Origin of the sequence: Streptomyces sp. NRRL S-244 (assembly GCF_000717915.1) — a bacterium.
In the GTDB taxonomy this organism is placed as follows: domain Bacteria; phylum Actinomycetota; class Actinomycetes; order Streptomycetales; family Streptomycetaceae; genus Streptomyces.
Genome location: NZ_JOCX01000002.1, coordinates 115343 through 226651 on the forward strand (window position 1 = coordinate 115343; position 111309 = coordinate 226651).

Consider the following 111309-nt stretch of genomic DNA (forward strand, 5'->3'; position numbering starts at 1 on the left):
GCCCTGACCGCCCTGATTGCCCTTCTTCTTGCCTTCGTCGCCGTTCTCCGGCTCCTCCGGCGGAAGGCCGAATCCGAATGGGGTGTCGCTCACGGGTTTCCTCGGCTCGTAGGGCCGTCGGCGGAGGCCGACGGGAAATGGTCCGACAACACCACCCAGCGTAGACACCAGACCCGCTTCCGGGCTCGGTGCTCCGCCGACTCCTGGGCTGCGGCAGGATGGACATCACCTGGTAGGTACGCGTCACGACGCGTCCCTACTGAAGACAACCGCTGGAGACGCCTGGTGAGTTCCCCAGATCCACAGGTTCGCGCGCCCCACGACGCCGAAAACCGCCCTGAGCACGGCGAAAGCGCCCATGACGTTCGCCGGGCGCGAAACCAGGCGGCGCCCCGCAAGAACGGCCCAGTGATCGCCGTGACCGGAGCCGCCTCCGGGGTCGGGGCCGCCCTGGTGGCCCGCCTGGCCGCTTCCGACGAGGTCAAGCAGGTCGTGGCGATCGACGAGCGGCGCGGCGAGTGCGCTGCCGCGCAGTGGCACGTCCTGGACGTGCGCGACCCCGCGATCGCCGAGAGACTGCGCGGCGCCGACGTGGTCGTCCACCTGGCGCTGGACCTCGACCTGGAGACGGACCCGGCGGCCCGTACGGCGTACAACGTACGCGGGACCCAGACCGTGCTGACGGCGGCCGCGGCGGCCGGGGTGCACCGGGTCGTGCTGTGCACGTCCGCGATGGTCTACGGGGCGCTGCCGGACAACGACATCCCGCTGTCGGAGGACTCCGAGCTGCGGGCCACGGCCGAGGCGACGGGCGTCGGCGACCTGCTGGAGATCGAGCGGCTGGGCCGCAGGGCGCCGCGGGCGCACCCCGGTCTGAACGTGACCGTGGTCCGCCCGGCGGTCCTGGTCGGCGGCACGGACACGGCGCTGACCCGGTACTTCGAGTCCCCCCGCCTGCTGGTGGTGGCCGGATCCCGGCCGACCTGGCAGTTCTGCCACGTGGAGGACCTGGTCAGCGCGCTGGAGTACGCGGCGCTGGAGAAGGTCGAGGGCGAGCTGGCGGTCGGCTGCGAGGGCTGGCTGGAGCAGGAGGAGGTCGAGGAGCTGAGCGGCATCCGCCGCATGGAGCTCCCGTCGGCGGTCGCGCTGGGCGCGGCGGCGCGGCTGCACCGGATCGGCCTGACGCCGTCCCCGGCCGGGGACCTCGCGTACACGATGCATCCGTGGGTGGTCAGCGTCAGCGGGCTGCACGCGGCGGGCTGGCGGCCGCGCTGGACCAACGAGGAGGTGCTGGCCGAGCTCCTCCAGGAGGTCGCGGGCCGGCACACCGTCGCCGGGCGCCGGCTGGGCCGCAAGGACGCCACCGCCGCGGGCGCCGCGGGGGCGACGGTCGCCCTCCTCGGCGCGGCCGCGGTGGTCCGCGCCGCCCGCCGCCGCCGAGGCCTCTGACCTCGAAGCTCCGCCCGGGCCGGGGGCCCGGGCGGGCGGCGGGGGCCGTCGGTCCTGTAGGAGGCTCCATACGCGTGGGTCGTACAGCCGGTCGAATCGGCTATACCGCGATGTGAGAGCGGTGGTGCACGATGGCTGCATGGCACCGCACTTCGACCACCCCGGCGAGCAGGCCGCTCCGGACCCGATCCGGCTGCTCGGGATCCGCGAGACCCCGCTCTCGATAGACGAGGTCTTCCAGGCCGTCGGCGACGATGCGACGGGCGGCACCGCGCTCTTCGTCGGCACGGTGCGCAACCACGACGGCGGGGCCGATGTCGACGGGCTCGGCTACTCCTGCCACCCGACGGCCGAGGCCGAGATGCGGCGCATCGCCGAGCAGGTGATCGCCAAGTACCCGGTCCGCGCGCTCGCGGCGGTCCACCGCGTCGGCGACCTGTCCGTCGGCGACCTCGCGGTGGTCGTGGCGGTGTCCTGCCCGCACCGCGGCGAGGCCTTCGAGGCCTGCCGGATGCTGATCGACGACCTGAAGCACGAGGTCCCGATCTGGAAGCACCAGACCTTCTCGGACGGTACCGAGGAGTGGGTCGGCGCCTGCTGAGGGGCGTCGGGACCCCCGCGCGCGGGGCGGCCGTGGCGAGCGGGTACTGTCCCACCCGTTCGGCCGCGCAACACGCCCTCGATTTGCGTAACCCCCTCCCGGGCACGAGCGTTGAAGCCACCAACGACACGTACTTTCGGGGCAGGGAGGCACGTCCATGGCGTCATTGGCGTGGTTGCTGATTCCGCTGTTCGCCGCCATCGGAGCGGCGATATGGGGCAGCTGGGCGGCTCGCGACCGCACTCAAGGAGACATATCCGAACTCGCGGGATACGCGAGGTTCCGTGAAGCCATGGACAAGGCCGATCAGGCCAAGGCGAAGGCAGCGGCCCATTCCGGTTCCGACGCGGTGTGACGCGTCCCGGGCGAGGCTCCCTGAGCGCCCTGAGAATCCGCTGAGAGTTCCGCGTACGGCCCCCGTACGGTCCGGCCCCGGCGGCCGCCCGTCAGGGCCGTCACGTACTGTCGATCCATGCCACGCCGCACTGCGACGATGCTCGCCTCCACCCTCATGCTGTTCGCGCTGCTCTGCGCAGGGGTGTTCATCAAGGTCCCGTACTCGGAAATGAGCCCGGGCCCGACGGTGAACACGCTCGGCGATTCGCGCGGCGAGCCCGTCATCAGCATCGCGGACCACAAGACGTACCCGACCAGCGGGCACCTCAACATGACGACGGTCCGCGTCACCGGCGCCGACTACGACATGAACCTGCTGGAAGCGGTCTACGGCTGGCTGTCCGACGGCAACATCGTCCTCCCGCACGAGAACCTCTACCCGGACGGGAAGACGGAGGAGCAGTCCACCCAGGAGAACGCGGAGGAGTTCAGCCAGTCGCAGGAGAGCGCCAAGGTGGCCGCCCTCAAGCAGCTGGGCACCCCGGGCGTCACCACCCGCGTCGTGGTCGCCACCGTGGTCAAGGGCAGCCCCGCCGAGGGCAAGCTGCACGCCGGAGACGTGATCCGGGCCGTGGACGGCAGTGCGGTCAACGCCCCCGAGGACGTGGCCAAGCTCGTCACCAAGCGCAAGGCCGGCGAGCCGGTCGAGTTCACCATCGTGCCCGCCGCCGAGGCGGCCGCGGCCGAGAAGGCGCACCGCGAGCCCACCGGCTCGTCCAAGGTCGTGATCACCACCGCCAAGGCGGAGGGCGACGGGCACGCCATCGTCGGCATCCGGGCGGGCACCGACCACACCTTCCCGTTCACGATCGACATCAAGCTGGCCGACGTCGGCGGCCCGAGCGCGGGCCTGATGTTCGCCCTCGGCATCGTGGACAAGCTCACGCCCGGCGATCTCACCGGCGGCAAGTTCGTCGCGGGCACCGGCACCATCGACGACGCGGGCAAGGTCGGCCCCATCGGCGGCATCCAGATGAAGACGATCGGCGCCCGCCAGGCCGGCGCCGAGTACTTCCTGACGCCCGCCGAGAACTGCGCATCGGCCTCCCAGCACATCCCCGACGGCCTGACCCTCGTCAAGGTCTCCACCATCGACGACGCCACGAAGGCGCTGGAGAAGATCAGCAAGGGGGACACGGCCGGGCTGCCGCAGTGCGGCAAGCCCTGACCGGTACCGACCCGTACCCGTACTCGCCCCGTACCGCCCGTAGCGCCCGTACCGGTTCCCCGGCCGCCCGCTCAGTCCAGGAACGTGGCGGCCAGCGCCTCGGCCAGCCCCGGCACCAGGCTCGCGCCGGTCAGCACCTCGGTCGACGAGTCCTTCTCGCGCAGCCGCACAGCGGACTCCCGCGACCCGTCGCGCAGCACGCCCACCGTGAGGCGCACCTCCTGCCGGTCCGGGTGCGCCGCGACCCACTTGGCCAGCTGCTTGTCGCTGAGCCCCTCCGGTACGGAGGCCTCCGCGGACGGCGGCAGCATCAGCCGCTCCACCGTCAGCGCACAGCCCACGATCGACGGGGGCCAGGCGATGGTTCCCAGGAACTTGTCCAGCGGCGTGCCCTTCGGCACCTCGTCCTGCTCGATCGGGGTCAGCTGGCTCTTGCCCGCGTCGTCCTGGTCGAGGCCGAGCTGGCCCGCGAGCCGCGGCTCCGACTTGCGCAGCCTGGCGGTGTCGACGAGCGCGAACAGCCGGGCGGGCTTGTCCCAGCCGAGGGAGGAGGCGTACTCGTCGATCTCTAGGACGGCACGCGTCAGGGGGGTGGCGGCCATCGGCGTGCCGCCCGGGGAAGGCGAAAGGTTGGACATGGACAACATCCTGCCTCCTTTCCGCCCGATACCGGGAACTGACTAAAGCCTCAGTAAGTTGCATGAGTGGGCCCTACCATCGGGGGCCCAGCTTTTGAACTGTCCCGCAACGAGACTCAGCGACTTTCGAGGTGCGCACCTTGGCTTTCCAGATGCCGGACCGCGGCGGAGGCCCCTCCGGGCCACGGATGAGAGTCGGCCGCCCCTCCCGGCGCGCCCGCACTCTTCTGATGACCTTGGGCGTACTGGCCGTCCTGGCCATGGCGTTCATCATGTTCGCGGGCTTCTGGACGGACTGGCTCTGGTTCCGCTCCGTGAAGTACTCCACGGTCTTCACCACCACCCTGTGGACCAAGATCGGCCTCTTCGCCGTCTTCGGCCTGCTGATGGCGGGTGCCGTCGGGCTGAACATCTGGCTGGCGTACCGGCTGCGGCCGCCGCTGTCCGCGATGTCGATGGAGCAGCAGAGCCTCGACCGCTACCGGATGAGCGTCGCCCCGTACAAGAGGTGGCTGCTCTTCGGGATCGCGGCGCTCGTCGGCATGATCGCGGGCGCCTCGGCGGCGGGCCAGTGGAAGACCTGGCTGATGTATGTGAACGGGGTGTCCTTCGGGCAGAAGGACCCCCAGTTCCACCTGGACGTGTCGTTCTACACCTTCGACCTGCCCTGGTACCGCTTCCTGCTCGGCTTCGGCTTCGCCGCGGTCGTGCTGTCGGTGATCGCCGCGGTCGTCGTCCACTACCTGTACGGCGGACTGCGCGTGACGAGCCCGGGCGCCCGGGCCACCGCCGCCGCGACCGGGCACCTGTCGGTGCTGCTCGGCCTCTTCGTGACGCTCAAGGCGCTCGCGTACTGGCTCGACCGGTACGGCCTCGCCGTGAAGTCCAGCGACTTCAAGGCCGCGGACAACTGGACCGGCCTGCGCTACGTCGACGCGAACGCGTACCTGCCGGCGAAGACGATCCTCGTCGCCATCGCCGCCATCTGCGCCGTGCTGTTCTTCGCGACGCTGTGGCGCCGCACCTGGCAGCTGCCGGTCATCGGCTTCGGCCTGATGGTGCTCTCGGCGATCCTGATCGGCGGGCTGTACCCGGCGATCGTGCAGAAGTTCCAGGTCCAGCCGAACGAGCAGGCCAAGGAATCGCCGTACGTCGAGAAGAACATCAAGGCGACGCGCGACGCCTACGGGATCGACCGCGCGGACGTCAAGGACTACCCGGGCGTCCCGCAGACCGAGGACAAGTCCAAGCTGCGCGAGGCGGCCAACACCACCGCCAGCGTCCGGCTCCTCGACCCGAACATCGTCTCCCCGGCCTTCCAGCAGCTCCAGCAGGTCAAGGGTTACTACGCCTTCCCGTCCACGCTCGCCGTGGACCGGTACAGCGGCCAGGACACGGTCATCGGGCTGCGCGAGCTGAACATCGGCGGCATCCCGAAGAACAACTGGATCAACGACCACTTCAAGTACACGCACGGCTACGGCGTGGTCGCGGCCAAGGGCACGACCGTCAAGGACGGCGCCCCCGACTTCACGCAGTCCGACCTGCCCTCCAAGGGCATGTTCGGCAAGGACTTCGAGCAGCGCATCTACTACGGCGAGCAGACGAAGCAGTACTCGATCGTCGGCGGACCGCAGAAGGAGCTCGACTACTCGGACGACAAGGGCGAGAAGGAGACGAGCTACAAGGGCGACTCCGGCGTCAACCTCGACAACCCGGTCAACCGGGCGGCGTACGCGCTCGCGTTCAGCGAGCCGCAGATCCTCTACTCCGGCGCCATCGGCGACGGCTCGCGGATCCTCTACCACCGCACGCCCAAGGAGCGCGTCGAAGCCGTCGCCCCGTGGCTGACCATCGACGGCGCCCCGTACCCGGCGGTCATCGACGGCCGGATCAAGTGGATCGTCGACGCGTACACGACGACGAACGGCTACCCGTACGCCTCGCGCACCACGCTGGGCCAGAGCACCGCGGACTCCCTCACCAACAGCCAGCGCGCCGTGGTGGCGCAGGAGAACCAGGTCAACTACATCCGCAATTCGGTCAAGGCCACCGTCGACGCCTATGACGGAACGGTCAACCTGTACCAGTGGGACACCGAGGACCCGGTCCTCAAGACCTGGATGAAGGCGTTCCCGGGAACGGTCAAGCCCAAGAGCGACATCTCCAAGCCGCTCATGGACCACCTGCGCTACCCGCAGGACCTCTTCAAGGTCCAGCGCGAGCTGCTCACCCGGTACCACGTGACCGACCCGCAGACCTTCCTCAGCGGCAGCGAGGCCTGGGCCGTCCCGGACGACCCGACGACCAAGGCCGGCACGGCGGTCCCGCCGTACTACCTGTCGATGAAGATGCCGGACCAGAAGGAGAAGGACCAGGTCTTCTCGCTCACGACGACGTTCACGCCGAACGAGCGGGACAACCTGAGCGCCTTCATGGCGGTCAACGCCGATCCGGGCACCCCGGACTACGGCAAGATCAGAATCCTGAAGCTGCCGACCAGCAAGCCGGTCGACGGCCCCAAGCAGGTGCAGAGCAAGTTCCAGTCGGAGCCGAAGATCGCCGAGTCGATCCGGCTGCTGCGCGGCGGCGACTCCGAGGTCGAGTACGGCAACCTGCTCGCGGTGCCGCTCGACGGCGGGATGCTGTACGTGGAGCCGGTGTACGTGCGCAGTTCGGGGCTGAAGTACCCGCTGCTGCGCAAGGTGCTGGTGACGTACGGGAACCAGACGGCGTTCGAGGACAGCCTGGAGAAGGCGCTGAACGTGGTCTTCGGGGCGGAGGCGCCGACGGTGCCGACGACTCCGGTGACCCCGCCGGGCGAGGGCACCACCACGCCCCCGGCCGCCACGGACCCGACGGTCAAGACGGCCCTCGACGACGCGAAGAAGGCGATCGAGGCGGCCGAGAAGGCCCGTCAGGCAGGCGACTGGGCGGCCTTCGGCAAGGCGCAGGACGACATCAAGGCGGCGCTGCAGCGGGCGATCGACGCGGAGGCGAAGCTGACGGCCCCGAAGCCAGGGGGTTGACGGGTAATGGCTCAGTCCCGCGTCGTGATACTGTGGTTTCACCGACGCGGGGTGGAGCAGCTCGGTAGCTCGCTGGGCTCATAACCCAGAGGTCGCAGGTTCAAATCCTGTCCCCGCTACTGAAGATGAAGGCCCGGATCCATGGGATCCGGGCCTTCGTCATGTCCTGGCTCATCAGGTCGTTCGTCATGTCCAGGAGGACACGCGGGGGTCATGAGGTAGCTGAGACGGGTGAGTTGGGGCGGGAGCGTGTTTGACTTATCTCTCTGTGGGCATGTCGACAAAACGCTGTAGTGACCTCACAGGCTGCGACATACCAGGTGTACGCGGGTAGCAGGTGATGCGACGATGGGATTTATGGGGGACAGGTCAACTCTGCTGGAGACAGGGCGGTTTGTGAGGGCGGAAGTCGAATCGGGCGCAGAGGCCAACGAGGAGGCTCCGGTCGTTAACGCGCAGACCGCACTGACCGATGCGGATTTCGCGGAAGAAATGTTCGCCGAGACCGACCCGGCGAGCGACACCGAGCTGGAAGCACGGCACCGGGTCGCGGCCGACCGGGGGGACCCGGGCGCGATGAGCGTGCTCGGGGCGCTGCTGCTGCGCCGCGGCGACCTGGCCGGCGCCGAGCCGTACCTGCGCGGCGCCACCGCGGAGGGGGACCGCGCCGCCGCGAACAACCTCGGGGTGCTGCTGCTCCAGCGCGGGTACCCCGAGGAGGCAGCCGGCTGGTGGCGGGTCGCCGCCGTGGCCGGATCCGCCCCGGCCGCACACGCGCTGGGCCGCCACTTCCGCGAGCGCGGGGACGAGCCCGCCGCCGAGTACTGGCTGCGCCAGGCGGCGGAATCCGGCCATGCCCTGGGCGCGTACGGACTCGCCGACCTGCTGGAGCACCGCGGCGACAAGGGCGTGGAGCGCTGGCTGCGCCAGGCGGCCGAGCAGGGGCACCGCGAGGCCGCGTACCGGCTGGCCCGGCACCTGCGCAAGGGCGACCCCACCGAGGCCGAGCAGTGGTACCGGCAGGCCGCCGCGCGCGGGCACCGGCGCGCCGCGCTGCACCTGGGCGCCCTCCTGGAGGCGCGCGGGGAGCTCAAGGAGGCCGGGCGCTGGTACCTGACCTCCGCCAAGCAGGGCGAGGCGCGGGCGGCGTGCGCGCTCGGCTTCCTGCTGCGCGACGCCGGCGACGAGGAGAGCGCCGTCGCGTGGTGGAACCGGGCCGCGCAGGACGGCGACGGCAACGCCGCCAACGCGCTGGGCGCCCTGCACGCCGCGCGGGGGGAGACCCAGACCGCGGAGAAGTGGTACCGGACCGCCATGGACGCGGGCGACCAGAACGGGGCGTACAACCTTGCTTTGCTGTGCGCCGCACAGGAGCGGACCGCGCAGGCCGAGCAGTGGTACCGGCGGGCGGCCTACGCCGGCCACCGGGAGGCCGCCAACGCCCTCGCGATCATGCTGCTCCAGGTCGGCGACGCGGCGGGCGCCGAGCCGTGGTTCTCGAAGGCGGCCGAGGCGGGCAGCGTCGACGCGGCGTTCAACCTCGGGATCCTGTTCGCGAGCCGGGACGAGGACCGGACGGCGCTGAAGTGGTACGAGCGGGCGGCGTCGGCGGGCCACACCGACGCGGCGCTCCAGGTCGGCATCGCGCTGGTCCGCGACGGCGAGGACCGGGCGGCCGAGCGGCACCTGCGCTGCGCCGCGGGCGGCGGCAGCGCGGAGGCGGCGTTCCGGCTGGCCGCGCTGCTGGAATCGCTGGCTCCGCCGCCGGAGCCGGTGGCGCTGGGCGAGCCGGCCGGCGGGGCCGAGCGCAGCGAGAGCGAGGAGTGGTACGAGCGCGCCGCGGAGCTGGGGCACCGGCGCGCGCAGGTGCGGGTCGGGATGCTGGCCGCGGCGCGGGGCGATGGCGCCGTCGCCGCGCGGTGGTACCGGGAGGCGGCCGAGGCCGGCTCCCGCAACGGGGCGTTCAACCTCGGGCTGCTGCTGGCGCGCGAGGGGAACGAGCCGGAGGCCGCGCTGTGGTGGACCCGGGCCGCGGTGGCCGGCCACGGCCGGGCGGCGCTGCGGCTGGGGCTGCTGGCCGCGCGGCACGGGGACCTGGCGGAGGGGCAGAAGTGGTGCGTCCGGGCCATGGAGCTGGGCCCGGCGGAGGTCTCCGAGCGGGCGGCCCGGCTCCGCGAGGCCCTGGCGGAAGAGCTCTCGGCCTGACCCAGGGCCGGGGGCGGGGCGATCGTTAAGCGATTTGCATCTCTCGGGTGGCGTCACGTAAAGTCGTGTTTACCGACGCGGGGTGGAGCAGCTCGGTAGCTCGCTGGGCTCATAACCCAGAGGTCGCAGGTTCAAATCCTGTCCCCGCTACTGAAGGCCGAAGGCCCGGATCCTCTGGATCCGGGCCTTCGGTCGTTTCACGGCGAAGACGTAAAGAAAGAGGGGCCCGGGAGCATCGCTCCCGGGCCCCTCCGCGTTCGTTACGCCCCCGCGCAGGCCGGGCACAGCCCGCGGTACGTCACCTCGACCGCCGACACCACGAACCCGAACCGCTCCGCGTCCGGCAGGTCGGCCAGCGGGTTGCCCGCCGGGTGCACGTCCCGGATCGCGCCGCACTGGGCGCACACCAGGTGCTGGTGGGGCTTGTGGGCGTTCGGGTCGTACCGCTTGGCCCGGCGGTCCGTGGCGACCTCCAGGACCTCGCCGAGGGACACCAGCTCGCCCAGCGTGTTGTAGACGGTGGCGCGCGAGATCTCCGGCAGCTTGTCCACCGCGCGCGCGTGCACCTCGTCGGCCGTCAGGTGAACGTGGTCACCGTCGAGCACCTCGGCCACGACGCGCCGCTGTGCGGTCATGCGCCATCCGCGTCCGCGAAGTCGTTCCAGCAGGTCACTCATGTACACCAGCCTAACAGCGAGGGATTCGGTGTAACTCCCGAACGTGTGCGGACTTGGAACCTTACTTGACTTAGACAAAGTCCATCGTAGGATCGAGTACGACAAGGGCCAAGGACAGGCACAGGCACATGGCAGGAATGACGCAGGAGGCGCACGTGACGCAGGGACCGCTCACCACGGAGGCCGGGGCTCCGGTCGCCGACAACCAGAACAGCGAGACGGCCGGCGTCGGAGGCCCCGTCCTGGTCCAGGACCAGCTGCTCCTCGAGAAGCTGGCCCACTTCAACCGCGAGCGCATACCGGAGCGCGTGGTGCACGCCCGCGGCGCCGGTGCGTACGGCACCTTCACGCTCACCCGTGACGTCTCGCAGTGGACCCGGGCGAAGTTCCTGTCCGAGGTCGGCAAGCAGACCGAGACGTTCCTGCGCTTCTCCACCGTCGCGGGCAACCTCGGTGCGGCCGACGCGGTGCGCGACCCCCGCGGCTGGGCGCTGAAGTTCTACACCGAAGAGGGCAACTACGACCTCGTCGGCAACAACACCCCGGTGTTCTTCATCAAGGACGCCATCAAGTTCCCCGACTTCATCCACACCCAGAAGCGCGACCCGTACACCGGCTCGCAGGAGGCGGACAACGTCTGGGACTTCTGGGGTCTGTCGCCCGAGTCCACCCACCAGGTGACCTGGCTGTTCGGCGACCGCGGCATCCCGGCGTCCTACCGCCACATGAACGGCTACGGCTCGCACACGTTCCAGTGGAACAACGAGGCCGGCGAGGTCTTCTGGGTCAAGTACCACTTCAAGACCGACCAGGGCATCAAGAACCTCACCCAGGCCGAGGCCAACCAGCTCGCCGGCGAGGACCCCGACTCGCACCAGCGCGACCTGCGCGAGTCCATCGAGCGCGGCGAGTTCCCGACCTGGACCGTGCAGGTCCAGATCATGCCGGCGGCCGACGCGGCCGAGTACCGCTTCAACCCGTTCGACCTCACCAAGGTGTGGCCGCACGAGGACTACCCGCCGATCGAGATCGGCAAGCTGGAGCTCAACCGCAACCCGGAGAACGTCTTCGCCGAGGTCGAGCAGAGCATCTTCAGCCCGGCGCACTTCGTCCCCGGCATCGGCCCGTCCCCGGACAAGATGCTCCAGGGCCGCCTCTTCGCGTACGGCGACGCCCACCGCTACCGCGTCGGCATCAACGCCGACCACCTGCCGGTGAACCGCCCGCACGCCACCGAGGCGCGCACCAACTCCCGCGACGGCTTCCTGTACGACGGCCGCCACAAGGGCGCCAAGAACTACGAGCCGAACAGCTTCGGCGGCCCGTTCCAGACCGACCGCCCGCTGTGGCAGTCCACCGCGGTCACCGGCGGCACGGGCAACCACGCCGCCCCGGTCCACTCCGAGGACGGCGACTTCGTCCAGGCGGGCAACCTCTACCGCCTGATGTCCGAGGAGGAGCAGGCCCGTCTGATCGAGAACCTGTCCGGCTTCATCGCCAAGGTCTCCCGTGACGACATCGCCGAGCGCGCGATCAACAACTTCCGCCAGGCGGACGGCGACTTCGGCAAGCGGCTGGAGGCCGCGGTCCAGGCCCTTCGCGGCTGACGGACCCGCTCGCCGAGAGTTGAAGGGCCGGACCCCTCGGGGTCCGGCCCTCCGGCTTTTACGCCGGTACGGTGCTGCGCCTCGCCGGGACCCAGCAGCGGATCACGTCGCGCACGGACACGATGCCGACGGGGCCGCCGTGCTCCAGCACGATCAGATGGCGGAAGCCGCCGCGGACCATCGCCTCGGCGGCCTCCTGGACGGTGGCCTGCGGGGTGCAGAACACCACGTTGTTGGTGGTGTGCGCGCTCACGGACTCCCGGTCGGGATCGTGGCCCGCGCCGATGGAGTTGAGGATGTCGCGTTCGGTCAGGATGCCGATGCCGCTGTGGTCGGGATCGAGGACGACGGCTGCGCCGACCCTGCGGCCGGACATCAGGCAGGCGGCCTGCCGGAGGGTGTGGGCGGGTCCGAGGGTGAGGATCACGGTGCTCATGGCGTCGCGGACGAGCATGAAGGGAGCCACCTCCTGGGGAGTGTCCTCCGCGCACTTAGAGAAGGTCTTCACAAGCGCACAAGCGGAGGAGTCTCAGATTCCCATGGGTACGCAGCGTCATCAAGAGGGCGCACCCGGTCGTCCGGGTGCAGTACCCGGGCGGCTCAGTCGCGCGGGCGCAGATACCTCAGCATCTCCTCGTGCAACAGCCCGTTCGAGGCGGCCGCGTTCCCGCCGTGTACGCCGTCCACGCCGTCCACGCTCGTGAACCGGCCGCCCGCCTCCTGGACCACGACCGCGATGGCCGCCATGTCCCACAGGTTCAGCTCCGGCTCGGCGCACAGGTCCAGCGAGCCCTCCGCGACCATCATGTACGGCCAGAAGTCCCCGTAGGCGCGGGTGCGCCAGCACTGCCGGGTCAGGTCCAGGAACCCGGGGAGGCGGCCCTGCTCCTCCCAGCCGCTCAGCGAGGAGTACGAGAACGAGGCGTCGCCGAGAGCGCCCACCTTCGAGACGCCGAGCGGTACGGGCGCACCGCCCAGCGCACCGCCGGCGTACGCGCCCCCGCCCTGCGCCGCCCACCAGCGGCGGCCCAGCGCCGGCGCCGAGACCACGCCGACCACGGGCCGGAAGACCCCGTCGGAGCCCTCCTCCATCAGCGAGATCAGCGTCGCCCAGACGGGGACGCCGCGCACGTAGTTCTTCGTGCCGTCGATCGGGTCCACGACCCAGCGGCGCGGGCCGCTGCCCTTGAGCCCGTACTCCTCGCCCAGGATGGCGTCGGCGGGCCGCGCGGCCTCGATGCCGGCCCGGACGATCTCCTCGGCGGCCTTGTCCGCCTCGCTCACCGGGGTCATGTCCGGCTTCGTCTCGACCTTCAGGTCGAGGGCGCGGAACCGCTGCATCGTGGCGGCGTCCGCCGCGTCGGCGAGCTCAAGGGCAAGGCGGAGGTCATCGTCATACTCGGGCATGCTCGAACAGTATCGGGACTGCCCGGACCCGGCGAACGGCGTCCACGGTGCGACCCTCAGGCGCCCTTGACAGGATCTGTCGGTCCGTCAACTCTGGCGGGGGAGCCGAGCGGGGAATCGGAGCGGGGGAAGTCGAGCGGGGAGGCGCACATGCCGGCAGCCCGGGAGTCCTTGCTGGAAGCGGCGGGAGCGGCGCTCTTGGCGCGCCCCTGGCCGTCCGTGCGGATGGTCGACGTGGCCGCCACCGCCGGGGTGTCCCGGCAGACCCTCTACAACGAGTTCGGCGGCAAGGCGGGCCTGGGCAGGGCCCTGGTGCGCCGCGAGGCCGACTGGTACCTCGAAGGGGTGGACCGGGTCCTGCGCTCCCCGGCCGCCACCGCCGAGCGCCTCGCCTCGGTTGCGGAGTGGACCGTACGGGCGGCCCGCGCGCGTCCCCTCGTACGGGCGCTGCTGACGGGGTGCTGGGACGGGAACTTACCCACGCCGCCCGGGCAGGGGGTGCGCCCCGGAGTACCGGCCCCCGGGCCGGGGGAGCTGGCCCGGGCCGTCCGCGACCGGGCCTCGGCCACGCTCAGCCCGGGGGAGGGGGCGCAGCGCTGCGAGCTCGCCGTACGCCTCGCGCTCTCGTACGTGATAGCGCCGGGCGAGGAGCCGGGGCTGGGGGAGCTGATGCGGCTGCTGCGCCTGCTCAGTGAGCCGAACCGGACAGCTGGAGGCCGATGACGCCGAGGATGACCAGCGAGATCGAGACGAGTTTGAGGGTCGAGACGAGGTCGCCGAGGAAGACCATGCCGTAGATGGCCGTTCCGGCGGCCCCGATGCCCGTCCAGACCGCGTAGGCCGGGCCCACGTCGAGCTTCTTCAGTGCCAGGGTCAGCAGCCCGAAGCTGCCGAGGGCGAAGGCGGCGAAGGCGATGGTCGGCCACAGCCGGGTGAACCCGTGCGACAGCTTGAGGCACACCGCGAAACCGGTTTCGAGGATTCCGGCGACGACCACCAGCAGCCAGGCCATGGCGAATGCCTCCCCGCGTCAGGTGACGTCGTGTCACGTGGTGCGATTATGCATTTACCAGACCCGGCGCGTGGCAAACCCCGCCGGACGATCAGTCTCCTTCGCGGCGCTCGCGGGTCTCCAGGAGCCGCCGCAGCGAGTACAGGCGCGCCGGATCCGCGTGGCCGTCCTCCACCCACTTGTCGAGCGCGCAGTCCTGCTCGTCGTGGCTGCAGGCCCGCGGACAGTCCTCCGTACCGGGAACGAGGTCGGGGAAGGCCAGGATCACCCGCGACGGGTCCACGTGGTGCAGGCCGAAGGAGCGCACGCCCGGGGTGTCGATGACCCAGCCGTCGCCACCCGGCAGCGGCAGCGCGAGCGCCGAGGTGGTGGTGTGCCGGCCGCGGCCGGTCACCGCGTTCACGTGCCCGGTGGCGCGCTGGCGGCCCTCGGCGACCAGCGAGTTCACCAGGGTGGTCTTGCCGACGCCCGAGTGCCCGACGAAGGCGGTGATCCGGCCGTTCAGGCGCTCGCGCACCCGGTCGGCGGCGTCGCCCGTCGCCAGCTCCTCGCGGTTGGTCACCACGTAGTTCAGGCCGAACGTGGAGTAGATCTCCAGGATCTTGTCCGCGGAGGTCAGGTCCGACTTCGTGAGGACCAGCAGCGGTTCCAGCCCGGCGTCGTACGCGGCGACCAGACAGCGGTCGATCATCCGGGGCCGAGGCTCCGGGTCGGCCAGCGCCGTGACGATCGCCAGCTGGTCCGCGTTGGCGACGACCACCCGCTCGTACGGGTCGTCGTCGTCCGCGGTGCGCCGCAGGACGGACTTGCGCTCCTCGATCCGCACGATCCGCGCGAGGGTGTCCTTCTTGCCGGTCAGATCGCCGACGATCCAGACCCGGTCGCCGACCACCGCCGCCTTGCGGCCCAGCTCGCGGGCCTTCATCGCGTGGATGGTGCGCCCGTCGACCAGGCAGGTCAGCCGACCGCGGTCGACGGTCAGGACGAAGCCCTCGGCCGCGTCCTCGTGTTTGGGCCGGATGGTGGTCCGGGGCCGGTTGCCCTTGGGGTTGGGCCGCTGGCGGATGTCGTCCTCGTCGGTGTGCTTGCCGTACCTGCGCATGACGGGGCCCTACGCTCCCGCTCCCGAGAGCATTCGAGCCCACATCTTCGGGAAGTCCGGCAGCGTCTTCGCGGTCGTCGCCACGTTCTCGATCTGCACGCCCTCCACCGCCAGGCCGATCACCGCGCCCGCGGTGGCCATCCGGTGGTCGTCGTAGGTGTGGAACACACCGCCGTGCAGCGGGCGCGGGCGGATGTGCAGGCCGTCGGCGGTCTCGGTGACCTCGCCGCCGAGACCGTTGATCTCCGCGGTCAGCGCCGCCAGCCGGTCCGTCTCGTGCAGCCGCAGGTGCGCGACCCCGCGCAGGGTGGACGGGGAGTCGGCCAGCGCCGCGACGGCCGCGATGCCGGGGGTGAGCTCGCCGACCTCGCCCAGGTCCACGTCGATGCCGTGGATCTTGCCGCTGCCCGTGAAGACCAGGCCCGCGTCGGTCAGCTCGCAGGAGCCGCCCATCTCCGTGAAGATCCGGCGCAGCTCGTCGCCGGGCTGCGTGGTGCGGCGCGGCCAGTCCCGGATGGTGACCGTACCGCCGGTGATCAGGGCCGCCGCCAGGAACGGCTGCGCGTTCGACAGGTCCGGCTCCACGACCACGTCACGGCCCAGCAGCGCGCTCGGCGCGACCCGCCACACGTTCGGCTCGCCGCCCGCCTCGGGGGTGTCGACCTGGGCGCCCGCCGCGCGCAGCATCTCCACCGTCATCCGGATGTGCGGCATCGACGGCAGGGTGGTGCCGGTGTGCCGGACCTCGACGCCCTGGTTGAAGCGCGGGCCCGACAGCAGCAGGGCCGAGACGAACTGCGAGGAGTTGGAGGCGTCGATCTCGACGACGCCGCCCTCCAGGGCCCCGCCGCCCTGGACGGTCAGCGGCAGCGCGCCGCGGCCGTCGTCGTCGATCCGGGCGCCGAGGGTGCGCAGGGCGCTGATGACCTGGCCGAGCGGGCGCTCGTAGGAGCGCGGGTCACCGTCGAAGCGGATGTCGCCGGCGGCCAGGGTGGCGACGGGCGGCAGGAAGCGCATGACCGTGCCCGCGTTGCCGACGTCGACGGTGGCCGGGCCGTGCAGCGCGGCCGGGATGACCCGCCAGGCCTCGCCGCCGGCGCCGTCGCCGGAGCTGGAGGAGGCGGTCTCCTCGATGCCGACGCCGAGCGCGCGCAGGGCGTCCGACATCAGCTGGGAGTCGCGCGAGCGCAGCGGGCGGCGTACCCAGCCCGGCTCGGCGGCGAGCGCGGCGAGGACGAGGGCGCGGTTGGTGACCGACTTCGACCCGGGCACGGTGACGGTGGCGTGGACGGTGCCGTCGGCGAGCGGAGCGGGCCAGAGGGCGTGGAGCGCGGGGGTCTCGGTCATGGCCCCCACTTTAGTGGCTCGCCCCGGACCCAGATCTTGATCGCACGCTGGTCTCGGAGGTTGGACGCGGAGGTCGGACCCGGAGGCCTGGCCCGGAGGTCGGACCCGCCGGTCGAACGCGGAGTCCGCCCCGGAGGTCTCAGAGGTCGAGGAGCCAGCGCCCGCCGCCGATCAGCGAGCACAGCGCGACGGCGTGGAACAGGAGCAGCCAGGCCACCGGGTGGACGTGCGTGAGCCGCCCCAGCTGGTCCGCGTCGGAATCGGGCGCCCCGCCGTGCCGGCGCTTGGCCCCCAGCTCGAAGACCGGCCGCACCCCGCCCAGCAGCAGGAACCACACCACCAGGTACGCGAAGGCCGCCTGGACCCCGGCCGGGGCGAGCCAGGAGACCAGGACGAACGCGGCGCCCGACAGCACCACCGTCAGGGCGCCGTACGCGTTCCGGATCATCACCAGCATCGCGAGCAGCAGCGCGGTGGCCGCCCACAGCAGCAGCGTGATCCGGTGGGCCGACAGCAGCGCGGCCCCGCCGAGCCCGAGCAGCGAGGGCGCCGTGTACCCGGCCGCGGCGGTCAGGATCATCCCGAGCCCGGTCGGCTTGCCGCGGCTGACGGTGACCCCGCTGGTGTCGGAGTGCAGCCGGATCCCGTCGAGGCGCCGCCCGGTCAGCAGCGCCAGCAGCCCGTGGCCGCCTTCGTGGGCGATGGTCACGGCGTTGCGGGACAGCCGCCACAGCGGGCGCGGTCCCACGGCGACCAGGGCGGCCACGCCCGTCACGATCACCAGCCACAGGGCCGGCGGGGTCTGTATGCCCGTGAGCCGGTCCCACAGGCCGGCGGTCGCGGTGGCGTCCATGGAGCTGTTCATGGAGTGGCGGACTCCTTGCGGTGGTGGGCGGGTGGGATGGCAGTCTGGCAGCCATGTGCGGACGGTATGCAGCGAGTCGTCGGCCGGAGGACCTGGTGGAGGCCTTCGGCATCGAGAAGTGGGAGCCCGAGGAGACCCTGGCCCCCGACTGGAACGTGGCGCCGACGAAGGAGGTCCACGTCGTCCTCGACCGTCCCGTGAAAGACGCCGCGGACCCGCGTCCGGTTCGTCAGCTGCGCACGGTGAAGTGGGGGCTCGTCCCCTCCTGGGCCAAGAACCCCGACGGCGCCGCCCGGATGATCAACGCCCGGTCCGAGACCGTGGCCGAGAAGCCCTCCTTCCGCCGCCCCTTCGCGCAGCGCCGCTGCATCGTCCCCGCCGACGGGTACTACGAGTGGGTCACCGCCCACGACGAGCGGCAGCTGGAGGTCGAGGGCAAGAAGAAGCGGGCCCGCAAACAGCCCTACTTCGTGCTCCCCGCCGACGGCTCCGTCTTCGCCATGGCCGGGATGTACGAGTTCTGGCGCGACCCGACGCTCCCCGGCGACCACCCGCAGGCCTGGTGGGCGACCTGCTCGGTGATCACCGCCGAGGCCGAGACCGGGCCGCTGGGCGTGGCCCCCGCCGAGGGGCCGGCCTCGCTCGCCGAGATCCACCCCCGGATGCCGCTGATGCTGACCCCGGACCGATGGGACGCCTGGCTGGACCCGGCCCGGACCGACACCGACGAGCTCCAGGCCCTGCTCGCGCCGCCGCCGGGCGGGCTGATGCGCGCGTACCCGGTGTCCACCGCCGTCAGCAACGTACGCAACAACGCGCCGGAGCTGCTCCACGAGCTGGCCGCGCCGGAGGAGGCCACGCTCTTCTAGCCGGTGTCCTGCGGATCAGCCCGGCCCGGGTCCCGGGCAGGATGGGTGCCATGACCACGCGTACGCGCACCGAGAGCGTCGACACCCCGGCGGGCGAGGCCCGCATCACCTGGCATCCCGTCCCCGCCCGTACGGCCGCCCGCCTGGTGCTGGCCGTCGGCCACGGCGCCGGCGGCGGGATCGAGGCTCGCGACCTCGTGGCCCTGGCCGCCGCCCTGCCCGCACACGGGGTCACCGTGGCGCTGGTCGAGCAGCCGTGGCGGGTCGCCGGGAAGAAGGTGGCCGCCGCGCCCAAGGTGCTGGACGAGGGCTGGCGGGGCCTGTGGCCCGCGCTGGCGAAGCCCGGACTGCCGGTGGTGGCGGGCGGCCGCAGCGCCGGGGCCCGGGTGGCCTGCCGGACCGCCGCCGAGCTGGGGGCCGCCGCGGTGCTGGCCCTGTCGTTCCCGCTGCACCCGCCGGGCCGGCCCGAGAAGTCCCGGGCCGCGGAGCTCACCGGCGCCGGGCGGCCCACCCTGGTGGTCCAGGGCGGCCGGGACCCCTTCGGACGGCCGGAGGAGTTCCCGCCGCCGACCGCGCAGGCACCGTACGAACTGGTGGAGGTCCCGCACGCCGATCACGGTTTCGCCGTGCCGAAGAAGGCGGACCTGACCCAGGACGAGGCCCTCGCGGTGATCACCGGGGCCGTCACCGCCTGGCTCGCCCGGCTGCCCCACTGATGACCGACCCGCGGGTGATCCGTATCACACCGCGGGTGCGCACCTGACACAGGCCGGGGACCCGGCCCCCGCCGGGGAATGCGCGGCCCGACCCTTCTGTTGTGCGGGATGTCAGAACGCACGGGATCAGTCGGAGGAGAGGGAGCGCATGACCCAGGTCATCAGCCAGCACCGTCCGCAGGCGGAGGGCCTGGACTGGACGGTCCTGCCCGCGCCCAAGCGCCGCCCGCTTCAGGCGGCGGAGGGCCGGGATGGTCGACTATTCTCCGATTCGAGCGGGTCCGCTTTCGGAGCCGTCACGCAGTCGGAGGAGGTGGGTCCTGTCGCTGGGACCGACGAAGGCCACGCGGAGGAGACGACCGCGGAGCGCAATGCGCGCTTCGAGAGGGACGCCCTCGGCTACCTCGACCAGATGTACTCGGCCGCGCTGCGCATGACGCGCAATCCGGCCGACGCCGAGGACCTGGTCCAGGAGACGTATGCGAAGGCATACGCGTCCTTCCACCAGTTCCGCGAGGGCACCAATCTCAAGGCGTGGCTCTACCGCATTCTGACCAACACGTTCATCAACTCCTACCGCAAGAAGCAGCGTGAGCCGCAGCGCAGCGCCGCGGAGGAGATCGAGGACTGGCAGCTGGCGCGCGCCGAGTCGCACATGTCGACGGGCCTTCGTTCCGCCGAATCGCAGGCGCTCGACCACCTGCCCGATTCGGATGTGAAGGAAGCGCTGCAAGCCATTCCGGAGGAGTTCCGCATCGCGGTCTATCTTGCCGACGTAGAGGGCTTTGCGTACAAGGAGATCGCGGACATCATGGGTACACCCATCGGTACGGTCATGTCGCGACTGCACCGTGGCCGCCGTCAACTCCGCGGAATGCTGGAGGACTATGCCCGTGAGCGCGGGCTGGTCCCCGCCGGCGCGGGAGAGTCGAACGACCTGAAAGGCTCGGGCTCATGAGCTGCGGAGAGCCGCACGAGACGGATTGCTCTGAGGTCCTGGACCACCTGTACGAGTTCCTGGACCACGAGATGCCGGACAGCGATTGCACGAAGTTCGAGACGCACTTCGGCGAATGCAATCCCTGCCTGGAGAAGTACGGCCTCGAACAGGCCGTCAAGAAGCTGGTGAAGCGCTGCTGCGGTTCGGACGACGTGCCGACCGACCTGCGCTCGAAGGTCATGGGACGGATCGAGCTGATCCGTTCCGGCCAGGCCGTCCCCGATCACGACGTGACCGCGGATCCCGCCACCGGCTGATCGAACAACCACCCCTGGAAGCCGATTCGTTCACTCGAAGGTGCTAATCCGGGGGTGCCCGTACGGCGCAATACGAAAATGTGGCCCCCTGTGCGAGGGGGCCCACTTATTCTCCCCAAGCGGTGTGTACGGCACAGGGGAGGAGAGCGCCATGCGGGTACTTCCACCGTCGGCGCGTCCCCGTCTCCTGTGGGCCGTCGTCCTCGGCGCCGTCCTCGCGGCATTCGCCTGCACCGCCCCGGCCTTCGCCGCTTCCGGCACCCCCTGGCCCGCCGTCGCGCTGCTCGCCTTCCTCTACCTCGGCTGCGAACTGGTCCGGATCTGCCCGCTGCCGGGCAACCGGGTCCGGGTTCCCGAGGGCATCGGCTCGTTCTTCCCCGTGCTGCTCGCCGCCGTCTTCCTGCTGCCGCCGGCCGCCGCCGCGCTCGTCGCCCTGCCCGGCGCCTTCGCCCAGGCGGTGGCGGGGCGGCCCGCCTGGGTCCGGCGCGTGTGGCACGCGGCGCAGCAGGCCGTCGCCGCCTGGGCCGCGGGGCGGACGTTCGGGCTGCTGGGCGGTGCTCCCTCGGCCGGCCGGCTCGCGGACTTCCCGTACGCGCTGCTGCCCGCGGCGGCCGCGGCCGCCGCCTTCTGCCTCGTACTGGCCGCCCTCGACGGGGGCGTGCTGGCGGCCGCCGAACGCCGGCCCCTGCGCAGGGCGTGGCGCGGACTGCTCACCCGCACCCTGGTCCCGCACTGCGTGCACGGTCTCGCCGGGCTGATGATGGCCGTGCTGTGGCGCAGCCCGTACGGGCTCCCGGCCGCGCTGCTCGTCTTGCTGCCGATGTACATCTCCTGCTGGGTCTTCGCCCAGTACCACCGCGAACGGGCCGCCCACCAGGCCACGATCCGGGCGCTCGTCCAGGCCGTCGAGCTCAAGGACCGCTATACGCGCGGCCACGGCGAGCGCGTCGGCCAGGCCTCCGCGATGATCGCCCGCGAGCTGGGCATGGACGGCGACCGGCTCGAAGTCGTCCGCATCGCCGGGATCCTGCACGACGTCGGCAAGATCGGCGTCCCGACCCGGCTCCTGCGCAAGGACGGCCCGCTGACCCCCGAGGAGCGGCGGGTCATCGAGCTGCATCCCGAGTACGGGCACGAGATGGTCCGCGGCATCGGTTTCCTGGGCGAGGCCCGGTCCGCGATCCTGCACCACCACGAGCGGGTCGACGGCTCCGGATATCCGTACGGGCTGACCGGCGAGCAGATCCCGGTGCCGGCCCGGGTGGTGGCGGTGGCCGACGCCTTCGACGCGATGACCTCGACCCGCTCGTACAGCCGGGCCCGGCCGGTGCCGGTGGCCCTGGCCGAGCTGGAGCGGTGCGCCGGGGCCCACTTCGACCCGGTGATGGTGCACGCGCTGGTCGAGGCGATCGGCCGGGACGGCTGGCACCCGGTGGTCACGGCGGACGAGGACGACCTCCAGGTGATCCCGGCCGGTTCCGCCCCCGGCCGGGCCGCGGCGGCAGCTCCCGCGGCCCCGGACCCCGGCGGGCCCGCGCTGTCCGGGCTCCCGGCCCAGGGCGCCCGGACGCGCGTACGGACCGTGGACCCGCGCAGCGGGCGGGAACCGGACGGCGGGGCCGGGGCGTGAGGGGCGCGGCGCTCCGGGGCGCGGTCGTGTGGGGGGTGCGCGGGGCCGCCGTGGTGCTCACCCTGGCCGGGCTCGGGCACACCCTGTGGAACGGCGTCGTCGAACCCGGCACCGCCCTGGCCTTCGGTGCCCTGATCGCCTGCGGCGAGCTCGCCCGCCGCGACGGCCGGGACGCCCGGGGGGTCCGGGAGGTGCGCGGCCCCCGTGACGCCCACGACCCCCGTGACACCTGGGACGCCTGGGGTGCCCGGGCCCCCGCGGCAGCCGCACCGGACGCGGCCGACGACCGCCGGCCCGCGCCGTTGGCCTTCGCCGGCGCCCTCGCGTACGCCCTGCTCGGCCCGGACGCCGCCGAGCCCACCCACCACGGGGTGCTCCAGATCGTCACGGTCGTCGCCGCCGCGGCGCTCGCCGGGATCGTCCCCCACATCGCCCGCGGCCGTGCTCCCGGCGCCGACCACCTGGCCCGCCGGGTCCTCACCGTCGCCTTCGCCGCCGTCTGTTTCCAGCCGCTCTACAATTCCGGCCGCCTGGAGCCCGGGATCGGGCAGGGTCCGTACCTCGTCCCCTTCCTGCTCCTCCTGCTCGGCCTCACCGCCCTGTGCGACGCCGTGCTCGCCGCCGCCCTGGCCCGCGCCCGCACGGGCTGGCCGTACGGGCCCCTGCTCCGCGACGAGCTGCGCGCCCGGCTCGGCATCGGCTCGGCGATCTGCGCCACCGGGGTCGTCATGGCCCTCGGGGTGGCCGTCGCCGGTCTGTGGGCCCTGCCCGTCTTCTGCGTACCGCTGCTGCTGACGCAGCTGTCCTTCCACCGGATCACCGCGATCCGCACCGCCTACCGCCAGACCATCACCTCCCTGGCCCGGGCCACCGAGGTCGCCGGGTACACCCGCCCCGGGCACTCCCGCCGGGTCGCCGCCCTGAGCTGCGCCGTCGGCCGGGAGCTGGGCCTGTCGGAGCGGGAGCTCACGGTGCTGGAGTACGCCGCCCTCATGCACGACATCGGCCAGCTCTCCCTCGTCGACCCGGTCCGGGCCGGGGCCACCGCCGGGCTCCCCGCCGCCGAGGCCCGCCGGATCGCCGCGCTCGGCGGGGACGTGGCCCGGCAGACCGGGGTGCCCGCCGAGGTGGCCGTCATCGTGGAGCGGCAGGCCGACCCGTACCGGGACCAGCCCGTCGCGGCGCGCATCGTACGGGCGGTCAACGCGTACGACGACCTGCTCGGCGGGGCCCGTCACCCGGGCGGCTCCCTCGCGGCCCTGGAGCAGCTGCGGCTGGGCACCGGGCGCGACTACCAGCCGGAGGTCGTGGAGTGTCTCGCAAGGGTTCTGGCCAGGGGCGGACGTGACAGAGTTGTTCCCGTCCCGCCTGGGTAACCCATGGGTAATGAGCGGCCGTCCGAGTGGGCATGGTTGGATGCCAGTAGGAGTGTCCGCAAGACTGCACCGTTGGACCGGCAGGCGGGAATCGTGAGGATCTTCGGGAAGGTACGGCATAGGCCCTCCGCCTCGTGGCGGCAGGCCACCGACCGCGCGTTCACGCTGATCGGCGACGGGCGGTACGAGGACGCGGGCGCGCTGCTGACCAGAGCCGCGGACCTGGAGCCCTGGCTGTCCGAGTCCTGGTTCAACCTCGCCCTGCTGCACAAGTTCCGGCACGACTGGGAGCAGGCGCGGGCCGCCGGACTGCGCGCCGTGGCCCTGCTGGACCGCGAGACCGGCGCCCCGGACTGGTGGAACGTCGGGATCGCCGCGACCGCGCTGCAGGACTGGCCACTGGCCCGCCGGGCCTGGCAGGCGTACGGGCTGAAGGTGCCCGGGGACCCGCACGGCTCGGGCACCCACCCCGCGAAGGGCAGCGGCGAACCGGTCGGCATGGAGCTCGGCAGCGCCGCCGTACGGCTGTCCCCCGAGGGGGAGGCCGAGGTGGTCTGGGGCCGCCGGCTGGACCCGGCCCGCATGGAGGTCCTGTCGATCCCGCTGCCCTCCTCGGGGCGGCGCTGGGGCGAGGTCGTCCTGCACGACGGGGTCCCGCACGGCGAGCGGGTCACCGCGGCCGGCCCCTCGTACCCGGTCTTCGACGAGATCGAGCTGTGGGCGCCCTCGCCGGTGCCGACCTGGGTGGTGCTGCTGGAGGCGGCGACCGAGGCGGACCGGGACGCGCTGGAGCAGCTGGCCTCGGACGCGGGCTTCGCCGCCGAGGACTGGTCGTCCTCGGTGCGGCTGCTGTGCCGGACCTGCTCGGAGAGCGTGATGCCGAGCGGCGAGGGCGACGGGGAGCAGCTGGACCCGCACGACCACAGCGAACCGGGGCATCCCGGACCGCTGGGCCACCGTACGAACGGTTCCGGCCCGCTGTGGGTGCCGGAGCGCGAATGCGGGATCGCGGCGCCGGCCGGCCTGGTGCGCGGACTGCTCGACGGCTGGGTCGCGGACAGCCCGGACACCCGTGAATGGCGGGATCTCGAAGAGGTCTGCTGACCCGGCACCGTAGGCTGTACCGGCACATTGTGAACGGGTGGACTTACGGAAGGCGTACGGCGGACATGGCGCAGCAGGAGAACGAGGTCGTCGAGATCGTCAACGACGGGTACGTCGTGGACACCGAGGACTGTGAGGCGCGCGAGCTCGCCCACCGCGAGCGCGGCACCGCCCGCCCGATCACGGTGGTCGGCAACCCCGTCCTGCACCGTGAGTGCAAGGACGTCACCGAGTTCGGCGACGAACTGGCGCAGCTGATCGACGACATGTTCGCCAGCCAGAAGGCCGCCGAGGGCGTGGGCCTGGCCGCCAACCAGATCGGCGTGGACGCCAAGGTCTTCGTCTACGACTGCCCGGACGACGACGGCGTGCGCCACACCGGTGTCGTGGTCAACCCGAAGCTGGTGGAGCTGCCGGCCGGCTCCCGCGTGCTCGACGACTCCAACGAGGGCTGCCTGTCGGTGCCGACCGCGTACGCCTCGCTGGCCCGCCCGGACTACGCCGAGGTGACCGGCCAGGACGCGCAGGGCAACCCGATCAAGGTGCGCGGCACGGGCTACTTCGCGCGCTGCCTCCAGCACGAGACGGACCACCTGTACGGGTACCTGTACATCGACCGCCTCTCGAAGCGGGACCGCAAGGACGCCCTCCGCCAGATGGAAGAGGGCACCCCGCGCTACGAGACCGTCCCCAACGCGTAGCCCGCGGGACGCGCTGCCCCCCCCGCGAAGCCGCCGGATCGGCGGGCGGGGGGCTACCCGCGGCCCAGGAGGGTCCGCAGGTCTTCCGGCAGGGGCATCGGGGTGAAGAGGCCCGCCGCCGTGCGGCCGGTGTTGCCGTACGGCACGCGCCCGGTCACCGACCCGGCCCCGGCCACCAGGATCCGCACCACCTGCCCCGCCGTCTCCGCCCGGTCCCGGCAGCGCACCGCGAGCCGGAACATGTGCCAGTGGGCACGGGTGTGGGGCCAGGCCCAGGCCTGGGAGATGATGTGCGCCCGCTCCAGGGCGGTCCACATGGCCCGGGTGTCGGGCGCGGCGGCGCGGGCGCGGCGCAGCTCGTCCTCGAAGGCCGTGCGGACGGCGGCCGGCATGGTCTTGCCCGTACAGGCGGCCACACACTTCTTGATCGCTTTTCTCATGCGTCCACGGTGCCGCCGCGGGGGCCGCCGGCGCTTGAACGAACCTGCTACATCCACTGGACGGTGCGGGTGAAGTCCGACGGCGCGATCCCGAACATCCGCCGCCACACGCGGCTCAAGTGCGCCCCGTCGGCGAAGCCCGCGCCGTGCGCCGCGTCCGTCAGGGAGTGCCCCCGGGAGGAGAGTTCGGCGGCCCGCATCAGCCGCAGCCACAGCACGTACGGCCGGAACGGCAGCCCGAGTTCCGCCCGGAACAGGTGCGCGAGGCGGCTCTCCGACAGGCACGCCACCTCGGCCGCCCGGGACAGCCGTACCGACTCCCGGCCGGGCAGCCACTCCAGCACCCGCGCCAGCCCCGGATGCGCCGCCGCGGCGGGCTGCGGCGCCCCGGGCAGTACGGCGTCCAGCGCACACGCCGCCGCGAAGGCGTCGGCGGGCAGCGCGTCGGCCGGTACGAGGTCCCCCGCGTCCCCCGCCAGCGCCGCGAGCCGGCGCCCCGCCGAGGAGAGCGGGTCGTAGTGCAGCACCACCCCGTGAGGCACCCCGCGCAGCACCGCGTGGCGCACCCCGGCCGGGACCACGTACGCCCGGCACCCGAAGGGTTCCCCGTCCGGTCCGGCCATCAGCAGCTCGTCCCCGCCCAGCGCGGCGATGACCTGCACGGAGTGGTGCGCGTGCACGCCGGCGGACCCGACGGCGCCCCCGTACAGCAGGCCCCCGGGCCGCAGCCGGGCCCGCCCCGCCCACCCGCCGCCGGTCATGCCCAAGGCTCCGGACACGACGAAGCGCCCCCGCCCGAGAACCCGGTGGACCGGGTGTCGCTCCCCATGGGCGGGGACGCTATCAAGCCGTACGGCGGTGGCCGGAGGGGACTTAGAAGTCCTCGTCCAGGTCGACCGTGCCCTCGACCGCGACCTGGTAGGCCGACGGGCGGCGCTCGAAGAAGTTCGTCAGCTCCTGGACGCCCTGGAGCTCCATGAACGAGAACGGGTTCTGCGAGCCGTACACCGGCGGGAAGCCGAGGCGGACCAGGCGCTGGTCCGCGACGCACTCCAGGTACTCGCGCATCGACTCGGTGTTCATGCCCGGCAGGCCGTCACCGCACAGGTCGCGGCCGAACTGGAGCTCCGCCTCCACGGCCTCCTTCAGCATGTCGGTGACCTGCTGCTGGAGGGCGTCGTCGAAGAGCTCCGGCTCCTCCTTGCGAACCGTGTCCACGACCTCGAACGCGAAGTTCATGTGCATGGTCTCGTCGCGGAACACCCAGTTGGTGCCGGTGGCCAGGCCGTGCAGCAGGCCGCGCGAGCGGAACCAGTACACGTAGGCGAAGGCGCCGTAGAAGAACAGGCCCTCGATGCACGCCGCGAAGCAGATCAGGTTCAGCAGGAAGCGACGGCGGTCGGCCTGCGTCTCCAGCCGGTCCAGCTTCTCGACCTCGTTGATCCACTTGAAGCAGAACTGCGCCTTCTCGCGGATCGACGGGATCTCCTCGACGGCGTCGAAGGCGGCCGCGCGGTCGTCCGGGTCGGGCAGGTAGGTGTCGAGCAGCGTCAGATAGAACTGGACGTGCACGGCCTCCTCGAACAGCTGGCGCGACAGGTACAGGCGCGCCTCCGGGGAGTTGATGTGCTTGTAGAGCGTCAGCACCAGGTTGTTCGAGACGATCGAGTCGCCCGTCGCGAAGAACGCGACCAGACGGCCGATCATGTGCTGCTCGGCCGGCGTCAGCTTCGCCAGGTCGGCGACGTCCGAGTGGAGGTCGACTTCCTCGACGGTCCAGGTGTTCTTGATCGCGTCCCGGTAGCGCTCGTAGAAGTCCGGGTAGCGCATGGGGCGGAGCGTGAGCTCGAAGCCCGGGTCCAGGAGGTTCTTGTCGGTGGAGCTCATTACTGGCAGGCCTCGCAGGACTCGGGGTTCTCAAGGGAGCAGGCCAGGGCATCGGCGTCGACGGCCTGCGGGAGCGGGGTTGCGGCGGCCGGCACGGCGCTGCCGGAGGCGGCGCGGGCGATCTTCGTCGCCGGGCGCGAGCGCAGGTAGTACGTGGTCTTCAGGCCCTGCTTCCAGGCGTACGCGTACATCGAGCTGAGCTTGCCGATGGTGGGCGTCTCCAGGAACAGGTTCAGCGACTGCGCCTGGTCCAGGAACGGCGTACGGGCCGCCGCCATGTCGATCAGGCCGCGCTGCGGGATCTCCCACGCGGTGCGGTACAGCGCGCGCACCTCGGCCGGGATCCAGCCGAAGCCCTGGACGGAGCCGCTGGACTCGCGCAGCGCCTCACGGGTCTGCGCGTCCCACACGCCGAGCTTCTTCAGCTCGTCCACCAGGTAGGCGTTGACCTGGAGGAACTCACCGCTCAGCGTCTCGCGCTTGAAGAGGTTGGAGACCTGCGGCTCGATGCACTCGTACACGCCGGCGATCGAGGCGATCGTCGCCGTCGGGGCGATGGCGAGGAGCAGGGAGTTGCGCATGCCGGACTTCGCGATCCGGGCGCGCAGGGCGTCCCAGCGCTCGGGCCAGTTCAGCTCCACGTCGAAGTGGTCGGGGTGCAGGACGCCGCGGGCGGTGCGGGTCTGCTCCCAGGCCGGGAGGGGGCCGCTGCGCTCGGCGAGGTCGCAGGAGGCCTCGTACGCGGCCAGCATGATGCGCTCGGAGAGCTTGGTGGACAGGGCCTTCGCCTCGGGGGAGTCGAAGGGCATCTTCATCTTGAAGAAGACGTCCTGGAGGCCCATCGCGCCCAGGCCCACCGGCCGCCAGCGGGCGTTGGAGCGGCCCGCCTGCTCGGTCGGGTAGAAGTTGATGTCCACGACGCGGTCGAGGAAGGTGACCGCGGTGCGGACGGTCTCGTCCAGGCGCTCCCAGTCGATCTCGCGACCGTCCGCCGTGTCGATGACGAAGGCGCCCATGTTGACCGAGCCGAGGTTGCAGACGGCGGTCTCGCCGTCGTTGGTGACCTCGATGATCTCGGTGCAGAGGTTGGACGAGTGGACGACCGTACCCGGCTCGGCGGTCTGGTTCGCCGTGCGGTTGGAGGCGTCCTTGAACGTCATCCAGCCCTGGCCGGTCTGCGCGAGGGTGCGCATCATCCGGCCGTACAGGTCGCGGGCGGGCATGGTCTTGCGGGCGAGGCCGTCCGCCTCGGCCTTGCGGTAGGCGGCGTCGAACTCGTCGCCCCACAGGTCGACCAGCTCGGGCACGTCGGCCGGGGAGAACAGCGACCAGTCGGCGTCCGCGTTCACGCGGCGCATGAACTCGTCCGGCACCCAGTGCGCCAGGTTCAGGTTGTGCGTACGGCGCTGGTCCTCGCCGGTGTTGTCGCGGAGCTCCAGGAACTCCTCGATGTCCGCGTGCCAGGTCTCCAGGTACACGGCGGCGGCGCCCTTGCGGCGGCCGCCCTGGTTCACGGCGGCGACGGAGGCGTCGAGGGTCTTCAGGAACGGCACGATGCCGTTGGAGTGGCCGTTCGTGCCGCGGATCAGGGAACCGCGGGCCCGGATGCGCGAGTACGAGAGGCCGATGCCGCCGGCGTGCTTGGAGAGGCGCGCGACCTGGTGGTAGCGGTCGTAGATCGAGTCGAGCTCGTCCAGCGGGGAGTCCAGCAGGTAGCAGGAGGACATCTGCGGGTGCCGCGTGCCGGAGTTGAAGAGCGTGGGGGAGGACGGCAGGTAGTCGAGGCGGCTCATCAGCCGGTAGAGCGAGGCCACTTCCTCGACGGCCTGGACCGTGTCGTTCTCGGCGAGGCCGCAGGCCACGCGCAGCATGAAGTGCTGCGGGGTCTCGACGACCTGGCGGGTGATCGGGTGGCGCAGCAGGTAGCGGCTGTGCAGGGTGCGCAGGCCGAAGAAGCCGAAGCGGTCGTCGGCGCCCTCGGCCAGCGTGTGCTCGACCAGCGCGTCCAGGCGGCTCGCGTGCAGCGCCACGAACTCGGCGGTGCGGTCCGCGATCAGGCCCTCGCGGTGGCCGACCGCGACGGAGGCGGAGAAGGAGGTGGCCCCCTGGCCCGCGGCTTCCTCGGCGACCGCCAGCGTCAGCAGCCGGGCGGCGAGCCGGGAGTACGCCGGGTCCTCGGAGATCAGACCGGCGGCGGCCTCCGTGGCCAGAGCGCGCAGCTCGGCCTCGTCGGCGGCGGCGCTGCGTCCGCGGAGCGCGGCGGCGGCGACCCGGCCCGGGTCGGTGTCGGGGAGGTCGGCCGTCAGCTCGGTGAGGGTACGCAGCAGTGCGGCCCCAGGTCCCCCGGTCTCGATTCCGGTGTCGGACGGGTCGGACTCGGCGCGCGGTGCGGAAGGCGCGATGGTCACGGGGGGAGCTCTCCCTCGCTCGGCTCCGGGACACCTGCGGTGCGGGTTCGAGCGGGCGCGCGCGGGCATGACGAGGCAGCACCGCGCGGCGTCCACCGGCCCAACCGCGAGGCCCGGACGTATCGACACCCGGTTCGGTCGAGCCGGGCGCACTGTCGGCAGGTCATCGGACTTGCGGTGACACCAATGGGTGTACTTCATACCGTTGCGGGACAGTTCCGGATTCACACCGGATTCCCCTGCGGCGACAGCGAGGATGAGCATACATGTGGGGGCCGCGTCATGCGCGACCCCCTAGATGTTGTGTCGGCGTGGCTACAGTTCGAGACCGTACGTGAGCAGAGGGAGTCCGGGTACGGGCTCCCAGTCGCGCTCGGGCGTGCGGACGAAGCCGAGCCGTTCGTAGATCCGGTGGGCGCCGGTCATCTCCTCCGTGGTGGACAGCACGAGGCGCCGTACGCCCTCGATGGCCCGGGCCCGGTCGGCGCAGGCCCGCACCAGCGCCTCCCCGGCGCCGCGCCCGCGGCCCTCCCGGGCGACGGCCAGCATCCGGAACTCGGCCTCGCCGGCTCCCGCGATGTCGCACAGCGGGCTCCCGGGCGCGGCGAAGGCCACACCGCCGAGGAGCCGCCCGTCGCCCGTCGCGGCCACGAGTATCACCCCTTCGGCCGCCCGCCCGGCCACGTCGCGCAGCCGTACGAGGTACGGATCGTCCTCGCCGAACGTCAGCAGTCCGTCCCCGAGATAGGCGTGCGCGGTGATCTCCCCGAGCGTCCCGTACTCCGCCGCCAGCGCTTCCCTGATCACGATGTCCATGCGGTCGAGTGTGCCGGACGGGTGTCGGTGCCCGGCGCTATCGTCGGGGACAGCACCGTCGAAAAAGGCGAGCGAGGCATGACCGTGATGACAGACCGGCCCCACATGCTTACCGAGGACTTCGAAGCCGTGGCGCGCATAGCGGCCCGCGAGAGGGAGGGGACGCGGCTGGAGTTCATCGACGGGATCATCAGGAGCAAGGCCATGCCGGACGGCGACCACGGGATGATCATCCAGTGGCTCACGCGGATCTGCATGCAGCACCGCCCCGAGCTGTGGCTGCATTCTGGGCAGGGCATCAAGGCCCAGGAGTACCGGGCAGGTCGGGCGATTCCGGATGCGGTGCTCGCACCGGCCAAGGCGTTCGCCGGCCAGGGGGACTGGGTCGACCCCGATCCGATCCTCATGCCCGTCGAGGTGACCTCGTGGGACTCGGACACCCACCGGCGGGACCACGTCGAGAAGCCCCGGGCCTACGCGGAGACGGGCATCCCCGTCTACCTCCTGATCGACCGGGCCAAGTGCGAGATCTCCGTCTACAGCCAGCCCAACGGCCGGCGGTACGAGAACACCCGCATCGTGGCGTACGGCAAGGACCCTGAGCTCCCCGACCCCATCGGCATCACCCTCCAGACCGAGGTCCTCAAGGACTGGGTGCGCTGAGAACGCGCGAGGGCCCCGCCTGGTCGGCGGGGCCCTCGGGTGAGTCAGGGGCTCAGCAACAGCGGAAGCCCTCGCGGGGGTCCGCCTCGCGGGAGTCCGTACGGGCGCGTTCGAAGGCGCGGCGGGTCATGACCTCCGCGTCCGGGTCGTGCGTACGGGCGTGGGCCACGTAGCGGTCGTACGCCGCCTCGCCCGAGAACTCCCGTACGAAGAACCGCGCCTTCGCCAGCGCCGCGCGGACCCCGCTCACGCCACCGGCTCCTTCACGCGGCCACCGCCCGAGTCCAGGCCCGCGGCGGCGAGCTCCGCCCGCTCCTCGGGCGTCGCGATGAGCCCGGCCGGGGCGATGATCTTCGACTCGGTCCACGGGACCTCCGACAGCCTGACCGCCTCCGGGTTGCCGACGGCCTTGAGGCAGGTGCGCGCCGCGTCCAGCAGCACGATGACGATCAGGACCGCGAAGAGCGCCGACAGCACGCCGTCGACCGTGGCGTTCGTGACGATCGTGTGCATCTCGCCCATGTTCTTGGCGGGCGGCAGGACCTTCCCGGCGTCGATGCCGGTCTGGTACTTGTCGCGCTGCGCGAAGAAGCCGACCTTCACGTCGTCGGAGAACACCTTCTGGTAGCTCGCGGTCAGGGTGACGGCCACGTCCCAGGCCAGCGGGACCCCGGTCACCCAGGCCCACTTGAGCCGCCCGGACTTGACCAGCAGCGTGGTGCAGACGGCCAGGGCCACCGCGGCGAGCAGCTGGTTCGCGATCCCGAACAGCGGGAACAGCTGGTTGATGCCGCCCAGCGGGTCCTTGATGCCGACCCACAGGAAGTAGCCCCAGCCGCCCACGACGACCGCGCTCGCCAGCCACACGCCCGGCTTCCAGCTGACGTCCTTGAAGGACTTGTGCACGTTGCCGAGGGTGTCCTGGAGCATGAACCGGCCGACCCGGGTGCCCGCGTCGAGGGTGGTCAGGATGAACAGCGCCTCGAACATGATCGCGAAGTGGTACCAGAACGCCTTCATCCCGGCGCCGCCGACCACGGAGGAGAAGATCTCCGACATCCCGAGTGCGAAGGTCGGCGCGCCGCCCGTACGGGACAGCAGGCTGGCCTCCTCCACGTCCTTCGCGGCCTGCGCGAGGAACTCGGGCGAGATGGCGAAGCCGAAGTTCGTCACGGCCTGCGAGGCGGTCTCGACCGTGGTGCCGATGACACCGGCGGGGGAGTTGACGGCGAAGAACAGACCGGGCTCGATGATGCAGGCCGCGATGATCGCCATGACGGCGACGAAGGACTCGGTCAGCATCGCGCCGTAGCCGATGACCCGGACCTGGGTCTCCTTCTGGATCATCTTCGGGGTGGTGCCCGAGGAGACCAGCGCGTGGAACCCGGACAGGGCCCCGCAGGCGATGGTGATGAAGACGAACGGGAACATCGACCCGGCGAACACCGGCCCGTCCCCGCGGGCGGCGAAATCGGTGACCGCGGGCATCTTCAGCGTCGGCATCGCCACGACCACGCCGATGGCGAGCAGCGCGATGGTGCCCACCTTCATGAAGGTGGAGAGGTAGTCGCGGGGCGCGAGGAGCATCCACACCGGCAGCACCGAGGCGACGAACCCGTACGCCACCATCCACAGGACCAGCGTCTCCTTCTCCAGCGTGAAGGTGCTCGCCAGCGAGGAGTCGGCGACCCAGCCGCCCGCGACGATGGCGAGCAGCAGCAGCGCGACGCCGATGACGGAGATCTCGGTGACCCGGCCCGGGCGCAGCACGCGCAGGTAGAAGCCCATGAAGAGGGCGATCGGGATGGTCATGCCGATGGAGAAGACACCCCAGGGGGAGTGCGCCAGTGCGTTGACGATGACCAGGGCGAGCACGGCCAGCAGGATGATCATGATGGCGAACACGGCGACCAGCGCGGCGGCTCCGCCGACCGGGCCGATCTCGTCCCGGGCCATCTGGCCGAGCGAGCGCCCGTCGCGGCGGGTGGAGAAGAAGAGGGTGACCATGTCCTGGACGGCGCCCGCGAAGATGACGCCGGCGACGATCCAGATGGTGCCCGGCAGGTAGCCCATCTGCGCGGCGAGCACGGGGCCGACCAGCGGGCCGGCGCCGGCGACGGCGGCGAAGTGGTGGCCGAACAGCACGCGGCGGTCGGTGGGGTGGAAGTCGACACCGTTGTCAAGGCGTTCGGCGGGGGTGGCCCGCGTCTTGTCGGTCTTCAGGACCCGGTCGGCGATGAAGCGCGCGTAGAAGCGGTAGCCGATGGCGTACGAGCCCAGCGCGGCGGCGAGCAGCCAGGCGGCCGAGATCTCCTCGCCGCGCGAGAGGGCGAGGATGCCCCAGCCGAGGGCCCCGACGAGGGCGACGAGCACCCAGACGGCGACGGACTTCGGGTTCGTGCCTCCCGAGGTCCCTGGTGCGGAGGGCGAGTCCGCCGCCGTGCCCGGACTCGCCGCGTTCCGTTCTGTACCTGTTGCTTCCGGTTCCGGCATGATCCTCGTCCCCTCGTTGATCATCTGCGTAAGCGCAGGGAATCTACGGGGGCCCGCCCGGTGAACGTAAGCCCCCGTCCGTATAGCGGAACGAGAGTCAACTACGAATCAGACGGCGGGGCGCTGGAGTCGCGCCACGAACTTGTAACGATCGCCGCGGTACACCGATCGCACCCACTCCACGGGTTCACCGTCTGCGTCGAGCGAGTGGCGCGAGAGCATCAGCATCGGCAGGCCGACGTCGGTGCCCAGCAGGCCCGCTTCGCGCGGAGTGGCCAGGGAGGTCTCGATCGTCTCCTCGGCCTCCGCGAGCCGTACGTCGTACACCTCGGCCAGGGCGGTGTAGAGGGAGGTGTACTTGGCCAGCGACCGGCGCAGCGCCGGGAAGCGCTTGGCCGAGAGGTGGGTGGTCTCGATGGCCATCGGCTCGCCGCTCGCGAGGCGCAGCCGCTCGATGCGCAGCACCCGGCCGCCCGTGGCGATCTTGAGGAGCCCGGCCAGCGTGTCGTCGGCCGTCACGTAGCCGATGTCGAGGAGTTGGGAGGTGGGCTCCAGACCCTGGGCCCGCATGTCCTCCGTGTACGAGGACAGTTGGAGCGGCTGGGAGACCTTCGGTTTCGCGACAAAGGTGCCTTTGCCCTGAATGCGCTCCAGCCGGCCCTCGACGACGAGCTCCTGGAGAGCCTGGCGCACGGTGGTCCGGGAGGTGTCGAATTCGGCCGCGAGCGTACGCTCCGGCGGCACCGGCGTGCCCGGGGGCAGCGTTTCGGTCATGTCGAGCAAGTGCCGCTTGAGTCGGTAGTACTTGGGCACCCGCGCCGTGCGAGTGGCCGCCCCGCCTTCCGGCTCGGTGGTCGCCCCTTCGGTGGACATCGCCGCCCGCCTTCCCGACTCCAGTTTCGCTGCCGTCACCGGCTCCTCCGATATGTGCGGTCACATCGTGACACGGGTGGGAGGACAGGCCTCCTCCCTCCCCCAGGTGTCGGTCCGGTAACGGACCGATCACCCGCTCATTAGACCCTTGACACCCCTAAAGGTCTAGGCCAAGCTCCGGTTACTGGTCTAAACCAATATGGATCAGATCCCGGCCCCACGGGCAGTACTTGGTGCATGTCACCGCGGCGGGCGAGGGAAGTTGCAGGCAGCATCCCTGAGGAGGGTGGCGTGAAGCGCAAGCTCATCGCGGCGGTCAGTGTCGCGGGCATGATGGTCGGTGTCGCGGCGTGCGGCAACGGCGGCGACGACAAGGGGAAGACCGACGCGGGCGGCGCCAAGGAGATCACCGTCTGGGTGATGGACGGCTCCGCGCCCAAGGCCTGGATCGACGCGGTCAACGCCGAGTTCTCGGCCAAGCACCCGGGTGTCACCGTAAAGGTCGAAGAGCAGCAGTGGAAGGGCATCCAGGAGAAGGTCACCACCGCCCTCTCCGAGAACACCCCGCCGGACGTCCTCGAGCTCGGCAACACCCAGACCGCCGGCTACGCGGTCACCGGCGGCCTCGCCGACCTGACCAAGGACAAGGCCAAGCTGGGCTCCGACGCCTGGCAGAAGAGCATGCTCGCCTCGGCCGAGTACGACGGCAAGCTCTACTCCGCCCCCTGGTACGCGGCCAACCGCGTCGTCGTGTACGACAAGAAGGCCTTCGCCAAGGCCGGAGTCACCCCGCCGACCACCCGTGACGAGTGGATCGCCGGCCTCGACAAGCTGAAGGCCGCCGACCCTGCCTCGCAGCCCATCTACCTCCCCGGCCAGAGCTGGTACGTCCTCGCCGGCTTCATCTGGGACGAGGGCGGCGACCTCGCCGTCAAGGACGGCGACAAGTGGAAGGGCGGCCTCGGCACCCCCCAGGCCGCGTCCGCGATGGAGTTCTACAAGAAGCTCCAGGCGTACTCCACCGCCCCCAAGGACAAGGACGAGGCCACCCCGCAGCAGTCCACCGACGTCGTTCCCAAGGGCGGCGTCGCCTCCTGGATCGGTCTCGGCTGGGAGGCCGGCGGTGCGGAGAAGGCCCTGAAGGAAGCGGGCAAGGAAGCCGACTTCGGCTACTTCCCGATCCCGGGCAAGACCGCCGACAAGCCCGGCACCGTCTTCCTCGGCGGCTCGAACCTCGCCGTCGCCGAGCGCTCCAAGAACAAGGAGCTTGCCAAGGAGTGGCTGGCGCTGGCCGCCGGCAAGGACCAGATGACGAAGTACGCCGCCGAGACCAAGGGCGCGCTGCTCCCGAACCAGGCCGCCGCGAACTTCACCCCCGCCGCGGGCTCCTTCGCCGAGGCCATGGGCAAGGGCGGCGTCAACGGCCGCATCACCCCGGTCACCCCGGGCTGGGCGAACGTCGAGACCGAGCCCAACCCGCTCAAGGAGTTCATGACCAAGGTCCTGAAGGGTGAGGACGCCGCCAAGGCGGGCGCGGACGCGGACAAGGAAATCGCGAGCCGCATCAACAAGTAGCACGTAGCACCGGGGGTGCGGCCGGCGCCCACGCGCCCGCCGCACCCCCGGTCGCGCATTGACCGACCTGTGCGACGCCCGACCGCAGCCGAGGTAACCAAGACATGACCGTGCACTCCCAGGGAGCGGTGAGCGCTCCACAGGACGCACCACCGAAGTCCGCCGGAGGGCAGCAGACGCCGCCCCTCACCAAGGGGGCCGCTCCCTCGGCTCCGCGCCGGGGCAGAAAGCCGCTTCCCGCGGGCTGGCTGCCGTACCTCCTGATCGGGCCCGCGGTCCTCAGCCTGGCCACGCTGCTGCTGTACCCGCTGGCCAAGAACGTGATCCTGTCGTTCCAGAAGGTCGACAAGATCGAGTTCATCCAGCGGAAGGCACCCTTCAACGGGGTCGAGAACTACACCCAGCTGCTGGGCGACGCGCACTTCTGGACCGTCGTCGTACGCACCTTCGCCTTCACCGCGGCCAACGTCGCGCTGATCATGCTGATCGGCAGCCTCGTCGGCATCCTGCTGAACCGCCTCGGCACGTGGATGCGCCTGGTCCTGTCGATGGCGCTGGTGATGGCCTGGGCCATGCCGATCGTCGCCTCCGTCACCGTCTTCCAGTGGCTGTTCGACGAGCAGTTCGGCGTCATGAACTGGGTCATGCGCACCCTCGGCTTCTCCGGCTACGAGCAGCACAACTGGTTCGAGTCCGGCTTCTCCACCCTGGTGATCGTCACCGTCCTGGTGGTCTGGGGCTCCGTCCCCTTCGTCGCCCTCAACATGTACGCCGGCCTGACCACCGTCAGCGCCGAGCTGTACGAGGCCGCGCGGATGGACGGCGCGAACGGCTGGCAGACGTTCTGGCAGGTCGTCTTCCCGAACCTCAAGCCGTTCTTCACCGTCACCACGTTCCTCGAGGTGATCTGGGTCTTCAAGGCCTTCACCCAGGTGTACGCGATGAACCGCGGCGGCCCCGACCGCGCCTCCGAGACCCTGCCGGTCTTCGCCTTCGTCGAGGGCCAGAGCCAGGGCCACTACGCGCTCGCGGCAGCGATCTCCGTCCTGACGATCGTGATGCTCGTGGTCGTCATGTCCTTCTACTTCCGCCTGATCCTGAAGCAGGAGGAGGAGCAGTGAGCACCACCACCGCCCCGAAGCCCGCACCCGCCGCGCCGAAGCCCGCACAGCAGCTGCGCAAGCGCCGCCCGCTGCGCCCCGCCACAGTGGCGAAGAACCTGGGCGCGCTCGTCGTGGCCGTGGTCTTCGTCTTCCCGGTCTACTGGATGTTCTCCTCGGCCCTCAAGCCGTCCGGGCAGATCCTCTCCAAGGACCCCGTCTTCGTCTTCACCCCGACGCTGGACAACTTCACCAAGGCCACCGGCGTCGAGCTGTTCTGGACGTACGTGACGAACAGCCTGCTCGTCACCGTCGGCGCCGTCGCCCTGGCCCTGGTGGTGGCCCTCGCCGCGAGCTTCGCCATCGCCCGGATGAAGTTCAAGGGCCGCAAGGGCCTCGTACTCGGCGTGATGATGGCGCAGATGGCCCCCTGGGAGGTCATGGTCATCGCGATGTACATGATCGCCCGCGACGCCGAGATGCTGAACAGCCTCCCGCTGCTGACCGCGATCTACTTCGTGATGGTCCTGCCCTTCACCATCTGGACCCTGCGCGGCTTCATCGCCGCCGTCCCGGTGACGCTGGAGGAGGCCGCCCAGATCGACGGCTGCACCCGCGGCCAGGCCTTCCGCAAGGTGATCTTCCCGCTGCTGGCCCCCGGCCTGATGTCCACCTCGCTCTTCGGCTTCATCACCGCCTGGAACGAGTTCGCGATGGTCCTGATCCTCAACAAGGACAAGACCGCCCAGACCCTGCCCCTGTGGCTGACCCAGTTCCAGACCGCGTTCGGCAACGACTGGGGCGCCACCATGGCCGCGTCCTCGCTGTTCGCGGTCCCGGTCCTGGTGATCTTCGTCTTCCTCCAGCGCAAGGCCGTCGGCGGCATGACCGCCGGCGCCGTGAAGGGATAACGCCACATGACCGTCCTTGCGCACCGCGTCGACACGCTCACCCGCGACGCCCTCGCGGTCCTCCAGCCCGGCTTCGAGGGCACCACCGCCCCCGCGTGGCTGCTCCGCCAGGTCGGCGAAGGGCTCACCGCCGTCGGCCTGTTCGGCCGCAACATCGCCTCGCCCGAGCAGCTCGCCGCGCTCACCGCGCAGCTGCGCGCCGAGCGCGAAGACGTCCTCGTCGCCATCGACGAGGAGGGCGGCGACGTCACCCGCCTGGAGGTCCGGGGCGGTTCTTCCTTCCCCGGCAACCTGGCCCTCGGCGCCGTGGACGACACCGGCCTCACCCGGGACGTCGCCCGCGAGCTGGGCCGCCGCCTCGCCGAGTGCGGGGTCAACCTCAACTGGGCGCCGTCCGCCGACGTCAACTCCAACCCGGACAACCCGGTCATCGGCGTCCGGTCCTTCGGCGCCGACACCGGCCTCGCCGCCCGGCACACCGCCGCGTACGTCGAGGGCCTCCAGGCCGCCGGCGTCGCCGCGTGCACCAAGCACTTCCCGGGCCACGGCGACACCAACGTCGACTCGCACCACGCGCTGCCGCGCATCGACGTGGACCTGGACACGCTGGTGGCCCGCGAACTGGTCCCGTTCAAGGCGGCCATCGCGGCCGGCACCAAGGCCGTGATGAGCGCCCACATCCTGGTGCCCGCCCTGGACCCGACCCGCCCGGCCACGCTCAGCCCGCAGATCCTGACCGGGCTGCTGCGCAAGGAACTCGGCTACGAGGGCCTGATCGTCACCGACGGCATGGAGATGAACGCCATCGCCGGGACGTACGGCATCGAGCGCGGCTCGGTCCTCGCCATCGCGGCCGGCGCCGACGCGATCTGCGTCGGCGGCGGGCTCGCCGACGAGGCCACCGTGCTCCGGCTGCGCGACGCCCTGGTCGCGGCCGTACGGGAGGGCGCGCTCCCGGCGGAGCGGCTCGCCGACGCCGCCGCCCGGGTACGGGAGCTGGCCTCATGGACCCGGCAGGCCCGGGCCGCCGCCGCGCCGGGCGCGCCGCAGGAGGGGAGCGCGCCCGGCATCGGCCTGGCGGCGGCCCGCCGCGCGGTGGCCGTGACGGGCACCGCGGCGCCGGTGACGGTTCCCCTGTACGTCGCCACGCTCGCACCCGTCGCGAACATCGCGGTGGGCGACGAGACCCCGTGGGGCGTGGCCGCGGAACTGGCCGCGCTGGTACCGGGAACCGCGTCGGGGGTGTTCCCCGAGGGGGCCACGGCCGCCGACGTGCTCGCGGCGGCGGGGGAGCGCACCGTCGTGCTGGTGGTCCGCGACGCGCACCGGCACCCGTGGATGGCCGCGGCCCTGGAGGCACTGGTCGAGGCCCGCCCGGAGGCCGTCGTGGTCGAGATGGGCGTACCGCGGGCCGAGCCCCGCGGGGCGCTGTACATCGCGACGCACGGTGCCTCGCGGGTCTGCGGCAGGGCGGCGGCGGAGCTGATCGCCGGGGCCTGACCAGCCCCGGAGCTCCCGGTCCGCCTTGTGCCGTGCCCCCAGGACACCCTGTCCCGGGGGCACGGGCACACCCGGGCCCGTACGGGCTCCGTGCGGTTCGCGGGGTCTGTGGGGGCCCCGGCAGCCGTACGGACGCGCAAGGGCCGGGCCCCCTCGGGGGAGCCCGGCCCTTCGTACGCGTGGGAGGGTGCCGCCTAAAGCCCCTGCCACGCGGGCTTGTCGGCGTAGGTGTGGCGGAAGTAGTCCGCCAGCTTCAGCTTCGACGCCGCGGCCTCGTCCACGACGACCGTGGCGTGCCGGTGCAGTTGCAGCGCGGAGGCCGGGACCAGCGCGGACAGCGGGCCCTCGACGGTCTGTGCGACGGCCTCGGCCTTGCCCTCGCCGGTCGCGAGCAGCACCAGGTGGCGGGCGTCGAGGATCGTGCCGATGCCCTGCGTGATGACGTGGTGCGGTACCTGGCCCATGTCGTTGTCGAAGAAACGCGCGTTGTCGACCCGCGTCTGCTGCGTCAGCGTCTTGATCCGGGTGCGCGACGCCAGCGAAGAGCACGGCTCGTTGAAGCCGATGTGCCCGTCCGTGCCGATGCCCAGCAGCTGGAGGTCCACCCCGCCCGCCTCGGCCAGCGCGCGGTCGTACGCCTCGCACGCGGCCACGATGTCCTCGGCGGAGCCGTCCGGCCCCATGAACGCGGCCTCCGACAGGCCCAGCGGCTCCACGACCTCGCGCAGTACGACCGCGCGGTAGGACTCCGGGTGCCCGGCCGGCAGGCCGACGTACTCGTCGAGCTGGCAGATCCGCGCCTGGGAGGCGTCGACGGCACCGGCCTTGACCTTCGCGGCCAGGGCCTCGTAGACGGGCAGCGGGGTAGAGCCGGTCGCCACGCCGAGCAGGGCGTCGGGCTTGCGGCGGACCAGGGCGGCCATGGCCTCCGCGATGAGCTCGCCGCCTGCCTTGGCGTCCGGGACGATGACAACTTCCACGCGGGGCCTGCCGATCTGGAGTGAGGACGGTGGTATAGACCAATCTAGCAGAGGTGGGCCGCCTCCGGCCGGTCCGCGCGCACTCCCGTTCGCTTCCCTCCCCTCCCATCGTCGGCCCGCCCGCCGGGACGTGCAGCCCGGCCCGGGGCCGGGGCCCGGATTCCCCCAGGGCCCCTGACCGGGATCACGCAGACCCGCTGCGGGGCGCGGCTCACAGCAGCGACATCTGGAGCCCGCCCGTCGCGTCCAGGTGCTGGCCCGTCACCCAGCGGGCGTCGGCCGAGGCCAGGAACGCCACCACGTCGGCGACCTCCTCCGCCGTGCCCACCCGCCCGAAGACGGACCGGGAGGACGCGTGCGCCCGCGCCGCGGGGTCCGCCAGCCAGCCGGCGTTGAGCTCGGTGTCCGTGATGCCGGGGCCCACCGAGTTCACCGTGATCCCGCGCGGGGCCAGTTCGGCGGCGAGTGACCGGGTCAGCGCGTTGACCGCGCCCTTGGCCGTGATCGTGGCCAGGATCGCCGGCAGGGCGATCTCCGGGGTGCCGGTCACGTTCACGATCCGGCCCCCGTCCCGGAGCCGCGCCAGCCCGTGCTTGATCACGAAGAACGGCGCCTTCGCGTTGAGCGCGTGGACCCGGTCGTACGTCTCCTCGTCGGTGTCCGCGAGGCCGGCGAAAGTGGCGGCGCCCGCGTTGTTCACCAGGATGTCGACCGCGTCGGTGTGCAGGGGGTGCGCCGCGTACGCGGCCCACAGTGCCTGTGCGTCGCCCGGAACCCCGAGTTCGGCCCCGATCGCGAACGCCCGGCCGCCCTCCGCCTCGATGGCCGCGACCGTCTCCCGGGCCGCCGCCGCGTTCCGTCCGTAGTGGACGGCGACCAGCGCCCCGTCCCGGGCGAGCCGCTGCGCCACCGCCCGCCCGATCCCCCGGCTGCCGCCCGTGACCAGTGCCGTCTTCCCCTTGAGCACGCCCATGACGCGCCCCCCTTCAGGATTCGCTAGTGATCGCTACAGAAAGGGACCGTACCAGATTCCATAACGGCCGCTATAGAATCTGCGCATGGTGACCGGACAGCGCGGCAGGCCGCGCTCCTTCGACCGCGACGCCGCCCTCGACAAGGCCATGCTGGCCTTCTGGGAGCGCGGCTACGAAGCGACCTCGATCTCCGACCTGACCGCCTCGCTCGGCATCGGCGCGCCCAGCCTTTACGCCGCCTTCGGCGACAAGCGCAAGCTCTTCGACGAGGTCGTGGCGGTCTACGGCGGCCGGTACACCGACTTCGCGCGGGCGGCCCTGGCCGAGGAGCCCACCGCCCGGGAGGGCCTGCGCCGCGTCCTGCGCGAGGCCGCCGAGATCTACACCGACCCGGCCCACCCGCCGGGCTGCCTGGTGATCAGCGCGGCGGTCAACACCACCTCGCAGGAGACGGCCCAGGCCCTGCGCGAGCGCCGCGCGGCCAGCCTGGAGCTGTTCGAACGCAGGATCCGGGCCGACGTGGCCACCGGCGCACTTCCCGCCGGTACGGACGCGCAGGCGCTGGCCCGCTACGCGCTGGCGGTGCTCATCGGGATGTCCCAGCAGTCGCGCGACGGCGCGAGCCGGGAAGAACTGGAAGCCGTGGCGGAACTGGCGATGGGGGCCTGGCCGCAGTAAGGCGGGGGAGAGGGGGCGGGGCCCCTGGAATTGCGCCGCGCGATGCGCATTCCTCTGGGCCACGGTGCCGGGTCGGGACCCTCAGCCCGTCCGGCACCGCAGCCCGGAGTACTTACGGCCGGCGGGTGTGCGGTTCCCGGCGGCCGGTGGGAGGTGCCAGCGCGGTCAGGGCAGAGCGCGCGGCTTACCTCGATCCGTCCTCCTGTGCGGGGAGGGCGGAAGCATAAGGCAATTGTGGACTAGACCAATCTGTTCTGTCCATCCAATGGCGGGCTCTATGATCCCGTCACTTCATCCAACAGTACGCGGCCCAAGTGCCTCCTGGATACTCCTGAGTAGTCGCCGTGGGGAAAGTCATGGCCCATACCCGGGGTACGCTCGGCCCGTGCCCTCCATGAACGACCTCGTACGCCAGCACACCGCTCTCAGTGAAACCGACCTGGAGTGGCTCCACCTGCTGGTCTCGGAGTGGCAGCTGCTCTCCGACCTCTCTTTCGCCGACCTCGTGCTGTGGGTCCCCACCCTCGACGGCACCCGGTACGTCTCGGTCGCACAGATGCGCCCCAACACCGGCCCCACCTCGTACCAGGACGACATGGTCGGCCACCTCGTCCCGCGCGGCCGGCGCCCGCTGCTCGACGCCGCGCTCGACGAGGGCCGGATCGTGCGCGAGGGAGACCCGGAGTGGCGCGAGGAGGTGCCCGTCCGCGTCGAGTCCATCCCGGTGCGCCGCGAGGGCCGGGTACTCGGAGTGATCGCCCGGAACACCAACCTGCTCACTGTGCGTACACCGAGCCGGCTGGAGCTCACCTACCTCCAGTCCGCCTCCGACCTGGCCCAGATGATCGCGGCCGGCTCCTTCCCGTTCCCCGGCCAGCAGGTCGACATGGACGCCTCCCCGCGCGCCGGGGACGGCCTGATGCGGCTCGACGCCGACGGCGTGGTCACGTACGCCTCCCCGAACGCGCTGTCCGCGTACCACCGGCTCGGCCTCGCCGCCGACCTCGTCGGCCAGCACCTGGGCACCACCACCGCCGAACTCGCCCCCACCCGCGGCCCCGTGGACGAGGCGATCGTCAAGCTCGCCAGCGGCTGGGCCCCGCGCGAGACCGAGGTCGAGGGCAACGGCGGGGTCATCCAGCTGCGCGCCATCCCGCTCAAGCCCAAGGGCGTCCGGATCGGCTCCCTGGTCCTGTGCCGGGACGTGACGGAACTGCGCCGTCGCGAACGCGAATTGATCACCAAGGACGCGACCATCCGGGAGATCCACCACCGGGTGAAGAACAACCTCCAGACCGTGGCCGCCCTCCTGCGGTTGCAGGCCCGCCGGATGGATTCCGAGGGCGGCCGCGAGGCGCTCAACGAGGCCGTGCGCCGGGTCGGTTCGATCGCGATCGTGCACGAGACGCTCTCTCAGAACCTGGACGAGCGCGTCGAGTTCGACGAGATCGCCGACCGCGTGATCGCGATGGTCGCGGAGATCTCGCCGGGCAAGGTGGAGTGCCGGCGCACCGGCCGGTTCGGGATCCTGGACGCGGAGGTCGCCACTCCGCTGTCGATGGTGCTGACCGAGATCCTCCAGAACGCCCTGGAGCACGCCTTCACCCAGGGGGAGGGCGGCCGGGTCGAGGTGTCCGCGACCCGCACCGGCTCCGGCCGCGCCGACGGCCGGCTGCTGATCACCGTGCTCGACGACGGCTCGGGTCTGCCCGAGGGCTTCGACCCGCAGCGCGCCGGGAACCTCGGACTCCAGATCGTCCGGACCCTGGTCGAGGGCGAGCTCGGCGGCACGTTCGACATGCTCCGGGCCGAACCGCGCGGCACCAAGGTCGTCCTCGACATCCCGGCCAGCCCGCAGAAGTAACGATCGTTCCGTCACTCAACGTGACGGACCTTGCGAGGCGCACCCCGGACAGCACTGAGCCCCGGACCGAAAACTTCTCGGTCCGGGGCTCAAGAGCACGTTGCTGAGCGCTGGTGTGGTGTTGCTACGCGCTGCGGCTCGAGGCTCGAAAGTCGATGTCAGGCGGTGGCGTTGCGCGCCCGATTGCGAGCGGCGCGGCGCTTCATCGCGCGGCGCTCGTCCTCGCTGAGACCGCCCCAGACGCCGGAGTCCTGACCGGACTCGAGCGCCCACTGCAGGCACTGCTCCATCACGGGGCAGCGGCGGCAGACGGCCTTGGCTTCCTCGATCTGCAGCAGCGCAGGACCGGTGTTGCCGATGGGGAAGAAGAGTTCCGGGTCTTCCTCGCGGCAAACGGCGTTGTGACGCCAGTCCATGGCTGCTCCATCTCCTTGTATTGCGGGCAGGTTGCTTGTGAATGTGAACGCTTTCACGAATCCCCCCGTGAGGGAAGGGCGACCGCCCAGTTTCCTGGAAGGTCAGTCAGGGACTCGTGGAGGGGTTCTGGCGGTCTGTGTGGGTGCCGGGTTCTGCGGGCTGTCCCGATCGCCATGAAGAGATTCGCAAACCTCGGACGGGGATACAACCCCTTCCGGAAAGTTTTTTTTGATTCGTCGGTGTCTACTAGGTCACAGCCCTACATCGTGAGGGTGGACCGGCGTGTAAACGTTCGAGTGAAAGGACTTTGGGCCCTTCCACTCACACAATCACACGCAGTGCACGGCGTACGCCTGTGAACCGAACGCTGGTGCGCAGACCGAGGTGGTCTCCGTCCATCTGGAACGGAAGCGGAACCTTCGAATGCAAGGTGAAGTCCGTCAGATCGTGCAGAGACACCGCATGCTTGCCGCGCGGACCGCGCTCAGGAGTCGAGGTCAGGAGCTGTGTCGCGTAGCGGGCGACGGTCGGAGTTGACAAACGGTTGAGTGCCAATACGTCAAGCGCAGTATCGAACGACGCGTCCGGGGACGCGTAAATCGGACGATTCCCCAGATACGTCCACGGCGAGGTGTTGCAGACTATCGACAGCACCAGATCCGTCACGGGATCCGCGCCGGGACGCTCCAGCGTCACCGCGCCGTGGCGCCGGTTCGGCTCGTCCCAGAACTGGCGCATCAGCTGTCGTACATACAGAGCGTGCGTCGAACGCTTGCCGCGCTCCCGCTGCTGCTCGACCCGGCCCACCACCCCCGCGTCGAAACCGAAGCCCGCGCAGAACGTGAACCAGCGCGCCGGAACCGACTCGTCCTCCGTGCCCGGCGCGCCGGCCGCCAGCCCCAGGCCCACCGTCCGCTCGCGCTGCTCCCGCAGCGCGTCGAGCAGGGCGCCGGTCGCCTCGACCGCGTCGTTGGGCAGCCCGAGCGCGCGGGCGAACACGTTCGTCGAGCCGCCGGGGACCACGGCCAGCCGCGGCAGCCGCTCCGGATCGGGCCCGTTGTGCAGCAGTCCGTTGACCACCTCGTTGACCGTGCCGTCGCCGCCGAGCGCCACGACGAGGTCGATGCCGTGCTCGGCCGCCCTGCGGCCCAGGTCCCGGGCGTGCCCGCGGTACTCGGTGGTCACCGCCTCCAGCTTCATCTCGCTGGCCAGGGCGTGGGTGAGGACATCGCGCGTGCGCGCACTGGTGGTCGTTGCTGCTGGATTGGCCACGAGAAGTGCACGCATGACCGCCAGCCTACCGACCCGTACGGATGCCGCCCATACTGCCCGTCCCGTACGGGGCCCAGGGGACGCGGCTACCCTGCTGGGGTGAGTACGAAGCCCACCCCCGCCCCGGCCCAGCCGACCGCCCCGCTGCCGAGACGGCTCACCGCCGCCGCCGCGCTGACCGCCCTGGAGGGCCTGGCGCTGGCCGGCCTCGGCGCGTACATGCTGTTCGTGGGCATCGCCGGCGACCCCGACTCCCCGCAGCAGGCCGAAACCGGCGGGGTCACCCTGCTGGTGCTCGCCGCGCTGCCGCTGATCGCGGCCCGCGGACTGCGGCTGGGCCGCCGCTGGAGCCGCGGGCCCGCGCTGATCACCCAGCTGATGGCGCTGCCGGTGGCCTGGACCCTCTACTCCACGGGCGGCGCGATGATCGCCGCCGCCGTGGCGCTGGCCGTGGCCGCGGTGGCCGTCGTGGCCCTGCTGGTGAACCCGACGGCGACCGAGGCGCTGGGAATCGGGCCCGGCGAGCAGACCCGATAGCCCGTACCGTCCCTACTCCTCGACGAGGAGCTTCTCGCGCAGCTGGGCCAGGGTGCGGGCCAGCAGGCGCGAGACGTGCATCTGGGAGATGCCGACCTCCTGCGCGATCTGCGACTGGGTCATGTTGCCGAAGAACCGCAGCAGCAGGATCCGCTTCTCCCGCGGAGGCAGTCCCTCCAGGAGCGGCTTGAGCGACTCGCGGTACTCGACGCCCTCCAGCGCCTCGTCCTCCGCGCCCAGGGTGTCCGCCACCGCCGGCGACTCGTCGTCGGTGTCCGGGACGTCCAGCGAGAGCGTGCTGTAGGCATTGGCCGATTCCAGCCCCTCCAGCACCTCCTCCTCGGAGATCCCGAGCCGTTCCGCGAGCTCGTGGACGGTGGGGGAGCGGCCGTGCTGCTGGGACAGCTCCGCCGTGGCCGTGGTCAGCGAGAGCCGCAGCTCCTGCAGGCGCCGCGGCACGCGCACGGCCCAGCCCTTGTCGCGGAAGTGCCGCTTGATCTCGCCGACCACGGTGGGCGTCGCGTACGTGGAGAATTCGACCCCGCGGTCCGGGTCGAACCGGTCCACGGACTTGATCAGGCCGATGGTGGCGACCTGGGTCAGGTCGTCCAGCGGCTCACCCCGGTTGCGGAACCGCCGGGCGAGGTGCTCGACCAGCGGCAGGTGCATCCGCACGAGCCGGTTGCGCAGCTCCGCCTTCTCCACCGAGCCGTCGGGCAGCGCCCGCAGCTCGATGAACAGGGCCCGCGCGCCACTGCGGTCGCGCGGATCGGGCAGCACGGGAGGCACGGGCAGCACCGGCGGCCCCGCCTCCGGCTCCGGCTGCGCCCCTACCGGTTCTACCGGTTCCGGTTCGGTGTCCGGGGCCGTGGCAGCGGCCCCGGGTGGCTGTGAGACGTGTGGTTCTTCGTGCTGGTTCTCGCTCATAGGGCCCGCCCGTCGCTCCGCCGAGTCCAAAAAGCCGTCTTCCGCATCCGCGTCAGCCGGGTGCGGCCGGGCGTGCTGCTGCTCCGGGATGCCGCCGTCGACCTCGTGCCGTACCCGGGGCCGATCCCCGCCCCGCACCGGGATCTCCCCGCCGCTCACGCCGGGCCTGGACCCGCGCCGCGCTGTTTGTAGAGGCTGATGCTCACCGTCCGGTCCTCCTCGACCGTGGACTCGACCTTGCCGGCCAGCGCCGACAGGACGGTCCAGGCGAACGTGTCGCGCTCGGGCGCACGCCCGTCCGTGGTCGGTGCGGAGACCGTCACCTCCAGCGAGTCGTCGACCAACCGGAACACGCAGCTGAGGACGGAGCCCGGCACGGCCTGCTGAAGCAGGATCGCGCAGGCCTCGTCCACCGCGATGCGGAGGTCCTCGATCTCGTCGAGGGTGAAGTCCAAACGTGCAGCGAGGCCGGCCGTGGCCGTTCGCAGCACCGACAGGTAGGCACCCGCAGCGGGCAGCCGGACTTCCACGAAGTCCTGGGTCCCGGGCTCGCCTGCGATCTGGGACACCCTCACCTCCAAGGTGGTACGAGCTCTGTTCGCCGGTGACGCTATCGCGATCCGGGCGATCGTGTCGCGGCACCCCTCATGGGGCCTGCTTCAGGCACCCCCGCCTACGGCCAGTGACTGATGGTATGCCCTTGGGTACGCATAGTGGCTAGGGGTCTGCGGGCCCAAATCAGGGGAACCGGCGGAGGGTTGACCTACCCCTCCTCAGACGATCGAACCGTCGACATAACACCACCGCCAGGTCTCGCCCGGTTCGAAGCTCCGCATGACCGGATGGCCGGTGCTCTGGTGGTGCGCGGTGGCGTGCCGGTGCGGGGAGGAATCGCAGCATGCCACGTACCCGCACTCCAGGCACATCCGCAACTGCACCGGGTGGCTGCCGAGCACCAGACATTCGGAGCATGTCAGGGCACTCGGGACGGGCTCGGGGCGCGGCAGTTCGGCAACGTGGGTGCACTCGCTCATGATTGCCAGCGTACTGACGTGCGGGCGCCGCAGGACGACATGCCGATCAGCCACGACGAGCGAGGGTGGATCTTCGATGGAGGTATTGCCGCTGGTGGCGCTGGTGGCGGGCAGCGCGATCGTTGCCGGGGCCGCCCGTTGGACGCGGGTGCCCGCGCCGCTGCTGCTGGTCGCCGCCGGATTGATGGCCTCGTACATCCCGGGCGTGCCCCCGTACACCCTCGACCCGCACATCGTGCTGCCGCTGCTGCTCCCGCCGCTGCTGTACACGGCCGCGGTGGACAGCTCGTACCTGGACCTGCGGGCGAACATCCGGCCCGTGGCGATGCTGTCGGTCGGGTACGTGCTCTTCGCGACGGTCGCCGTCGGGTACGCGGCGTACCTGGTGGTGCCGGGGCTGACGCTGCCGGTGGCGCTGGTGCTGGGCGCGGTGATCGCGCCGCCCGACGCGGTGGCGGCGACGGCGATCGCCCGCAAGCTGGGGCTGCCGAACCGGATCACGACCATCCTGCAGGGCGAGTCCCTGGTGAACGACGCCACCGCGATCACCGCGTACAAGGTGGCACTGGCCGCGGTGGTCGGGGTGAGCGCCGGCTGGGCGGGCGGGATCGCGGAGTTCCTGCTGGCCTCGGTGGGCGGTGTCGGCGTGGGCCTGGTGCTGATGGTGCCGATCCACCACATGCGCAAGCGGCTGCGGGAGCCGCTGCTGCAGAACACCCTGTCGCTGCTGATCCCGTTCGTGGCGTACGCGGCGGCCGAGCGGGTGCACGCCTCGGGCGTGCTCGCGGTGGTCGTGGTGGCGCTCTACCTGGGGCACCGGAACTGGCAGGTCGACTTCGCGACCCGGCTCCAGGAGGAGGCGGTGTGGCGGATGGTCGCCTTCATCCTGGAGTCGGTGGTCTTCGCGCTGATCGGCCTCCAGCTGCCGGTGGTCCTGAAGGGGCTCGCGGAGTACGAGGGCTGGGACGCGGCCTGGTACGCGCTGGCGGTGTTCCTGGCGGTGGTGGTGGCCCGCTTCGTATGGGTGTTCCCGGCCACCTTCCTGCCGCGGCTGTCGGAGCGGATCCGGACCCGGGAGCCGGACACCAACTGGAAGTCGCCGGTGGTCGTGGGCTGGGCGGGGATGCGGGGGGTGGTCTCGCTGGCGATCGCGTTCTCGGTGCCCATCAGCGTGCCGCACCGGAACCTGATCCTCTTCCTGACCTTCACCACGGTGATCGGCACGCTGGTGGTCCAGGGGCTGACACTGCCGCCGCTGATCCGGCTGCTGCGGCTGCCGCAGCGCGACGCGCAGGCGGAGACCCTGGCGGAGGCCCAGGCCCAGAGCGAGGCCTCGCGCTCTGCGGAGGACCGGCTGGCGGAGCTGCTGGCGGAGCCGGAGAACGCGCTGCCGCCACCGCTGGCGGAGCGGCTGCGCACGGTGATGGAGAGGCGCCGCAACGCGGTCTGGGAGCGGCTGGGCGAGGTCAACCCGCTCACCGGCGAATCGGCGGACGACGTCTACCGCCGTCTGGCGGGGGAGATGATCGCGGCCGAACGCGAGGTCTTCGTGAACCTCCGCGACCACCGCCGCATCGACGACGAAATGCTCCGGAACCTGCTCCGCAGACTGGACCTGGAGGAAGCGGCGGCCTACCGCGAAGACGCGGCCTGAGGGCGGCCGAAACCCCCGCCCCGGCGCTACGGGCGGCCGGTGACGACGGCGGTCAGGGTCGTCCCCGGGGGGAACGCGCCCGACTCCGTGAGGGCGGCCAGGGCCCAGAGCAGCTTGGCCACGTAGATCCGCTCGACCGGGAACCCGTGCCGCTCCTCGAAATCGGCGGCGAAGGCGTCCAGCAGCGCGGGGACGCATGCGTAGCCGCCGTGGTGGAAGCCCTCCGCCAGGCTCCACTCCCCGGCCGGGCCGCCGAAGGCCGCCTCCTGGAGGGAACGTATCTCCGCCCCCAGGAACCCGCCCGCCAGCACGGGCACGCCCAGCGCCCGCTGCCCCGGGGCCAGCCCCGCCGCCAGCCCGGCCAGCGTGCCCCCCGTACCGCAGGCCACCGCGACCACGTCCGACACGCCCCGCAGCTCGCGCCCCAGCTCCGCACACCCCTCCAGCGCGAGCGCGTTGCTGCCGCCCTCGGGGACGACGTACGACGAGCCCGCCCCGGCCCCCGCCAGCAGCCGCGCCCGCACCTGCGGCTCCGCCTTGCGGCGGTACTCCGAGCGCGTGACGAAGTGCAGCCGCATCCCGTCCGCCGCGCACCGGGCCAGGGAGTCGTTGAGGGGCCGGCCGGCGAGCTCGTCACCGCGGACGATCCCGACGGTCTCCATGCCCAGCAGCCGCCCGGCCGCCGCGGTGGCCCGCAGATGGTTCGAGTACGCCCCGCCGAAGGTCACGACCCCGGGGAAGCCCCCTTCGACGGCGGCCCGCAGATTCGGCGCGAGCTTGCGCCACTTGTTCCCCGGCAACTCGGGATGCACGAGATCGTCCCGCTTCACCAGCAGCCGCACCCCGTACCGCCCGAACCGCTCGTCCCGCACCTCCGCCACCGGCGAGGCCGGCCGGGGCCGCAGGATGACGCCGGGGTCAGGGGAGTGGTTCACCCGCCCATTGTCCGTCCCGAGCCGTCGGACGGGAGGCGGAGGTGGACGTGCGGGACCGTCGCGCCCGGGAGGACGTAGCGCTCGGATTCCTCGAAGCCTCGGGCGCGGGCGAAGCGCAGGCCGTCCTCGTTGGAGGCCAGGACGATCGTCTCGATCGTGTCGGGGGCGGGCACGAGTGCGCGTGCCCCGGCGAGGCCGTGGGCGTAGAGCGCGGCGCCGAAGCCCTGCCCGCGGTGGGCGGGCAGGATCCGGGCGATCACGGTGGCCACCGACGGGGCGTCGGCCGTGGGCCGGCGTACGGTCATGCAGCCGACGAGCACGTCGCCGCGGTACGCGACGTCCAGGAGGTGGCGCCCGGCCCGCTCGCGCACCTCGTCGAGGGTGAGGGCGTCCGGGGGAACGATCACGTTGTGGACGTGGCGCCAGTCCTGGAGGGAGGCTTCGTCCGCCACCCGTTCGATTCGGAGATCATCGGTCATCGGGTCAGGGAAGCCCGTGGATCTTCCCGGAGTCAACCCTCCTATTTGAGGCGCTCTCCCACCCGGGCGCGGAACGCGTCCATCGTGAAGCCCTTCGGGTCGATCTTGCCGGGCTGCCATTCCAGGTGGCCGATCACCGAGCGCTCGGTCCAGCCGTGGATCCGGCACACGGCCGCCGCCGCGCGGGCCATGGCGTCGAGTTGGACCTCCGGCCAGGGGTCGTGGCCGTCGCCCAGGTTCTCGCACTCGAAGCCGTAGAAGTGCCGGTTGCCGTCGGTGTCCGCGTGGCGGTCCGGCGGGAGCCGCTTCTCCGCGATCACCGCTGCCAGGACGTCCGAGTCGCCCGCCCCGGCGTGGTTGGCGCGGCCGTAGCCGACCAGGTGGACCCTGCCGTCCTTGGTGATGACGCCGTGGCAGAGCGGGCCGGGCAGGTCCTCGTCGCCGTCGCGGCACAGCGCGACGGTGAATGCGGTGCCGTGCGTCACGGTGTGGTGGATCATCACCCCGTTCACCGGGCCCCACGGGCCCTTGTGGTTGCGGTTGTGGGTGCGCCAGGCACCCACCTCGACGACGGTCAGACCCTCGTTCCGCAGTGCGCCGATGAACCGGTCCGCGGACATGGGTGCGGACATGGCCGCCTCCTCTCCGGGTGCGCGGTGGTCACCTTGCGTGTCCACCTCGTTGCTCTCCGGTGTAGTGGAGGCCGCCCCTCCGTGCCAGTGCCTTCGTACAGCGAGCGAGCCGATCCGGACACTCGTCCCGACCGGCCCACCCGCCACGGGAGTTAGGCCGTGTCTACGCGGAGGCCAGCCACAGGTCCGGGCCGAACACCTCGTAGTGGATGTCCGAGGCGCGAACGCCCTTGGCGAGCAGCTGCGCGCGCACGGTCCGCATGAAGGGGAGCGGCCCGCACAGGTACGCCGTCGTGCCCGGGGCCACCGGTACGTCCGCCAGGTCGAGGCGGCCCTCGCCGTCGCCCGGCTCGGCGGCGGCCTCGTACCAGAAGCGGGCCGAGGCGTCGGCGAGCTTGTGCGTCAGGGCCCGGTGGTCGGCCCGCAGCGCGTGGTCGGCGGGGGAGCGGTCGGCGTGCAGGACGGTCACGGGGGCGGCGTGCCCGGTGTCGGCGAGGTGCTCCAGCATCGACAGCATCGGGGTGCAGCCGATCCCGGCCGAGGCGAGCAGGACCGGCGCGGCGGAGTCCCGCAGGACGAGGTCGCCGTACGGGGCCGAGACCCGCAGGGTGTCGCCGGTCGCGATCCGGGCGTGGAGGTGGTGGGAGACCTCGCCGTCGGGACCCGCGGCCGCCGCGCCGCGGACCCGCTTGACGGTGATCGAGCGGACCGGGGAGCCGGGCGCGCTGGAGAGGCTGTACTGACGTATCTGGCGCGCCCCGTCCGGCAGTTCGACCTGGACCGAGACGTACTGGCCCGGCTTGAAGGAGGGGGCCGGGGCGCCGTCCGCCGGGGCCAGGTGGAAGGTGGTGCAGTCGGCGGTCTCCTCGACGCGGGCGGCGACCGTCCAGGTGCGCCAGACGTCGCCGGCGAGGACCTGCTGTTCGGCGTAGAGCCGCTCCTCGATGGCGATCAGGGCGTTGGCCATCAGCCAGTAGACCTCGTCCCAGGCCTCGGCCACCTCGGGGGTGACGGCCTCGCCGAGGATCTCGGCGATCGCCTGGAAGAGGTGGTGGTGGACGACCGGGTACTGCTCGCGGGTGACGCCGAGGGAGGCGTGCTTGTGCGCGATCCGGTGCAGCATCACGTCGGGGCGGGTGTCCGGGTGGGCGACGAGGTGGGTGGCGAAGGCCGCGACGGAGCCGGCGAGGGCCTGCTTCTGGAGGCCGGCGTTCTGGTTGCCGCGGTTGAACAGGTCGCGGAGCAGCTCGGGGTGGGCCGCGAACAGCTTCGTGTAGAAGAGGTCCGCGATGTCGCCGATGGCCGCGCCGACGGCGGGCAGGGTGGCGCGTACGGTCTCGGTCGACTTCTCGGACAGCATGGGGGAGCTCCTCTTCGCGTCGGGTACGTCTGTGTCTGCGTCTGCGTCAACTAATAGGTATTTAGGATGCTTATTTTTGGGTGTGGGTACACCCGTTCGGACCGTTGATGTCAGGTGGCGGGAACCGGCCAACCGGCCAACCGACCAACCGGCTCCGGGGTTCAGGGTCCGGTCCGCCCCGGCGGGCCGCCCGCGATGCCCAGCAGGAGCGGGCCGGTCGGCGCCGCGACGAGGTCGTCCACCGTCAGCGGGTCCAGTGCGGCGAAGAACGCCTCCTGGGCCCGGTGCAGCGCGCCCCGCAGGACGCAGGCCCCGCGCAGTGGGCAGGGGGTGGTGCCGTCGCAGTCCACGACGTCCCCCGCGCCCTCCAGCTCGCGGACCACCCCGCCCACCGAGGCCGCCCGGCCGGCGGCGGTCAGCGTGAGGCCGCCGCCGCGGCCGCGCCGAGCCTCGACCAGGCCGAGGTGCTGCAGCCGGGCGACCACTTTCGCCGTGTGCGTGTACGGGACCTCCATGGTCGCCGCCACGTCGCGCGTGGTCGGGAGGTCCGCGTCCGCGACGGCGAGGCGCATCAGGACGCGCAGCGCCAGGTCGGTGAATCGGGTCAGCCGCATGACCCCACCTTAGAAAACTCGCATCTGTCATGCAAATTAAAGTGGCCCTTGACCCGACCCGAAATCCGGGGTGGCTGGAACCAGTGGGGTGAAACGGGTCTCGTGTGAAGGAGGTGAACTCCAAAGAGTGCCCACGCCCGGACGGAGTAGTCCCACCCTTTTGTGTAATGGTCCCACCACGTTCCGTACTGGAAGGCTGCATCCCGCAGATCCATGGAGTGATCGAAAGGGATACACATGTCGGTCCAGGCAGGTTCCGAATCCGAGGTCCAGGCACCGCAGAGGAGCCTTGCGACCTCGGCCGCGCGGAACTTGGCAACCACGACCAAGTCCGCGCCGCAGATGCAGGAGATCACCTCCCGGTGGCTCCTGAAGACGCTCCCGTGGGTGTCCGTGCAGGGCGGCACGTACCGGGTGAACCGGCGGCTGAGCTACTCGGTCGGCGACGGACGCGTGGAGTTCATCAAGACCGGGACCCAGGTCCAGGTCATCCCGGCCGAGCTCGGCGAACTCCCGCTGCTGCGCACCTACGAGGACCTGGACGTGCTCACCGAGCTCGCCCAGCGGTGCCGGCAGATCGACTTCGAGGCCGGGCAGGAGCTGACCTCCTTCGGCAGCGCCTCCGACAACGTGTTCCTGCTGGCGCACGGCCGCATCGAGCAGATCGGCCCCGGCCCGTACGGGGACGACGCCGTCCTGCGGACCGTCGCCGACGGCGCCTACTTCGGCGAGGACTCCCTCGTCGACGAGGAGGCGATCTGGGAGTACACCGCCCGCGCCGTCACCTCCGGCACCGCGCTCGTCCTCTCCCGCCAGGACTTTCGGCTGCTCGCCGACCGGGTCGACTCGCTGCGCGCGCACGTGGAGGCCCAGCGCTCCCTGCCCGCCCAGCGCGCCAACCAGTACGGCGAGGCCGCGATCGACCTCTCCGCCGGCCACCACGGCGAGGCCGTCCTCCCCGGCACCTTCGTGGACTACGAGGCCAAGCCGCGCGAGTACGAGCTCTCCATTGCACAAACGGTCCTGCGGGTGCACACGCGCGTCGCCGACCTCTACAACCAGCCGATGAACCAGACCGAGCAGCAGTTGCGGCTCACGGTCGAGGCGCTGCGCGAGCGCCAGGAGCACGAGATGCTCAACAACCCGGAGTTCGGCCTGCTCCACAACGCCGACTACGACCAGCGCATCCAGCCGCACGACGGCGGTCCCGGCCCCGACGACCTGGACCAGCTGCTCAGCATGCGGCGCGGCTCCGACATGTTCCTCGCCCACCCCAAGGCCATCGCCGCCTTCGGCCGCGAGTGCAACAAGCGCGGCCTGGTCCCGGAGACGATCGACGTCGGCGGCCACCGGATGACGACCTGGCGGGGCGTGCCGATCTTCCCGTGCAACAAGATCCCGATCAGCGACGCGCGGACGACGTCCATCCTCTGCATGCGCACCGGCGAGGACGAGTCCGGTGTCATCGGCCTCCACCAGCCCGGCATCCCGGACGAGATCGAGCCGAGCATGTCGGTGCGCTTCATGGGCATCAGCGAGCAGGCGATCATCTCGTACCTGGTCACCGCGTACTTCTCCGCCGCGGTGCTGGTGCCGGACGCGCTCGGCATCCTGGAGAACGTCGAGATCGCCCGCTGGCGCTGAGCGGCCGGCCGAGCGGGACCACCGGGGATCGGGGATCGGGGACACGCCATGGGCACCACTGAGGCGATCACGACCGGCGAGGGGCACGAGGCCGCGGCCCTGCTGGAGCGGACAAGAGAAACGGTCAACCCGGAACTGCGCCGCACGGTCGAGAGCCTGCCCGGCTCGATGCGGCGCGTGGCGATGTACCACTTCGGCTGGGAGCAGGCGGACGGCGCCCCGGCCGCGGGCAACGCGGGCAAGGCCATCCGGCCCGCCCTCGTGCTCGCCGCGGCCCGGGCCCTTGGGGGCGGCCTGGACGAGAAGGAGGCCGAGGGCGCCGTACGGGCGGCGGTGGCCGTGGAGCTGGCGCACAACTTCACGCTGCTGCACGACGACGTCATCGACAAGGACACGAAGCGCCGGGGCAGGCCCACCGCCTGGACCGTGTTCGGGATACCGGACGCGATCATCACCGGCGACGCCGTGATGGCGCTCGCGCTGCGGCTGCTGGCGGAGGATCCGCACCCCGCCTCGGCGGCGGCCTCGGCGCGGCTCGCGACCTGCGTCATCGAGCTGTGCGCCGGCCAGCAGGCGGACTGCGCGTTCGAGCAGCGCCCGTACGTCTCGCTCGACGAGTGCCTGACCATGGCGACGGCCAAGACGGGGGCCCTGCTGGGCTGTGCCTGCGCGCTCGGCGCGCTCTACGCGGGTGCCGGGCCGGACGAGGTCGACGCGATGGACGCGTTCGGACGGGAGGCCGGGCTGGCCTTCCAGCTGATCGACGACCTGATCGGCATCTGGGGGGACCCGGTGCACACCGGCAAGCCCGCCGGGGCCGATCTGATCGCCCGCAAGAAGTCCCTCCCGGTCGTGGCCGCCCTCACCTCGGGGACCACGGCCGGCGAGGAGCTGGCGGCCCTGTACGCGGGGCCCATGACCACGGACGACGTACGCAGGGCCGCGGAGGCGGTGGACCGGGCCGGCGGGCGCGACTGGGCCCAGGCCCATGCCGCGGACCGGATGGGCCGGGCGGTGCAGCTGCTGTCCCGGGCGGTGCCGGACCTCGGGGCGGCGGGCGGGCTGCTGGCGCTGGCGGAGTTCGTGACGCGGCGTACGCGGTGAGCCCGTAGCGGGCGCTGGACGGTCGTACGCACGGCGCGTACGCAAGCCCCGTTCCGGCACCGCATGGTGCCGGAACGGGGCTTTCCGCCGTTCCGGGCCAACTCTAGGATCGCTCGCGGGCGTTGAAACGTGAGCGAAGGGTGTGACCAGTGGCACTGGAGATACGTCAGGCGGATCAGTCGGACCGGGACGCGGTGGCCCGCCTCCTCGACGAGGCCTTCCGCACCGACCCGGTGAGCAGCTGGGTCTTCCCGGACCCGGCGCACCGGGCCGCGGTGCACGGCAGGTTCCTGGGCGTCTTCGTGGACGTGGCGCTGGCGGAGGGCCGGATCGACTACGCGGTGGACGGATCGGCGGCCGCCCTGTGGCTGCGGATCCCGGCGGGGGATCCTGAGGGGGAAGCCGCCGAGGACGACGTGCCGGCGAGGATGCGGGCGGCCGCCGACCCCGACAACGAGCGGTGCGAGCTGGTCGGCCGGCTGACGGGCGAGGTCCACCCGACCGCCGAGGAGCACGAGTACCTGCTGATGATCGCGGTCGCCCCGGGCCGCCAGGGCGAGGGGCTCGGGACCGAGCTGATGCGGCCGGTGCTGGAGCGCTGCGACCGCGAGGGCGTGCCGGCGTACCTGGAGGCGAGCAGCGAGCGCAGCAAGGGGCTGTACGAGCGGCTCGGGTGGCAGTTCACGGGCGAGGCGGTGCGGCTGCCCGAGGGGCCGCTGATGTGGCCGATGTGGCGCGAGCCGCAGGGCGCGGCGTAATCGCTCTCGCGACGTCGAGCGCTGAAGCCGCCGAACGCACGGAACCGGCCTACCGTGGAGGTATGGCCGGTGAACAGCACGAACAGCAGGATCGGCGCCACCCGGGGGCGCATGCGCATCCGCATCCGCATCCGCACGACACGATCGCCCCGCAGGCCGGGCACGAGCAGCACACGTGCCCGGTCTGCGGGCGCCCCGTCGACACGATCGTACGGAGGCGCAAGGCGCTCGGGATCTTCATCCCGGAGTGGGTGCCGGGTCCCTGCAAGAACCCGGACTGCCCGGAGTACGCGGCCGAGGTGGGGAAGCTCCCCGAGCTCTAGCTAGCTCTTCGTGCCCAGGCCCGATGCAGCCAGCCCGTTGACCCACAGCTGGTTCACGCGCGAGCGCTCCGCGGAGTTCGGGTAGGGGTTCTGGCAGGAGGTGCCCGGGCCGCCGCCCGACATCAGCTCGGAGCAGGGGCCCGAGTAGTGGTCCGGCAGGCCCAGCACGTGTCCGGTCTCGTGCGCGGTCACCCGGGTGGAGTTGTACTGCTGGTTCTGCCGGTAGTCGAGGAAGATGTAGCCCCGGCCGTGGCCGTCCGTGCTCGCGTACGAACCGCGCGAGTCGTTGCCCTCGTAGTACGAGAAGTTCCCGCCGGAGGAGACCTCCTGGAGCTTCACGTTCGAGACCGAGCTGTTCCATATCTGGGTGGAGCTGGCTATCTGGCTGCGGAAGCTGGGCGCGTTGCGCGTGTTGTACGTGACGGTCACCGCGAGGACGCCCGGGTTCGCGGCGCGCTGCTCGGCGACCGAGCGCTGCACGGCCTCGAAGAAGGCGCGGTTCGCGTCCTGGTTCTCCTGCGAGCGCTCGTACGCCGAGAAGGTCGCGGCGTTGCCGACGGGAGCGGGGGCGGCGCTGGCGGTGGGGACGGCGCCGAGGGCGGCCGCGAAGCCGAGGCCGACGGTGGCGGCCAGCACGGCCTTTCGGGACGTACGGGAGTGGCGCATGTGGGGGGCTCCTACTCATCCGGTGCGGGGGGTGGGTCGTTCGGTACCGGAGTCTGCGGGAGCGGGAGCGGCCGGCGGATGATGTCAGACACCGATAGTGCGGCCCTATCGGGAAGATTTCGGAAGGTCAACTTCCGTGAGAATGGCGGGATTCGATGGGGTATCAGTGGCTGGTGCGGTCCGCTGGGACCGGCCTACTCTCGGGTCATGGAGCTCGAGGTGAGGCACCTGCGCGCACTGTGCGCCATTGCCGACGCCGGCAGTCTGCACAAAGCCGCGCGGCAGCTCGGCGTGAGCCAGCCCTCCCTGACGACCCAGTTGCGGCGCATCGAACGCGCCCTGGACGGCGAGCTGTTCCTGCGTGAGCGCACCGGCTGCCGGCCCACCCCGTTCGGCCGCTCCGTCCTCGGCCGGGCCCGTCCGCTGCTGGCCGAGATGGCCGCGCTCGTCGCCGAGGCGAGGGCGCTGGCGCGCGGGCCGCGGCTGAACATCGGCTCCACCGCCAGCCGCGCGATACCCGGCTGGCTGCGCCGGATCCACCGCCGGATGCCGGACACCGAGACCTCGCTGGTGGTGGACGTCTCCGCCAACGCCCTGCTGCGGATGGTGGCTTCGGGGCAGCTGGACGTGGCGTTCGTCCACGAGGTGGAGGGCTGCCCGCTGCGGGTGCCGGCCGGGCTGGAGCTGCGGATCCTGATGGAGCGCGAGCCGCAGTTCGTGTCGATGTCCCGGGACCATCCGGCGGCGCGCCGGCCGGTCGTCGAGTTACAGGACCTGGCGGCCGACCGGTGGACGGTCGACCCCTCCGTGGACGGCGAATGGGACGGCCTGCGCCGGGTGTTCGCCGGGGCCGGGCTGGACCCGCCGGTGCTGCACGCCGACTACCACACCGCGACCTCGCTGATCGTCTCCGGCGAGGCGGTGGCCCCCTGCCAGCCGACGTCGGGGCCGCGCGACGACATGGCGATCCGCCCGCTGTCCGGCGACCCCCTGGCGGTCCGGCTGCTGCTGGCCACCCGCCCGGGCGCCCACGCCGAGGTCTTCGAGGACCTCCGCGCCGCCTACCGCGAAGCCGCCCTGCGCGCGGCCCCCTACCGCGCCTGGCTCCACCACCACGAAAGCCCCCTCCTGGCGGCGTAGCCGCGATACAACGCGACACCCGGCCCCGCCGCCCGTCCGGGGCCCGGGGGCGCTGACGGCTGCCCTCCTGCGGTGCGGCGCGGCCCGGCGCGGTCCGGTGCACTCCGGAGCGGGAGCGGGCAGGGGCCGAGGCTTGACTTCGGGCAGCCGCGATATATCGTGTTCTTCAGAAGACGCGATATGTTGCGTGCCGTGTCCGTACGCCGAGGAGGATCAGCACCATGGCAGAGCAGAAGACGTGGTCGGTCGCCGAACCGCAGAAGCTCACCTTCGAGGAGCCGGTGACCGAGCTCCGCGTCCGTGTCGTGGGCGGCACGGTGAACGTCGTCGCCGACGAGGGTCCGGCCCGCCTGGAGGTGGCCGCGGTCGACGGGCCGCCGCTGTACGTCGTGCAGGAGGGCGGCACCCTGACCGTCTCCTACGAGGACCTCCCCTGGAACGGTTCCCAGGGCTTCAAGGAGTGGCTGGAGGGCAAGCCCTGGAAGTCCTGGACCCGCACGGGTCTCGGCCGCAAGTCCTGGGAGCGCAGCGCCACCGTCACCCTCACCGTCCCCGCCGCCACCCGCGTGCAGCTCGCGGCCGTCGGCGCCGCCGCGGTCGTCTCCGGCATCGCCGCCGCCACCGATGTCCACGGGGTCTCCGGCGACGTCACGCTCGTCGGCCTGTCCGGCAAGGTCAGCGCGAACACCGTCTCCGGCGGCGTCGAGGCCCAGTCCGTCACCGGCGAGCTCGGCTTCCACTCCGTCTCCGGCGGCCTGACCGTCGTCGACGGCGCGGGCGGCAGCGTACGGGCCGACTCGGTCAGCGGCGACATGCTCATCGACCTCGCCCTCGACCCGGCCGCGCCGCGTCCCGTGGACATCTCCCTGAACTCCGTCTCCGGGCAGGTCGCCATCCGCCTCCCGCACCCCGCCGACGCGCGGGTGGAGGCCAACACGGCCACCGGCGGCGTCTCCAACGCCTTCGAGGACCTGCTCGTCTCCGGCCACTTCGCCGCCAAGCGCATCGCCGGCACGCTCGGCGCCGGTACCGGCACCCTGAGGGCCACCACCGTCTCGGGCTCCATCGCCCTGCTGCGCCGCCCGGCCGCCGAGGCTCCGTCCGACGAAGGCCCCGCCGCCCCCCTCGTGCTCGACAAGAAGGTGCTCTGACATGCCGCCCGTCTTCGCCCACGGCCGACTCCGCCTCTACCTGCTCAAGCTGCTGGACGAGGCCCCGCGGCACGGCTACGAGGTGATCCGCCTGCTGGAGGAGCGCTTCCAGGGCCTGTACGCGCCCTCCGCGGGCACGGTGTATCCCCGGCTGGCCAAGCTGGAGGCCGAGGGTCTGGTCACGTACGCCACCGAAGGCGGGCGCAAGGTGTACTCCATCACGGATGCGGGCCGCGCCGAACTGGCCGACCGCGGCGGTGAGCTCGCCGACCTGGAGCTGGAGATCCGCGACTCGGTCTCCGAGCTGGCCGCCGAGATCCGCGACGACGTACGGGGCGCTGCGGGCGCGCTGCGGCGCGAGATGCGGGCCGCGGCCTCCGCGTCGGCCGCCCCGGTCGAGGACGCGTCCTGGGCGGCGGCCAAGGAGGAGCTGCGCAAGGCCAAACAGGAGTGGAAGGAGCAGGCGCGCCGGGCGAAGGACGAGAGCCGCCGGGCCCGCGAGGAGGCCCAGCAGGCCCGCCGCCAGGCCAAGGAGGCGCAGGAGCGGGCGCGCGAGGAGGTCATGCGGATCGCGGTCCAGTTCCAGGAGCAGTTCGCGAAGTCCGGCGGGGTGCTGGGCAATCTGGCCGGCAGCTGGCTCGGCGGCACCGGCAAGGACGCCACCACGACCACCGATGCCGCCTCCGCCGCTGCCAGTACGGCCGCCGGTCCGCGATGGGCCGAGGACCTCGCCTCCACCGGCGATCCGGCCCGTGACCTGGACCGGCTGCTCGACCGCTTCCGCGACGACGTCCGCGACGCGGCCCGCGACCACGGCGTCACCCCGGCCAAGCTGGCCGAGGCCCGGGCCCACCTCGCGGCGGCCGCGGACCGTCTCGCGGAGACGCTCCGGCCGAAGCGGTAAGCCCGCGGCGGCCCGCCCGTCGCGACAGGTCGCGAGCCGGGCCGCGCGTCACGCCGCGCGTCAGGTCCGTGAGTCAGGCCGCCCGCAAGCCCGCCTCGGCCGTCGTGTAGGTGACGCCGTGGTCCGTCAGGACCTCGGCGGCCGTGCCGGGGCGCGAGAGCAGGGCCAGCAGCAGGTGCAGGGTGGCGATGTGGCGGTCGTGGCGGCCCAGCGCGATGCGCAGGGACTGCTCCAGGGTCTTCTTCGCGCCCTGGGCGAGGGGGACGTGCCGGCTCTGCGGCTCCTGGCGGCCCAGCGCCGAGCGGAGCGAGGAGCCCAGGGTCCGCCGCCGCGGAGCGGCGGAGGCCAGTGCGCCCTCGCCGTGGGCCTCCTCGACCCGGGAGAGGATCGCGGTGAGGTCGATGCCGAGGCCCGCGAGGGCCTCCTCGTCCGCCCGGGACATGCCGCCCCGGCGGCGGGCCGCGGCGAGGTCCGCCGCCATCGCGGCGCGGTCGACGCCCAGCGGGTCCAGCGCGCCCCGGTCCAGCAGGGCCAGGAGCAGGTGCTCCTCGGTGACGGTGGCGGCCCCCGCCCGCCGGGCCTCGGCCACGGCGCCCACGACGGTGTCCCTGGCGTCCTGCGTGAAGCGTTCGAACATCAGACCCTCCCGTGTTTTTTGTGCACGGCCTGCCGGCTGACGCCCAGCTCGGCCGCGATCTCCTGCCAGGACCACCCCTGCGCGCGGGCGCTGCGTACCTGTACGGCCTCCAGCTGCTCCAGCAGCCTGCGGAGGGCGGCCACGGCACGCAGGCCCACCCGCGGATCGCGGTCACCGGCCCGCTCGGCGAGATCGGTCGCTTCTGTCATGCCTGTCAATGTAGGTTGACAGGCAGGAGGGTGTCAACCGTCATTGACAATCCGGCGGCTACACCGTCAGGACGATCTTTCCGAACAGGTCGCCCGCCTCCAGCTTCTCGAAGCCCTCCCGCGCCCGGTCCAGCGGCAGAACCTCGTCGATCACCGGCCGCACCCCGGTCGCCGCGCAGAACGCCAGCAGGTCCTCCAGCTCGTCCTTCGACCCCATCGTCGAGCCGACCACCTTGAGCTCCAGGAAGAAGATCCGCGTCAGCTCGGCGTGCGCCGGCCGGTCCCCGCTGGTGGCGCCCGAGATGACCAGGGTGCCGCCGGGTCGCAGCGACTTGACCGAGTGCGACCAGGTGGCCGCGCCGACCGTCTCGATCACCGCGTCCACCCGCTGCGGCAGCCGCGCGCCCGGCTCGTACGCCTCCACCGCGCCCAGCTCCACCGCCCGCTTGCGCTTGGCCTCGTCCCGGCTGGTGGCGAAGACGCGCAGGCCCGCCGCCTTGCCGAGGACGATCGCGGCGGTCGCGACCCCGCCGCCCGCGCCCTGCACCAGTACCGAGTCGCCGGGGCGCACGCCCGCGTTGGTGAACAGCATCCGGTACGCGGTCAGCCATGCCGTCGGCAGGCACGCGGCCTCCTCGAACGACAGCTCGGCGGGCTTGCGCAGGACGTTCCAGGCCGGAACGGTCACCTGCTCGGCGAAGGTGCCCTGGTAGCGCTCGGTGAGGATCGAGCGCGGCTCGTCGGGGCCGACCCCGTGGCCGCTCTGGCCGATCACGGAGTGCAGGACGACCTCGTTGCCGTCCTGGTCGGTGCCGGCGGCGTCGCAGCCGAGGATCATCGGGAGTTTGTCCTCGCCGAGACCGACCCCGCGCAGCGACCACAGGTCGTGGTGGTTGAGGGAGGCGGCCTTGACGTTCACGGTCACCCAGCCGGGGCGGGCCTCGGGGGCCGGGCGCTCGCCCAGCACGAGGCCGCTCAGCGGCTGGTCACGGTCGATTCGGGCGGCGTAGGCAGCGAACATGCCGCGACGCTACCGCTCGGTAGCGCCTCGGGCCAGACCTGTCGGGGTCGTGCCGGTGAGGCCTTCGTCGCACGGCCCCCCGTACGGATCGGTGGCCGTCGGAGGGAACCGGGCGGGGGTGTTCCTGCGTCCGTATGGGGCCGTCCGGGAGCTGAACGGAATCTTTGGTTGCGCACTCAACTAAGCGTGCCACGTGCGGTCTTGTGTGACCTGAAAGGGGAAGCGGAACGTAAGGATCAAGCCTGGGGTGGCGGTAATATTCACGCCATGCCGCCCGGCTCGTCATGAGCCTGCCACCTTGTGGCCGCATTCTCATTGATGGAGCGTCAGCTTCGTTGAGGCGCTGAGGCGGAGCATCCCCTCCCGGTTCGGGGGCGGGGAGGGTGTGCCCAACAAAAAGAGGGGCCCGGCCGGATGTACATCCGGCCGGGCCCCTCTTGCGTACCGCTGCCCGGTCAGGCCAGGCGGGCCACGCCGTCGGCCTTGGCCGCCGCCGCGACCGCGGCCGCGACGGCCTCGGCGACGCGCGCGTCGAACGGCGAGGGGATCACGTAGTCGGCGGCGAGCTCGTCACCCACGACACCGGCGATGGCGTCGGCGGCGGCGATCTTCATGCCCTCGGTGATCCGGCTGGCGCGGACCTTCAGGGCGCCCGCGAAGATGCCCGGGAACGCCAGCACGTTGTTGATCTGGTTCGGGAAGTCCGAACGGCCCGTGGCCACGACCGCCGCGTACTTGTGCGCGACGTCCGGGTGGACCTCCGGGTTCGGGTTGGCCATGGCGAAGACGAACGCGTCCTTCGCCATCGAGGCCACCGCCGCCTCCGGCACGGTGCCGCCCGAGACGCCGATGAACACGTCCGCGCCGTTCAGGGCCGCTTCCAGGGAGCCGGTCTGGCCGGTCTTGTTCGTCAGGCCCGCGATCTCCGCCTTGACGTCCGTCAGGTCGGAGCGGTCGGCGGAGACGACGCCCTTGCGGTCGGTGACGCACACGTCGCCGATGCCCGCGTCCACGAGGATCTTGGCGATGGCGATGCCCGCCGCGCCCGCACCCGAGATCACGGCGCGCAGGTCGCCGAGCGTGCGCCCGGTCAGCTTCGCGGCGTTGCGCAGGGCGGCCAGGGTCACGATCGCCGTGCCGTGCTGGTCGTCGTGGAAGATCGGGATGTCCAGGGCTTCCTGGAGCCGGCGCTCGATCTCGAAGCAGCGGGGGGCGGAGATGTCCTCCAGGTTCACCCCGCCGAAGGACGGAGCCAGACGGATGACCGTCTCGACGATCTCGTCCGCGTCCTTGGTCGCGAGCGCGATCGGCACCGCGTCCACACCGCCGAACTGCTTGAACAGGATGGCCTTGCCCTCCATCACGGGGAGGGAGGCCTCGGGACCGATGTCACCGAGTCCGAGCACGGCCGTACCGTCGGTGACGACGGCGACCACGTTCGACTTCCAGGTGTACTCGTTCACCAGCTCGGGCTGCTCCGCGATGGCGCTGCAGACCTTCGCCACACCGGGCGTGTACGCGAGGGACAGGTCGTCCTTGTTCTGGACCGGCACCGTGGCCTGGATGGCCATCTTGCCGCCCCGGTGCAGCGCGAACACCGCGTCCGGGTTGTTGTCCGTCGCGCTGTCGCTGCGAGGATTGACGATCTCCGCTGCCACTTTCTTGGCCCCTTAAGTCTTTGAATCGTTGAGGGTGACCACACCTGGTTAAGGGGTGGGCGGGCACCGCGTCCGTACTCCGCATCGACGGTTGGCCCGTCTCCGCGAAGGGGAGGTTCGTACGCGCGGGCGCGCCGCACGCGCGCCCTGAGCCCCGGATGAGGGGTGTAAGGATCCGTTGTACCCGAAGAACGCTTGCTCAGACGAGTCGATTCCTGCTCGACTGTAGACCGCTTGTCCCGTTTTCGGCGAAAGGTCCAAACGACTCCGTCCAATGGGCGAGACGGACCGCAAATAGTCCGTCAAAAGGGCCAGGTCACAGCGGTTCCTGCGGCCTCGAACCCCCGAATCCGCAGTCCTGTTGGGTACCCCCACCCACCCGTTATCCGATTTTGACCTGACGAACTGCCTGAATGCGTCAGTCCGAATGGCAAGATGCCGTAATCACACGAGGTCGCGACACTCGAAGGTGCGTGCCCGACCGTTCTCGGATGCTCCACCAGCCAGCCGGAGGAACCAGCTCATGACCGCAAGCACCACCCGTCGTACGACCGCCGCCCGGTCCCGGATCGCCGCGGTCGGCGCGATCGCGGTCGCCGGAGCCCTGATCCTCACCGGCTGTGGCGACCAGACGGACAAGGGCGCCTCGTCGACCCCCACCGGTGGTACGGCGAAGGACAGCTCCGCCCCGCTCTTCTCGGCCCTGCCGAAGAAGATCCAGGACGCCGGTGTCATCAAGATCGGTACGGACTCCGCGTACGCCCCGATGGAATTCGTCGAGGGCGGCAAGATCGTCGGTGTCGACCCCGACATCGCCGAGGCGCTCGGCAAGCAGCTCGGCGTGAAGATGCAGTTCACCGCGGGCACCTTCGACGGCCTGATCACCTCGATCTACACCGGCCGCGAAGACGCGATCATGTCGTCGATCACCGACAACAAGCAGCGCCAGGAGGGCCTCGACGACAAGGGCCAGAAGATCGGCAAGGGGATCGACTTCGTCGACTACTTCTCCTCCGGCCTCTCGCTCCTCGTCAAGAAGGGCAACCCCGAGGGCATCAAGTCCCTGGACGACCTCTGCGGCAAGACGGTCGCCGTCCAGCGCGGCACCACCTACGAGGACGAGTTCAAGAAGCAGGCCGAGAAGTGCGGTGACAAGAAGCTCACCATCCAGGCCTTCGACACCGACGCCGAGGCGCAGACCCGCGTCAAGGCCGGCGGCGCCGTCGCCGACCTGAACGACTACCCGGTCGCCGCCTACACGGTGAAGACCTCCGGTGGCGGCAACGACTTCGAGATCGCCGGCCAGCAGAGCGGCGTCGGCCTCTTCGGCATCGGCGTGAGCAAGGAGAACACCCAGCTCCGCGACGCCCTCAAGCAGGCCCTCGACGCCGCGATCAAGGACGGCTCCTACGCCAAGGCGCTGGAGAAGTGGAACGTGCAGGACAGCGCCGTCAAGTCCGCGACGGTCAACGCAGGTCAGTAAGTCCCGCGCTCCACGCTCCACTGAAGGGCAGTCATTGTGACTGACAAGATCGAAAAGGGTCCGGCCGAGAACCCGCCGGCCGGACCCGGCGCCTCGGGCCTCCCGTACGAGGCCATCAAGGCAATTCCGGTACGGCACTACGGCCGCTGGGTCAGCGGCGTCGTGGTCGTCGCGCTGCTCGTCTGGCTCGTCTACGCGTTCGCCAACGGCAACGTCATCTGGGCGACGGTCGGCGACAAGCTGTTCGACCCGGCGGTTCTGAGCGGTCTCGGCAACACCGTGATCATCAGCGTCTCGGCCATGGCGCTGGGCCTCGTGCTCGGCATCCTGTTCGCGGTGATGCGCCTCTCCAAGAATCCGGTGACCGGCGCCGTCTCCTGGCTCTACATCTGGTTCTTCCGCGGTACCCCGGTGTACGTCCAGCTGCTGGTGTGGTTCAACCTGTCGCTGATCTTCCAGTACATCAACCTCGGTCCGATCTACAAGAACGAGACCGTCGACATCATGACCCCGTTCATGGTCGCCCTCCTGGGCCTCGGCCTGAACGAGGGCGCGTACATGGCGGAGATCGTCCGGGCCGGCATCCAGTCGGTCGACGAGGGCCAGACCGAGGCCGCCCACGCGCTCGGCATGCCGCAGACGAAGACCATGCGCCGGATCGTGCTGCCGCAGGCGATGCGCGTGATCATCCCGCCGACCGGCAACGAGTTCATCAACATGCTGAAGACCTCCTCCCTGGTCTCGGCGGTGCAGTACACGGAACTCCTGCGGGCTTCGTCGAACATCGGCAACACGGCCGGTGCCATCATGGAGATGCTGTTCGTGGCCTCCTTCTGGTACCTGGCTCTGACCAGTGTGTTCAGCGTCGGCCAGTACTACCTGGAGCGCCGCTTCGCCCGTGGTTCCACGCGGAACCTGCCTCCGACGCCGTTCCAGCGTCTGAAGGCCAACCTGAACATGTTCCGCCGTACGGAGGTCGCGCGATGACCACTCAGCCGATGGTCAAGGCCGAGGGCGTCCACAAGTCGTACGGAGCCGCCCACATCCTGCGGGGCATCGACCTCGAGGTCGCGCCGCGCGAGGTCTTCTGCCTGGTCGGCCCGTCCGGCTCCGGCAAGTCGACCTTCCTGCGGTGCATCAACCACCTGGAGCGCATCAACTCCGGCCGCCTCTCGGTGGACGGCCAGCTGGTGGGCTACAAGCAGAAGGGCGACAAGCTCTACGAGCTGAAGGACAGCGAGGTCGCGGCCCAGCGCCGCGAGATCGGCATGGTCTTCCAGCGCTTCAACCTCTTCCCGCACATGACGGCCATAGAGAACGTCATGGAAGCCCCCGTCATGGTCAAGGGCGAGTCCAAGGCGGTGGCGCGCGAGCGCGCCATCCGGCTGCTCGACCGCGTGGGCCTGGGCGACAAGGGCGGGAACTACCCCACCCAGCTCTCCGGCGGCCAGCAGCAGCGTGTGGCGATCGCCCGCGCGCTGGCCATGGAGCCGAAGCTGATGCTCTTCGACGAGCCCACCTCGGCGCTCGACCCGGAGCTCGTCGGCGATGTCCTCGACGTCATGCGGGACCTGGCCGAGTCGGGCATGACCATGATCGTGGTGACCCACGAGATGGGCTTCGCCCGCGAGGTCGGCGACAACCTCGTCTTCATGGACGGCGGCGTCGTGGTCGAGTCCGGCCACCCGCGCGAGGTGCTGGGCAACCCCCAGCACGACCGCACGAAGGCGTTCCTGTCCAAGGTGCTGTAAGCACGGCGAACGGCCGAGAGGGGCGGTACGGGATTCCCGTACCGCCCCTCTCGTGTGCGTGGCGGGCCGCGGAAAGTTCTCACTTTCCTACAAGGCCACTACTTCAGGCCCAGGACCAGCGCGTCCGAGGGTGAGCGCCACACCGTCCGGGCCTCCGCGAAGCCCGCCTCGCGCAGGGTCCGCACGTGCCAGGCGTCGTCGGGGGTGTCCCCGTCGGCGTGCTCGCCGTAGATCTCGTACCGGCGCTTCGTCGGCTCGGCGAGCACCGGGTCGGCGGCCGCCAGGGCCCACCAGTCGGCCCAGTCCAGCGCCCCGGCCGCGCGGGCCCGGTCCATCGCGGCGTGCCGGTGGGCGCGCTCGGCGGCGTTGAGGCGCGGGGTCGCGGCGTCGGGCATGTGGTCGGCGTTCATGAAGACCCCGCCCTCGCGCAGCAGCGGGGCGAGCTGCCCGTAGAGCACGGAGAGCTGCGGGGAGTGCAGCCAGTGCAGGGCGGTGGCCGTCAGGACGGCGTCGTACGTGTCGTACGGGAGCGCCGAGGTCCAGTCGGGGTCCTTGAGGTCCGCGGTGACGAACGTGACACGGCTGTCGCCGTCGAAGTGGCCCCGTGCGATGGTCAACAGCGCCGGGTCGAGATCGACGCCCGTACTGGTGGATTCCGGGAACCGCCGGAAGACGCGGTCCGTAATACTTCCCGTACCGCACGCCAGATCCAGCACCCGGGGGGTGGGTCCCACCAGTGCCTCGACCATGTCCAGCATCACCCGGAACCGCTCCTCGCGGTCGGGCATGTACCACTCCTGCTGCCGGTCCCAGCTTTCCTGCCAGGCCTGCCAGTCGGTCGTGGTCTCCGCCATCGCTCACCCTCCAGTCGTAATACCCTCGAAGAAGTCTCGGCCGTTACTTCGAGACCCTAATCCGCAGCCGTAAGGACTACAAGTGGAACTGGCCCATTACTCGGACTATGCCGTGCGCCTGGTCAACACCGAGGAGCCGGCCCGCAACAAGGATTCGCTGACCTCGGTGGATGCCGTCCGGGCTCTGTTCGGCGCCAGCGCGCAGATGGCCCGCCGCGTCACCGACACCGACGTCACCCGCTTCCGCAACGTCCGCGGCCGGCTGCGCGCCGTCTTCGAGGCCGCCGACGGCGGCGACCACGCCCTCGCGGTCGACCTGCTGAACTCCCTGCTCATGGAGTTCCCCGTCAGCCCGCAGGTCTCCGGCCACGAGTACCTCGACGACGAGGGCCGCCCCAACTGGCACATCCACCTCGCCGACCACCCCTCGAACGCCTCCGCCGGCTACGCCGCGATCGCGTCCTTCGGCCTGGCCTTCCACCTCACCGAGCACGGCCCCGACCGGCTCGGCCTGTGCCAGGCCGCGCCCTGCCGCAACGCCTACCTCGACACCTCGACCAACCGCTCCCGGCGCTACTGCTCCGACCGCTGTGCCACCCGCGCCAACGTGGCCGCCTACCGGGCCCGCAAACGGCTGGAAGCCGAGGCGTCCGGCCAGAGCGGCCGCAGCGCCGACGCCGCCCAGGACAGCCGCGCCCTCAGCGAACTCTGATCCGCCGCGCGCGGCCGGAAGCGCAGCACCGCCGTCGCCAGCACCAGCTCCTCGGGCACCGTCCCGTAGTCGGTGCTGTCGCCGGTCTCGTTGTACGGGTTGTCCCCGAGCACCCACCAGCCGCCCGGCCGCCGCTCCACCGCCCGCTTGACCACCAACAGGTCCTGCTGGAACGGGTGGCGCAGCACCACCACGTCACCCGGGCGCACGGCCGCCCCGTACCGGACCACCAGCCGGTCCCCGTGCAGCAGCGTCGGCACCATCGAGGGCCCCGCCACCTCCAGTACCTCGAACGCCATCCGCGAGTGCCTTCTCTCCACCGTGCGCGACCTCCTCGCCCGCTCTCACCTCACTGCGCATGCTGCCGCAGCCTCCCGTACATTCGCTCACCGGTCCGGACGCCACCCTGGACTTTTGTCCTAAGCCCACGGGGCCGCTCGCGAAATCCCCTTTCCCACGGAGTAATCTCCCCTCTTGAGAAGACGATCACGAGGAGGACAAACTCCATGCTTTCCCGCCTCTTCGCCCCCAAGGCGAAGGTCTCCGCCCACTGCGATCTTCCGTGCGGCGTGTACGACCCTGCCCAGGCCCGCATCGAGGCCGAGTCCGTCAAGGCCGTACAGGAGAAGTACCAGGCCAACGAGGACGCCGACTTCCGCGCGCGCGCCATCACCATCAAGGAGCAGCGCGCCGAGCTCGCCAAGCACCACGTCTCGGTGCTGTGGAGCGACTACTTCAAGCCCCCGCACTTCGAGAAGTACCCGCAGCTGCACACCCTGGTCAACGACACCCTGAAGGCCCTCTCGGCCGCCAAGGCGTCGAACGACCCGGCGACCGGCCAGAAGGCCCTCGAGCTCATCGCCGAGATCGACCGCATCTTCTGGGAGACCAAGGCCGCCTGATCGCGGCCCGTCCCCGAGCGCGGCGAAGGGGCCCGACCGTCACGGTCGGGCCCCTTCGCCGTACCCGGGGACAGTACGTCCCACGTGTGGACTACTCGTCCTCGTCGTCCTCGTCGTCCAGGCGGGCGAGCCAGGTGGCCAGGCGTTCCACCGGGACCTCGAAGTCCGGGTTCAGGTCGACGAAGGTGCGCAGCTGCTCGGCGAGCCACTCGAAGGTGACCTCCTCCTCGCCGCGCCGCTTCTCCAGCTCCTCGATGCCGCGATCGGTGAAGTACAAGTCGGGCTCCGTGCCGTGATGAAGGTGTGCAGGGGACGTTTCCCGCCAGGATAATCCGCATACCCGGCGAGACCTCCCCTCTTGCGGGGCCCGGCGCTAGCCTGGACGGCCTCCACACCTGAGGGGGCAGGGGATGCCGGACGGGCGCACGGGCGGCACCGCGCGCGCCTTCGAGCTCCTCGAACCCCTCGTCCAGGCGGCCACCGTGCGCGTCCACGCGGCCCCGGACGGGTATGCACCCCATGGGACCGGTCCCACCTGGGGGAGTGGCTTCTTCATCGCCCCGGGCTGGGTCCTGACGTGCGCGCACGTCGTCGGTGAAGGGGGTGCAGCGGTGCGTCTCGTGGGGCGTGAGCTCGGCATCACCTTCTCCTCCGGCGCCGACGGCACCACCGGCACCGTCACCGGCCGCGTCGAGTGCGTCCTGCCCGAGCGGCTGGAAGAGCGCCGCCCCGCCCGCCGCGCCCTGTGGGACCTGCCCGACCTGGCGCTGGTCCGGGTCCTCGCCCCGATCACGCACGCCTGCGTACGGCTCACCGACCGCGGCAGACCCCGCCTCGACGAGGTCGCCTACTTCGGCTGCACCGAGGACCTCGGCGCCCCCGAGATCACCGGCCGCACCACCCGGCTGCGCGGCACCGCCGCCGGCGGCGCCGCCCTGCGCCTCGGCGACGACGACGAGATCGAGCCCGGCATGTCCGGCGGCCCGGTCGTGGACCTGGCCCGCGGCGAGGTCGTCGGCGTGGTCAAGGCCCGCCGCCACAACGGCGGCGGCGGACTGGCCGTGTCCGTCGTGCAGTTACGGACCCTCCCGCTGGCCGCCACCGGCCAGGTCGGGCTCTACCGCCGCGTCATGCAGGCCCACGACCTGTACCACTACGACCAGCACGTGAGCGACCGGGGCAGCCGCCGCACCTGGACGGACGTCCACGACGAGCTCCCGGCCCGCGAGGGCCCGTACGAGGGCCGCAGGCGGCTCACCGCCGCCGAGCGCACCACCCTGTGCGGGCTGCTGGCCGAACTGCCCCCGCCCCGCTCCTCGGAGGCCGTCCGCGCCCTGGTCGAGGCGGCCCGCGGCGAGGAGCCGGACCCCGGCCTGCCGGCCCCGCTCAGCTGGCGCGACGGGCTCGGCATGCTGCACGACCCGCCCGGCGGCGCCGGGGAGGCCGCCGCGATGCTCCGGTACGCGACCGACGTCAGCGTCGCCGACCACCGCGAGCCGCCCTCCCCGGGCGCCGACGAAGAGTTGTGGGACTGGGTACGGGCCACCGCCGAGCGGCTGTGGCGCCCCCTGCGGCGGGAGTTGGGCGAGCGGCACGAACAGGGCCTCGCGCAGCGCGACCGGCGCCGCCGCGCCCAGGCCGATCGCCATCCGTACGGGCACGCCCGGCCGCCCGGCGCCCTGCCCCAGGGGCCCTCCGTACTGCTGGAGGCCTGGGCGCACGGCTGGGAGGACGTCTACGACTGGCGCGTCTCGGTGCTCTACGGGCCCGCCCACCCCGGCCGGGTGACCCCGGTGGACTCGGGCGTACGGGCCACCCGGGCCGGTCTCGCCGAGGTGCTGCGGGTCCCGCTCGCCGAGGCCTTCCGGCGCTGCGACACCCACGACGCGGCGGCCCTCCTCGAAGTCGCCGTGGCGCCCGAGCTGTTCGGCCTGCCCGTGGACACCTGGACGGTGGCCGGCCGCACCCCGCTGGGCGTCCAGCGGCCGGTGGTGTTCCGCTACCCGGCCGGGACCGGCCGGATCCCGAACGACGACGAGGCCGACCACCGCCGGGCCGACCGCTGGACCCGCGTCCAGGCCGGTCCGCTGCTCGACGAGCGGGCCGACTGCGACCGCGGCCGCCCCAGGACCCCGGCGCCGGAATGGCTCGACACGCTGCCGGACAACACCGTGCCCGTGCACTGCCGGGCCGCCGAAGCGGAGCCTACCCGCGGCTCCCTGTACGGGGTCCGGGACGCCGGGTACGGAGTGGCCGTCACCCGGCGGCCCCCGGAGGACCCGGAGGCCGACTGCGCGCCGTTCCACCGCGGGCTGCGCGAGGAGCTGACGGAGGCGGCGCGGGGAGCGCCGCTGCCGGTCCGGCTCCAGGCACTGCGGGCACGCGCGCACGGGGCCGACCCCGACGCGTACTGGGCGGACGGGATGGCCCTCGTATGGGAGGACCCGGCCCGCGCGCTGCCCGAAGACGAGCCGCTGCAGGGCGACCTGTGACGGGCGGGAGGGGGAGGGAGCAGGCGTGAACGAGGAATGGCTCATCTACCGGGGGGTCGGCGAACCCCACGACGGGATCGAGGCCCTGCCCGATCCGCCGCCGTGGCGGGATTTCGACGGCGGCCCCGTCGGCGAGCCCGGGGGACCGGCGGACACCGCCGACGGCAACGTCGCACGGCGCCTGGGCGCGCACCGGCAGGCGGCCGAGCTGCACCGGCCCGAGCCCGAGGAGCTGGAGGCCATCAACGCGGCCCTGTACCTGCGCCGGCCGCTGCTGGTGACCGGCTACCCCGGAACCGGGAAGTCCACCCTCGCGCACGCCGTCGCCCACGAGCTGAAACTCGGCCGGGTGCTGCGCTGGCCCGTGGTCTCGCGGACCGTGCTCCAGGAGGGCCTGTACCGCTACGACGCCATCGCCCGGCTCCAGGACGTACAGATCGCCGCGAGCGGCGGCCCGTCCGCTGCGGGCCCGGGCCCCGGCCCCGGCACGCCCCCCGGCATCGGGAAGTACATCCGCCTCGGCCCCCTCGGGACGGCCCTGCTGCCCACCGAACGCCCCCGCGTCCTGCTCATCGACGAGCTCGACAAGAGCGACATCGACCTCCCCAACGACCTCCTGAACGTCCTGGAGGAGGGCGAGTTCGCCCTCCCCGAGCTCGAACGCGTCGCCGACACCGAGCCCGAGGTGCAGGTGCTCACCGACGACGGGGCGAAGGTCACCGTCCGGGGCGGCCGGGTGCGCTGCCGGGCCTTCCCCTTCATCATCCTGACCAGCAACGGCGAACGGGACTTCCCGGCCGCCCTGCTGCGCCGCTGCATCCAGCTCAAGCTCGGGCAGCCGGGCGAGAAACGGCTCGCCACGATGGTCCGCGCACACCTCGGCGAGGAGGCCGCCCAGCTCGGCGCCGACCTGATCCGGGAGTTCCTCAGCCGCTCCCAGTCCGAACTCGTCGCCGCCGACCAGCTGCTCAACGCCATCTACCTCACCCACTACGCCGCCCCGCCCACCCGGGAGGACCTCGCCGACCTGCTCATCCAGCGCCTCGACCGCCCGAGGTGAGCGCCCGTGCCCATGGACCGGCCACCCCTGCCCGCCTCCTCCGCGCCCGGCCCCTCCGCGCCCGGCCCCTCCGCGTCGGCCGCCCCGGCGCCCGGACCCGGCGGCCCGGCGCCCGTACCCGCCGCCCTGCGCGACCTCGCCGGGCTGCTGCGCGCCGCCGGGCTCGACCCCACCGCCGAGGAGCTCGCCGACGCGCTGTGGCTGGCCGGGCGGATCGGACCGCCCGGCTCCGCCGCCCCCGACCGAGGCCGCACCGCCCCGCCCCGGCGGCCGCGCACCGCGGGCGGGGCGACCCCGGCCGAGGAGGAGCCCGTACGGCCCGAGCCCGAACCGGAGGACCCGGTGCGGCTCTACGCCTCCCGGGTGCTGGGGACCGTCGCGGAGGAGACGGCCGAGTTCCCCGGCGGCGCCGGAGTGCCCGTACGGGTCCCCGGCGCCGCCGCGCTGCCCCGGATCCTGGAGATCCAGCGGGCCCTGCGCGCCCTCCAGCGGCACCGCCCGCCCGGCCCGCCCACCCGCCTGGTGCTCGACGAGCCGGCCACCGCCGAGGCCAGCGCCCGCGCCCTCGGGCTGGTCATCCCCGTACTGCGGCCGGAGAGCCGGCGCGAGGCGACCGTACGGCTCGTCATGGACGCCTCCCCGTCGATGGCCGTCTGGCACGACATGTTCGAGGAGCTGCGGTCCGTGTGCGAGCGGCTCGGCGCCTTCCGCGACGTCCAGGTGCACTACCTGCACCGGCTCGGCGACGGCCGGGCCGCCGTCGGGCGCGGACCCGGCCCCGGCACCCGGCTGCGCTCCGGGGACCAGCTGCGCGACCCCACCGGGCGGGCGCTGACCATGGTCGTCTCCGACTGCGCCGGCCCGCTCTGGCGCGAGGGCGAGGCCCAGCGGCTGCTGCACCGCTGGGCCGAGTGCACCCCCTGCGTCGTCGTCCAGCCGCTGCCGCAGCGGCTGTGGAGCCGCAGCTGGCTGCCGACGGAGCGGGGCGTCCTCACCCGCGCCGAGGGCGGCCCCGGGAAGCTGCGCTTCCGCCCCGACCGGCCGGTCCGGGGCGGGCGGCACACCGGTGGGCTCACCGTGCCCGTCCTGCCGCCCAGCGCCATCGCGCTCGGCTCCTGGGCCCGCCTCGTCGCCGGGCTCGGCACCGGGCCCGTCCCCGCCGAAGTGGGCCACGTGCTCGCCGACCACCCCGCCGCGCCCCTCCCGCCTCCGCGCGCCGTCCGTCCGCCGCGCGAGCTGGTGCGCCGCTTCCGCGCCTCCGCCTCGCCGCGCGCCGTACAGCTCGCCGTGTACCTGTCGGCGGCGCCGCTGACCCTGCCCGTGATGGCCCTCGTCCAGCGCACGATGCTGCCCGACTCGGAGCCCTCGGACCTGGCGGAGGTGCTGCTCAGCGGGCTGCTGCGGCGCGGCCAGGCCGCCGGGCAGTGGTACGAGTTCGTGCCCGGCGTCCAGGACGTCCTGCTCGGCCCGCTCGGCCGGGACGAGGCCGCGCTGGTGCTCAAGCACTGCTCCGAGTACGTGCTCGCGCACTTCGGGCGGGGCGTACGCAACTTCCCGGCCCTGGCCGTCTCCCAGCTCACCGGCGCCCCGCCGGTCGAGGAGGGCGGCGAGGAACGGGTCCCCGCCGGGCGGCTCCCGCAGGCCTTCGCCGAGGTCTCGGCCCGCGTCGTACGGCGCTACCTGCCCGGGCCGCCCGCCGGGGAGCCGGGCGTCCCCGAGCCCGTCGTCCCCCCGCCCGGGCGGGCCTGGGCGGTGCGCACGGCCCGCGACCGGCTCGCCGCGCACGACCAGGACGGCGGTGGCGGCCCGCGCGGGCTGTACGAGGCCGTCGCCGTACTGCGCCGGGCCGTCGCCGCCCCCGCCGGGCCCGGGGACGCGCCCGGCGAGGCGGAGTGCGAGCTGGCCGCCGTCCTGCTGCGGCTGTGGGCCGGACAGCGCGACCCCGAACTGCTCGCCGAGGCCGAGCGGGCGGTGGCCGGACTCGGCACCCCGCCGGCCCGGGCCGTACTCGGCCGGATCCTGTACGAGCGGGCCCTGGCGGCCGAGCCGGACCCCGGACTGCTGGCCGCGGCGGAACGGGAGTTCGCGGCCGTCGGCGGCGACCCCGACCCGGAGCTGGACCCGCGGCTGCGCCTGGACTGCGTGGTCCGCAGGGCCCGGACCCTGGTCCGCCTCGGCGAGCTCCGCGAGGACACGGGCGCGCTGCTCGAGGCGCGCTCCGCGCTGGAGGCGGTGACCGGAGCCCCCGCCGCCGACCCGGCGGTGCGGCCCGCCCTCGGCCGGGTCCTGCTCGCCCTGCTGCCCCGCACCCCCGACCCGGCGGAGCGCACGGCGCTGGCCGGGCAGGCCGCCGAGCACCTGGCGGCCGGGCTGGCCGCCGAGCCCTCGGGAGCGGCGGCCGCCCGCGAACGGGTGGAGCTGGCCACCGCCCTGCGGTACCTGCCGGCGCGGCTGGAGGAGGCGGCCGGGCAGCTCGACCTGGCCCTGGCCGAGGCCACCGGCGACCCGGAGCTGCGGCTGGCCGCCCTGGTGTGCCTGGCGCGCGTGCACCGGGCCCGGTACGCGCGGGACGCGGAGCCGGCCGCACTGGAGGACGCGGCCGAGGCGTACGGCAGGGCCCGCCGGCTGATCCCGCGCGACGCGGAGGCGTACGGGGAGCTGCTGCCCGAGTGGGGCGACGTCCTGCTGGACCGGGCGCGGGCCGCCGACGGGCGGCGGTTCACCTCGGCGGCCGTACGGGTGCTGCGCGACAGCCGGGCCGCGGTCCCGCAGTCCGACGCCCGCTCCGCGCAGCGGCTGGTGCGGCTCGCGGAGGGGCTGCGGCTGCGGCACGCGTACGAGGGGGACGTCGTGGACCTGCGGGAGGCGGAGTACCTGCTGGAACTGGCCGTCCGGCAGAGCCGCAGCCCGCTGGAGCAGGCCCGCGCCTGGCGCGAGCACGGGGACGTCCAGCAGGAGATCCACGCGCACACCCGGGCGCCGGACCGGCTGGACCGGGCCGTGGACTCCTACCGGCGGGCCTGGCGCTGCGCGCTGGCCGCGGACCGCGAGGAGCGGCGGGACGTGGCGGTGGAACTGGGGGCGCGGGTGCAGGAGTTGCGCGGCGAGGTGCTCGAACGCCTGGCGCGGCCCCGGGCGGCGCTGGACGCGTACCGCTCGGCGCTGGAGCTGTGGACCCGGCTGGGGGATCCGGCCGCCGACCGGCGGGAGGCCCTGGGATCCCGGGTCCGCACCCTGGAGGCGGGGCTGTGATCCCCGTAAGTGGGTAGTGGACCATCGACACGCGACTCGACGGGGGGACGGGCAGCCCATGGTGACTCGGCAGCATGAAGCGGAAACGGCGGGCTCCGCCTGCCCGGGGCAGTTACCGGACCTCTCCGGGTTCGATCTGGCCGCACTGCGCGGGATCGACCACCCCGTGCTGGCCCGGGTCATCGAAGGCATGGTGGAGCGGGTCACCCACCCCGCGGAGATCCTCAACGCCTTCGACTCGGGGGTGGCCTGACCCGCACCCCCTCACGCACCGCAGTCCCAAGGCCACGCAGAGCACCCACAGTTGTCCCGTTTCCGCCGTTAGCCGGTGCCGTCCGCCGGGCAGGGATGCACCGTCCGCGGCGCGGGAGGTACAGGTGATGAGGCAGACCGACACGAGCGACGCCGTGCTGCCCTCGACGCCTTCGACGTCCTCGGTGCCCTCCTTACGGAACCACCTGGTCCACGCGCCCTGGCCGTACGCCCGGCTCGACGTGCCCGCGCTCCGCGCCGCGGGCCACCGGCCGTACCCGGTACGGCAGTTCGTGCTCAAGACACGCAGCCGCTGCAACCTCGCCTGCACCTACTGCTACGTGTACGAGATGGCCGACCAGGGCTGGCGCGGCCAGCCCGCCGCCATGTCCCCGGCCACCGCCGCCCGCGCCGCCGCCCGCATCGCCGAGCACGCCGCCGCCCACGACCTGGCCCGCGTCGACCTCGTCCTGCACGGCGGCGAACCGCTGCTCACCGCCCCCGCCGAACTGGCCGCCCCCGTCGACGCCGTACGGGCCGCCCTCGCCCTGACCTCGCCGGGGACCCGGGTCACCGCCACCGTCCAGACCAACGGCACCCTGCTCACCCGGGGCCGGCTCGGCGCGCTCGCCGCCGCCGGGATACGCGTCGGCGTCAGCCTCGACGGCGGGCTGCCCGCGCACAACGCCCGCCGCGTGGACCGCACCGGGCGTCCGGGGTTCGCCGCCGCCGCCCGCGGCCTGCGCCTGCTCGCCCGGCACCCCGAGAGCTACGCCGGGGTGCTCTGCGTCGTCGACCTCGCCCAGGACCCGGTGGAGACGTACGAATCCCTGCTCGCCTTCGCCCCGCCGGTCATCGGGCTGCTGCTCCCGCTGGCCAACTGGGACACCCCGCCGCCCGGCCACCACCCGCCCCGCACCCCGTACGCCGACTGGCTCGTCGCGGTCTTCGAACGCTGGTGGCACGACGCGGTGCTGCGGACCCGGATCCGGATCTTCGAGGAGATCATCGCCCTGCTGCTCGGACTGCCCGCCGCCACCGAGACCCTCGGCCTCGCCCCCGCCGCCACCGCCGTGATCGAGACCGACGGCGGCATCGAGCAGGCCGACTCGCTCAAATCCGCCTACGAGGGCGCGGCCGCCACCGGGATGACCGTGGAGAGCCACGGCTTCGACGCGTTCCTCGACCACCCCGGGCTCGCCGCCCGCCAGCTCGGCCGCGAGGCGCTCGCCGACGGCTGCCGCGCCTGCGAGCTCGTCGGGGTCTGCGGCGGCGGCCACTACCCGCACCGCTACCGCGCCGGCGAGGGCTTCCGGCAGCCCTCCGTGTACTGCGCCGACCTCCAGGTCCTCATCCGCCACATCGCGAAGGCGCTGCACACGGCCGCGGCGCAGGCCGCCCCCGGGCAACAGCCGGGCGCCGGACAACCGGGCGCCGGACAGTCGGGCGCCGGACAGCCGGGCGCCGGACAGGCCACGGCCCCGCCGGGAGACCGGCAGGCTGCCGGCCCGCCTGCCGCAGGCCAGGCGCTCGCGCAGGCTGCCGCCCCGGGCGCGGGCCCCCTCGGCCCGCCGGCCGCAGGCCCGTCGACCGCCGCGCCGGTCAGCCCCTTGGCCGGCGGGCCGGTCGCCGCCGCGCCGTTCACCGCCGCCCCGTCATCCGCCGGCCAGGCGCCCCGGCGGGCGGCCGCCTCATGAGCGCGCCCCTGACCGGGTTCACCGTCACCTCGGCCACCCTGAGCGCCCTCGCGTCCACCGAGCCCTCCGCCGACGGCACCCGCCTGGTCCGCGACATCCGCCGCTCCAAGCGGCTCGTCCTGCTGCGCGGGGTCCTCGACGCCGCCCCCGGCGGCCGGGCGGGAGAGGCCGCCGACCACTGGGCCCTGCTGGAGGAGGCCGAACGGCACGACCCCGAAGCCGTCCGCGACGTACTGCACTACCCGGCCACCGGGGTGTGGGCCGAGGAGACCCTGCGCCGGCTGCACGCCCCGTACGGGCCCCCCGCCGACCTCGGCCACCTCGGAGCCCTCGCCGTCGCCGCGGCCCTGCGCTCCGGGATCGCCTTCAAGGCCACCCTGCGGCCCGTGCACGGCCGGCTCGTACTGCCCACCCTCGGACTGCTGCGCCCCGCCCGGCCCGGCCCGCTCGCCCTCACCGAAGGCTGCTGGGACCCCGACGACCCCGCCGCCCTCGTCCTGCACTCCCTGCCCGGCGGCCGCACCGCCCTCGACGACCTCGACCCGTACCGGGCCCCCGGGCCCACGCACCCCGGGCCCGCCCACCCGGGGCCCGTCCGCCCCGCCCGCCGGCTCACCCCCAAGGGCCACAAGCGCTGGGACACCCAGTGGTCCGGGGCGCTCACCCTGCTCGACCGCTACGACACCGCCCGCGCCGACGAGATCGGCCTGCTGCTGCGCTCCGTCGTCCCGCTGGGCGGCGGCTCCCGCTCCAGCGGCGCCACCCTGCCCGCGGCCGCCGGGTCCGTCCTCGCCCGTACGCAGGCCCCGCCCGCGCTGGCCGCCACCCTCGTCCACGAGGTCCAGCACGGAAAGCTGACCGCCCTCGCCGACATCCTGACCCTGCACACCGCCGACCGCACGCCCCGGCACTGGGCCCCCTGGCGCCCCGACCCCCGCCCGTTGGAGGGGCTCCTGCACGGCGCGTACGCCCACCTGGCCCTGGCCGGGTACTGGCAGCGCGCCGCCCTCTACGGCGCGCGCGGCGCCTGGGCCCAGCACGCCCGGATCCGCGCCCAGGTCGCCGCCGTCCTCCCCGCGCTCCACCGGCATCCACAACTCACCCCGACGGGACGGGAGTTCATCGCCGCCATGGCCCTCGCGGAACGGGCCATGGACGACCTGCCGCCGCCCGGCGACCAGCACGCCGTTGCCCGCCGCGCCGTCGACGGGGAGCGCCGCGCCTGGTGCGCACGGCACCCCGAACTCGCCCCGTTCGCAGAGGGCTGACGGACCGTCCGCTGCGGTACCTTTCAAGCCCGTCCACCGCCCGGATGCCAGGGAGACGGCCGCATGACCACCGGACTTCGCCAGGACCGAGACCGCGACGGAGCCGCGCAGCCGCAGCGCTTCGTCATCAGCTTCGCCGGGTTCAACCGGCCCTGGGCCGTGTGGATCGCCCACCGCCTGGAGGAGCACGGCCACCGCGTTGCCCTCGCCCGCTGGGACCCGCGCTCCACCCCCGGCCTCGCCCCCGCCCTGGACGACCTGGCCCGCAGCGGCAGCCGGGTCCTGCTCATCCTCAGCGAGCGCTACTTCTCCGCCGCCGCCCACACCGACGAGGAGTGGAACACCGCCCTGCGCACCGTCACCGACGCCCACCCCGACCGGTTCGCGGCCGTCTGCCTCACCGACGCGCCGCTGCCCAGCGCCGTCGCCGTACTGGAGAAGACCGACCTGTGGGGCCTGGACGCGTACGAGGCGGAGTACCGGGTGCTGCGCCGGCTCGAACTGCCCACCGACCGGATCGGCGCCGAGACCGGCCGCCGCGGGCCCCGCTTCCCCAACGACCCGCCCGAGATCTGGGGCCGGGTCCCGCGCCGCAACCCGCGCTTCACCGGCCGCAACGACGTCATCGGCCGGCTGCGCGCCGCCCTCGCCGAGGCCCCGCCCGGCGCCTCGACCGTCACCCTGCTCGGGCTGTCCGGGGTGGGCAAGACACAGGTCGCCACCGAGTACGCGTACCGCTTCGCCTCCGAGTACGACGTGGTGTGGTGGGTCCCCGCCGAGGACCGGCCCACCCTGCGCGAGCGGCTCGCCGACCTGGCTCCGGCGATGGGCCTGCCGCGCGGCGCCGGCAGCTACGGCGAACAGATCCGGGCCGTCCTGGAGGCACTGCGGCGCGGATCCCCGTACAGCCGCTGGCTGGTGGTCTTCGACGGCTGCGACAACCCCGACGACCTCACCGATCTGCTGCCCTCGGGCGCCGGCGACGTGATCATCACCTCCCGCAACCGCGAATGGGCCTCCCGGCACACCAGCCTCCTCGAAGTCCCGCTGTACGCGCGGCCCGAGTCGATCACCTTCATCCGGCGCCGGGCCCGCCGGCTCACCGGCGAGGAGGCCGACCAGCTCGCCGAGGCCCTGGAGGACTACCCCCTCGCCCTCGACCAGACCGCCGGCTGGCTCGCCGACTCCCCGCTGACGGTGGGCGATTACCTGGCCCTGCTCCAGCGCAGACTGGACTCCCGGGAGGCCGTCACCGTCTCCGACGACTACCCGCTGCCCTTCCCCACCGCCCTCGCGATACTGCTGAACAACGTCCGGGAGAACTTCCCCGACGCGCTCGCCCTGCTGCGGCTCTTCGTGTTCTTCGCGCCCGGGCCGGTGCCGCTGCGGCTGCTGCGCGAGTTCCCCGCCGCCGACGTGCCCGAGCAGCTCGCCGGGCTGATCAACGACCAGATCCGGTGGAACGCCGCCCTCAACAAGCTCGTCCAGTTCTCGGTCGTCCGCCTCGAATACTCCGACCTGTCGGTGGAGGAGGGCGGCGGACTGGAGACCGTGCAACTGCACCGCATGGTGCACGGGATCGTCCGCGAGAACCTCTCCGAGGACGAGGCCGAACCGCTCTCGCGCGCCGTCCGGCAGGTCCTCGCCGCCGCCGACCCGGGCCGCCCCTCCGACTCCCGGCTGTGGCCCCGCTACGCCGAGCTGATCCCGCACCTGGAGAGCTCCGGCGTCCTGACCAGCAGCAACCCGCGGATCCAGACCTTCCTGCTGCACTGCCTGCGCTACCTGATCCTCGCCGGCGAGTACCGCACCTGCCTGCGGCTCGCCGAGCGGACCGACGCCGAGTGGCGCACGATGCTCGGCGACGACCACGACCAGGTCCGCGAGCTCAGCTACCACTACGGCGGCGCCCTGCGGATGCTCGGCCACTTCAAGCGCGCCGAGACCCTCGCCAAATCGGTCGCCGACCGGCTGCTGGCCGAGCGCGGCGACCGGGACCTGGAAACCCTGCGCGCCACCAGCACGTACGCCGGGGTGCTGCTCAGCACGGCCAAGTTCGACCAGGCCCGCGAACTGCTGGAGCACGCCTTCGCCCGCTACCGCGAACTGCTCGGCGAGGACGACTCCACCACCCTCAACGCCGAGAACAACGTAGCCGTCGCACTCCGCCTGCTCGGCCGCTATCAGGAGGCGTACGACGCCGACCTCGACACCCTGCGCCGGCGCGAGCGGGTCCTGCGCGTACGGCACATCGCGACGCTCTCCTCCGGGATCGGCTGCGCGATGGGGCTGCGGCTGATGGGCCGCTACCGCGAGGCCCTCGCCCGGCAGGAACAGGGCCTCAAGCTCAACTCCCAGGTCCTCGGCCTCAACCACCCCCAGACCCTGCGCGCCGAGCACAACCTCGGCATGTGCCTGCGCCGCTCCGGGGACATCCCGGGCGCCGGGGCCCGGCTGCGCAGCGTCCTGGAACGCTCCACCCGAGTCTTCGGCGCGGAGTTCCCCTGGACCCTGATGGTCGCCTCGGACTACGCGACGTACCTGCGGGAGTACGGGGACATCGGCGAGGCCCGCCGGATCTCGGAGGAGGTCGTACGCGGCTACCAGACGCAGCTGGGGCTGGCCCATCCGTACAGCATCGGCACGGTGGGCAACCTCGGACTGGTGCTGCGCGCCCAGGGCGAACGGGTCGAGGCCCTCAACCTGGCGGAACAGGCCCTGGTCGGGATGCGCGGCGCGGTCGGGGACCGCCACCCCTGGACCCTGGGCTGCGCCCTGAACGCCACGGGCCACCGCAACATCACGGGCCACTTCGAGGACGCGGTGTCCCTGAGCCGGGAAACCCTCCGCGGCTGCGAGCAGATCCTGGGCCCGGACCACCCGATGACCCTGAGCGCCCAGATCGCCCTGGCCGCCGACCTCCGCTCGGTCCGCGAGGACACGGAGGCGGGCAAACACGAGGAAGCGGGCCTGAAGGCCCTGACCCGCACCCTGGGCCCCCAACACGTCCACACGGTCTCGGCCCGCCAGCAGAACCGCCCGTACTGGGACTTCGAACCGCAGCCGTAGCCCGGCGGCGGACGCGGTACGCCCGCGTCGCGTCCGGCGCCCGGTCTCGTGGCGGCACTGGCCACGAGACCGGGCGGCGGCGGGACTCTCAGCGGTCGTTCGATGCGACGACGGCGCTAGAGTCCTCCGGACCGCTCAGCCGTAATATGAGCCGGAGGCAATGTTCGGAACTCCCGGTGACGGTCACTTGAGCATGATGCTGGCGCCGAAAATGTTGCCGACCTCCGCGCATTCCTTGACGTTGGCCCGGCTGAAATAGGGGGTGCTGGCGGTGCCGCTCAGGCCTTTCGCGGTCGCAGTGCAGTACCAGTTGCTGGCCCCCTTGTACTCCACCTTGTAAACCTCGCTCTTTCCTGCCGCTATGTTTCCCGAGCACTTCGTCGCGACGTCCGTGTGGACGCAGATGTTCGCGATGGTCGCCGAGAAGTTGCTGAGGCGGAAGGCCGCGACCGGTGCCGCCTGGCTCGCGGGTGCGGTCACGATCATTCCCGCGCTGACAGCCGCCACCATCCCGGCGACCGTTGCCAGCCGGGTGCTCCGCTTGACGGTTCGAGACATGTTTCCTCCAGTTGCAGTAATTCCGTGCTGCGATATGTGAATGGACCGGCATCAAGTACGACTTGCGCCGACCGATCGCACTCAGGGATGTACGAACACGCTAGAGGCAGCAGGGGAGTTGCGGGCGTCCCATGAGGGGACGTCAGAATTCGGTAAGATCATCGGCGGCCGCCCGGGCACATAGCCATGGGCTTCCGGGTCGGTGGCGGCTCTCATCAGGAGCCGCTGATCGCGTCGAATCGCCACGCGCTCCTCGGGCCTTCTCGCCGAGGTCGTTGCGCAACCAGTCCAACGGTCCCTGAAGCAGCCGGTGGCCGCGCCGGACCATCGTGTGTCTGGCGGGGCCAACCGGGCGGTTCAGGCTTCGAAGTCGTACTCGAGGACGTAGGAAGCGGAGTCCAGTGTCATCTCGTTGACCTCAACGGCCCGCCCGCCTTCGGTGAAGGCGGTGCGGACGATCCGGATCACCGGTGTGCCCATGGCGAGCGAAAGCCGATCGGCCTCGTCGGCCGAGGGCATCCGGCACCGGATCTCCTCGCGGAAGTGCACGGGTTCATGCCCCAGCTCGGCCAGTCGCGCGTACGTACCGCCGGGACCGGTGTCGACCTGGGTGACAGCAGAGTCCGCAACGATCTCCGACGGCAGGAACGACGTCGCGAGAAGCACGGGTTTGCCCTCAAGCACGAAGCGGCGGCTGCGTACCCAGACGCGAGCCCCTGCGGGAAGGGCAAGGGCCCCGGAGATCCGGTCGTTCGCCTCCTCCTCATGCACTTCGATCTGATCGACGACGAGCTCTCGATCCTCGGTATCGGCGGACCAGATGGAGCGGCCTGAGCCCCACTGTTCGTGCGCCAACCGCTGGATACCGCGCCGTCGCAGGGGCCTGAACGCCCGGACGAACACGCCGGCACCCTTCCGCGCCTCCGCGATGCCTTCGTTCTGCAAGACGCCGAGGGCCTGGCGTGCGGTCATCCGGGCGACCTCGTACGTGGCCATGAGGTCGTTCTCCCCGGGCAGCCGGTCGCCCGGACCGTACTCGCCCGCCTGGATGGCGGTCCTCAGTGCATCAGCGATCCGCTGGTACTTCGGCCGACGGGCGCTGCCCTGGCTGGTCATGAAACCGATCACTCCTTCTCCTCTCTAGACACCCTAGGGCCACCGCTGGGCAGCCGCACGCACCAGCGTGACCACCTCCTTCGACTGAGATCTCTAGAGATCTCTTGACGGCTGAAGTGTGCGTCGGCTGTAGTGGGATACATCTCTAGAGAGGAGTGATTTGGATGTCGCAACACTGTGATGCCTCCGGCGTCGATTCGGGGGACGTCGGTTCGGTGCCCCACCGTCTCCTGCGACGCCAGGTCCGTGACATCGCGTCCGGCGTCGAGGGTGAGCTGATGGCCGTGGTCCGGGAAGACGTCTCGGATGACCCGGCCCGCGAGCGCTGGGTGGTACTGGCGTACGTCCGAGGTCCGGCCGGCCGGGAGATCTCCACGGCCTTGGCCAACATCGGGGCCGTGTAGTGGAGGCCGCCGACCTGTTCCCCCGGCTGCCGGTCCCTCCGGACTCCTGCGCCGAGTGCGCCGCTCACGTCCTGGCCCGCTTCCAGGCCCACGTGGCACGTGACCGCTCGCGCGTCAGCGACATGAACGTCCTGATCATGCGACACCACCCCGAACTCCGGGCCCGCGGCTGAGTGTCCGGCCCGTCGCCGCGTAGTACGCGTCGCTGTCATCCCCTGCACCCGAGACTCAACAACCGAGAGGAAACCACCCAGATGGTCCCGGAACATCGCGTGCGCGACATGCTCCACGACTGAGACCTGATCGCCGCCAGACCACCTCAGCCGCGTAGCGATCCACGGCGGCCTATGCCCAGCCCCGGACAACCGCCGGCCGCCTTCGATGAGGAGCGCGTAGCGATCTGGCGCGGGCGGGGGTCCCGATGGGCTGCTGGTCGTTGTTTCGTGCGGGTAGAGCCGCCCCGACCCGGAACGTGCCTGCTTTATGGGCCCGGGTGGGAGGCTGCTTCATTGCCCGGGCCCCGGGCCCCGGACCCTGTCCGGCCGGGGTGGTGGGCCTTGGCCGGACGTCGTCCCGGGGAACGCGGCAGTCGCTGCCTGGTCTGCCCGTGTGGCTCCTTCTGACCCGTGCCGTTCTTTTGGGGGGTTCCCGGCAGTCCTTGTCCTTCCGGTGCGGGCCGGCCCGCACCGGAAGGACTATGGGACTGACGGGAAACCCCCAAACCCTCCCTGATGCCGAGGAATTGGGTGCGGAACCCCGACGTACCGGACCACAGGCCGATTCGGCTCAGCACGGTGCAGCTGTCCCCGACCCCGCCCTGCAATCCGCTGCCGCATCACTCCACTGCGGGTGGGGGCGGGTGGGCAAACGCCGGGTCCGGTGGGGGCGAGGGGGGTGAGGGCCCCGAGCAAGCGAGCGCAGTGGTGCGGACAAGGGGGCAAGGTCCCCGCCCGGCGGACAGCCGGAAGGCCCGTCGGCCCGACACCCCGACAGCCGGAAGGCCCGGCCCCCCTGAGGGGGTCGGGCCTTCCGTCGTTCGAGTCAGCGCAGCGACTACGCCTCGAAGACCTCGTTCAGCAGGAGCTGCTGCTCCGCCTGGTGGCGCTTCGCGGAGCCCACCGCCGGCGAGGAGCCGTGCGGGCGCGAGATGCGCCGCAGGCGCTCGCCCGCCGGGACGTCCGCGCCGACCGCCAGGTCGAGGTGGTCGATCAGGTTCAGCGCGATGAACGGCCACGCACCCTGGTTCGCCGGCTCCTCCTGCGCCCAGATGTACTTCGCCGCGTTCGGGAACTTGGCGATCTCCGCCTGGAGCTCGGCACCCGCCAGCGGGTACAGCCGCTCGATGCGGATGATCGCGGTGTCCGTGATGCCGCGCTTCTCCCGCTCGGCCTCCAGGTCGTAGTAGACCTTGCCCGCGCAGAACACGACCTTGCGAACCGCGTTCGGGTCCACCGTCGAGTCGCCGATCACCGGGCGGAAGGAACCGCTGGTGAACTCCTCGGCCTTCGACGCCGCCGCCTTCAGACGCAGCATCGACTTCGGGGTGAAGACGATGAGCGGCTTGTGGTGCGGGTTGTGGACCTGCCAGCGCAGCAGGTGGAAGTAGTTCGACGGCAGGGTCGGCATCGCGACCGTCATGTTGTCCTGCGCGCACATCTGCAGGAAGCGCTCGGGACGCGCGGACGAGTGGTCCGGGCCCTGGCCCTCGTAGCCGTGCGGCAGGAGCAGCGTGACACCGCTGGTCTGGCCCCACTTCTGCTCCGCGGAGGAGATGAACTCGTCCACGACGGTCTGCGCGCCGTTGACGAAGTCACCGAACTGGGCCTCCCAGAGGACCAGCGCGTCCGGGCGGGCCAGCGAGTAGCCGTACTCGAAGCCCATGGCCGCGTACTCGGAGAGCAGCGAGTCGTAGACGTTGAAGCGGGCCTGCTCGTCCGACAGGTACTGCAGCGGGGTGTAGTCCTCGCCCGTCTCCCGGTCGATCAGCACCGCGTGGCGCTGGCCGAACGTGCCGCGGCGGGAGTCCTGGCCGGACAGCCGGACCGGGGTGCCCTCCATCAGCAGCGAGCCGAAGGCGAGGGTCTCGCCCATGCCCCAGTCGATGGTGCCCTCGTCGATCATCGCCGCGCGGCGCTGCAGCTGCGGCAGCAGACGCGGGTGCACGGTGACGTGGTCCGGGATGTTGACCTGGGACTCGGCGATCCGCTTGACGACCTCCTGGGAGACCGACGTGTTCACCTTGACCGGGAACTCCTGCGCGGTCTGCGCCGGGGACACGGGGGCGCCGACGGGCTGCGTGGAGGCCTCGCGGACCTCCGCGAAGACCTTCTCCAGCTGGCCCTGGAAGTCCTGGAGCGCCTGCTCCGCCTCTTCCAGGGTGATGTCGCCGCGACCGATGAGGGACTCGGTGTACAGCTTGCGCACCGAGCGCTTCTTGTCGATCAGGTCGTACATCAGCGGCTGCGTGAACGCCGGGTTGTCCGACTCGTTGTGACCGCGGCGGCGGTAGCAGATGAGGTCGATGACGACGTCCTTGTTGAACGCCTGACGGAACTCGAAGGCGAGCCGCGCGATGCGGACCACGGCCTCCGGGTCGTCGCCGTTCACGTGGAAGATCGGCGCCTCGATCATGCGGGCCACGTCGGTCGCGTACATCGAGGAACGCGAGGACTCCGGGGCGGCGGTGAAGCCGACCTGGTTGTTGATGACCACGTGCACGGTGCCGCCGGTGCGGTAGCCGCGCAGCTGCGACATGTTCAGGGTCTCGGCGACGACACCCTGGCCGGCGAAGGCCGCGTCACCGTGCAGGGCGACGGGCAGGACGGTGAAGTCCGTGCCGCCCTTGTTGATGACGTCCTGCTTGGCGCGGGCGACACCCTCCAGGACCGGGTCCACGGCCTCCAGGTGCGAGGGGTTGGCGACGAGCGAGACCTTGATCTGCTCCCCGTCCAGGCCCGTGAAGGTGCCCTCGGCGCCCAGGTGGTACTTGACGTCGCCGGAGCCGTGCATGGACTTCGGGTCGAGGTTGCCCTCGAACTCGCGGAAGATCTGCGCGTACGACTTGCCGACGATGTTCGCGAGCACGTTCAGGCGGCCGCGGTGGGCCATGCCGATGACGACCTCGTCGAGGCGGGCCTCGGCGGCCGAGTCGAGGACGGCGTCGAGCAGCGGGATGACGGACTCGCCGCCCTCCAGCGAGAAGCGCTTCTGGCCGACGTACTTCGTCTGCAGGAACGTCTCGAAGGCCTCCGCCGCGTTCAGGCGGCGCAGGATGCGCAGCTGCTCCTCGCGCTCCGGCTTGGAGTGCGGGCGCTCGATGCGGTCCTGGATCCAGCGGCGCTGCTTCGGGTCCTGGATGTGCATGAACTCGACGCCGGTGGTGCGGCAGTACGAGTCGCGCAGCACGCCGAGGATGTCGCGGAGCTTCATCATCGACTTGCCGGAGAAGCCGCCGACCGCGAACTCGCGCTCCAGGTCCCACAGGGTGAGGCCGTGCTCGGTGATGTCGAGGTCGGGGTGCTTGCGCTGCTTGTACTCCAGCGGGTCGGTGTCGGCCATGACGTGGCCGCGGACCCGGTAGGAGTGGATGAGCTCGAAGACGCGGGCGGCCTTCGTGACGTCGTCGTCGTGCGAGGCGTCGATGTCCCGGAGCCAGCGGACCGGCTCGTACGGGATGCGCAGGGCCTCGAACACGTCGTCGTAGAAGCCGCTCTCGCCGAGCAGCATGTTCGCGACGATGCGCAGGAACTCGCCGGAGGCCGCGCCCTGGATGACCCGGTGGTCGTAGGTCGAGGTCAGGGTCATGACCTTGGAGATGCCCAGCTTGTTCAGGGTGTCCTGGGAGGTGCCCTGGAACTCGGCGGGGTAGTCCATGGAGCCGACGCCCATGATGACCGACTGTCCGGGCATCAGGCGGGGCACGGAGTGGACGGTGCCCAGGCCGCCGGGGTTGGTCAGCGAGACGGTGACGCCGGTGAAGTCGTCCATCGTCAGCTTGCCGACGCGGGCGCGGCGGACGATGTCCTCGTACGCCTGCCAGAACTCGAAGAAGTTGAGGGTCTCGGCCTTCTTGATGCCGGCGACGACGAGCTGGCGGTCGCCGTTGGGCTTCACCAGGTCGATCGCGAGGCCGAAGTTCACGTGCTCCGGCTTGACCAGGGTGGGCTTGCCGTCCTTCTCCGCGAAGGAGTAGTTCATCGACGGCATGGCCTTGATGGCCTGCACCATCGCGTAGCCGATCAGGTGCGTGAAGGAGATCTTCCCGCCCCGGGCGCGCTTCAGGTGGTTGTTGATGACGATGCGGTTGTCGAACAGCAGCTTCACCGGGACGGCGCGGACGGACGTGGCCGTCGGGACGTCGAGGGAGGCGTTCATGTTCTTGGCCACGGCGGCCGCCGGGCCGCGGAGCGTCACCAGTTCGGGGCCCGCGGGGGCCTCGGTGGCGGGCGCGGCCTTCGGGGCGGCGGCGGGAGCGGGGGCGGCGGCGGGAGCGGCGGCCGGAGCCGGAGCCGGGGCCTGAGGGGCTGCGGCGGCCGGTGCGGCGGCCTGGGCCTGGGAGGTGACAGTCACAGCAGGGGCACCAGAGGGGGTGGCAGGAGCAGGGGCAGGAGCTGACACAGGCGTGCGCGCGGCGGCAAGAGACGGCGCGGCGGCGCTCGCCGCCCCCGTGGCGGCGGCGTCGGAGACCTGCGGGGCGACAGCGGCGGCGGCCTGTGCGGAGGCGCCGTCCGTCGTCGGGGACTTCTTGGGCTCGTCCGGCTTCACCGGAGACGCAGCGCCCCCCGGCTTGTAGTCGGCGAAGAAGTCCCACCAGGCCCGGTCGACCGAATTCGGGTCCTGGAGGTACTGCTGATAGATCTCGTCGACGAGCCACTCGTTGGCACCGAAGCCTGAGGCAGGGGTCTTCCCGCCCTCTGCTGCTTCGGTCGTGGTGCTCGGGTTACTGGGGGACTGTGGCGACACGGCGGCAACCGCCCTCTTCCGCTTCACAAGGTATGGACAGCGGGAATAAAGGCTACGCCTCCCAGGCCGGTGGATGCAGACCGGGCCGGAGATACGTCATGTAGGTCACACCGAACGGCGGGTTTCGCCGCTCTGAATGGCGGGAAACGAGCCTGGTTCGGGTAGGGGGCACCGTGGTTGCGGCCCCCATGGCTTCGCACCCCTGACGGACCCCGGGCACGTGTGGCCGAGATCATGTCCTACGCACTCGAACCCTACGTCAATGTGACGCCGGGGAGCTGCCCGGAAGCGTGACGAGGATGCGGCAGCCGCGTGACGATTCGGCCACCCCGATATGCCCTCCGTGCAGGCCGACGGCCCAGCGGGCGATCGCGAGCCCCAGTCCGGTGCCCCCGTCGCCGCCGTTCGCGCTGCCCCGGTTGAACCGCTCGAAGACCCGGTGCCGCTCGGCCTCCGGGATGCCCGGGCCCTCGTCCCGTACCTCCAGCGCCAGGCTCCCGGGTCCGTCGCCCTCCCGGGCCCGGACCGTGACCCGGCCGTGCGGCGGGCTGTGCTTGACCGCGTTGTCGATCAGGTTCGCCACCACCTGGTGCAGGCGCTCGGCGTCCGCGTACGCCGTGAGCTCGGGCGGGAACACGTCCAAGTGCAGGTGCACGTCGTTGCGGGTGTGCCCGCCGGAGCCGGAGAGCAGCCCCGGCCGGCCGGCGGCCGCGAGCCCCGATTCCTTCAGGACCCCCGACAGGTACGGCCACACCTCGAAGCGGCGGGCCTTCAGCGGCACCACCCCGTTGTCCACCCGGGACAGGTCCAGCAGGGTCTCCACGAGCCGGCCCAGGCGCTCGGTCTGCTTCAGCATCGTGCGCATGGTCTCCGGATCGGCGGCCGAGACCCCGTCCACCACGTTCTCCAGCACCGCCCGCAGCGCCGCGATCGGCGTGCGCAGCTCGTGCGAGACGTTGGCGACCAGCTCCTTGCGGTGCCGGTCCACCGCCTCCAGGTCGTCCGCCATCAGATTGATGGTGGAGGCCAGGTCGCCCAGCTCGTCGCGGCGGTCGGCCCCGCGCACCCGGCGCGTGTAGTCCCCGTCGGATATCGCCCGGGCCACCGTGGTCATCTCGTCCAGCGGCGCGGTCAGGCTGTGCGCCACGAACTGCGTGATCAGCATCGAGGCGATCACCGAGAACACCGTGATGAACCGGAACTCGGTGCTCGTGCGCACCGCCACCATCAGCAGGCCCGTCGTGATGAAGACCGAGACCACGACGAGCGTGCCCAGCTTGGTCTTGATCGAGAACGGGGAGAACGGCCGAAGCCCCCCGGTGCGAGCACCGGCTCCACCGGAGCGGCCGGCGCCGCGCCCTCGATCGCGCCCGATGCTCACGCCTGGGCCGGGGTCTCCAGGGCGTACCCGACGCCGTGGACGGTACGGATCCGCTCCGCCCCGATCTTGCGGCGCAGGGCCTTGATGTGGCTGTCGACCGTACGGGTGCCGGACGCGTCGGCCCAGTCCCACACCTCGGCGAGCAGCTGCTCCCGCGAGAGCACCGCCCGCGGGGTCCCGGCCAGGCAGACCAGCAGGTCGAACTCGGTCGGCGTCAGGTGCACGTCCTCGGCCTGCACCCGGACCCGGCGCTGCGCGTGGTCGATCTCCAGATCGCCCAGGCGCAGGGTGGCCCCGCGCGGGGCGGTGGCGGCCAGGGTGGCCCGCTCCACGCGCCGCAGCAGGACGTGGACCCGCGCCGCGAGCTCGCGCATGGAGAACGGCTTCGTCATGTAGTCGTCCGCGCCGACCCCGAGCCCGACCAGCATGTCGGTCTCGTCGTCCCGCGCGGTGAGCATCAGTACCGGCACCGGCCGCTGCGCCTGGACCCGGCGGCAGACCTCCAGGCCGTCGAAGCCGGGCAGCATGACGTCGAGGACCAGCAGCTCGGGCTGCCAGCTCTCCGCCGCCGCCACGGCGGCCGGGCCGTCGAACGCGGCCTGCACCTGGAAGCCCTCGGCGCGCAGCCGCGCCGCGATGGCGTCGGCGATCGTACGGTCGTCCTCGACCACGAGCACGCGCCGCTGAGCGCCGGGGGTGGCCGCGGCGCCGCCGTGGGTGGTGTGTGTCTGTTCCATGTCCCGCCCCTGAAGATCCGCGTGGTAGGGGTGCAGCGTAGAGGAGGCACCGGCCTGCGGCTATGCGGGGTTCAGACAGGGGAACGTGCGGAACCAGTGGTTCCGATTATGGCGGGTATGCGGATATGGGCGGTGATGCCGGGTGGCCGTCCCCCCACAGAACGGCCACCCGGCGCGCGGTGATCGTCAGCCACCGCGCGCATGTGGCGACCTTTTTGTCGACCCCCTACAGGGACAGGCCGTGCCCGTACGGGAACACAGGGTCGACCGTGTCGTTCGGCACGTCCGGCCGCGAGGCCTCCACCGCCGCCATCGACCGCGGCAGCTCGAAGGGCAGCCGCCCCTCCGCCGCGGCCCGGCCGAAGGCCACGTCCAGCAGCGCGGCGTCCTCGGCGCCGTAGTCCGCGATCAGCGCCGCCGCCCGCTCTGCGATCTCCGGGATCACCGCCGCCCGCTCCAGGTTGATGCAGACCAGGGTCGGTACGGCGGCCAGCAGCGCCAGGATCCGGGACAGCTCCGGCTCCGGATGGGCCAGCGAGCCCGAGTGGAAGAACGACTCGAAGACGTTCTCCCGCGGCTCGTACGGCGTGCGCAGCCGCAGCACCGCCAGATCGGCCGCCCCCGGTTCGGACACGACCTCGCCGTACCCGGCCGCGACGGCCTCGTCCACGCCCTCCACGTACAGCTTCGGGGTCCCGGAGAGCGGCAGCAGGGCGCCGGGGTTGGTCAGCACCGTCAGCGAACGGCGCTGGGCCGCCGCCCCCGCCGCCGCGAAATCGGCCCGGCCGACCGTCTCGGCCGCCGCGTCCGGGTCCACGTACGGGTTCTCGAACAGGCCCAGTACGAACTTCTCGCGCAGCAGCCGCGCCACCGACGCGTCGATCCGCGACCGGGAGATCCGGCCCGAGCGGACCAGCTCCACGATCACCTCGGGGCACTGCTCGCCGCCGAACTGGTCGCAGCCCGCGTCCAGCGCGCGCGCCGCCCGCTCGGCGACCGCCAGGTGCTCCACCCCCCAGGCGCGCGCCGGGTGGACCTGGCCGAAGATCGACGCGTCGTTGAGCAGCCCCCAGTCGGTGCAGACGATCCCCTCGAAGCCCAGCTCCTCCCGGAGCAGGCCCGTGACCACGCCCTTGTTGAAGCCGAAGCCGACCTCCTCCCAGTCCGTGCCGATCGGCTGGCCGTAGTAAGGCATCATCTGCGCGCAGCCGGCGGCGATCGCCGCCTTGAACGGCTCCAGGTGGTGCTCGCGCATCCCGCCCGGGTAGACCTGCTCCTTGCCGTGCGCGAAGTGGGGGTCCTCGCCGTCCTTCTGCGGGCCGCCGCCGGGGAAGTGCTTGACCATCGCCGAGACGGACTCGGGGCCGAGCCGCGGGCCCTGGAGCCCGCGGACGTACGCCTGGACCAGCTCGCCCGTCAGCCGCGCGTCGGAGCCGAAGGTGCCGGTCTGGCGGGCCCAGCGGGGCTCGGTGGCCAGGTCGATCTGCGGGTGCAGGGCGACGCGGAAGCCGACGGCCAGGTACTCGCGGCGGACGGTGTCCGCGAAGCGGAAGACCAGCTCCGGGTCGCCGATCGCGGCCAGGCCCAGCGCCTCCGGCCAGGCGGAGAAGGCGCCGGCGTTGAAGGAGGCGCCGACGTTGTCGGTGAAGGCGTGCCGGGGGTCGGTCGAGAGGGTGACCGGGATGCCGAGGCGGGTGGCCGCGGCCATCTCCTGCACCGCGTTCTGCCACTGCGCCATCTCGCGGGCGCCGTACGTGCCGAGCAGGTTGAAGTGGCTGATGAGCCGGTCCCCGACCAGCTCGGGCGTGGTGAACGGGAGCATCGAGCCGTCGGTCTCGGTGACCGGGGTGCCGTCCGGATTCATCATCAGCATGGAGTGGAAGAGCTGGCCGGCCTTCTCCTCCAGCGTCATCCGGGAGAGCAGGTCCGCCACGCGCAGGTCCACGGGGAGGGCGGCGTCCTTGTACGGGGGGATGGCGGCGGGCGGCGTGGCGTTCATCGGCGTACGGCTCCTGGGTGCGGTGCGGTGCGGTGCGGTGTGGTTCCGGGGAGGGTGCGCCCACCGTAAGCGCGAAAACCTTGCACCCACTAGGTTTTGGAAAAGTGACCTGGATCACCCCCTCCGGGGGTCCCGGACGGGACCGCCTAGGGTGGTTCGCATGGCACAGCACAAGGAGGCGGCCGCCCCCAAGGCCGCCGGCCGCGGCACCTACGCGGTGGGCGACGCCCGCCGCCGGAAGATCCTCGACACCGCGGTGGAGCACTTCGCGCAGTGGGGCTTCCACGCCTCCTCGCTCGCCCGCATCGCCCACGACTGCGGCATCACCCAGGGCGGGCTCCTGCACCACTTCCGGGGCAAGGAGGACCTGCTGCTGTCGGTGCTGGCGCAGAGCGAGCAGCACGACGTGGAGCGGCTGTTCGGCGAGCCGGCGCAGTCCGTCGCCGCGTACTACGCGACCGTCGTCGCCCTGGCCGCGGACAACGCCCGCCGGCCCGGCCTCGTACGGATGTACAACACGCTGGTCGGCGAGTCCGGGAACCCCGGCCACCCGGCGCACGCGTACTTCACGCAGCGCTACGCCCGGGTGCTCGCCCACAACGTCCGGCTGCTGGAGACGGGCGTCGCGCGGGGCGAGCTGCGGCCCGGCACCGACTGCGAGGCCGTCGCCCGCGAGACCCTGGCCGTCATGGACGGGCTCCAGATCCAGTGGGTGCTGGCCCCCGAGGCCGTGGACATGCCGGCCCTGCTGCACGCGTACCTGGACCGCCAGCTGCGCGGGATCTCGACGGCGGGCACGGGCCTGCCGGCGGCCGCGTCACCGACCTAGCCACGGCCGCGTCAGCGCGGTACGGCGTCCGCCGCGTCGCCTTCCTTGAAGGGCAGCCCGTTCGGGTATCCGGCTTCCTTCAGGCACACCATGACGATCTGCTGCCTGGCTTCGGCCGTCGCCGCCGCGGGGACCTTGGCCTCACAGGCGAACTGGACGGCCTTGAACCGGCGCAGCTCCCGTGCCTGCTGAGCGTCCACGTCCCGCGACGCCGGGGGAGGAGGCTGCGCCGGCGGGATCGGGTTCGCGGGGATGGGCACGAGCGGCGGGCACCTGGACTCCTTGAGCGCGGCGTCGTACGCCTCGGTGAAGCCGTCGACGTACCCGTGGCGGTAGCGGTTCTGCGGATCGCCGTAATCCATGACGGGCTTGGGCTTGCACCCGAGACCGACCGGCCAGCCGGCGCGGAACCCCGCACGGCAGCCGTCCCAGTAGGGGTCGGCCTTGTCGAGGCAGGTGAACGTCGGAACGGCCGCCGTCGAGCCCCGGGCGGGTGACGTCGCGGCTTGAGCGGCACCGCCCCCCACCCCGATCACCTGGGACAACGCGAGTGCGGCGAGGATCGGCAGCGTGCGCGCCATGAGGTTCGGACGTCTGCGGTACATGATCCGCGGCCTTTCTCGGGGAGCCCCCCTCGGCGGACCTCTGTTGCGGTACTCGTCCCTCTTTCAGTCAACGGCCGGGCCCGGGCAAAGTCAACGCGGCGGATCGGCCTCGAACGGGGGCAGCTCGGCGAGGACGTCGCGCAGGCCCGGGGTCAGGGATTCCTGGGCCACGGTGACCTCGTAGCCGCCGTGCACGAAGGTGTAGACGAAGCCGTCGAACACCGCCGGGCCGCCCGTCGGGAACCTCGGCAGGTGCGCGAGGTCCGCCTGGGCGAGCGCCGTGCGCAGCTTCGCTTCCCGGTCCGCCGGCAGCTTCCCGGTGCCGGCCGGGCGCATCTGCCGGTCCAGCCGGGTCCACGAGCCGTCGCCCTTCACCAGCAGGGTGCTCGACTTCCCGGCGTAGCCACCGGTGCGGGTGACGGTGACGAGGCGCTCCAGCGCCGAGGAGGGCCCGGGGGAGACGGGCACGGACGAGGCCGGCGCGGAGCCCGACGGCTTCCCCGGCGGAACGCCGGTCGCGCCCGGTGACCCGGATCCGGGAGACGGCTGCGCCGAAGCGGAGGCCGGATCGGAGGCCGGCGCCGACGCCGTACCGCTGCCGCCCGGCGGGTGACTCGCGGAGGGCTTGTCCGACCCACCGCCCCCCGAGCCGCACCCCGCCAGGACCACCGCACTCAGCAGCACCGCCGCCACCGCTCGGAACGCGCGCATACCCCACCCCCGGAGGTCTTCGGGCCGACCCCCGAGTATGGAGTCGGCACCACCCGTACGGAAAGCACCAGGAGGACGACATCCGCCGCATCGCCGCCTGGCGCTGGCTCCCGCCGCTGCTCGCCGTCCTCCTCGGCCTCTGGGGCCTGGAGCGCGCCGGCGCGGACGGCCGCGGCAGCATGTGGCGCGACGAGTCCGTCACCTGGCAGGTGGCGCACCGGCCGCTCGGCGGGATCTGGGAGCTGCTCGGGCAGGTCGACGCCGTGCACGGGCTGTACTACCTGCTGATGCACGCGGTGTTCGCGGTCTGGGACGGCGCCGGGCCGGGGGCGGGCGGGTCGGGCGGCGCGGGTGGCGCGGGCGCCCTGTGGGCGCTGCGCCTGCCGTCGGTCGCCGCCACCGCGCTCGCGGCCGCCGGGGTGGCCGCCGTCGCCCGCCGGCTCGCGGGGGAGCGGGCCGCGCTGTGGTCCGGCGCGGCCTACGCCGTGCTGCCGCCCGTGCAGATGTACGCCCAGGAGGGCCGCTCGTACGCCCTCGTCGCGGCTGCCGTGGTGTGGGCGACGTACCTGATGCTGCGCGAGCGGTGGGTCGCGTACGCCGTGGTCCTGCTGCTGGGCTGCTGGCTGCACGAGTTCGCCGTACTGGCCCTCCTCGCGCACGGGGTCAGCGCCCGGCGCTCGCGCGGCTGGCGGTGGAGCGCCGCCGCGGTGGTGGCCCTGCTGCTGCCGCTGGCCGTGGTGAGCGCCCGGCAGGCGGAGCAGCAGCTGGGCTGGCTCGGCCGGCCGGGCTGGCGGGACTGGGCGGCGTACGCGGTCCTCGCGGCCGCCGCGCTGCTGCTCGCGCGGGGCGCGGCCGTACCGCGGGAGCTGGTCCGGGTCGCCCTGCCGCTGGCCCTGTTGCCGCCCGGCCTGCTGATGGCGGTCTCCCTCGTCCGCCCCTGGTACGTGGACCGGTACGTGCTCTACGCGCTCGCCGGGCTCGCCCTGCTCGCCGGGACCCGGCTGGCGGCGGCCCGGGGGTGGTGGCCGTGGCTGCTGGTGGGCGCGCTGCTGGTGCCGTTCGGATGGTGGTCGCTCTGGCTGCGCACCCCCGAGAGCCGCAAGGACGACGTGCTGGCGGTGGCCGCCGCCGTACGGGAGCGGGCCCGGCCGGGAGACGCCGTACTGTTCATGCCGTCGCGGCGGCGGGAGTGGCTGCTGTCCTCGCCCAAGCTGTACGCGACCCTGCGCGACCCGGCCCTGGACCGCACCCCGGCGGCTTCGCACAGCCTCCAGGGCACGGAGCTCCCGACGGCGGAGATCTGGACCCGGCTGGTGGACACCCCCCGGGTGGTGGCCCTCCAGGACCCGGCGGACCAGCCGCTGGACCCGTACCCCCGCGAGGCGGTCAAACGCCAGACGCTGGCCTCGCACTTCGACCTGTGCTCGGTGGACGCGGTCCGCGGCGCCCGGATCGCCGTCTACGCCCGCCCGGGCCACTGCGCGGACGGCACCCCCTAGGGGATCTCGCGAAGTCTGTCCTGGTAGCGGGCGCGCGGACCGGCGAACGGTTCGACGAAGTCCTGCTGGTGCGCCGGGTCCAGCATGGCCCTGCCGGGCCCCAGCAGGAACGGCTTGCCGTGGTCGGACAGGGTGAAGGAGGCGCGTTCGCCGGTCGGCAGGGTGACCGTCACCTCCACCGTCATGCCGAAGGTGGCTTCCTCGGGCGCGATGACGGCGCTGATGCCGAAGGTGCCCCGGCCGTCCGCGCCCGCCCTGCTGAAGGAGAACAGCTCGTCCTTGGCGAGCGGCATCGAGAGGCCCACACCCCGCTCGGGGCGCCAGCTCGGGTCGTGCTTCAGCGAGCCGCTGGGGAACGGCCCCAGCGCGTGCAGGGTGTTGGGAAACAGGTGCCGCTCGATGTCCGGCCTGTCGACGGGGTCGATCAGGTCCACACCGGCGCGTGCGCAGGAGTAGCGGTGGCGCTCCGCGGCATCGGGGCGGACGGTTTCGAGCCGCACCGACGCGTCCAGTACGGCCCCTTCGACGAGGGGCGGACCGCTGATCCGGAGTTCGAGTTCGTGGTCCGCGGCCGGAACACCGCCGGCGCGCAGCACGGAGTCGTACATGCGGCGGCACGCCACGCCGCCGAGCCGTGCTTCGCCCCCGACGGCGGCCGCCGGGTCCTGCGGGGCGTCGGACTCGGCCTCCCAGCCGTCGGGGTTCGCGACCAGTGCGGCGGCGACGGAGACCCCGGCCTGGGGAGGCTGCGGGTCGCCGAAAGCCCGGGAGAGCGGGCGGGCCGCCCCCGACTCCCGGTCGGCGGAGCTCGAGAGCGGGGCCGCCGGCGGTGCCAGCGTGAAGGGGCGGCCGTCGTCGTCCACCCGTACGGTGACCTGCCTGCCGTTCTCCTCCACGTCCAGTTCCAGCCACCAGGCGCAGGTGCAGGCGGCCGTGGTGACGGTGACCAGCCCCGTGGCCGTACCGCCCGCCCGGACCGGAAGCGCAGCCTCCTGACGGGCGCCGGCACGGTCCAGGGAGAGGCGGACCGGCTGCACGGGCTTGCCGCGGGCCACGGTGACGGCGTCCAGCCGTTCGTCCCGCGCCAGTCCGGCGCAGCCGACGTCGTCGCCGCGGGGTACGGGGACGGCCGGCCCCCTGACCACGCGGATCCCGCGGACCACGGCCGCGCGGGACGCGGAGGCCCCGACGGAGTACGCGAGGGTGACCTGCCCGCGGGGTACGGCGCGGGCCGTGGTGGCCCACCGGAACAGCGGGACGCAGCCCAGCACGCCGCGCATCAGCTCGGCCGGGGGCTGACGGCCGGGCTGCGGGAGGGTGGCGGCCCAGGAACCGTCGCCGTCCAGGAGCGGTGCACCGGTCGCGTACAGGCCGGGCCGGCCGGGACCGTCCGGGCCGGGGAACAGCGAACGCAGCAGGGCGACGGTGAGGGCGGAGCACAGGACGAGGACCAGGACGCCGAGGGCCACGGAGGCGACGGATCTCGGCTTGCGGCTCCTCATGACGCGCGTCATGGCGCGCGTCATGACGCCGTCCATCCGGTGTTGGTGCAGCGGAATCCCTGAGTCCGGCTTTCGACCCCCTGGGCCAGGAGGAACGGACGTCCCGCCTTGTCCACGAGCAGGTGCTGCTGCCGTTCCCCCTGCGTGTAGGTGACGTCGAGTACGAACTCGTGGGCGACGGCGGCCGGGCCGGTTGCGTTGTCCGTTCGGACCTCGACATCGAAGTAGGCCGGGTCGCCTTGGGCCGCCACCTGGACCTTGGTGCTCGGATACTGCCCCGTCGGGCGCCCTTCGGCGTCCTGCTCCATGGCGGGCCGTTGGGGGGTGGACAGATCGAGGGCCACCCGGCTGACCTCGGAGCTTCCCTGGGCTCCGCCGCACTGGTAGAGCGGGCCGGTGGGCGCGGGGTGCGTGCGTTCGATGCGGGCCCGGATGGAGGTGATGGTGGCAGGCGTCCGGGTGAAGTTCGTGAGGATCAGCCGGATCCGCATCGTGCCCGCGTCGGCCCCGCCGTCGGTGACCATGCGGGCGAGGGTGTCCTGGACATCGCCGAAGAGGAGGGGCTCCTTCTCGTACGTGGATCCGGGCGCGGCCCGTACGAGGTGGTGGTCGCTCATCAGGTCCCACCAGACCTCGGAGGCGGCCGTGATCCGCGGGGCTCCGGGCGGGGGCTCCCGTACGGACCAGATGTCGAGGTACGCCGAGACGACTGCGGCGACCACCGCGCTGAGCGCCACCCCGGCGGCGGCGAGCGCCAGCGTCCGCAGCTGCCCCCGCAGCCGTCTTCCGAGCCGTTGGCCTTCTGCTTCCGGGTCGGGCTCTTCGGGCTGAGTGTCCGGCTCGGCTTCGGACTCGGTTTCCGCTTCGGGCTCGGGCTCGGGCTCGGGCTCGTCGGCGGTGTCGGTCGCGTCCTGCTCGGCCTGCTCGGCCTGCTCGGCCTGCTCGGCCGGTTCGGCCGGCTCGTCATGTTCGGCCGGTCCGACGTCGGACGCGGGCCCGACGGCGCTCTCGGGCTCCCCCGCCGGTTCGTGCTGCTCGCTGGTCGTCTCCGTCACGGCTCCCCCAAGCCTTGGCCCCGTCTCCCGGGAACCGCCATGGTGCGGCACCCGGGGCGCGGAGCAGAGGCGAAAAACAGCCGATCCGAAAGAACCGGGGGAGGCGGCCTAGACCCCGAACAGCGCCATGACCCGGCGGACCGCCTCGGCCACCGGGACGCCGACCTCGCCGACCAGCTGGGCGACCCCGGAGACGCTCCCCAGGGCGCGGCGGAACGCGCCGCGCTCCGCGCCGTCCTCGGTCAGGGTGTCCAGGGACGCGTCCAGGACCGCCCGGTCGTCCTCCTGGACCCGTCCGCGCAGCACCTCGACGAGGCTGATCAGCTCCTGGAGCGCCGCCCGCGGGTCCTGCGGCGCGTTGTTGTTCTGCGTACCGATCTTGCCGATGTTGTTCGTCCCGTAGACCTGGAAGTTGTCGCCGACCTGCCCGATCCGGAAGTCCTCGTTGCCGGTCAATTCCCCACCTTTCCGACGTTGCCGCGGCCGGACACGTTGAAGTTGTCGCCGACCTGTCCGATGTAGTTGTTGACCTGCTGGTGGAAGTTGGCCTGCGGGTTGTCGATCGCCTCCATGATCATGCGGACCAGGTCGTGGGCGAGGTTCCGGTCGGTGGTGACGAGCGCCGTGTTCGGCGTACCCGCGGTCTCGATCACCAGCGCGTAGTACGTCTTGCCCAGGATGACGCCGCCCAGTTGCGCCACGAGCAGGCCGAGCAGCACGAGCGCGACGACCACGGCCCCGTCCTGGTAGTCCGACGGGAGCACGACGAGGACGACGAACGTCAGGACGATCACGGTCACCGCGGATTTGAGGAAGCGCGCGATCGCCTGCCCGCGCGCGGGCTCGACGCTGACGGTCGTCGCCCTCGCGATGTTGTTCAGCGGATATGCCTCCGCGCCGATCCACAGGACTCTTCGGCTGACGACGACATCGGTCACGACACTCTTGGCCATACGGCTCCCCCCATGCCCGGATGTAGGGCACAGGATCCTCGCCAACTGCCCTTCCGGCAAGGCGCTTTGCGGGCAAATCCGGGCCCTGTAGGAGGATGTGCGCCGGGCCCCTTCGCCTGTGCGGCCCGCCGACCCACCCGGAGGTGCCGAATGACCCGGATGACCACGTCCCGCTCCGACGCGGAAGCTCCCGCCCCGCCGGGACCGCTGGTCGGGGCGGACTGGCTGGCCGGCCGGCTCGGCGCGCCGGGGCTCGTCGTGTTCGACGCCTCCGTCGGCGCCCACCGCGGCGCCGGCCGGCGGATACCGGGGGCCCGGCCCTTCGACCTCGACGGCGCCCTGTCCGACCACGACGCCCCCGCCCCGCACGCCATGCCCGCGGCCGCCGCCTTCGAGGAGGCGCTGCGGGGGCTCGGCGTCGACGACACCAGTACCGTCGTGGTCTACGACGGCGCCGGCATCCACTCCAGCGCGCGGGCCTGGTGGATGCTGCGCGCCATGGGCTTCGACCGGGCGGCCGTCCTGGACGGCGGACTGCCCGCCTGGACCGCCGCCGGACTGCCCATCGAGGAGTGCGGCCCCGCGTACGAGGGCCCGCGCGGCTCCTTCACGGCCGGGCCGCGGCCGGGGCTGCTGGTGGACTTCGCCGCCGTCGGGGCGGCCCTCGCCGATCCGGAGGCGCTCCTACTGGACGCCCGTACGCGCGAACGCTTCACCGGCGCCGCCCCCGAACCGCGGCCGGGGCTGCGCGGGGGCCACATGCCGGGCGCGGTGAACCTGCCGTTCGGCGACCTCCAGCGGGACGGCGGCCTGATGCGGCCCACCGCGGAACTCCGCGAGGCCTTCGCGGCGTTGACGGGTGAGCGGGAGCGGCTGTACTTCAGCTGCGGTTCGGGAGTGACGGCCTGCGTCCTGGCCCTGGGCGCCACCCTCGCCGGCTACTCCGCCCTGGCGGTCTACGACGGCTCCTGGACGGACTGGGCCATGCGCCCGGAGCTGCCCGCGGTGACGGGCCGGCGGGCGCAGTTCTTCGACGGCGCCGAGACCGAGGGCCGGTTCGCCACGCCCGCGACGGGGGACGAGCGGACGCTGCTCACCGATGTCCTGGCGGCGCAGCGGGCGACGCTGGAGCTGAAGTGTGCCGGCCTGGACGCGGAGTTGTTCCTGCGGTCGGTGGAGCCGTCCACGCTCTCGCTGCTCGGCTTGGTCCGCCACCTCGCGGAGGTGGAGCGCCGCTGGTTCCGCCGGGTCCTGGCCGGGCACGAGGCGCCGGCCCTGTTCTCGTCGGAGGCGGACCCGGACGGCGACTTCGACGGGGCGCTGCCCGGCCCGGGGGCCGTCGCGGCGGCGTGGGAGGCCTGGCGGGACGAGGTCGCGTTCGCGGAGTCGTTCACGGCCGCGGCGCCCGACCTGGACGTGGAGGCCGAGGACGGGTGGCGCGGAAAGGTGTCACTGCGCTGGGTGCTCATCCACATGATCGAGGAGTACGCCCGCCACAACGGGCACGCCGACCTGCTGCGCGAGCGGATCGACGGCGCGATCGGCCTCTGAACCCGGGAGCCGACCCGGGACTGCCCCCGGCGGGCCGCCGGGGGCGTTCGCCGCGGGCGAACGGGGGGTGGGGAACATTGGGGGGCGCACATGCATTGAGTCGGCATAGCTCAACTTCACTGCCGGAGGGAAGATCATGGCTTCGACGTCCGTAACGCTCACTCTGCCCGTGCTGCCGCTTGACGACGAGGTCGTGCTGCCTGGGATGGTCGTACCGCTGGACCTGTCCGATGCCGAGGTGCGGGGGGCCGTCGAGGCTGCCCAGGCGGCGGTCCGGAGCGGGAAGCCCCGGGTGCTGCTCGTGCCGCGGGTCGACGGGAAGTACGCCGGCACCGGTGTGCTCGGGACCGTCGAGCAGGTGGGGCGGCTCTCCGACGGGGACCCCGGGGCGCTCATCCGCGGCGTCGGCCGCGTCCGGATCGGGGCCGGGACCACCGGGCCCGGGGCCGCGCTCTGGGTCGAGGGCGAGAGCGTCGACGAGAGGCTGCCCGACCCGCTGCCGGGGTCGGTCACCGAGCTCGTCAAGGAGTACAAGGCACTCGCCACCAGCTGGCTCAAGAAGCGCGGGGCCTGGCAGGTCGTGGACCGCGTCCAGCAGATCGAGGGCGTCTCGGCCCTCGCCGACAATTCCGGGTACTCGCCCTTCCTGACCGTCGCGCAGAAGGTCGAGCTGCTCGAGACCGCCGACCCCGTCGCCCGGCTCAAGCTGGCCATCACCTGGCTGCGCGACCACCTCGCCGAGCAGGACGTCGCCGAGTCCATCGCCAAGGACGTCCAGGACGGCGTCGAGAAGCAGCAGCGCGAGTTCCTGCTGCGCCGCCAGCTGGAGGCCGTCCGCAAGGAACTGCGCGAACTCAACGGCGAGAAGGACGGCGAGGAGTCCGACGACTACCGGGCCCGCGTCGAGGGCGCCGACCTGCCCGAGAAGGTACGGGAGGCCGCGCTCAAGGAGGTCGACAAGCTGGAGCGGTCCAGCGACCAGTCCCCCGAGGGCTCCTGGATCCGCACCTGGCTCGACACCATCCTGGAACTGCCCTGGAACGAGCGGACCGAGGACGAGTACGACATCCGCGGGGCGCGGGCCGTCCTGGATGCCGAGCACGCCGGGCTGAGCGACGTGAAGGACCGCATCACCGAGTACCTCGCCGTGCGCAAGCGGCGCTCCGAGCGCGGCATGGGCGTCATCGGCGGCCGCCGCGGCGGCGCCGTACTGGCGCTCGTCGGGCCTCCCGGCGTCGGCAAGACCTCCCTCGGGGAGTCCGTCGCGCACGCCATGGGGCGCAAGTTCGTCCGCGTCGCCCTCGGCGGCGTCCGCGACGAGGCCGAGATCCGCGGCCACCGGCGTACGTACGTCGGCGCCCTGCCCGGCCGGATCGTACGGGCCATCAAGGAAGCCGGGTCCATGAACCCGGTCGTCCTGCTCGACGAGATCGACAAGGTCGGGTCGGACTTCCGCGGAGACCCGGCGGCCGCCCTGCTGGAGGTCCTGGACCCCGCCCAGAACCACACCTTCCGGGACCACTACCTGGAGGTGGAGCTGGACCTGAGCGACGTGGTGTTCCTGGCCACGGCCAACGTCCTGGAGGCCATCCCGGAGGCGCTCGCCGACCGCATGGAGCTCGTGCGCCTCGACGGGTACACCGAGGACGAGAAGGTCGTCATCGCCCGCGACCACCTGCTGCCCCGCCAGCTGGAGCGCGCCGGACTCGGCGCCGACGAGGTCGTGCTGGAGGAGGACGCGCTGCGCAAGCTGGCCGGCGAGTACACCCGCGAGGCGGGCGTGCGCACCCTGGAGCGCTCCATCGCGCGCCTGCTGCGCAAGGTGGCCTCCCAGCACGAGCTGGGGGAGCGGGAGCTGCCGCTGCGCGTCGGCGCCGAGGACCTGCGCGGGCTCATCGGGCGCCCGCACCACGTCCCGGAGTCCGCGCAGGACCCCGCCGAGCGGCGCACCGCCGTCCCCGGCGTGGCCACCGGGCTCGCGGTGACCGGCGCGGGCGGCGACGTCCTCTTCGTCGAGGCTTCGCTGGCCGACCCCGAGACGGGGGCCGCCGGACTCACCCTCACCGGGCAGCTCGGCGACGTGATGAAGGAGTCGGCGCAGATCGCGCTCAGCTTCCTGCGCTCGCACGGCGCGGAGCTGGAGCTCCCGGTCGCCGACCTGAAGGACCGGGGCGTGCACATCCACTTCCCGGCGGGCGCGGTGCCGAAGGACGGCCCGAGCGCGGGCATCACGATGACCACGGCGCTCGCCTCGCTGCTCTCCGGGCGGCAGGTACGGACCGACGTGGCCATGACCGGCGAGGTCTCGCTGACCGGGCGCGTCCTGCCCATCGGCGGGGTCAAGCAGAAGCTGCTGGCCGCACACCGGGCCGGCCTGACCACCGTGATCATCCCGAAGCGGAACGAGGCCGACCTGGACGACGTCCCGTCCGAGGTGCTGGAGGGCCTGGAGGTCCACCCGGTGACGGACGTGCGCCAGGTCCTGGAACTGGCCCTCGCGGCGGACGCCGTCCGGGTGACCGCGGCCGCCTGACCGCCGCCGCCCGGCCGGCCCGGCGGCCGCGCCCGCCGGCCGGCGCCACCGGCCCGGGACCCTGCTCCGGCGGGGTCCCGGGCCGGTGGCGTGCGCGCTGCGAAATACTGGTGCCTCGGGACACCATCGATGGGAGCGGACGTGCACGGAAGCGAAGACCAGGAGTTCCTTGCCCTGGAGCGGGAGCTGTCCGTCTTCCTCCGGCGCGCCAGGGCCTCCTCCGGGGAGATGGCCCGCGCGCTCCATCCCGAGCTGGAGCCGGCCGCGTACGGGCTGCTCGTACGGCTGGAGGCCGCGGGCCGGCAGCGGGCCACCGAGCTCGCCGCGTACTTCGGGGTCGGCAAGGCCACCATGAGCCGGCAGCTGCGGGCCCTGGAGGTGCTGGGGCTGGTGGCGCGCGAGCCGGACCCGGCCGACGGCCGGGCCTTCCTCGTCGGCCTCACGGACGAGGGCCGGGAGCGGTTCCTGCGCGTACGGGGGGCCCGGCGCGAGCAGTACATGCGCAAGCTCGCCGACTGGGACCGGGGCGAGGTCGCGGAACTGGCCCGGCTGCTCCATCAGTTGAACCAGGGCGCGGAGTAGCCCCCCGAGCAGCAGCAGCTACGGCTACGGATACAGCTGCGGCCACCGCTGCGGATACCGCTACAGCTCCGTGTACGCCGCCGAGGCGTCGTCGTGGCGCTTGCCGCGCGTGCGGGGGCGGGCCGGGTCCGACTCCAGGGTGCGGACCCGGGCGATCAGGGACTCCGCGCCCTCCTTCCGGAGCACCGCGAGGCACTGGGCCCAGTCGCCCTCCCCGAACGTGTCCGTCCACCGGCTCGCCCCGTCGGTCAGCGCCGCCAGCGCCCGGACCCGCTCGCGCGGGGTCCGGCCCGTCACCGCCCGGGCGGCGACCTCCGGGTCCGCCGCCGCCGTGAAGAAGCCGCCCTCCGCGTTGCGCAGCGCGTCCGCCGAGGCCTGCGTCCGCAAGCGCTCGCGCGGGATCCGGTCCAGCCGGTCGTCGAGCACCGCCGTCACCTCACCGCCGGGTGCTTCGAGGAGCAGTACGGAATCCGAGAGCACGAGGTGCTCCACGTACTCCTCGTCCCACCGCGCCATCACCACCGTCGCCTGCGGGGTCCGCACGTGAGAAAGGTCACAGGTTTGCCGGTGCGCGTCGGCGGTGCCGCGGATGGCCTCCGCCAGGATCCGGTCCAGCGGCATGTCCCGCCGCGATCCGGACAGTTCGGTCAATCGGCCCCCGAGCCGGGCCGCGAACCAGGGCACGCCGTGCGAACACCCCACCTCGCCGGCCGGCGGGGTGACCCCGTCCAGGGCGACCAGGACTCCGCCGCCCGCAGCGGGTATCGCCGCCGATAGCCAGTCCTCGTTGGGGCGTTCCGGGTTGCCGGGGGCCGAGGCGAGGTCGATGCGCATGCGGACATTCTGCCCGCCCGGCGCGCACGGGACGGCCGGGACAGGGTGAAAGGTCCGTACCAATGGGGCAACTGCCGGGCGCGCGGCATCCGCGCCGCCGGCGCGGTGCTCGGCGGCCCTCCGGCGGCTGTGGGCGGGCATATTGCCAAAGCCCTCACCGATCTTTCAACCACCCGTCCATGACGGCCCTCTGTAGGCGCACCGCCGAGTTGGTCGCCAACTCATCCGTGATGTTCACTCGTTCGAGTGGCCGGGTGGGCGATGTCAGGCTCTCTCCCCAACACACTGCAAAGGTCTGAGGCGGTACGAGGGGGCAGGGGGCGTTTACTTGTTGACCGGCCGTTACCTCGGCCACACGAGTAGACGAGCACGAGCACACGTACAGGATTGCGAGCACCGGTGCAGAAGAAGCGGTCTCGGAAGAACGGCACCGCCACCGACGGACCAGCCCCCGCAGGACGCCCCGTCCGCGTGCGCAGCAGGCTCGTCATTGGCGTCGCCGTCGCCGGCCTCACCGTCCTCGCGGCCGGCGCCCCAGCCGTGGTCTCCGCGACGCGGGAGCTGAACGACTCACAGCAGCTGGTCACGCTCGCCGAGCAGACCCAGCACACCCTCACCCTCGCGCACCTCCTCGGTGACGAGCGCGACGCCGTCGTCGAGTACGTGGCCAAGGGCCGCCCCGGCGCCCAGGCGAAGGGCCCCGTCCAGGAGCGCACCGCGCTCACCGACCGCCAGCTCGCCGAGGTCCAGAACGAGGCCGACGAGGCGCTCGCCCGCGCCCTCGGCCGCGTCCAGGCCGTCCGCACCGAGGCCGTCGACGGCAAGGGCAGCGCCCTCGCCGCCCAGCAGGCGTACTCGGGCGTCATCGCGGAACTGCTCGCGCCGGGCGACCGGCTCGCCGAGCTGACCCCGCCGCGCGCCGTCGCCGCCCTCGCCACCACCCGCCCGCTGGCCCCCCTCGGCCAGGCCGTGGAACAGGCCTCGGCCACCCGCGGACTGCTGCTCGCCGCGCTGGCCGTCCCCCGCGGGGAGCAGCCCTCCAACACGGCCGCCACGGACGAACTCACCACCGCCGCCCAGCGGGCCCGCGTACGGGAGCAGGCCGCGCTCGACGACTTCAACCGGGTCGCGCGGCCCGACGTACGCCAGACCCTCGCCGCCACCGTCACCGGACCCGACGTCAAGACGGCCGACGACTACCTCAAGCGGCTCACCGAACGGCCCACGCTCTCCACGGCCGACCGCCGGCTCGACGGCGCCGCCGTCGCCCCGCCGCTCACCGCCCGCATCGACCGGATGCGGTCCGTCGAGGCCACCCTCGCCGGGCAGCGGGCCACCGCGCTCGCCACCCTGCGCGACGACGACGTGACCCGGCTGGAGATGCTGGTCGCGGTCCTCGGCCTGCTGTTCCTGGTCGCCGTCGGCTTCTCGACGGCCGTCGCGCGCTCGCTGACCCGGCCGCTGTCCGTACTGCGCCGCGGCGCGGCCCGGCTGGCCACCCCGGAGGGCTCGGTCGAGCCGGTCCGCTTCACCGGCCGCAACGACGAGTTCGCCGAGGTCGTACGCCACCTCAACGCGGTCCGCGACCAGACCGTCTCCCTGCACACCCGGATCGCCGGCCTCGACGCCGACGGGCGCCGGCTCATCGGCCGCAACGAGGCGCTCTCCGCGGCCCGTGACGCGCTGGAGCAGGAACTGACCGCGGGCCGGGAGGCGGTGGAGCAGGAGCTGGCGCAGCTGCGGGCCACCCTCGAAGAGCACCGCCGCATCATGTCGACGACGTCGGTCTCGCTCTCGCTGCGCACGCTGGGGCTGGTGGAGCGCCAGCTCGCGGTCATCGAGGAGCTGGAGTCCAAGGAGCAGGACCCGGACCGGCTGGCGACCCTGTTCAAGCTGGACCACCTGGCGACGGTCATGCGCCGCCACAACGAGAACCTGCTGGTCCTGGCCGGCCAGGAGCACGGCCACGGCGCCGGGGCCGCGCCGGTCCCGCTGGTCGACGTGATGCGGGCCGCGGTCAGTGAGATCGAGCGCTACGAGCGCGTCGACCTGGCGGCGCTGCCGCCGTTCACACAGGTCGCGGGGCACGCGGCCGACGACATCTCGCACGTGCTCGCCGAACTGCTGGAGAACGCGACGACGTTCTCGCCGCCCGAGGCGAAGGTCCGGGTCTCCGGATGGCTGCTCGACTCGGGTGACGCGGTGCTGTCCGTCGTGGACGAGGGCATCGGGGTCACCGGCGACCGGCTGGAGTCGCTCAACGCCCGCCTGGCCACGCCGGAGGCGTACGACAAGGAGCCGGAGGCCGAACACGGCCTGGGCCTCGGCCTGTACGTGGCGGGCCGCCTCGCGGCCCGGCACGGGGTCACGGCCGAGCTGCGCGCCGGCCGGCACGCGGGCACGGAGGCCCTGGTGGTCGTCCCGGCCTCGCTGCTTCCGGCCACGCCGCCGAGCTCGCCGGTGCACACCTTCGCGACGCCGGCGCCGGGCGTGCCGGAGCTGCGGCTGCCGGGTGTGATCGCCGAGGCGAACGAGAACACGATCCCGGGCCGCCGGATGCCGGAGCCTCCGGCGGTGGAGCGGGAGGCCGAGGCGTCGGCGCAGGCCGACCCGGCCCCGGCGCCGGCTGCCGAGCCCTTCCAGGACCCGGGCCCGGAGGCGGACGCCGAGCTGCTGCGGGGCATGGAGTGGGACCCGGCCGTACCGGACGCCGCGGACGAGCTGTCGGCTGCGGACCCGGCCGGGGACGCGGTCCCGGACCCGGACCCGGACCCGGTCTCGGACCCGGTCTCGGACCCGGACTTCGCGTCGGGCGCCGGCCTGGCTCCGGACTTCGGGCCGGATCTGGCCGGGGGGCTGGAGCCCGACAAGGCTGCGCAGGCGGCGGGCACGGAGGGTGGGCTGCCGCCCGCCGACCAGGTGTTCACCGCCAGCCAGGACTTCGGGGACGCCGCGGACGTACTGCCGCCCGCCGACCAGGTGTTCACCGCGGCCGGCGGACCGGCGCCGGCCGAGGAGCTGCTGGCCCGGGTCGTTCCGGACGCCGCCCCGGCGGCGGAGGCCGAGCTGCCCGGCAGCCCCGAAGAGGTACCGGGCGAGCCCGATCCCGGCGAAGAACTCCTCGCCCGGGTCGTCCCCGACGCAGGACCGGAGGCCTTCGCCGGGCCTGACCCCGACCCGGCGTCCCCCGACCGGCTGCCCGATGCCGGCCCGCGGGCCGACGTACCGGAAGCAGGACTGCCGCTGCCCGGGGAGTCCGTCACCGCCGTCGCCCCCGACGGCCCGGCGGAGCCCCACCGGCACGCGCCCGAC

Annotated in this window: 101 protein-coding genes, 2 tRNA genes, 3 pseudogenes and 1 riboswitch (2 of these 107 only partly in view); of the genes and pseudogenes, 55 read left to right on the forward strand and 51 right to left on the reverse strand. The window is 72.3% G+C overall.

Annotated features, from left to right (window positions below; genetic code table 11):
- Window positions 1–93: the 5' end (the start) of a zinc-dependent metalloprotease gene (locus tag IF02_RS0102775; RefSeq protein ID WP_051695568.1), read on the reverse strand. It extends 1401 nt beyond the left edge of the window; only the first 93 of its 1494 coding nucleotides appear in the window; it begins with the start codon at window positions 91–93; its stop codon lies beyond the left edge, outside the window.
- A 192-nt stretch (window positions 94–285) separates the two neighbouring features.
- Here IF02_RS0102775 and IF02_RS0102780 point away from each other — a divergent pair, with 192 nt between their 5' ends.
- The 4 genes from IF02_RS0102780 (at window position 286) to IF02_RS0102795 (ending at window position 3614) form a co-directional block, all read left to right on the forward strand.
- Entirely contained in the window at window positions 286–1449 is a 1164-nt protein-coding gene (locus IF02_RS0102780) for an SDR family oxidoreductase (RefSeq protein WP_030153525.1), read from the forward strand.
- Window positions 1450–1588: 139 nt separating this feature from the next.
- Window positions 1589–2050 (forward strand): molybdenum cofactor biosynthesis protein MoaE, encoded by a 462-nt coding sequence (locus IF02_RS0102785; RefSeq protein WP_030153526.1) that lies wholly within the window; start codon window positions 1589–1591, stop codon window positions 2048–2050.
- 157 nt (window positions 2051–2207) lie between these two features.
- On the forward strand, window positions 2208–2405 hold the full coding sequence (locus tag IF02_RS0102790; RefSeq protein ID WP_030153527.1) for a hypothetical protein: 198 nt from the start codon (window positions 2208–2210) through the stop codon (window positions 2403–2405).
- Between the two features lie 117 nt (window positions 2406–2522).
- Window positions 2523–3614, forward strand: a complete 1092-nt coding sequence (locus IF02_RS0102795) for a PDZ domain-containing protein (protein ID WP_030153529.1) — start codon at window positions 2523–2525, stop codon at window positions 3612–3614.
- Between the two features lie 71 nt (window positions 3615–3685).
- Here IF02_RS0102795 and IF02_RS0102800 read toward each other — a convergent pair whose 3' ends face one another.
- The gene (locus tag IF02_RS0102800) at window positions 3686–4261 is read right to left on the reverse strand and encodes a PPA1309 family protein (protein WP_030153531.1); all 576 of its coding nucleotides are present in this window, start codon (window positions 4259–4261) and stop codon (window positions 3686–3688) included.
- 143 nt (window positions 4262–4404) lie between these two features.
- Between IF02_RS0102800 and IF02_RS0102805 the strand changes: the two genes are divergently transcribed.
- The 4 genes from IF02_RS0102805 (at window position 4405) to IF02_RS0102825 (ending at window position 9636) form a co-directional block, all read left to right on the forward strand.
- Window positions 4405–7281, forward strand: a complete 2877-nt coding sequence (locus tag IF02_RS0102805) for a UPF0182 family protein (RefSeq protein WP_051695645.1) — start codon at window positions 4405–4407, stop codon at window positions 7279–7281.
- A 45-nt stretch (window positions 7282–7326) separates the two neighbouring features.
- Window positions 7327–7400 (forward strand) — tRNA-Met (locus IF02_RS0102810).
- 238 nt (window positions 7401–7638) lie between these two features.
- Entirely contained in the window at window positions 7639–9486 is a 1848-nt protein-coding gene (locus tag IF02_RS0102820) for a tetratricopeptide repeat protein (RefSeq protein WP_030153535.1), read from the forward strand.
- A gap of 76 nt (window positions 9487–9562) precedes the next feature.
- Window positions 9563–9636: transfer RNA gene (locus IF02_RS0102825), tRNA-Met, on the forward strand.
- Between the two features lie 110 nt (window positions 9637–9746).
- On the opposite strand, the gene IF02_RS0102830 is transcribed toward IF02_RS0102825, so the two are convergent.
- Window positions 9747–10163: a Fur family transcriptional regulator gene (locus IF02_RS0102830; protein WP_030153536.1), complete on the reverse strand. Its 417-nt coding sequence runs from the start codon at window positions 10161–10163 to the stop codon at window positions 9747–9749.
- A gap of 137 nt (window positions 10164–10300) precedes the next feature.
- On the opposite strand from IF02_RS0102830, the gene IF02_RS0102835 reads away from it, so the two are divergent.
- Entirely contained in the window at window positions 10301–11770 is a 1470-nt protein-coding gene (locus IF02_RS0102835; RefSeq protein ID WP_030153538.1) for a catalase, read from the forward strand.
- A 58-nt stretch (window positions 11771–11828) separates the two neighbouring features.
- On the opposite strand, the gene IF02_RS0102840 is transcribed toward IF02_RS0102835, so the two are convergent.
- Window positions 11829–12224, reverse strand: a complete 396-nt coding sequence (locus IF02_RS0102840) for a cyclic nucleotide-binding/CBS domain-containing protein (RefSeq protein WP_030153540.1) — start codon at window positions 12222–12224, stop codon at window positions 11829–11831.
- 146 nt (window positions 12225–12370) lie between these two features.
- The gene (gene hisN, locus IF02_RS0102845; protein WP_030153542.1) at window positions 12371–13177 is read right to left on the reverse strand and encodes a histidinol-phosphatase; all 807 of its coding nucleotides are present in this window, start codon (window positions 13175–13177) and stop codon (window positions 12371–12373) included.
- Window positions 13178–13327: 150 nt separating this feature from the next.
- On the opposite strand from hisN, the gene IF02_RS0102850 reads away from it, so the two are divergent.
- On the forward strand, window positions 13328–13900 hold the full coding sequence (locus tag IF02_RS0102850) for a TetR/AcrR family transcriptional regulator (protein ID WP_030153544.1): 573 nt from the start codon (window positions 13328–13330) through the stop codon (window positions 13898–13900).
- On the opposite strand, the gene IF02_RS0102855 is transcribed toward IF02_RS0102850, so the two are convergent.
- The 4 genes from IF02_RS0102855 to IF02_RS0102870 all read right to left on the reverse strand — a co-directional run bounded on the left by IF02_RS0102855 (window position 13866) and on the right by IF02_RS0102870 (window position 17491).
- Window positions 13866–14189, reverse strand: a complete 324-nt coding sequence (locus IF02_RS0102855; protein WP_030153546.1) for a DMT family transporter — start codon at window positions 14187–14189, stop codon at window positions 13866–13868. The two genes, IF02_RS0102850 and IF02_RS0102855, sit on opposite strands and share 35 nt — an antisense overlap.
- A 91-nt stretch (window positions 14190–14280) precedes the next feature.
- Window positions 14281–15291 carry a ribosome small subunit-dependent GTPase A gene (gene rsgA / locus IF02_RS0102860; protein ID WP_030153547.1) on the reverse strand — a complete coding sequence of 337 codons (1011 nt, stop codon included), beginning with the start codon at window positions 15289–15291 and terminating at the stop codon, window positions 14281–14283.
- 9 nt (window positions 15292–15300) lie between these two features.
- Window positions 15301–16638 carry a 3-phosphoshikimate 1-carboxyvinyltransferase gene (gene aroA, locus IF02_RS0102865; RefSeq protein WP_030153549.1) on the reverse strand — a complete coding sequence of 446 codons (1338 nt, stop codon included), beginning with the start codon at window positions 16636–16638 and terminating at the stop codon, window positions 15301–15303.
- Between the two features lie 139 nt (window positions 16639–16777).
- Window positions 16778–17491 carry a M50 family metallopeptidase gene (locus tag IF02_RS0102870; protein WP_030153550.1) on the reverse strand — a complete coding sequence of 238 codons (714 nt, stop codon included), beginning with the start codon at window positions 17489–17491 and terminating at the stop codon, window positions 16778–16780.
- A 65-nt stretch (window positions 17492–17556) separates the two neighbouring features.
- Here IF02_RS0102870 and IF02_RS0102875 point away from each other — a divergent pair, with 65 nt between their 5' ends.
- The 8 genes from IF02_RS0102875 to def all read left to right on the forward strand — a co-directional run bounded on the left by IF02_RS0102875 (window position 17557) and on the right by def (window position 25156).
- Window positions 17557–18372, forward strand: coding sequence for an SOS response-associated peptidase (locus tag IF02_RS0102875; protein ID WP_030153553.1), 816 nt, complete (start codon window positions 17557–17559; stop codon window positions 18370–18372).
- A 50-nt stretch (window positions 18373–18422) separates the two neighbouring features.
- Window positions 18423–19088: an alpha/beta family hydrolase gene (locus tag IF02_RS0102880; protein ID WP_030153555.1), complete on the forward strand. Its 666-nt coding sequence runs from the start codon at window positions 18423–18425 to the stop codon at window positions 19086–19088.
- 313 nt (window positions 19089–19401) lie between these two features.
- Window positions 19402–20046, forward strand: coding sequence for a sigma-70 family RNA polymerase sigma factor (locus tag IF02_RS0102885; RefSeq protein ID WP_030153556.1), 645 nt, complete (start codon window positions 19402–19404; stop codon window positions 20044–20046).
- Window positions 20043–20345, forward strand: a complete 303-nt coding sequence (gene rsrA / locus IF02_RS0102890) for a mycothiol system anti-sigma-R factor (protein WP_030153557.1) — start codon at window positions 20043–20045, stop codon at window positions 20343–20345. The genes IF02_RS0102885 and rsrA overlap by 4 nt, the downstream gene beginning before the upstream one ends.
- Before the next feature lie 151 nt (window positions 20346–20496).
- A complete protein-coding gene (locus IF02_RS0102895) occupies window positions 20497–21975 on the forward strand; it encodes an HD-GYP domain-containing protein (protein WP_078621830.1) in 1479 nt (492 codons plus the stop codon).
- On the forward strand, window positions 21972–23351 hold the full coding sequence (locus IF02_RS0102900) for an HD-GYP domain-containing protein (protein WP_051695572.1): 1380 nt from the start codon (window positions 21972–21974) through the stop codon (window positions 23349–23351). The genes IF02_RS0102895 and IF02_RS0102900 overlap by 4 nt, the downstream gene beginning before the upstream one ends.
- Window positions 23352–23444: 93 nt before the next feature.
- Entirely contained in the window at window positions 23445–24455 is a 1011-nt protein-coding gene (locus IF02_RS0102905; RefSeq protein WP_030153561.1) for a tetratricopeptide repeat protein, read from the forward strand.
- 65 nt (window positions 24456–24520) lie between these two features.
- Window positions 24521–25156 carry a peptide deformylase gene (gene def, locus IF02_RS0102910; protein ID WP_030153563.1) on the forward strand — a complete coding sequence of 212 codons (636 nt, stop codon included), beginning with the start codon at window positions 24521–24523 and terminating at the stop codon, window positions 25154–25156.
- Window positions 25157–25209: 53 nt separating this feature from the next.
- Here def and IF02_RS0102915 read toward each other — a convergent pair whose 3' ends face one another.
- The 5 genes from IF02_RS0102915 to IF02_RS0102935 form a co-directional block, all read right to left on the reverse strand.
- A complete protein-coding gene (locus IF02_RS0102915) occupies window positions 25210–25596 on the reverse strand; it encodes a DUF3703 domain-containing protein (RefSeq protein ID WP_234318067.1) in 387 nt (128 codons plus the stop codon).
- 47 nt (window positions 25597–25643) lie between these two features.
- On the reverse strand, window positions 25644–26357 hold the full coding sequence (locus tag IF02_RS0102920; RefSeq protein ID WP_030153567.1) for an AraC family transcriptional regulator: 714 nt from the start codon (window positions 26355–26357) through the stop codon (window positions 25644–25646).
- Window positions 26358–26469: 112 nt separating this feature from the next.
- Window positions 26470–27483, reverse strand: a complete 1014-nt coding sequence (locus IF02_RS0102925) for a ribonucleotide-diphosphate reductase subunit beta (RefSeq protein WP_030153568.1) — start codon at window positions 27481–27483, stop codon at window positions 26470–26472.
- Entirely contained in the window at window positions 27483–29891 is a 2409-nt protein-coding gene (locus tag IF02_RS0102930) for a ribonucleoside-diphosphate reductase subunit alpha (RefSeq protein WP_030153570.1), read from the reverse strand. Before IF02_RS0102930 ends, IF02_RS0102925 begins: the two co-directional genes overlap by 1 nt.
- 161 nt (window positions 29892–30052) lie before the next feature.
- A riboswitch (cobalamin riboswitch) is annotated at window positions 30053–30130 on the reverse strand.
- A gap of 76 nt (window positions 30131–30206) precedes the next feature.
- Window positions 30207–30707 carry a GNAT family N-acetyltransferase gene (locus tag IF02_RS0102935; protein WP_030153572.1) on the reverse strand — a complete coding sequence of 167 codons (501 nt, stop codon included), beginning with the start codon at window positions 30705–30707 and terminating at the stop codon, window positions 30207–30209.
- 78 nt (window positions 30708–30785) lie between these two features.
- Between IF02_RS0102935 and IF02_RS0102940 the strand changes: the two genes are divergently transcribed.
- Window positions 30786–31370, forward strand: a complete 585-nt coding sequence (locus IF02_RS0102940; RefSeq protein WP_030153573.1) for a Uma2 family endonuclease — start codon at window positions 30786–30788, stop codon at window positions 31368–31370.
- 52 nt (window positions 31371–31422) lie between these two features.
- Here the strand turns inward: IF02_RS0102940 and IF02_RS0102945 are convergent, their stop codons facing one another.
- The 3 genes from IF02_RS0102945 to IF02_RS0102955 all read right to left on the reverse strand — a co-directional run bounded on the left by IF02_RS0102945 (window position 31423) and on the right by IF02_RS0102955 (window position 34736).
- Complete coding sequence (locus IF02_RS0102945) at window positions 31423–31620, reverse strand: YbdD/YjiX family protein (protein ID WP_030153574.1); 198 nt, start codon at window positions 31618–31620, stop codon at window positions 31423–31425.
- Entirely contained in the window at window positions 31617–33863 is a 2247-nt protein-coding gene (locus IF02_RS0102950; RefSeq protein WP_234318068.1) for a carbon starvation CstA family protein, read from the reverse strand. The genes IF02_RS0102945 and IF02_RS0102950 overlap by 4 nt, the downstream gene beginning before the upstream one ends.
- Before the next feature lie 108 nt (window positions 33864–33971).
- Window positions 33972–34736 (reverse strand): GntR family transcriptional regulator, encoded by a 765-nt coding sequence (locus IF02_RS0102955; RefSeq protein WP_030153577.1) that lies wholly within the window; start codon window positions 34734–34736, stop codon window positions 33972–33974.
- 291 nt (window positions 34737–35027) lie between these two features.
- On the opposite strand from IF02_RS0102955, the gene IF02_RS0102960 reads away from it, so the two are divergent.
- The 4 genes from IF02_RS0102960 to IF02_RS0102975 all read left to right on the forward strand — a co-directional run bounded on the left by IF02_RS0102960 (window position 35028) and on the right by IF02_RS0102975 (window position 39822).
- The gene (locus IF02_RS0102960) at window positions 35028–36311 is read left to right on the forward strand and encodes an extracellular solute-binding protein (protein WP_030153579.1); all 1284 of its coding nucleotides are present in this window, start codon (window positions 35028–35030) and stop codon (window positions 36309–36311) included.
- A 104-nt stretch (window positions 36312–36415) separates the two neighbouring features.
- Complete coding sequence (locus tag IF02_RS0102965; RefSeq protein WP_030153581.1) at window positions 36416–37432, forward strand: carbohydrate ABC transporter permease; 1017 nt, start codon at window positions 36416–36418, stop codon at window positions 37430–37432.
- Between the two features lie 53 nt (window positions 37433–37485).
- Window positions 37486–38322 carry a carbohydrate ABC transporter permease gene (locus IF02_RS0102970; RefSeq protein WP_199809168.1) on the forward strand — a complete coding sequence of 279 codons (837 nt, stop codon included), beginning with the start codon at window positions 37486–37488 and terminating at the stop codon, window positions 38320–38322.
- 6 nt (window positions 38323–38328) lie between these two features.
- The gene (locus tag IF02_RS0102975) at window positions 38329–39822 is read left to right on the forward strand and encodes a glycoside hydrolase family 3 protein (protein WP_030153584.1); all 1494 of its coding nucleotides are present in this window, start codon (window positions 38329–38331) and stop codon (window positions 39820–39822) included.
- A gap of 194 nt (window positions 39823–40016) precedes the next feature.
- On the opposite strand, the gene nagB is transcribed toward IF02_RS0102975, so the two are convergent.
- The gene (gene nagB, locus IF02_RS0102980; protein WP_030153586.1) at window positions 40017–40802 is read right to left on the reverse strand and encodes a glucosamine-6-phosphate deaminase; all 786 of its coding nucleotides are present in this window, start codon (window positions 40800–40802) and stop codon (window positions 40017–40019) included.
- A gap of 211 nt (window positions 40803–41013) precedes the next feature.
- Complete coding sequence (locus IF02_RS0102985) at window positions 41014–41775, reverse strand: SDR family oxidoreductase (protein ID WP_030153588.1); 762 nt, start codon at window positions 41773–41775, stop codon at window positions 41014–41016.
- Window positions 41776–41860: 85 nt separating this feature from the next.
- On the opposite strand from IF02_RS0102985, the gene IF02_RS0102990 reads away from it, so the two are divergent.
- Together IF02_RS0102990 and IF02_RS0102995 are read left to right on the forward strand one after the other, a co-directional pair.
- Window positions 41861–42454, forward strand: a complete 594-nt coding sequence (locus tag IF02_RS0102990) for a TetR/AcrR family transcriptional regulator (RefSeq protein ID WP_030153589.1) — start codon at window positions 41861–41863, stop codon at window positions 42452–42454.
- Between the two features lie 394 nt (window positions 42455–42848).
- Window positions 42849–44318 carry a sensor histidine kinase gene (locus tag IF02_RS0102995; RefSeq protein WP_030153591.1) on the forward strand — a complete coding sequence of 490 codons (1470 nt, stop codon included), beginning with the start codon at window positions 42849–42851 and terminating at the stop codon, window positions 44316–44318.
- A 158-nt stretch (window positions 44319–44476) separates the two neighbouring features.
- On the opposite strand, the gene IF02_RS0103000 is transcribed toward IF02_RS0102995, so the two are convergent.
- Window positions 44477–44734: a WhiB family transcriptional regulator gene (locus tag IF02_RS0103000; protein WP_004937597.1), complete on the reverse strand. Its 258-nt coding sequence runs from the start codon at window positions 44732–44734 to the stop codon at window positions 44477–44479.
- A gap of 322 nt (window positions 44735–45056) precedes the next feature.
- Window positions 45057–46022: a diacylglycerol/lipid kinase family protein gene (locus IF02_RS0103005; RefSeq protein ID WP_030153595.1), complete on the reverse strand. Its 966-nt coding sequence runs from the start codon at window positions 46020–46022 to the stop codon at window positions 45057–45059.
- An 84-nt stretch (window positions 46023–46106) separates the two neighbouring features.
- On the opposite strand from IF02_RS0103005, the gene IF02_RS0103010 reads away from it, so the two are divergent.
- Complete coding sequence (locus tag IF02_RS0103010) at window positions 46107–46544, forward strand: hypothetical protein (protein WP_030153597.1); 438 nt, start codon at window positions 46107–46109, stop codon at window positions 46542–46544.
- Window positions 46545–46556: 12 nt separating this feature from the next.
- Here the strand turns inward: IF02_RS0103010 and IF02_RS0103015 are convergent, their stop codons facing one another.
- The 3 genes from IF02_RS0103015 to IF02_RS0103025 form a co-directional block, all read right to left on the reverse strand.
- On the reverse strand, window positions 46557–47630 hold the full coding sequence (locus IF02_RS0103015) for an RNA polymerase sigma factor SigF (RefSeq protein ID WP_030153598.1): 1074 nt from the start codon (window positions 47628–47630) through the stop codon (window positions 46557–46559).
- Window positions 47627–48040 carry an anti-sigma regulatory factor gene (locus IF02_RS0103020; RefSeq protein WP_030153599.1) on the reverse strand — a complete coding sequence of 138 codons (414 nt, stop codon included), beginning with the start codon at window positions 48038–48040 and terminating at the stop codon, window positions 47627–47629. The genes IF02_RS0103015 and IF02_RS0103020 overlap by 4 nt, the downstream gene beginning before the upstream one ends.
- 204 nt (window positions 48041–48244) lie before the next feature.
- Complete coding sequence (locus IF02_RS0103025) at window positions 48245–48505, reverse strand: UBP-type zinc finger domain-containing protein (RefSeq protein WP_030153600.1); 261 nt, start codon at window positions 48503–48505, stop codon at window positions 48245–48247.
- Window positions 48506–48581: 76 nt separating this feature from the next.
- Between IF02_RS0103025 and IF02_RS0103030 the strand changes: the two genes are divergently transcribed.
- Window positions 48582–50159: a Na+/H+ antiporter gene (locus tag IF02_RS0103030; RefSeq protein WP_030153601.1), complete on the forward strand. Its 1578-nt coding sequence runs from the start codon at window positions 48582–48584 to the stop codon at window positions 50157–50159.
- Window positions 50160–50185: 26 nt separating this feature from the next.
- On the opposite strand, the gene IF02_RS0103035 is transcribed toward IF02_RS0103030, so the two are convergent.
- The 5 genes from IF02_RS0103035 to IF02_RS0103055 all read right to left on the reverse strand — a co-directional run bounded on the left by IF02_RS0103035 (window position 50186) and on the right by IF02_RS0103055 (window position 54179).
- Window positions 50186–51094, reverse strand: coding sequence for a 1-aminocyclopropane-1-carboxylate deaminase/D-cysteine desulfhydrase (locus tag IF02_RS0103035; RefSeq protein ID WP_030153602.1), 909 nt, complete (start codon window positions 51092–51094; stop codon window positions 50186–50188).
- A complete protein-coding gene (locus IF02_RS0103040; protein ID WP_030153603.1) occupies window positions 51091–51573 on the reverse strand; it encodes a GNAT family N-acetyltransferase in 483 nt (160 codons plus the stop codon). The genes IF02_RS0103035 and IF02_RS0103040 overlap by 4 nt, the downstream gene beginning before the upstream one ends.
- 41 nt (window positions 51574–51614) lie before the next feature.
- On the reverse strand, window positions 51615–52205 hold the full coding sequence (locus tag IF02_RS0103045; RefSeq protein WP_030153604.1) for an N-acetylmuramoyl-L-alanine amidase: 591 nt from the start codon (window positions 52203–52205) through the stop codon (window positions 51615–51617).
- Window positions 52206–52368: 163 nt separating this feature from the next.
- Window positions 52369–53565, reverse strand: coding sequence for a globin domain-containing protein (locus IF02_RS0103050; protein ID WP_030153605.1), 1197 nt, complete (start codon window positions 53563–53565; stop codon window positions 52369–52371).
- Between the two features lie 161 nt (window positions 53566–53726).
- On the reverse strand, window positions 53727–54179 hold the full coding sequence (locus IF02_RS0103055) for an RrF2 family transcriptional regulator (protein ID WP_030153607.1): 453 nt from the start codon (window positions 54177–54179) through the stop codon (window positions 53727–53729).
- Between the two features lie 237 nt (window positions 54180–54416).
- Between IF02_RS0103055 and IF02_RS0103060 the strand changes: the two genes are divergently transcribed.
- The 4 genes from IF02_RS0103060 (at window position 54417) to IF02_RS32105 (ending at window position 58008) form a co-directional block, all read left to right on the forward strand.
- Complete coding sequence (locus IF02_RS0103060; RefSeq protein ID WP_030153609.1) at window positions 54417–55823, forward strand: family 2B encapsulin nanocompartment shell protein; 1407 nt, start codon at window positions 54417–54419, stop codon at window positions 55821–55823.
- Window positions 55824–55871: 48 nt separating this feature from the next.
- Window positions 55872–56927, forward strand: a complete 1056-nt coding sequence (locus tag IF02_RS0103065; RefSeq protein ID WP_030153610.1) for a family 2 encapsulin nanocompartment cargo protein polyprenyl transferase — start codon at window positions 55872–55874, stop codon at window positions 56925–56927.
- A gap of 149 nt (window positions 56928–57076) precedes the next feature.
- Window positions 57077–57685 (forward strand): GNAT family N-acetyltransferase, encoded by a 609-nt coding sequence (locus tag IF02_RS0103070; RefSeq protein ID WP_030153611.1) that lies wholly within the window; start codon window positions 57077–57079, stop codon window positions 57683–57685.
- A gap of 62 nt (window positions 57686–57747) precedes the next feature.
- Entirely contained in the window at window positions 57748–58008 is a 261-nt protein-coding gene (locus IF02_RS32105) for a hypothetical protein (protein WP_234318069.1), read from the forward strand.
- On the opposite strand, the gene snpA is transcribed toward IF02_RS32105, so the two are convergent.
- Window positions 58009–58674: a snapalysin gene (gene snpA / locus IF02_RS0103080; protein WP_030153612.1), complete on the reverse strand. Its 666-nt coding sequence runs from the start codon at window positions 58672–58674 to the stop codon at window positions 58009–58011. It lies immediately after the preceding gene.
- Window positions 58675–58881: 207 nt separating this feature from the next.
- On the opposite strand from snpA, the gene IF02_RS0103085 reads away from it, so the two are divergent.
- The 3 genes from IF02_RS0103085 (at window position 58882) to IF02_RS0103095 (ending at window position 61869) form a co-directional block, all read left to right on the forward strand.
- Window positions 58882–59814 carry a LysR family transcriptional regulator gene (locus IF02_RS0103085; RefSeq protein WP_030153614.1) on the forward strand — a complete coding sequence of 311 codons (933 nt, stop codon included), beginning with the start codon at window positions 58882–58884 and terminating at the stop codon, window positions 59812–59814.
- Between the two features lie 221 nt (window positions 59815–60035).
- A complete protein-coding gene (locus IF02_RS0103090; protein WP_030153615.1) occupies window positions 60036–60965 on the forward strand; it encodes a DUF4097 family beta strand repeat-containing protein in 930 nt (309 codons plus the stop codon).
- Between the two features lies 1 nt (window position 60966).
- Window positions 60967–61869 carry a PadR family transcriptional regulator gene (locus IF02_RS0103095; RefSeq protein WP_030153616.1) on the forward strand — a complete coding sequence of 301 codons (903 nt, stop codon included), beginning with the start codon at window positions 60967–60969 and terminating at the stop codon, window positions 61867–61869.
- A gap of 73 nt (window positions 61870–61942) precedes the next feature.
- Here IF02_RS0103095 and IF02_RS0103100 read toward each other — a convergent pair whose 3' ends face one another.
- The 4 genes from IF02_RS0103100 to IF02_RS0103115 all read right to left on the reverse strand — a co-directional run bounded on the left by IF02_RS0103100 (window position 61943) and on the right by IF02_RS0103115 (window position 65394).
- On the reverse strand, window positions 61943–62506 hold the full coding sequence (locus IF02_RS0103100) for a Clp protease N-terminal domain-containing protein (RefSeq protein ID WP_030153617.1): 564 nt from the start codon (window positions 62504–62506) through the stop codon (window positions 61943–61945).
- The gene (locus IF02_RS0103105; protein ID WP_008741547.1) at window positions 62506–62715 is read right to left on the reverse strand and encodes a helix-turn-helix domain-containing protein; all 210 of its coding nucleotides are present in this window, start codon (window positions 62713–62715) and stop codon (window positions 62506–62508) included. Before IF02_RS0103105 ends, IF02_RS0103100 begins: the two co-directional genes overlap by 1 nt.
- A 58-nt stretch (window positions 62716–62773) precedes the next feature.
- On the reverse strand, window positions 62774–63736 hold the full coding sequence (locus IF02_RS0103110; RefSeq protein WP_030153619.1) for a zinc-binding dehydrogenase: 963 nt from the start codon (window positions 63734–63736) through the stop codon (window positions 62774–62776).
- A 455-nt stretch (window positions 63737–64191) separates the two neighbouring features.
- Window positions 64192–65394 (reverse strand): NAD(P)-dependent malic enzyme, encoded by a 1203-nt coding sequence (locus tag IF02_RS0103115; RefSeq protein WP_030153620.1) that lies wholly within the window; start codon window positions 65392–65394, stop codon window positions 64192–64194.
- 523 nt (window positions 65395–65917) lie between these two features.
- On the opposite strand from IF02_RS0103115, the gene IF02_RS0103120 reads away from it, so the two are divergent.
- From IF02_RS0103120 to IF02_RS0103130, 3 genes are read left to right on the forward strand one after another with little or no spacing between them, the layout of a single operon-like run.
- On the forward strand, window positions 65918–66877 hold the full coding sequence (locus IF02_RS0103120; protein WP_030153621.1) for an ABC transporter substrate-binding protein: 960 nt from the start codon (window positions 65918–65920) through the stop codon (window positions 66875–66877).
- A gap of 36 nt (window positions 66878–66913) precedes the next feature.
- Complete coding sequence (locus IF02_RS0103125; RefSeq protein ID WP_030153623.1) at window positions 66914–67864, forward strand: amino acid ABC transporter permease; 951 nt, start codon at window positions 66914–66916, stop codon at window positions 67862–67864.
- Window positions 67861–68628: an amino acid ABC transporter ATP-binding protein gene (locus IF02_RS0103130; RefSeq protein WP_030153624.1), complete on the forward strand. Its 768-nt coding sequence runs from the start codon at window positions 67861–67863 to the stop codon at window positions 68626–68628. Before IF02_RS0103125 ends, IF02_RS0103130 begins: the two co-directional genes overlap by 4 nt.
- 98 nt (window positions 68629–68726) lie before the next feature.
- On the opposite strand, the gene IF02_RS0103135 is transcribed toward IF02_RS0103130, so the two are convergent.
- Window positions 68727–69482: a class I SAM-dependent methyltransferase gene (locus tag IF02_RS0103135; protein ID WP_030153625.1), complete on the reverse strand. Its 756-nt coding sequence runs from the start codon at window positions 69480–69482 to the stop codon at window positions 68727–68729.
- A gap of 82 nt (window positions 69483–69564) precedes the next feature.
- Here IF02_RS0103135 and IF02_RS0103140 point away from each other — a divergent pair, with 82 nt between their 5' ends.
- Entirely contained in the window at window positions 69565–70194 is a 630-nt protein-coding gene (locus IF02_RS0103140) for a CGNR zinc finger domain-containing protein (protein ID WP_030153626.1), read from the forward strand.
- Here the strand turns inward: IF02_RS0103140 and sodX are convergent.
- On the reverse strand, window positions 70098–70493 hold the full coding sequence (sodX, locus tag IF02_RS0103145; RefSeq protein WP_030153627.1) for a nickel-type superoxide dismutase maturation protease: 396 nt from the start codon (window positions 70491–70493) through the stop codon (window positions 70098–70100). The genes IF02_RS0103140 and sodX overlap by 97 nt on opposite strands.
- Window positions 70494–70700: 207 nt before the next feature.
- On the opposite strand from sodX, the gene sodN reads away from it, so the two are divergent.
- Complete coding sequence (sodN, locus tag IF02_RS0103150) at window positions 70701–71096, forward strand: superoxide dismutase, Ni (RefSeq protein WP_008741558.1); 396 nt, start codon at window positions 70701–70703, stop codon at window positions 71094–71096.
- Window positions 71097–71187: 91 nt separating this feature from the next.
- On the opposite strand, the gene IF02_RS0103155 is transcribed toward sodN, so the two are convergent.
- Window positions 71188–71373 carry a DUF6104 family protein gene (locus tag IF02_RS0103155; RefSeq protein ID WP_010061466.1) on the reverse strand — a complete coding sequence of 62 codons (186 nt, stop codon included), beginning with the start codon at window positions 71371–71373 and terminating at the stop codon, window positions 71188–71190.
- 133 nt (window positions 71374–71506) lie between these two features.
- Between IF02_RS0103155 and IF02_RS0103160 the strand changes: the two genes are divergently transcribed.
- The 5 genes and pseudogenes from IF02_RS0103160 to IF02_RS0103180 all read left to right on the forward strand — a co-directional run.
- Window positions 71507–73588, forward strand: a complete 2082-nt coding sequence (locus IF02_RS0103160; RefSeq protein WP_030153629.1) for a trypsin-like peptidase domain-containing protein — start codon at window positions 71507–71509, stop codon at window positions 73586–73588.
- A gap of 25 nt (window positions 73589–73613) precedes the next feature.
- Entirely contained in the window at window positions 73614–74648 is a 1035-nt protein-coding gene (locus IF02_RS0103165; protein ID WP_030153631.1) for an AAA family ATPase, read from the forward strand.
- Between the two features lie 12 nt (window positions 74649–74660).
- Window positions 74661–77900: an SAV_2336 N-terminal domain-related protein gene (locus tag IF02_RS0103170; RefSeq protein ID WP_051695577.1), complete on the forward strand. Its 3240-nt coding sequence runs from the start codon at window positions 74661–74663 to the stop codon at window positions 77898–77900.
- Window positions 77901–77958: 58 nt separating this feature from the next.
- Window positions 77959–78153 (forward strand): FxSxx-COOH cyclophane-containing RiPP peptide, encoded by a 195-nt coding sequence (fxsA, locus tag IF02_RS32110; protein WP_037835402.1) that lies wholly within the window; start codon window positions 77959–77961, stop codon window positions 78151–78153.
- 241 nt (window positions 78154–78394) lie between these two features.
- Window positions 78395–79561: pseudogene (locus IF02_RS0103180) on the forward strand (FxsB family cyclophane-forming radical SAM/SPASM peptide maturase); the annotation flags it as partial.
- A gap of 30 nt (window positions 79562–79591) precedes the next feature.
- On the opposite strand, the pseudogene IF02_RS36170 reads toward IF02_RS0103180, so the two are convergent.
- Window positions 79592–79690, reverse strand: a pseudogene (locus IF02_RS36170) (hypothetical protein); the annotation flags it as partial.
- Between the two features lie 155 nt (window positions 79691–79845).
- Here IF02_RS36170 and IF02_RS0103185 point away from each other — a divergent pair.
- Entirely contained in the window at window positions 79846–81117 is a 1272-nt protein-coding gene (locus IF02_RS0103185; protein WP_078621832.1) for an HEXXH motif domain-containing protein, read from the forward strand.
- 63 nt (window positions 81118–81180) lie between these two features.
- Window positions 81181–84186 carry an FxSxx-COOH system tetratricopeptide repeat protein gene (gene fxsT / locus IF02_RS0103190; RefSeq protein WP_030153635.1) on the forward strand — a complete coding sequence of 1002 codons (3006 nt, stop codon included), beginning with the start codon at window positions 81181–81183 and terminating at the stop codon, window positions 84184–84186.
- A 183-nt stretch (window positions 84187–84369) separates the two neighbouring features.
- Here fxsT and IF02_RS0103195 read toward each other — a convergent pair whose 3' ends face one another.
- Window positions 84370–84744, reverse strand: coding sequence for a hypothetical protein (locus tag IF02_RS0103195; protein WP_158708440.1), 375 nt, complete (start codon window positions 84742–84744; stop codon window positions 84370–84372).
- Window positions 84745–85101: 357 nt separating this feature from the next.
- A complete protein-coding gene (locus IF02_RS0103200) occupies window positions 85102–85860 on the reverse strand; it encodes a GntR family transcriptional regulator (RefSeq protein WP_030153637.1) in 759 nt (252 codons plus the stop codon).
- Window positions 85861–86024: 164 nt separating this feature from the next.
- Between IF02_RS0103200 and IF02_RS0103205 the strand changes: the two genes are divergently transcribed.
- Together IF02_RS0103205 and IF02_RS34685 are read left to right on the forward strand one after the other, a co-directional pair.
- Window positions 86025–86264, forward strand: a complete 240-nt coding sequence (locus IF02_RS0103205) for a hypothetical protein (RefSeq protein WP_030153639.1) — start codon at window positions 86025–86027, stop codon at window positions 86262–86264.
- On the forward strand, window positions 86264–86437 hold the full coding sequence (locus tag IF02_RS34685; protein WP_158708441.1) for a hypothetical protein: 174 nt from the start codon (window positions 86264–86266) through the stop codon (window positions 86435–86437). Before IF02_RS0103205 ends, IF02_RS34685 begins: the two co-directional genes overlap by 1 nt.
- A gap of 880 nt (window positions 86438–87317) precedes the next feature.
- Here the strand turns inward: IF02_RS34685 and IF02_RS0103215 are convergent.
- From IF02_RS0103215 to IF02_RS0103230, 4 genes are all read right to left on the reverse strand, one after another.
- A complete protein-coding gene (locus tag IF02_RS0103215; protein WP_030153640.1) occupies window positions 87318–91226 on the reverse strand; it encodes a multifunctional oxoglutarate decarboxylase/oxoglutarate dehydrogenase thiamine pyrophosphate-binding subunit/dihydrolipoyllysine-residue succinyltransferase subunit in 3909 nt (1302 codons plus the stop codon).
- A 259-nt stretch (window positions 91227–91485) separates the two neighbouring features.
- Window positions 91486–92601 (reverse strand): HAMP domain-containing sensor histidine kinase, encoded by a 1116-nt coding sequence (locus IF02_RS0103220; RefSeq protein WP_420708088.1) that lies wholly within the window; start codon window positions 92599–92601, stop codon window positions 91486–91488.
- Between the two features lie 2 nt (window positions 92602–92603).
- The gene (locus tag IF02_RS0103225; RefSeq protein WP_030153642.1) at window positions 92604–93344 is read right to left on the reverse strand and encodes a response regulator transcription factor; all 741 of its coding nucleotides are present in this window, start codon (window positions 93342–93344) and stop codon (window positions 92604–92606) included.
- A 226-nt stretch (window positions 93345–93570) separates the two neighbouring features.
- Window positions 93571–95343, reverse strand: a complete 1773-nt coding sequence (locus IF02_RS0103230; protein WP_030153643.1) for a glycoside hydrolase family 3 protein — start codon at window positions 95341–95343, stop codon at window positions 93571–93573.
- Window positions 95344–95503: 160 nt separating this feature from the next.
- On the opposite strand from IF02_RS0103230, the gene IF02_RS0103235 reads away from it, so the two are divergent.
- A complete protein-coding gene (locus IF02_RS0103235) occupies window positions 95504–96172 on the forward strand; it encodes a TetR/AcrR family transcriptional regulator (protein WP_051695580.1) in 669 nt (222 codons plus the stop codon).
- 11 nt (window positions 96173–96183) lie between these two features.
- Here IF02_RS0103235 and IF02_RS0103240 read toward each other — a convergent pair whose 3' ends face one another.
- Together IF02_RS0103240 and IF02_RS34690 are read right to left on the reverse strand one after the other, a co-directional pair.
- On the reverse strand, window positions 96184–96777 hold the full coding sequence (locus tag IF02_RS0103240; RefSeq protein ID WP_158708442.1) for a hypothetical protein: 594 nt from the start codon (window positions 96775–96777) through the stop codon (window positions 96184–96186).
- Window positions 96778–96867: 90 nt separating this feature from the next.
- The gene (locus IF02_RS34690) at window positions 96868–97488 is read right to left on the reverse strand and encodes a hypothetical protein (RefSeq protein ID WP_158708443.1); all 621 of its coding nucleotides are present in this window, start codon (window positions 97486–97488) and stop codon (window positions 96868–96870) included.
- Window positions 97489–97667: 179 nt separating this feature from the next.
- On the opposite strand from IF02_RS34690, the gene IF02_RS0103250 reads away from it, so the two are divergent.
- Window positions 97668–98987, forward strand: coding sequence for a heparan-alpha-glucosaminide N-acetyltransferase domain-containing protein (locus IF02_RS0103250; protein WP_037835405.1), 1320 nt, complete (start codon window positions 97668–97670; stop codon window positions 98985–98987).
- Here the strand turns inward: IF02_RS0103250 and IF02_RS0103255 are convergent.
- The 4 genes from IF02_RS0103255 to IF02_RS0103270 all read right to left on the reverse strand — a co-directional run bounded on the left by IF02_RS0103255 (window position 98984) and on the right by IF02_RS0103270 (window position 102497).
- Entirely contained in the window at window positions 98984–100513 is a 1530-nt protein-coding gene (locus tag IF02_RS0103255; RefSeq protein WP_158708444.1) for a hypothetical protein, read from the reverse strand. The genes IF02_RS0103250 and IF02_RS0103255 overlap by 4 nt on opposite strands.
- Entirely contained in the window at window positions 100510–101544 is a 1035-nt protein-coding gene (locus IF02_RS0103260; protein ID WP_051695583.1) for a hypothetical protein, read from the reverse strand. Before IF02_RS0103260 ends, IF02_RS0103255 begins: the two co-directional genes overlap by 4 nt.
- A gap of 108 nt (window positions 101545–101652) precedes the next feature.
- Window positions 101653–102000, reverse strand: a complete 348-nt coding sequence (locus IF02_RS34205) for a hypothetical protein (protein WP_030153652.1) — start codon at window positions 101998–102000, stop codon at window positions 101653–101655.
- Window positions 101997–102497: a DUF6232 family protein gene (locus tag IF02_RS0103270; protein ID WP_030153653.1), complete on the reverse strand. Its 501-nt coding sequence runs from the start codon at window positions 102495–102497 to the stop codon at window positions 101997–101999. Before IF02_RS0103270 ends, IF02_RS34205 begins: the two co-directional genes overlap by 4 nt.
- Before the next feature lie 159 nt (window positions 102498–102656).
- Here IF02_RS0103270 and IF02_RS35065 point away from each other — a divergent pair.
- The 4 genes and pseudogenes from IF02_RS35065 to IF02_RS0103290 form a co-directional block, all read left to right on the forward strand.
- A pseudogene (locus IF02_RS35065) lies at window positions 102657–103511 on the forward strand (sulfurtransferase); the annotation flags it as partial.
- Window positions 103494–104048 carry a DinB family protein gene (locus tag IF02_RS35070; protein WP_420708089.1) on the forward strand — a complete coding sequence of 185 codons (555 nt, stop codon included), beginning with the start codon at window positions 103494–103496 and terminating at the stop codon, window positions 104046–104048. The pseudogene IF02_RS35065 and the gene IF02_RS35070, both read left to right, overlap by 18 nt.
- A gap of 136 nt (window positions 104049–104184) precedes the next feature.
- Window positions 104185–106581 (forward strand): endopeptidase La, encoded by a 2397-nt coding sequence (gene lon, locus IF02_RS0103285; RefSeq protein WP_030153655.1) that lies wholly within the window; start codon window positions 104185–104187, stop codon window positions 106579–106581.
- Window positions 106582–106710: 129 nt separating this feature from the next.
- Window positions 106711–107163, forward strand: coding sequence for a MarR family winged helix-turn-helix transcriptional regulator (locus IF02_RS0103290; protein WP_030153656.1), 453 nt, complete (start codon window positions 106711–106713; stop codon window positions 107161–107163).
- 60 nt (window positions 107164–107223) lie between these two features.
- Here IF02_RS0103290 and IF02_RS0103295 read toward each other — a convergent pair whose 3' ends face one another.
- The gene (locus IF02_RS0103295; protein ID WP_030153657.1) at window positions 107224–107997 is read right to left on the reverse strand and encodes a protein phosphatase 2C domain-containing protein; all 774 of its coding nucleotides are present in this window, start codon (window positions 107995–107997) and stop codon (window positions 107224–107226) included.
- Window positions 107998–108468: 471 nt separating this feature from the next.
- Here IF02_RS0103295 and IF02_RS0103300 point away from each other — a divergent pair, with 471 nt between their 5' ends.
- Window positions 108469–111309 carry the 5' portion of a nitrate- and nitrite sensing domain-containing protein gene (locus IF02_RS0103300; RefSeq protein WP_051695587.1) on the forward strand. It continues 279 nt past the right edge of the window, so only the first 2841 of its 3120 coding nucleotides appear in the window; the start codon lies at window positions 108469–108471; its stop codon lies beyond the right edge, outside the window.

What these genes read in the sequence shown, in the direction of transcription:
- IF02_RS0102785 (WP_030153526.1), top strand. Translation starts at nt 1,589, where the DNA reads ATGGCACCGCACTTCGACCACCCCGGCGAGCAGGCCGCTCCGGACCCG.
- IF02_RS0102790 (WP_030153527.1), top strand. Translation starts at nt 2,208, where the DNA reads ATGGCGTCATTGGCGTGGTTGCTGATTCCGCTGTTCGCCGCCATCGGA.
- IF02_RS0102795 (WP_030153529.1), top strand. Translation starts at nt 2,523, where the DNA reads ATGCCACGCCGCACTGCGACGATGCTCGCCTCCACCCTCATGCTGTTC.
- IF02_RS0102800 (WP_030153531.1), bottom strand. Translation starts at nt 4,261, where the DNA reads ATGTTGTCCATGTCCAACCTTTCGCCTTCCCCGGGCGGCACGCCGATG.
- IF02_RS0102805 (WP_051695645.1), top strand. Translation starts at nt 4,405, where the DNA reads ATGCCGGACCGCGGCGGAGGCCCCTCCGGGCCACGGATGAGAGTCGGC.
- IF02_RS0102820 (WP_030153535.1), top strand. Translation starts at nt 7,639, where the DNA reads ATGGGGGACAGGTCAACTCTGCTGGAGACAGGGCGGTTTGTGAGGGCG.
- IF02_RS0102830 (WP_030153536.1), bottom strand. Translation starts at nt 10,163, where the DNA reads ATGAGTGACCTGCTGGAACGACTTCGCGGACGCGGATGGCGCATGACC.
- IF02_RS0102835 (WP_030153538.1), top strand. Translation starts at nt 10,301, where the DNA reads ATGACGCAGGAGGCGCACGTGACGCAGGGACCGCTCACCACGGAGGCC.
- IF02_RS0102840 (WP_030153540.1), bottom strand. Translation starts at nt 12,224, where the DNA reads ATGCTCGTCCGCGACGCCATGAGCACCGTGATCCTCACCCTCGGACCC.
- hisN (WP_030153542.1), bottom strand. Translation starts at nt 13,177, where the DNA reads ATGCCCGAGTATGACGATGACCTCCGCCTTGCCCTTGAGCTCGCCGAC.
- IF02_RS0102850 (WP_030153544.1), top strand. Translation starts at nt 13,328, where the DNA reads ATGCCGGCAGCCCGGGAGTCCTTGCTGGAAGCGGCGGGAGCGGCGCTC.
- IF02_RS0102855 (WP_030153546.1), bottom strand. Translation starts at nt 14,189, where the DNA reads ATGGCCTGGCTGCTGGTGGTCGTCGCCGGAATCCTCGAAACCGGTTTC.
- rsgA (WP_030153547.1), bottom strand. Translation starts at nt 15,291, where the DNA reads ATGCGCAGGTACGGCAAGCACACCGACGAGGACGACATCCGCCAGCGG.
- aroA (WP_030153549.1), bottom strand. Translation starts at nt 16,638, where the DNA reads ATGACCGAGACCCCCGCGCTCCACGCCCTCTGGCCCGCTCCGCTCGCC.
- IF02_RS0102870 (WP_030153550.1), bottom strand. Translation starts at nt 17,491, where the DNA reads ATGGACGCCACCGCGACCGCCGGCCTGTGGGACCGGCTCACGGGCATA.
- IF02_RS0102875 (WP_030153553.1), top strand. Translation starts at nt 17,557, where the DNA reads ATGTGCGGACGGTATGCAGCGAGTCGTCGGCCGGAGGACCTGGTGGAG.
- IF02_RS0102880 (WP_030153555.1), top strand. Translation starts at nt 18,423, where the DNA reads ATGACCACGCGTACGCGCACCGAGAGCGTCGACACCCCGGCGGGCGAG.
- rsrA (WP_030153557.1), top strand. Translation starts at nt 20,043, where the DNA reads ATGAGCTGCGGAGAGCCGCACGAGACGGATTGCTCTGAGGTCCTGGAC.
- IF02_RS0102895 (WP_078621830.1), top strand. Translation starts at nt 20,497, where the DNA reads ATGCGGGTACTTCCACCGTCGGCGCGTCCCCGTCTCCTGTGGGCCGTC.
- def (WP_030153563.1), top strand. Translation starts at nt 24,521, where the DNA reads ATGGCGCAGCAGGAGAACGAGGTCGTCGAGATCGTCAACGACGGGTAC.
- IF02_RS0102915 (WP_234318067.1), bottom strand. Translation starts at nt 25,596, where the DNA reads ATGAGAAAAGCGATCAAGAAGTGTGTGGCCGCCTGTACGGGCAAGACC.
- IF02_RS0102920 (WP_030153567.1), bottom strand. Translation starts at nt 26,357, where the DNA reads ATGACCGGCGGCGGGTGGGCGGGGCGGGCCCGGCTGCGGCCCGGGGGC.
- IF02_RS0102925 (WP_030153568.1), bottom strand. Translation starts at nt 27,483, where the DNA reads ATGAGCTCCACCGACAAGAACCTCCTGGACCCGGGCTTCGAGCTCACG.
- IF02_RS0102935 (WP_030153572.1), bottom strand. Translation starts at nt 30,707, where the DNA reads ATGGACATCGTGATCAGGGAAGCGCTGGCGGCGGAGTACGGGACGCTC.
- IF02_RS0102940 (WP_030153573.1), top strand. Translation starts at nt 30,786, where the DNA reads ATGACCGTGATGACAGACCGGCCCCACATGCTTACCGAGGACTTCGAA.
- IF02_RS0102950 (WP_234318068.1), bottom strand. Translation starts at nt 33,863, where the DNA reads ATGCCGGAACCGGAAGCAACAGGTACAGAACGGAACGCGGCGAGTCCG.
- IF02_RS0102955 (WP_030153577.1), bottom strand. Translation starts at nt 34,736, where the DNA reads ATGTCCACCGAAGGGGCGACCACCGAGCCGGAAGGCGGGGCGGCCACT.
- IF02_RS0102965 (WP_030153581.1), top strand. Translation starts at nt 36,416, where the DNA reads ATGACCGTGCACTCCCAGGGAGCGGTGAGCGCTCCACAGGACGCACCA.
- IF02_RS0102975 (WP_030153584.1), top strand. Translation starts at nt 38,329, where the DNA reads ATGACCGTCCTTGCGCACCGCGTCGACACGCTCACCCGCGACGCCCTC.
- IF02_RS0102985 (WP_030153588.1), bottom strand. Translation starts at nt 41,775, where the DNA reads ATGGGCGTGCTCAAGGGGAAGACGGCACTGGTCACGGGCGGCAGCCGG.
- IF02_RS0102990 (WP_030153589.1), top strand. Translation starts at nt 41,861, where the DNA reads ATGGTGACCGGACAGCGCGGCAGGCCGCGCTCCTTCGACCGCGACGCC.
- IF02_RS0102995 (WP_030153591.1), top strand. Translation starts at nt 42,849, where the DNA reads ATGAACGACCTCGTACGCCAGCACACCGCTCTCAGTGAAACCGACCTG.
- IF02_RS0103000 (WP_004937597.1), bottom strand. Translation starts at nt 44,734, where the DNA reads ATGGACTGGCGTCACAACGCCGTTTGCCGCGAGGAAGACCCGGAACTC.
- IF02_RS0103005 (WP_030153595.1), bottom strand. Translation starts at nt 46,022, where the DNA reads ATGCGTGCACTTCTCGTGGCCAATCCAGCAGCAACGACCACCAGTGCG.
- IF02_RS0103025 (WP_030153600.1), bottom strand. Translation starts at nt 48,505, where the DNA reads ATGAGCGAGTGCACCCACGTTGCCGAACTGCCGCGCCCCGAGCCCGTC.
- IF02_RS0103030 (WP_030153601.1), top strand. Translation starts at nt 48,582, where the DNA reads ATGGAGGTATTGCCGCTGGTGGCGCTGGTGGCGGGCAGCGCGATCGTT.
- IF02_RS0103040 (WP_030153603.1), bottom strand. Translation starts at nt 51,573, where the DNA reads ATGACCGATGATCTCCGAATCGAACGGGTGGCGGACGAAGCCTCCCTC.
- IF02_RS0103045 (WP_030153604.1), bottom strand. Translation starts at nt 52,205, where the DNA reads ATGTCCGCACCCATGTCCGCGGACCGGTTCATCGGCGCACTGCGGAAC.
- IF02_RS0103050 (WP_030153605.1), bottom strand. Translation starts at nt 53,565, where the DNA reads ATGCTGTCCGAGAAGTCGACCGAGACCGTACGCGCCACCCTGCCCGCC.
- IF02_RS0103055 (WP_030153607.1), bottom strand. Translation starts at nt 54,179, where the DNA reads ATGCGGCTGACCCGATTCACCGACCTGGCGCTGCGCGTCCTGATGCGC.
- IF02_RS0103060 (WP_030153609.1), top strand. Translation starts at nt 54,417, where the DNA reads ATGTCGGTCCAGGCAGGTTCCGAATCCGAGGTCCAGGCACCGCAGAGG.
- IF02_RS0103065 (WP_030153610.1), top strand. Translation starts at nt 55,872, where the DNA reads ATGGGCACCACTGAGGCGATCACGACCGGCGAGGGGCACGAGGCCGCG.
- IF02_RS32105 (WP_234318069.1), top strand. Translation starts at nt 57,748, where the DNA reads ATGGCCGGTGAACAGCACGAACAGCAGGATCGGCGCCACCCGGGGGCG.
- snpA (WP_030153612.1), bottom strand. Translation starts at nt 58,674, where the DNA reads ATGCGCCACTCCCGTACGTCCCGAAAGGCCGTGCTGGCCGCCACCGTC.
- IF02_RS0103085 (WP_030153614.1), top strand. Translation starts at nt 58,882, where the DNA reads ATGGAGCTCGAGGTGAGGCACCTGCGCGCACTGTGCGCCATTGCCGAC.
- IF02_RS0103090 (WP_030153615.1), top strand. Translation starts at nt 60,036, where the DNA reads ATGGCAGAGCAGAAGACGTGGTCGGTCGCCGAACCGCAGAAGCTCACC.
- IF02_RS0103095 (WP_030153616.1), top strand. Translation starts at nt 60,967, where the DNA reads ATGCCGCCCGTCTTCGCCCACGGCCGACTCCGCCTCTACCTGCTCAAG.
- IF02_RS0103100 (WP_030153617.1), bottom strand. Translation starts at nt 62,506, where the DNA reads ATGTTCGAACGCTTCACGCAGGACGCCAGGGACACCGTCGTGGGCGCC.
- IF02_RS0103105 (WP_008741547.1), bottom strand. Translation starts at nt 62,715, where the DNA reads ATGACAGAAGCGACCGATCTCGCCGAGCGGGCCGGTGACCGCGATCCG.
- IF02_RS0103110 (WP_030153619.1), bottom strand. Translation starts at nt 63,736, where the DNA reads ATGTTCGCTGCCTACGCCGCCCGAATCGACCGTGACCAGCCGCTGAGC.
- IF02_RS0103120 (WP_030153621.1), top strand. Translation starts at nt 65,918, where the DNA reads ATGACCGCAAGCACCACCCGTCGTACGACCGCCGCCCGGTCCCGGATC.
- IF02_RS0103130 (WP_030153624.1), top strand. Translation starts at nt 67,861, where the DNA reads ATGACCACTCAGCCGATGGTCAAGGCCGAGGGCGTCCACAAGTCGTAC.
- IF02_RS0103135 (WP_030153625.1), bottom strand. Translation starts at nt 69,482, where the DNA reads ATGGCGGAGACCACGACCGACTGGCAGGCCTGGCAGGAAAGCTGGGAC.
- sodX (WP_030153627.1), bottom strand. Translation starts at nt 70,493, where the DNA reads ATGGCGTTCGAGGTACTGGAGGTGGCGGGGCCCTCGATGGTGCCGACG.
- sodN (WP_008741558.1), top strand. Translation starts at nt 70,701, where the DNA reads ATGCTTTCCCGCCTCTTCGCCCCCAAGGCGAAGGTCTCCGCCCACTGC.
- IF02_RS0103160 (WP_030153629.1), top strand. Translation starts at nt 71,507, where the DNA reads ATGCCGGACGGGCGCACGGGCGGCACCGCGCGCGCCTTCGAGCTCCTC.
- IF02_RS0103170 (WP_051695577.1), top strand. Translation starts at nt 74,661, where the DNA reads ATGGACCGGCCACCCCTGCCCGCCTCCTCCGCGCCCGGCCCCTCCGCG.
- fxsA (WP_037835402.1), top strand. Translation starts at nt 77,959, where the DNA reads ATGGTGACTCGGCAGCATGAAGCGGAAACGGCGGGCTCCGCCTGCCCG.
- IF02_RS0103185 (WP_078621832.1), top strand. Translation starts at nt 79,846, where the DNA reads ATGAGCGCGCCCCTGACCGGGTTCACCGTCACCTCGGCCACCCTGAGC.
- fxsT (WP_030153635.1), top strand. Translation starts at nt 81,181, where the DNA reads ATGACCACCGGACTTCGCCAGGACCGAGACCGCGACGGAGCCGCGCAG.
- IF02_RS0103195 (WP_158708440.1), bottom strand. Translation starts at nt 84,744, where the DNA reads ATGTCTCGAACCGTCAAGCGGAGCACCCGGCTGGCAACGGTCGCCGGG.
- IF02_RS0103200 (WP_030153637.1), bottom strand. Translation starts at nt 85,860, where the DNA reads ATGACCAGCCAGGGCAGCGCCCGTCGGCCGAAGTACCAGCGGATCGCT.
- IF02_RS0103205 (WP_030153639.1), top strand. Translation starts at nt 86,025, where the DNA reads ATGTCGCAACACTGTGATGCCTCCGGCGTCGATTCGGGGGACGTCGGT.
- IF02_RS0103225 (WP_030153642.1), bottom strand. Translation starts at nt 93,344, where the DNA reads ATGGAACAGACACACACCACCCACGGCGGCGCCGCGGCCACCCCCGGC.
- IF02_RS0103230 (WP_030153643.1), bottom strand. Translation starts at nt 95,343, where the DNA reads ATGAACGCCACGCCGCCCGCCGCCATCCCCCCGTACAAGGACGCCGCC.
- IF02_RS0103235 (WP_051695580.1), top strand. Translation starts at nt 95,504, where the DNA reads ATGGCACAGCACAAGGAGGCGGCCGCCCCCAAGGCCGCCGGCCGCGGC.
- IF02_RS0103240 (WP_158708442.1), bottom strand. Translation starts at nt 96,777, where the DNA reads ATGTACCGCAGACGTCCGAACCTCATGGCGCGCACGCTGCCGATCCTC.
- IF02_RS34690 (WP_158708443.1), bottom strand. Translation starts at nt 97,488, where the DNA reads ATGCGCGCGTTCCGAGCGGTGGCGGCGGTGCTGCTGAGTGCGGTGGTC.
- IF02_RS0103250 (WP_037835405.1), top strand. Translation starts at nt 97,668, where the DNA reads ATGTGGCGCGACGAGTCCGTCACCTGGCAGGTGGCGCACCGGCCGCTC.
- IF02_RS0103255 (WP_158708444.1), bottom strand. Translation starts at nt 100,513, where the DNA reads ATGACGCGCGCCATGACGCGCGTCATGAGGAGCCGCAAGCCGAGATCC.
- IF02_RS0103270 (WP_030153653.1), bottom strand. Translation starts at nt 102,497, where the DNA reads ATGGCCAAGAGTGTCGTGACCGATGTCGTCGTCAGCCGAAGAGTCCTG.
- lon (WP_030153655.1), top strand. Translation starts at nt 104,185, where the DNA reads ATGGCTTCGACGTCCGTAACGCTCACTCTGCCCGTGCTGCCGCTTGAC.
- IF02_RS0103290 (WP_030153656.1), top strand. Translation starts at nt 106,711, where the DNA reads ATGGGAGCGGACGTGCACGGAAGCGAAGACCAGGAGTTCCTTGCCCTG.
- IF02_RS0103295 (WP_030153657.1), bottom strand. Translation starts at nt 107,997, where the DNA reads ATGCGCATCGACCTCGCCTCGGCCCCCGGCAACCCGGAACGCCCCAAC.